This is a genomic window from Methyloversatilis sp. XJ19-13 (assembly GCF_024580155.1).
GTDB lineage: Bacteria > Pseudomonadota > Gammaproteobacteria > Burkholderiales > Rhodocyclaceae > Methyloversatilis.
This window is the reverse complement of sequence record NZ_JANINH010000013.1, coordinates 1-114,406: the sequence shown is the minus strand read 5'-3', so window position 1 is coordinate 114,406 and position 114,406 is coordinate 1. Positions and strand designations below refer to the sequence as shown.

The following is a 114,406-nucleotide window of genomic DNA, read 5'->3' as shown; positions in this document are numbered from 1 at the left end:
CAAAGGCGCGGTTGCGGGTGCTGATCCAGCGATAGACGAGGTCGCGGTTCTGCGGAAACAGCAGTCGAAGATTCTTGTGGATGCCCAGCAGATGACCGACCCGCTCGTACTGGTCGCGGCTGGTGCCGATCGGCTCGCCGCGCCGGTAGCGCGCCAGCGCGGCGCGATTGCTGGCGGCAATGCCCAGCAGCGCGGCCTGGTCTTCGGTGGATAGTTTCCAGTGATCAAGCAAGGTCATGACCATGCGGGCCAGCGCGCCGCGGTCTTCGGAAGCGCTGACACCCTTGTCTGCAACGGCGCCCATGGGCGGCTCCTGTCGGAGGGGATCGTGACTTCAGGATAGCACCACCATGTTTTCATTCAAACAATAAATGTTTCTATAAATCAAACGTGGCGCGCCTGCTGCAGGATGACGCCGATCCGGAAGCGGCCGCACGGATCGCGCCCCACCTCCACCCGCCCACCCATACCGGTCGCCAGCCCGGACACGATGGACAGGCCCAGCCCGCAATGACCGCTGCCGCCGCGCGCCGGATCCAGGCGCACGAAAGGCTGGCAGGCGCGGCGCAGCGCATTGGCGCCCAAGCCCTCGCCCCCATCGCTCACCCACAGCCGGACACTGTCGCCGGCCATCTCCACGGTCACCACGATCGGCGGCCGACCGTATTCGATGGCGTTGTCGATCAGGTTGCCGACGATGCGCTCGACGTCGGCCGCGTCGCCGCGCACGGCGGGCACCCCGTCCGGCGCGCACAGCGAGATGCCGTGACCGGCGCCGGCCTGTTCGATCGCCCTCCGCAGCACGGCGGGCAGATCGCCGCACAGGCCGGGCGGCCCGTCGCCCCGGCCACCAACGCGTGCGAAATCGATGAACTGCCGGGTGATGCGGTCGAGCGACGCGACATCGCGGATGATGCCGTCGGCCAGTTCGGCTTCTTCACTCAGCGACGCCCGCATGCGCAGCCTCGCCAGCGGCGCACGGATGTCGTGCGACACGCCGGCCAGCATCTGTTCGCGCTCGCGGTCGCGCGCCGCCAGCTGGTCGACCATGCTGTTATAGGCCTGCACCAGCCGCACCACGTCTTCATCGGCGTGGCGCGGCACGGCCACCCGCAGCGGCCGCCCCCCCTGTTCGCCGATGCCGCGCACGACCGCGCGCAGCGGCCTTTGCAGCAGCATGAAGGCAAGCACGGCCGCCAGCGGTGTCACGCCGAACAGCAGCAGCAACCAGCCCAGCGCCGGCGCAGGCAGCGCCGGTTCCCAGTCGTTCAGCGGCAGCGCGAGCGCCAGCGGCGTATCGCGCCAGACGAAGGACACCACCAGTTCGCGCGGCGGCAACGCCCGCAGCGTCAGATTGACGGGCGCGCCGAGCGAGGCGCTCATTGCCGCTTCCAGCCGCTGCAGCAGCGGCGTATTCAGCCGTGCCGGCGACGGGATGTCGGATCCGCTGAGCAGGCGCGTGCCCTGCCCGGCCAGCACGGTCCGCAGATGCGCCACGTCGCCGTGGGAATCGGCCAGCGCCTGCGCCAGCCTTATCTGCCCGACCAGCAGTTCCGCCGCCGCGTGCTCGACCGTACCGCCGCGATGCGCCCGCCACAGCAGCAGCGCCGACGCGGTGGCGAGCACGAACAGCAGCGCGAACACCAGCGCCAGCCGGCTGCCGAACGAGGCCGGAAGCATCCGGCGGAACATCGCGCCGGCCACCTCAGCCGGGCGCCGGCGCGTCGTCCGGTACGAAGACATAGCCGCGGCCGCGCAACGTCTGGATGTAGCGCGGCGATTCCGGCACCGGCTCGATCAGGCGGCGCAGCCGGTGGATGGCGACATCGACCGAGCGTTCGTCCATTTCGGTGTCACGGCCGTGCATGGCTTCCAGCAAGCGGTCGCGCGACAGAGCCGTGCCCGGGCGGCCGGTCAGCGCGTTGAGCAGCGCAAATTCGGCGTCCGACAGGGGCTGCAGGTCGTCGCCGCTGCGCAGCATGCGGCGTGCCGGCACGAAGATCCAGCGGCCCAGCGCCATCGGTGCGCCGTCTCCCGGCAGCGCGGGCGGCGGGCGACGCTTGAGTACCGCCTGTATGCGCGCCAGCAGTTCGCGCGGATCGAAGGGCTTGCCGAGGTAGTCGTCGGCGCCGAACTCGAAACCGATCACGCGATCGACCACCTCGTTACGCGCGGTCAGCATGATGACCGGCACATCGTCGCTCTCGCCGCGCAGCGCGCGGCACACGTCCAGTCCGCTCAGGCCCGGCATCATCAGGTCGAGCACGATGAGGTCGGGCCGGACGCGACGCAGCCGCCGCAACAGTTCGTCGCCGGACGGCAGCGCGACCGCTTCCATGCCGTTGCGGGCCAGATAAGTGGCGGTCATCGCGCGCAGTTCGGAGTCATCGTCGACCACATAGATGACGGGTGGGCGTGCATTCATCCTGATAACCTCAGTGGATCGGCGCCATGGGCAGGGTTGGCGGGGTGCCGGGCAAGGCGCGGGGATGCGGCAGGATGGCGCCCCGCCGCACGTGGCGGCGAAGCGCTCTCACCCGGACAGTGAAGGCCGGGTGAAGCAGGAAAGTCGAAAGGGCACTGTCCTTCATCAACATTTCACGCGGTCAGCGGAGGTTTTCAGGATCATGGCAGGGAAACAGCAATGGCAGTCATCTCCCCAGCCTGCAGTCTCCCACGTCGCAGGACCGGTTTTCTTACCGCACATTACCGGCGCCCGCCGCTGCAACAACCGGTAATGAAACGCGTCCTGCCGCTTACGCTTTGCGGCGCCCGCCGCGGCCAGACTCTGCTCGTCCCCTCAACGATGGAGTCACACCATGATCCGATCTTTCCTCCCCCTGCTGGCCGGCACCCTGATTGCGCTGCCGCCGGCCATCGCCGGAACACGCGGCGGCGATCTGCCCGGACCGGTACGCGCGGCGCTGGTCGATCTGCAGCAGTCGCTGCAGCTCACGCCGCCGCAACAGCTGCAGTTCGCCCGCGCCATGGCGGCGACGCAGGACGTGCTGCCGCAACTGCGCGCGAATCACAAGGCCATGCTCGATGCCACGACGAACGAACTGGAGAAGGCGGTACCCGACCTCGCCGCCCTGGCCGTGCTGCGCGACGATACCGTGCTCGCCGATCTGGCGCTGCGGCAGGCCGCGCGCGCCGAATGGCTGGCGCTGTACGCCCTGTTGACGCCGGAACAGGTGGCCCTGTTGCGCGAGGAACTGAAACGACGCGTCGAGCAGATGGACACCCTGCGCGCCGTGCTGCCCGGCATCGCCGCCGGCCTGATCTGAACACCCCCCGACACACACGAAAGGACATGAACATGAAGACCGTATCCCTCACCTCCGCCCTTGCCCTCGCCACCACGCTCCTTGTCGCAGAACCGGCGCTGGCACGCGAGTCCGTCTTCACCGGGCCAAACGGCAAACAGGCCAGCCATCGGGTCGAACGCGCCAGAGGATCGATGAACTCGGAGTGGACCGGTCCGAACGGCCGGACCGCCGGCCGCAACGTGACACGCGACGAACAGGGCAATGCCAGCGCCACTGCCAGCGGTCCGGGCGGCCGCAGCTACACGCGCGAGCGCAGCCAGAGCGATGGCGACGTGAACAGCACGGTCACCAACGGCAGCGGCGAAGTGGTCGGCACACGCAGCGTCGACCGCTCGGAAAGTGGTACCACCGCCACCGTCACCGGTACGGACGGACAACAGATGACGCGTACCACCACCCCCTGACACCGCCGCGCCGGCCACACCGGCTTGACCTGAATCAAGCAACGCGTGCGCCGGCGCCGGATTGTCATCAATCCGCCATCCGTGTGGCCAACAGTGGACGGTTTGAACCCTCACCGGTACGCTGCATGCGCAAGGAATCTGCTGTAGAGGCGCTCGGCCAGCAATCGCTGCTGATGCCGGCCCGCATCAAGGCGGCGCTGGCCGCCAATGACCGGCTCAAGCTCAGCCTGACCATGCTGCAGGCGGCAGCGGCGCACGCCTCCGACCGCGAAGCTCCGGTCGCCGACTGGGCACCGGACATGCGCCAGGCCGGCCTGCGTGACGCCACCTGGCTGCGCGAACTGGTCAGTACCGCCTACTTCGACGACCTCACGCTGGTGCTGCCGAAGATTGCCCTGCTGGCCGAACTGCTGCAGACAGATCTGACGCTGATGGCGCGCCCGGTGTGCGACGGCGGCACGCCGGTCGACGCGGAGCTGAGGCAGCGGCGCGACGACTGGCTGGCCCGGCTCGGTGCGCTGGCCGAGCGCGAAGGTCTGGACGGCGACGGCCTGCGCGCGCTCACCCACGGTGACCGCCGCGGCGGCGACAGCCTGCACTTACTGGTGATGGACCTGCACCGCCGGCTCAACGCACTGTCGGCGCAGATCGCAACCGAAAACATCGATGGCGCACACGCCTGGCAGATCAAGCCGGAGGACAAGGCGCTGATCCAGGCCTTCATGCGCGGCATCGCGCGCACCGCACCGCTCAAGTTTTCGCACCCCGGCCTGGACACCGCGGTGACGCGCGACCACAGCCGGCTGCTGATCCAGAACGACATCGGCACCAATGATGTGCATGTGCTGGTGATCGAGGTCGAGCCCGGTCGCATCGCGCTCACTTATTCCGACCTGCACGCCGGGCGCTTCGACTTCTTTCGCCGCATGCTGGCCGACCTCGGTTTTGCATGGACGGTGTCAGCGCCGCGCGTCAGCAGTGACCTGAACGCCGGCAAGCCCTACCAGCTCGGCCGCGCCGAACTGCGCGCACGCGGCACGCGCGCACTGTGCGACGCGCTGGAGCGGCTGGCTTCGCGCATCGTGTTCGTGATCGACTGGAACCGCGCCCGGCGCCGGCTGCAGATCTTCGTCGACAAGGCCGGCGCGCGCGACCTGCTGTGGCAGGCGGCACGCGAGGAGTGGGGCCACATGGCCTGGCTGCTGGCTGGCGGCGAAGAACTGGTCTACGGCGCGATGCGCGCCGCCGGGGCCGATGTATTCCGCGTCGGCGACCGTCTGGATGCGGTGCTCGGCCGCGACGCCGCGCGCGACTACCTGGCCGCGCTGCTGCGCACCTCCAGCCAGGCGCTGCTGGCGCACCAGCCGGTCAATCAGGTGGCCGACGAGGCGCGCCTGCTGCTCGCGCGCCTGCTCGCCCGGCGCACGATAGAACTGGATCTGATCGCCGAACACGCCGCCTGGTGTCACGCGCTGGCACAGGCACTGGGCGATGCGCTCGACGGCGCGGGCGATGCCGCCGCGCTGAGCTTGCGCGCCAAGGACTGGGAGCGGCGCGCCGACCGCCTGCTCACCGAGGCGCGTCAGCGCGCCGAGCGCCAGGCGCGCTGGGCCGCGGTGGTGGCACTGCTGTCGCAGGCCGACGACGTGGCCGACGCGCTGGAAGAGTGCCTGTTCATCCATTCCATGCTGGAGGCGCCGCCGGTCGATGGCGTACCCGTTGAGGTGCGCGACGCACTGCGCCTGCTCTGCGACACCACCACGGCCGCGATCCAGGACTGGGTGCGCGCGATCGAAATCGCGCGCCATGTCGGCGGCGCCGGTGACGCACGCGAGGGCGAAAGCTTCCTGCAGACGCTGTGGCGCATGCTGCGCGCCGAGCGCCTGTGCGACGAACAGGCACGCCAGGCGCGGCGCGCCATCGTGCGCACGCTGCACGCCTCGCCGGCCACCTTTTCGCTGGCCAGCGATCTCGCGGCAACGCTGGAGAAGGCATCCGACGCCCTGCTCGCCGCGGGTTATTCGCTGCGCAGTCTGGTGTTTTCGCGCAACGGAGACGCCACATGAAAACACATTCAGATCATGGCTTCCTGATCGGCTGCGGCGAAGCGGAGCAGCACGACGCCAGCGCAGCCACCATGGGGTCCAAGGCGTGGAATCTTCTGCGCATGGCCAGCGCCGGCCTGCGCGTGCCTCCAGCCTTCGTGCTCGGCACGCACTGGACCGACCACCCCGACACCGGCATCGAACACGCGTTCGCCAGCGGCCTGCCAGCGCTCGAGCAGGCGGTCGGCCGCCGTCTCGGCCACGCCGCCAACCCGCTCATCGTGTCGGTGCGCTCGGGTGCCGCGGTGTCCATGCCGGGCATGATGGAAACGCTGCTCAACATCGGCCTCTCAGACCGCACGCTGTCCGGGTTCCTGCGCCAGACCGGCAACCCGCGTCTGGTGTGGGACGCCTACCGCCGGCTGGTGGCGAGCTATGGCGAAGTGGTGGCCGGCCTGCCGGCAGCGCTGTTCGAGAGCGAGCTGGAGCGGATGGCACAGGGGCGCGACGAACGCAGCCTCGATTTCGGCGAACTGCGCGAACTGACGCGCCGCTTCCTCGATCTGTATGCCGAGGGTGCCGGCAAGCCTTTCCCGCAGGATCCGGGCGACCAGCTGGCAGAAGCAGTACGCGCGGTGTTCGCATCGTGGAATGCCGACAAGGCCGCGACCTATCGCCGGCTCAACGGTATCGCCGCCGACATGGGCACCGCGGTGACCGTACAGGCCATGGTATTCGGCAACTGTGGCCACGGCTCGGGTGCGGGCGTCGGCTTCACGCGCAACCCGGCCACCGGCGAACCGGGGCTGTGGGTGGATTTCCTGTCCAATGCGCAAGGCGAGGACGTGGTGTCGGGTCGGCGCAGCGCGCACGGACACGAGGCGCTGGAACAGCGACTGCCAGCCGCCTGGGCCGATCTGCAGCATGCCGCCGGTGCGCTGGAATCGCTGTTCGGCGACATGCAGGATTTCGAATTCACGGTGCAGGATGGCGTGCTCCACCTGCTGCAGTCGCGCACCGGCAAGCGCACGCCGCGCGCCGCCGCGCGCATCGCGCTGGACTTGCTGGACGAAGGCGTGATCGACGCCGATACCGCACGCCATCGCACCGCCGCACTGGACGACGGCGACCTGCACACGATGCGGCTGGTATTCAAGGGTCACAGCGAACCGGCCGAACCGCTGGCCTGGGGCATGACTGCGAGCGCCGGCATTGCCAGCGGCGAAATCGCCTTCGACGGCGAGCGCGTTGCCGCCCGCGTGAAAGACGGTGCGCGCGTCATCCTGGTGCGCAGCGATGCGGAAACTGCCGACATCGGCGCGCTCGAACACGCGGCCGGTCTGCTCACGCGCAACGGGGCCCGCACCTCGCACGCCGCGGTGGTGGCGCGCCAGCTGGGCAAGGTGTGTCTGGTCGGCTGCGACGCGCTGCGCATCGACCTCGACAAACGCCGGCTGCACATCGGTGAGCAGCGTTTCGACGAAGGCGACGCCATCACGCTCGACGGCAACTCCGGCGGCATCCACGCCGGCACGGTGCGCAGCGAGCGCGTGCCGGACCGCCCGCTGATGGCGCGACTGCAGGCGCTGCGCGGAAAGCCGGCGAAGGCGCACGGCAAGAACAAACGCTGATCGGCGGGACCGCACTTTTCCGGCAGACATGGCGGGCGCAATGTTCTGCCGGATCGATGCGGCCCGCGCGCCGACACGTCCGTGTAACCCTGTCGTTACCGGGGTGACGCATGTGCGCGCCACGCTTTCGCGATGCGCACCCACGTCACTTTCGTACTGCTGCCCGGACTCGATGGCGGCGCATCATTTCTGCGCCCGCTGATCGCCGCGCTGCCCGCGTGGATCACGCCGCGCGTCATTGGCTATCCCCGCGCCGGCGCTCAGGACTACGACACCCTGCTGCGCCACGCGCTGGCGCAGACCGCCGATCTCGACGCCTACTGGCTGCTTGGCAGTTCGTTCGGCGGACCACTGGCTATGCGTCTGGCCGTGAGCGATGCGGCGCGGGTGCGCGGTATGGTGCTGTCCACCACCTTTGTGCGGATGCCGCAGCCGCAGCGTGCGAAATGGGCGCCGTTCGCCAGCGCCGCGGTGATCGGTGCGCTGCGCACCGCACGCCGCCTGCCGGTGTGGTTCGGGCGCCGGCCGTCCGATCCGTTCCGCATCGCCAAGGCACAAACCTGGCGCCACGTGTCGTCGCGCGAACTGGCGGCGCGCATCCGCACCGTCATGCACGAAGACGCCCGCGCCCTCCTCGGCGCGCTGCGCATGCCGCTGCTGTGCCTGGCTGCCGCCGCCGACACCGTGGTGCCTGCGCACAACCTGGACGACATCGTCGCGCTTCGACCGGATGCCGAAATCGCGACGTTGCCCGGCAACCACATGGCCCTGTTCCATCAGGCCGGGCAGGCGGCGCAGCACATCGTCCGGTTCATCGAAAAGACCGACGGCGAAGTGTTTGATCGCACCCTGCGCGCTCAGCGCCCGACCTGTCCGGACGCATGACGCGCACCTGATTCCGCCGCGCCTGACCGTACGGGCTCACCCTTCGCGGTGATTGTCGACATGCCGCAAGGTGGCCGCCGGCCGGGCCCGTGGGTACAGTGAGCGCTTTTCCGGGTGAGCCTTACTTTTCATGGCAGTGCAGATCGACTTCGACCTCGATGACGGCGGATTTCGCCGGCGTTTCGAATGCATACCGGTTTCCAGTCTGCTGCAGGATGATCTGTACGGACGCGCCATGGCGCGCGTCCAGGGACTGCGGCCGCGCTGGGGTCTGATTCGTGACGGCAACGACGAATTGGGCGTGGTGCAGGTACTGGAACGGCATGCGCTGTCGGGCCTGCTCGGTGCCGTCGTGCTCGACCGCGGGCCGCTGTGGCTGCCGCACGCCGATGGCGCCACGCACGCCGGAGACTTCTTCCGCGCGTTCTCGCGCATCTGGCCGCGACGCATCGGACGGCGCCGCCGCATCATTCCCGAACTGCCTGCCAGCGCGCACAGCATGGCGCTGCTGCGGGCCGCGGGCTGCCGGGCGTTGACCGACACACCGGCGGCCGGCTACGCCACCTTCATCGTGGCTGCGGATGAGCCGGCGGCCTGTCGGCAACGGCTGCTGCCGCGCTGGCGCCATGCGCTGGACAAGACCGAAGACGCGATCGCTGACGGTCGGCTCGTTGTGCACTGGCCGCCCGCGCGGTCACGCGCGGCTGACCTGCTGCGCCGGCATCTGGCCCAGCGCGAGGCAGCGGGCTATCGCGGTCCGACGGTGGCCGAACTGCAGCGGTTGCTGGTCGATTACGCCAAGGCCGGCCAGCTGCTGATCGGCGAGGCACGCGAAGCCGGCAGCGAGGCGCCGTGTTCGATGATTGCGCTGTTGTGCCACGGCATGACCGCCACCTACCAGATCGCATGGAACAGCGACGCCGGTCGTCGTCTGAACGCGAATACTGCGCTGCTTTGGTCAGCTCTTGATCAACTGCGCGAGCGCGGCATCGCGCATCTGGATCTGGGCGGACACGATGCGCTGCATTCGCCGCTGCTCAGGCGCTACAAGGCCGGACTGGGCGGGCGCGAAATGCTGCTGGCCGGCATGCACGACTGAATCGACGTTCGATCGAAACGACGAAGACCATCACCCGGGGATCGGGGCGCGCGTGCGGGTAGCGCATCGGCATGCGACGCCTGCCGACAACGCGTGACACTCTGCGCCACGAACGGCTTCTAACGCCCCCCGAAGGCCGGCCACAGGCCCGCAAACCCTTGCATCTTCAGGGCCGACGATATAATTCTCGCTGATACCCGGGAGCGCACATCATGAAGAAAACTGATCAATTATTCGAAGCCAACCGCAGGTGGGCGGCGAAGATGCAGGCCGATGATCCGAAGTTCTTCGAACATCTGGCCACGCTGCAAAGCCCGGAATACCTGTGGATCGGCTGTTCCGACAGCCGCGTGCCGGCGAACCAGATCGTCGGGCTGATCCCGGGCGAAGTGTTCGTGCATCGCAACGTCGCCAATCTGGTGGTGCAGACCGACCTGAACTGCCTGTCGGTCATGCAGTACGCGGTCGACGTGCTGAAGGTGAAGGACATCCTGGTGGTTGGCCACTACGGCTGCGGCGGCGTGCGCGCCGCGCTGCACGACATGCGCTTCGGCCTGATCGACAACTGGCTGCGCAATGTGCAGGACGTGCGCAACCGCCATCGCGCCCTGCTCGACGCCGTGGCCGAAGGCGAACTGCAGGAAAACCGCCTGTGCGAGCTGAACGTGATCGAGCAGGCGGTGAACGTCTGTAAAACGACGGTGATCCGCGACGCCTGGGCGCGCGGCCAGGAAGTGCGCGTGCACGGCTGGATCTACGGCCTGAAGGACGGCCTCGTGCGCGACCTGCGCATGGAAGCGGGCAACGAGGAAGAACTGCGCGACAACTACGATCTGGCGCTGAAGACGCTGGATTGACCCCTCTGGCGGATGGGCGACGGCGCGCCGATGTGAATCGTGAAACGGTTGACCGATAATCCAGGGTTGGCGTGAAACTTCACGCGATCTGCTTGGGTGCGTGGCCCTATGCGAGCTTTACTTCTTCCAGCAGCGACGGGTGACGGTCAAGCACCTTCAACAGCTTCACCAGCGCCAGAGGGGGTTTCGTCTTGCCGTTCTCGTAGCGCGAAAAGGCGTTGACGCCCCCACCGAAAATCTCGGCTGCCTCGCGCTGGTCGAGCTTCAGCTTCTTGCGCACGCGGGCAATGAATTCCGGATCGACGATCGCCGCATTCACCTGTTTCGCGAAGTCGCGCATTTCCTTCATCACACGCTCCGATTCGGTTGCATCAAGGATGGATTCCGCGCATGCAGGGCAGAAGCCGCCAGTGACCGCCTGGATGACGGTCATTTCACCCTTGTAGGTGTACTGCACGTCCCGGGTGTCATGCATCAGTTCCGCCGCGCCGCAGACCGGACATTTCATGTTTACAGCTCCTTGAACGACACGACGAGTACGTCGTCAATCACCGTCAGTTTCAGGTAGACATCACCGACGGAAGTGGCGGGACGATAGACGTCCTGCCAGATCGTGTGATCCGCATGCGTCGTCATGCTCTTGTAAAAATCACCCGGCTTCAGTGCCGCCACGACAGCCAGCATGCCCGCGTAGTCCAGACCCAGCTCGCTGGCCCCGACACGCGCCGTGTGCGTGGTTCGTACCTTTCCCGCATGGATCAGCCTCTTGATCACAGGCAGAGGGCAATGTGCCGTCTTTTTCTCCATGGCAGTGAAATTAACCTATTGGGTTGCATTTTGGCAACTTGGTTAATTTCAAAACAAACTGCCCTTTGGCTGCAGACATCAGGCGGTCAGCGTCGACCTTCAAGTGGCGATGCTGTGTGCTGCCAACGTATTCGTCCGGCCAACCCATCTACATCCGGAAACAAGGACGACTGATGAACGCCAAGCCGGTACAACTCGTACCGAAGACGTTCCTTGGCGGTCGCCGGAACTTGAAGCTTTCGAATACTCCAGTCAGCCCGGAGGGCTTGATCCAAGGGCGCGCTGATGTCGGAACATGCGACGAGCAGTCCTTCTTGAGCGCGTATGCGTGGAGAGACGATGTTCGGGTAGTACTTGACTGGCTTCGCTATCGCGAACGGTGAGGCAGCCATCACTCGCCCAGACGCCTTGGTCCGTGCATTTAGCGCAAACACCTCCCCATTGCGATCGGAATGCGCAGAGGCCGCGAAATAAAGCGCTACGAGCGGGTTATGCGTCCAATCAAGCAACCGTGTTGGTAAGCCATGGTGTTGCGCAACTGCCAGCCACTCCCATTCGTTAGCGGGCTCCGGGTTCATATACATGCCGGCTTCGCGCTGAAAGATCTGAAACAGGCTTTCTTCGTACTTCGCATCGGTCTCGGATGTGTGACCACCTCTACCGACGGACGGCTTCAGTTGATAGTCCTCGTTAGAGTGACCACGAAAAACCCATTGTCCACGTGACGAGGTGAAAAACTCGGAAGACGTCAGGTCAAACAAATGCGCGAGAGTGGATATGCTTTCGATAGGCATACACAGATCTACCTTGTTTTGCCCGGCGCCACATCCACCACCTCGATCACCGCCCCCGGCTCGCCGACGGTGCGCAGTTCCGGCCGGTACATGTCTTCCATGAAGGTGCCGGGCACGGTGTAGCGGCCCGGGGTGACGACTCTCACCATATATACAAGGTTGATCGGCGCGCTGTCGAGCTTGAGGGCGGCGACGAAGCGGTCGTCGCGGAACTCGCGGTGCTTCACGCGGTTGTCGGTCATCGTGTCGGCGATGCGCAGCGACTGGCCGTTCGGCAGCTGCAGCGAGAACTCCGACGCCTGCGGACCCTGCGACAGGTTCTGGTTCTCGATCTCGAGCCCGGCGGGCAGGCGGTCGACCAGCAGGGCGTCGTCGGCGCGGCGCGTCGGCTTCACTTCGACCCGCACCAGCATGAGATCGCCCACCTTCAGCGCGCGGCCGTCCCACGGCCGGCCATCGGCGTCGAACCAGCTGCGCTGAACACTGCCGAGCCGGTTTTCGGGCAGTGGCGTGACCTTCGGGTAGCCGCTGGACTCGACTTCGACATACAGCGGGGCGTCACCGGTATTGACCAGCGTGACGCCGCGCCGCGCGGCCGGGGCGTCGACCGGCAGCATCATCGGCTTCGCGCCGCCGTAGCGCTCGCCACCTTCGACCTGCAGCGCCCAGGGCTTGCCGGCGCCCAGCCCCGCGGCGCGGCCGGCCATGACGAGCGCGATCTGTTCCTGAGTCGACAACCAGCGCCGCTGCGCGCTGTCGGCCGAGAGCTCGAACAGCAGGTTGGCGGCGCGGTCGAGCTTCACGTCGTGGCGCGACAGCAGCGCGTACAGCATGGCGCGGTCGCGCAGCGGACTGCCGTAGTCGCCCAGCCATTCGTACTCGTTGTCGTTGCCGCTCAGGCCGTAGGGCCGGCCGAGCGCTTCGTCGAGCGCGACGCGCGATCGCGCCTCGTCACCCATGAGCTTCAGCGCCAGACCCAGGTGGGCCAGCGCGAGCGGCGACTTCGCAAGCTGACGGTGTTCGTCGTGCAGCAGGCGAAGGGTGGCCAGCGGCGCACGCTGTTCGCGCGCCAGCACATAGCCCAGATGGGCTGCATTGGCGAAGCGCGTGTGGGCGCCGCGCACCAGATCGGCCTCACCTGGCTGAGCGGGCTGGGCAAGCGTGCGCACCGGCAGGCGCGGCATCTGCGACGGTGCGAGCTGGAATTCCTTCAGCATCCAGTCCTGCATGCGCCGGGCGAAATTCTCAGGCACGGTAAAGCCGCCTTCGCGCGCGTCGATCAGGAAGCCGGCGACATAGGCGGTGATCCAGTACTCGTATTCGCCGCCGCTACCCCACATCGTCATGCCGCCCTGCGTGCCCTGCATGCCGGCCAGCCGGCCGATCGCCGCTTCGACCAGCACGGCGCGCTCCGCGCGGGTGTGCGGCTTCAGGCCCAGTTCGGCGGCATAGGCCTCGTCGATGATGACGTGCGGCCAGGCAGCACTGACCGTCTGTTCGGCGCAGCCGTATGGATAGCGCAGCAGGCCGCGTACCTGTTCGCGGATGTTCAGCGGCGGGCTCGATGCGGCGGTCACGTTGAGCGACGCGGACGCCGGCCAGAAGCTGTCGAGCACCGATGCATCGACGACGTGGCGCGCACCGGCGTCGATCTTCACGCGCCGCACCTGACGCTGCAGGGCGACCGGTGGCGTGACCTGAAGCGCGGCTTCGCGCTCGATGTGGATGGGTTTGCCACCGCCGGTGGCATCGAGCGTCAGCGTCAGTCGCGCCAGCCCCTCGGCTTCGACCGCCTCGGCGGCGAAACGCAGGGTTTCGCGCTGCCTGGGCGCCAGCGTCAGCGTGCGGGCGCCGTCGGCGATGCGCGCGGGCGACTCGGCGGCCAGCGCAAGGCGGATCTGCTGCGACGCGTCGGTCAGATTGGTGACTTCGAGCGCCACGGTGGCGCGGTCACCCGGCGCGATGAAGCGCGGCGTGGACAGTTCGGCCACGATGGGCGCGGCAACGACCAGCTCGCGCTCGCCGCGGCCGAAGCGATCGGGCGTGGAGGCAACGGCCATAAGGCGCAGGCTGCCGTTGAAGTCCGGCAACATGAGCGCGATGTTCGCCTCGCCCTTGTCGTCGAGCTTCACCGGGCCGGAGAACAGATCGACCAGCTTCACCTTCTTCGGCATGCTCTGCGAATCGCGCATGCCGGCGTCGCCGCCCCACTTGAGCTTGCCGCGCGTGCCATCCATCTTTTCGATCAGCCGGCCATAGATGTCGAGCAGATCCGGGGCATAGCGCTGCTTGCCGAAGAAATAGCCGTGCGGGTCGGGCGTGGCGAACTGCGTGATGTTCAGAATGCCCTGGTCGACCGCCGACAGCGTCACCCAGGCCTGCTGGCCGGTCACGCCGTCGACCTTCACCTTCACCGTCGTTTTCGTTTCCGGCTCGACCTTGGCCGGTGCCTCCAGCGCCACCTTCAGCCGGCGGTCTTCGCGCGCCAGCGGAATGTGGGCGAGCCCGAGCGCACGCGCCGGTGTCACGCGGCTGCCTTCGCTGCCCGGCCGGAACGCCAGCACGGAGACATAGAGGTCGTGGCGGTTCCAGCTCGCATCCAGCGGCAGATTGATGGCGGTGCCGGCGGCGCTCACCTTGACGCGTCTGGCCCACAGCACGCGGTCGCCCTCGATCAGCACCAGCGCTTCGCCGTCGTGCGGCGGCGTGAGGTGCGCCTTCACCGTGTCGCCGGCGCGGAAGGGCGCACCTTCGAGACGGATCTGCACGCGGTCGGGCCGGTTGCCGAGCGCCTCGTCGCCCTGTGCCCCCCAGCCGGCGTAGAAGCGGTAACGCATCGTCAGCCCGTGCTGCGGGTCGTCGATTTCCAGCCGGTAACTGCCCCAGGTGACCGGGAAGGCGAGCTTGGTCTGCGTCTTCAGCGCAATGGTGCGGCTGTCGACCAGTTCGTCGGCGTCGCTGAAGCCGGAGTGCCAGCCGCGCTGGTCATCAAAGCGCCAGTAGTACTGCCGCTCTTCCTTGAACAGCCGCACGTTGGCCTTGTCGAGCGCGGACAGCGTGCCGTCGGGCAGGAAGCGGCCGACCTCGAATTCGGCCAGCGACGATTCGCGCGCCACGTCGGCGTCGAACAGCGGACGCACGCCGATCAGCGCAGGCGCCGGCCACCAGGCGCGCTCCAGCGAGCGCACCACCGGCCGGCCGCCGGATTCGAGCAGGCTCAGGCTGGTGCGCAGGCGCAGCGGCGAGCGGGCTGAGCCCGGGTCGTACGGCACCGCCAGCTGTGCGGCGCCGCTGTCGTCGAGCGCGGTTTCTTCCAGCTCGCGCCGGCCCTTGAGCGCGTCATCGGCGAAGTCGCCGAAGATGAAGCCGGGCTTCTGCGGCAGCGCAAAGCGCAGGCGCTCGGTGGCGAGTGCGCCGAGCAGGCGGTTGCCGGCGGCCGGCGCGCCAAACAGGTAGTCGCCCTGCACCGCGATGTCGAACGGCGCGCCGTCGGTCAGCACCCCCTCCGCACTGGTCAACGCCAGCTTCATGCGCTCGGGCAGGAATTCCTCGACCTTGAAACGCATGATCGCGTCCGGCCGTTTTGCTCCGGGATCGGCGCGCAGTTCCAGCGTCCAGGCGCCGGTCTGGGCGTCACCGGGAATCGCCAGCGTGTGGCGGAAGTAACCGGGTTGTTCGCCCGACGGCTGCCACACGCGCTGGCTGACGGTGCGCCCGTCGGGGCGCTTGAGCAGCACGCTGAGCGGCTGCGCAGCCACCGGTTTGCCATCGGCGTCTCGCGCCAGCACCGACACGTCGAAGCTTTCGCCCGGCCGGTACAGGTCGCGCCCGCTCCACACGAACAGCTTGTTGTTCGTCGGCAGCAGGCCGGCGGTGTCGAATTCGGACAGGTCGAGCGCGGCTTCGCCCAGCGACACGACCGACAGCTCGCGCCCGCGCCGCGCGATCACCAGCCTCGCATCGGCCGGTACGCCGTCGAAGGTGGCGCGACCGTCGCCTTCGGCCTTGACCGATGCGACGCGCTTGCCGTCGCCGTCCAGCACTTCGAACTCGACGCCGTCGAGCGCCGCGCCCGAGCGCAGCGACGTGGCGAAGGCATCGACGCGGCTGCCGTTGCGGTGCAGGTGCAGGCCGATGTCGCTGACGTAGAAATAGGTGGTCTGGTAGTCGCCGGAAAAGCTGCCCGGCACATTCATCACCGCGACATACACGCCCGGCTCGCGCAGCTCCTTGATGTGCTCGACCGGCAGGAAGCTCACGTGCCGGCGGTCGCGCTTGTCGTCGGTCTGGAAGCGGCCCAGATACACGCTGGACGACAGGTCCTTCAGCTGGTCGATGTACCAGCCGGAGGTGCGGCCGCGCAGGTCGACGGTGCCACCACCGTAGTACTCGCCCTCCCCTTCAAATTCACCTTCACCTTCGCCCTGCGCGCCCTCCTCGTCAGCGCTGCGGCGGATGCCGTACACCTTGTCGAGAAAGGCCGGCAGCTGGGCCGGCTCGACGCGCAGGAACTGCACGTCGACTTCGGGCGTGTTGATGGTGACGACCGGCAGGCCGCCGTTCTGCCCGGCCGGCAGCACGGTGCCGCGGCTGGCGAAGAAGAACGCCGGCGGCATGTCTTCGACCAGGGTTTCGCACTGGTGGGTACCGGCGAGCTGATCGCCGGCGCGTGACGCGACGCCGACCGCCACATCGATGCGGTAGCGCTGCTTCGGCAGCACACCGGAGAAATAGGCGATGCGCGGGTTGTCGCCCAGGTACCAGTTGCCGACCACCTTGCCGCCGGCCTCCCGCGATTCGCTGTCACCCAGATCGGTGACCGTCATCAATTCGCCCAGCGGAAGCTTGCGTGCCAGCGGCCGGCTGAAGGTGACCGCCAGCGCGGGCCCCGCTTCGCGGCTGCGCGCGTCGCAGCGGAGCACCGCGAACGGCGTGTCCGGGTCGTCGCCGATGGCGGCGATCGGCGCGTCAGGACTGCGCGTCGTCTGCCACCACAGCGCCGCCGCAACCGCGGCCGCCAGCACGAACAATCCCGCCCAAAGCTTGCCGCCGCCTGCCTTCATGACCGTGCCCGTTCCGTCTGTCATCGCCCGCCGCGATTATCCGCGATCCGCGCGATCATCATGCGATGTTGCACGCGCGCCGACCCCGGATCGCCCGCCGGGTGCGCCTGTACCTGGGACAGCGCCCGCGGGAGCGGCGAAGTTTTTGTGGGAACGGCGATCCGACGGGGCCGCTCCCGGACGGGCGCTGCGCACCTGACGCATCCGATTGGACGCCCGCGTGACCTGCAGCTATGATTTTTTGCCCGCAAATCAACCGCTTTCAGCCATGCCCCTGATCGAATTGCAGTGCTCACGCCCGGAAACGAGTGCAGAAACGCTGCGCACCAGCCTGTCGGTGCTGTTGGCCCGTCTGTACGAACGCGACCGCGGTCTCGATCCAGCGCATCTGCGGGTGCTGGTGCTGCGCGACGACGCGACCGGCTCGGCCGGTACCGCGCCACCTCTGTCGCGCGAGGACGGCGCGGGCGGATTCACGATCACGCTGTCGGCACCGTTCGTCGAACAGTCGCTGGCGGGCGAGCCTGAGCAATTGCTGCAACTGGTGCATGCGCTGCATCGCGAACTGTGGCGCGGCGAGCTGGCGCTTGCGCCCGCAGTCGAGGCGGCCGGCGACGCACTCGTCGAGCAATTCGCGCCGATCGCCCGTCTGATGCTGGACGAATACCGCGCCAACCGCGCCAGCGCCTGGTCGCTGCCGGCCGGCTCCGATCTGCTGTTGCCACATCTGCTGCGCCTGCTCGACGAACTGCCCGACGCGAGTCGGCGCGCCCTCGCCGACTACCGTACCGACGCCGATCTGGACACGCTGACCGGCCTGGCGATGGCGCGGCTGACGCATCTGATGCAGACGGTGGCGTTCAGCCTCGGCTATCTCGCCGGGCTGCAGCGCAGCGCGGCGGACATCGCACCCGAGTTGAAAGCCGGGCTCGACATGTCGCTGATCGGCCGCGAATGGCCGCGCATCGCGGCCCTGCTTGCGGGTGCTGCCGCGGTCGAGGGCGACGCGCGCGCGCTGCAGATGGGCATGCTGGCGACGCGCATCATCGCCGTGCTCGGCAGCATGGGCCTGCATGCGCGCACGGGCGACGACGGCGCTGTGTGGATGGACGTGGCGACGACGCTGCATTGAGAAAGGCGCGGGGCGAACGGCGCAGTACGGGATTACTGCGGACCATGCAGTGCAGCAAGAAAACCGTCACCTGACGATCAAGCGATTGCAACGGGGATCCTCTAGCTTTGCGGCTCGGCAAGGTCACACATCACGGATGCGGACCGGTTTGCCGATTGACACAGTCCCGCGCTTGCGCGGGTCGCACCGCAAAAGGCCCCAGCATGACACCCCGAATTCCGCACAATGCCGCCAACGACTCCAGCTTCCACGCGTTTCCGTTTGCCCGCCCGACACCGCGGTTGAGCCTGATCAAGGGCGCACGTGCTGCGCCGACGTCGTTCGAACGGATCGCGCATCCTGCCCCCTTCGCCGACTTCGAATTCCCGCTCGCTGCCACTGAGGCTGATCTGGCCGCTGCCGCGGCGCTGGTCGAACGGTGCTATGGCCGGCGCGGCTATCCGGCGCAGCGGCCCGAATCGACCGCAGGTGAAGCGACCTTGCTGGCGCGCTGGTCCGGCCACCTGGTCGGCACGGTGACGGTACGCTGCGGTGTCACGCAGCGCCTGAACGCGGAAACCGGCTTTGCGGAACACGTCGGCGCGCTGCGCGAGCAGGGCTGCCGACTGATCGAATACACACGCTTCGCCATCGATCGCGATGCGCTGGCGCGCGCCGGGCAGGACATCGATCTTGCTTTCGAACTGATACGGCGTGCGCTGCGGCTGGGCCGCGTGTCGCTGGAAGCGACTGATGCCGTGATCGAGGTAAATCCACGTCATGTTCGCTACTACCAGCGTGCGTTCGGATTCCGTGTGTTCGGCAACGAACGTGTTTGCGAACGCGTGGGTGCGCCGGCACGGCTGCTGCACCTGAACCTTTCGGACACGACCGTCGGCGTGACGACCGAACCGGCGAACCGGCCCGTACTGGCGGTGCACTGAGGCGAGCAACGACCCGTGCGGGAAACCGGTCGCAGGCGATCAGCGCACCGGCAGAATTTCCGCGGCCACCGCCTCGCCCTGGACGCCCCGGAAGCCAAGGGCATGCAGTGCGGCCAGGGTTTCGGCATGCTCGACCGCCACCGCAACGGGCAGGATTGACAGGGCGGAGGCGATGCCGGTGAGCGAGGACACGTAGGCGCCCGAATCAGGATTGAGCAGGGCTTCGCGCGTCAGCGTGACCGAGAACTTCACGTGTTGCGGCCGCAGGCGGCGCAACAGGATCAGTGCGTTGGCATGCAGGCCGAAGTGCTTGATGCCGATCGCCAGCCCGCGCGACTGCGCCAGCTGGGCAAACGCTTCGGCTGCGTCCGGGTCACCCAGAAGGGCGACTTCGGAAAATTCGAGGATGAAACTGCCGCGACGTGCGTCGTGCCGGTAGCCGCCGACCCAGCGCAGGATGTCCGGATCGCCGAGCGCCGCGGCGCTGACATTCACCACCGTCGCCAGACCGTCGCGTCGCGCCTGCGCATGTTCGAGCGCGCGCATCAGGCATGCGCTGTCGAGCGCGGCCGATACACGGGCTTCCCCGGCGTAGGTCATGTATTCGGCGGCGCGGATCAAGCGGTCGCCGGCGTCGAGCGCAGCGCGCAACTCGACATGCAGCGCGCCGGCAACACCGCTGGCATCGAGCCCACGCGTGGCCTGCGACGCGAAGGCGATGCGGCCCTGTCCGATCAGTTCCCGCACGGTGCCGCGCACGGCACCGCCAGCCGATTCGATGTCCTGCGTGTGCGCCAGCGCGAATTCCTGCGTGTCGCCCGGCAGCCACTGGTGCAGCGCGCGGTCCGCTGCGGCAAGCCAGCGTGCGGCGTCGCCGTCGTTGCCGCAATCGGCAGCACCGCCCCGCCAGGCAGCGGCATCATCGGTGCCAGCGGCACGCGCCAGCCCGTTCAATCGCGTGCGCAGCGCCGCAAGCACCTGTCGCGCCGGCGCCTCGGCGCCTTCGACAAGCAGCGCGAAACAGGCGCCTTCGACCCGACCGCACAGGCCGCCCTTCGCCGTGTCGCGAATGTACTGGGCGGATTCGGTCAGCAGGTCGTCAACAGTCTGCCGGCCGTAACGATGATTCAGGTCTTCCAGCCCTTCGATGCGCAGCAGCGCGAGCCAGCCGCTGCGCTGACCGGCTTCGATGCGCGCTTCGAGGGCGGCGCGGAAGCCGCGGCGGTTTGCCAGCCCGGTCAGTTCATCGACCAGCGCCTGGTCGCGGAAGCGTTCGGCGCGGGTCGATTCGGCATCGAGCGCCTGCGCCAGCGCACCCAGCATGCGGTTGAAGGCGCCGACCAGCGGCTGCAGTTCGGTCGGCATGCGGGCTTCATCGATCGGCATGAATTTGCGCGAAGCGGCCGCGACGGCCGAGCGCTGGACGCGACGCAGTGGCCTCAGCCCCCAGCGCAATGCGGCCAGACCGAGCGCGCCGGCCACAGCCAGCCCGCCGCCCATCCAGACCAGCAGGGTTTGCGCGACCGTCCACAACTGAAGGTAGGCCCAGTGCGGATGCGGCTCGACCAGAACGCTGCCGGCGATGCGCCAGCCGGACATGATGTCGGCCGTCTGGGCGCCGGACGCCAGCGGCAGCAGGTCGACGAACCACTGCGGCGCGCCACCGGCGAGCCGGGCCGGCGCTTCGCGGCTGGCCACGATGCGCTGCTGTGCATCACGCACCGCGATGCGCCGCAGATAGCTCTGGTCAAACACCGGCTCGACCAGACTTTCGGCGTTCTGCAGCGACGCCTCTCCCCCGGCGGTCAGTGCGACGGTCAGCGAAAGCGCGATCGATTGCGCCTGACTGGCCATCTGCGCCTCGACGCGATCGCGCGACACCCAAAGCGCCGTCAGCAGCGCCGCGACGAAAGCCGCCACACCGACGCCGAGCAATGCCGCCAGCAGACGGACGCGCAGGCTGTTCATCATTTCACCTCCGCACGCACACGGTCGAGCAATTCGCGCCACTTGCGCAGCTGCTGCGGCGAGCCCAGTTCGCGGTCGCCACCGCCCTGCACCTTCCAGACGCGGTCATCGTTGAAGCTGTACACGGGCGTCAGGTCGGGCCGCTCGGCCGCAGGCATGAAGCGCTTTTCGAGGTTGTCCATCACCCAGGGCTCGGCGCCGGGTTCCGGGTAATAGGCGAGCACCATGTGGTTCTCCAGACGGCCCTCGCGCAGCAGACGCACATAGGTGATACGCAGCTTGTCGGCCGGCATGCCCAGTTCGCGCAGCGCGAAGTATTTGGCCAGCGCGTAGTCTTCGCAATCGCCGGCGGCGACCGCGGAGAATTCGACCGGCGTGGCCCAGTAGTCTTCCGATTTCCAGAGCACCGGATCGGTCACGTAACGCGCGCGATTGGCAATCTGGTTGATGCGCTCGACGCGCAGCGCCTCGTCGGAGATGTGGCTGGCGGCGTTGAGCGATTCGGCCAGTTCAGCCATGCGCGGGCCGGCCTTGCTGCCGAATCGCGCATCCATGCGCTGTTGCAGTTCAGCGCGCACGGCCAGCAGATAACCCTGATAGGAGAAGGCGGTGGCCTGCGCCGCCGCAACCGCCGTGATGGCCACAAGCGCGCATGCCACCCAGCGCCGTACGCGAGGCAGGCGGCGCGACAGCAGTCTGGGCGGGTGTGAGGTGGCCGGCATCCGGGAACATCCAGGGACAGTTCTCCTTTAACGGTCGCAAGGCGGCCCGGCTTGACCCGGCGCGTGTCACCAGAACTGCCACTGGCCTGAATGGATGACCCAAAGGCCGAGCAGCAGATTGGTCACACCGTGCGAAACGATGGACAACCAGAGACGTCCGGTGGCGCGATACAGCCAGCCATAAACGAGACCTGCGACGATGCCGGCCGCCCACTGGCCGTGCTCGAATCCGAACGCGATCGAACTGAACAGCACGCTGCGCAGCGTGACCGACTGTGCGGCGACGATCAGGAAGTTCGGGTTGTCGAGCCAGCGCATGATGAAGGAACGCCAGAACAGCTCTTCCATGATGGGCACGACGACCGCGGCACCGAAAATGCGGATGACGACCAGCGTCATGATCAGCGCGCCGGCGTCGTCGAGCGGCTTGTAGCCTTCGCCCGGCTTGAATGCGAACGGCGGGAAATCGAGCCAGATCCACAGCGCCCAGACCGCGACGCCCAGCGCCACCGCGACCAGCCACGCGGACATACCGGACAGCGGTGACGGTGCAGCCGGCACGGCGGGGCGCAGCTCGATGTAGTCGCGGTTGAACATTGCCAGTGCGGCAATCACGCAGGCGATCTGCAGCGCATACATCCAGCGCGCGTCGACGCCGAGCGCACCGGCGAGCGGTGCGGCGATGATGAGGAACAGGATGTAGAGCGCGAACGGCAGGATGCGCGCCAGCGCTGCACGGCGCGGTGTAATCGTGGAACTCATGTCGGAAGGATGACGCGACGGACCGGTTTCGGGACTGCGCATGATAAGGCCGGCGTGCGACAGACACATGGCAGCGCTGCACGGTCAGCCGATACCGGAACGTGGTCAGCCGGCCGGGTGCCAGCGCGGCAACCACCCGGCCTCGTCGGCCGCCGCAACAAAGGGCGGCGCGATGTCGCAACCGGGCATCCAGACCGGACGCCCATCTACGCACAAGATGGGGACGCGATCGCGCAACCAGGGCGGCAGGCCGCATTCCTGCGCGATCTGCTTGATGCCGGCACGCGGCCGCCCCGGACCGCGCGGCAAACGATCGCCGGGCGCCCGGGCACGCACGGTGACATGCGCCTGCGCAACGACCGATGCTGCAAGCCCCTGCCCGTTGACCGGTTCGAAACGGATCTTCCCGGCACCCCATGCCTGCACCGGCTCCCCCGACCACTGCCGCTCGGCAGGCGGATCGAAGTCGGGCATCAACCACAGCGCGCCGCGATGACTGACACCTGCCACACCGGCGTGCGCCATCGGACAGGCCGAGGTTGCCTGTGCGACGGCGAGCTGGCGCCGCCACTCGTCCAGCCAGGATTCATTGGGCAACGTGCGCGCACCATGCTGCCGGAGCAGCCAGCGCAGAAGATTGCGCTGGCGCGCGGCGTCGAGCGCGATCAGCCCATCTAGCCGGTAGCAGCGGCCCCACTGCGCGGCTTCGGCGATGGCTTCGGCATCGCGCGCGGCGAGTTCGTCGAGCAGGGTTTGCGCTTCGGCCAGACGTCGCGCGACGCCGGCCATCGCTTCGGGCGCCCGCGGCCAGCGCGCGGTCAGCACCGGCAACACGTCACGGCGCAGGTAATTGCGGGCGTAACGGGTATCGGCATTGGATTCGTCGTCGATCCACATCAGGCCGTGCGCCTGTGCATGGGCTTCGAGCGCGCTGCGCGGCACGCCGAGCAGCGGCCGCAGCGTTGCGACGCGAACGCCGTCGGCGGCGCGCCAGGCGGGCATGCCGGCCAGCCCGAGCAGTCCTGCGCCGCGCACCATGTTGTGCAGCAGCGTTTCCGCCTGATCGTCAGCGTGGTGGGCGGTCAGCAGCGTGACGTGGCCGCGATCACGCGCATGCGCGTGCAGCGCCGCATAGCGCGCGTCGCGTGCGGCACATTCGAGACCGTCGGGCGAGACACGCGACACCTCGACGCGCAGCACGCTGAGCGGCAGGTCGAGCACCCGACACTGCGCGGCGCAGATATCCGCCCAGCGATCCGCGTTCGGACTGAGGCCGTGGTTAACGTGGGCACATTCGAGCTGCCAGCCGTGCTGCGCACGCAACAACGCCAGGCCGTGCAGCAGTACGGTTGAGTCGAGCCCGCCGCTGTAGCCGAGCAACAGGCGGCTGCCGTCGGGGCAGTGCGCCGCGAGCGCGGCGGCAATCGAGCCGGACAGGTCAGGCGACAGCCTGCTCCTTGAATTTGCCATAGGACATCAGTCGCTCGATGCGGCGCTCCACCAGCTGGGTCGGGGTGAGATCGGCAAGTTGCCGCTGCGCTTCGGCCAGTGCGCGCTTGAGCGACGCGGCAACGGTGGCGTGGTCGCGATGTCCGCCACCTGCGGGTTCGTTCACGACCTTGTCGATCAGCCCCAGGGTTTTCAGGCGCGACGCGGTGATGCCCATGATCTCCGCGGCGTCGGCCGCCTTGTCGGCGCTTTTCCACAGAATGGACGCACAGCCTTCCGGCGAAATGACCGAATAGGTCGAGTACTGCAGCATCAACAAGGTGTCGGCCACGGCGATCGCCAATGCGCCGCCCGAGCCCCCCTCGCCGATGATGGTGGCAATGATGGGTACGCGCAGTTCGGCCATGGCGTAGAGGTTGTGGCCGATGGCTTCGGACTGGCCGCGCTCTTCGGCGTCGATGCCGGGGTAGGCGCCCGGCGTGTCGATGAAGGTGAACACCGGCATGCCGAATTTCTCGGCCAGCTTCATCAGACGCAGCGCCTTGCGGTAGCCCTCGGGACGCGGCATGCCGAAGTTGCGATGGATCTTTTCCTTCGTGTCGCGCCCCTTCTGGTGACCGATCACCATGCAGGCGTGGCCGTTGAAGCGGGCGATGCCGCCCACGATGGCGTGGTCATCGGCGAACGAACGGTCACCATGCAGTTCCTGGAATTCGGTGAACATCAGGCGGAAGTAATCGAGCGAGTACGGACGCTGCGGATGGCGCGCCACCTGGGCGATCTGCCACGGCGTGAGCTTGGCGTAGATGTCCTTGGTGAGCGACTGGCTCTTTGCTTCAAGCCGGGCGATCTCTTCCGAGATATCGACCGCCGAATCGTCCTGCACGAAACGCAACTCCTCGATTTTCGCCTCAAGTTCGGCGATCGGCTGTTCAAAATCGAGAAAGGTTGTTTTCATCGGCGGAGTGGACTGAAACGGAAAGGAACGCGATTTTACCGCGTACGCCGGCTGTTCGGTCGGCAATGCGCCTCCCGGAATCCGGGTGCTCGAGAAAGGGCGCCTCAGAGGTCAGAACGCGCGCCGCGAGGCCGCAGCGCGAAAAGGCGTGCTACTTGATGCGGCGAAGGTGCGACCGGCCGGCCGGCTTGTCCGGTGTGGTGAGCACGGGCTGTTCGCTGCGCTCGGATGCCGCCGCTGGCGCGACATCAGCGCGAACGGTCTGACCCGGCGTGACTTCGAATGCCATACCGTGACCGTTCTCGCGCGCATAGATTGCAGCAACACAATCAATCGGGATGGTCAATTCCTGCGCGACGCCGCCGAAACGTGCCGAGCAGGTGATCAGTTCGTTGCCCATGACCAGTTGGTGAACCGCCTCGCGCCCGATATTCAGGATGATCTGGCCATCCTTGACGTACTGGCGTGGAACGCCCGCGCGCTCGTCTACGACGACCGCGATGTAAGGCGTGAGCCCCTGGTCCGCACACCAGTCGAACAGCGCACGGAGCAGATAGGGCTTGGTCGAAACGGAACTCATCACATCCATGCAGTTTGAACGAACACTCCTGACAGCCTAGCGACGCATCACTTTTTCGGACGGCGTGAGCGCATCGATGAACCCTTGGCGGGAAAAGATACGTTCAGCGTACTTCATCAGAGGCGCGGCAGACTTTGGAAGTTCGATACCGTAGTGGTCAAGTCGCCATAGTAATGGAGCAATGGCAACGTCCAGCATGGAAAATTCCTCGCCCAGCATGTACTTCTGCTTGGCGAAGATCGCCGTGAGCTCGGTAAGACGATCGCGCAGGTGCGCGCGGGACTTGTCAGCCGTACGCGCATTCTTTTCCAGCGGCTCGATGTGCGAGAACAGTTCGTTCTCGACCGTGTGCAGAAGCTGACGCGCGCGGGCCCGCATGATCGGGTCCGGCGGCATCAGTTGCGGGTGCGGAAAGCGCTCGTCGATGTACTCATTGATGATGTTGGAGTCGTACAGGATGAGGTCGCGATCAACCAGCACCGGCACGCGGTTGTATGGATTGATGACCGCAATGTCTTCCGGCTTGTTGTACAGGTCGACATCGATGACCTGGAAATCCATGCCTTTTTCGTAGAGGACAATACGGCAGCGATGGGAAAAGGGATCGGTGGTCCCCGAGTACAGATTCATCATCGTGTTGACACCCCAGGAGTACTCGGCATCCCGCACCACGCGACGAACGCGTGATGGGGTCGCTTCGCGATGACCGAGAGCTTGCATGACTTTCGGGCGTATTTGATTAATGGACGTCTTTCCAGTACTCGCGCTTGAGCAGGTATGCCAGCGTGAGCAGGACGGAAAGACCGAGGATGACGAGCAGGCCGGTCTGGCGACGCTTTTCGGCACCAGGTTCGGCCATGAAAACAAGGTAGGCAACCAGATCGCCGATCGCCGAATCGTACTCGGTCTTGCTGAGTTTGCCCGGCTTCGTCAGTTCGATCTGCAGCGAATCGATTTCGCCACCGTGACCATCGGACACCTTCACGTGCTTCGCAGTCTGCTCGCCCTGCAGTTCGTACAGGACGTGCGGCATGCCGACGTTGGCGAAGGCCGTGTTGTTCCAGCCGGTCGGGCGGGCGTCGTCACGATAGAAGCCGCGCAGGTAGGTGTACAGCCAGTCTGCGCCGCTGCCATCACCCGAGGCGCGCGAACGTGCAACCACGCTCAGGTCGGGCGGTGCTGCACCGAACCACTTGATGCCGTCGGCGCGCGTCATGCCGACGCGCATCGTTTCACCGACCTTGTCGGCTGCGAACAGCAGGTTGTCCTTGATCTGCTCGTCTGTCAGACCGACGTCGTTCAGGCGGTTGTAGCGCATGTACGAGGCCGAGTGGCAGTTCAGGCAGTAATTGACGAACATCTGCGCGCCGCGCTGGATCGCAAGGGCGTCACGGAATTTCTCGGTCGGTGCGCGATCGAGTTGTACGTGGCCGCCTGCGGCCATCGCAACCAAGGGGGCGAACAGGGCGCCCAGAAACAGGTTTTTGAGTTGTTTCATGATCTGTCTGGCTTTCAGTGTCCGGTCACGCGATCAGGTACGGGCTTCGTCTTGTCGATCGCGGTGTACCAAGGCATCGCGATGAAGAACAGGAAGTAGATGATCGTGCAGATCTGCGACACCAGCGTGCCCATCGGCGTCGGTGCCTGCACGCCCAGATAACCCAGGATCAGGAAGGCAATGATGAAGATGGTCAGCGCCGCCTTGTAGATCGGGCCGCGGTAGCGGATCGACTTCACCGGCGAGCGATCAAGCCAGGGCAGCAGGAAGAAGATCATCACGGACAGGCCCATGAAGATCACACCCCAAAGCTTCGCATCGACCCAGAAGAAATTCACCGTGTTGGCGCGCAGGATCGAATAAAACGGAGTGAAGTACCACACCGGCGCGATGTGCGACGGCGTCTTCAGCGGGTCGGCCGGAATGAAGTTGTTGTATTCCAGGAAGTAGCCGCCGAACTCGGGCGCGAAGAACACGACCGCAGAGAAGCAGATCAGGAAGACCACGACACCGACGATGTCCTTCACCGTGTAATACGGGTGGAACGGAATGCCGTCGAGCGGAATGCCTGTCTTGGGGTCCTTGTGCTTCTTGATGTCCACACCATCCGGATTGTTCGAACCGACTTCGTGCAGCGCGATGATGTGCGCGGCAACGAGGCCGATCAGCACCAGCGGCACGGCAATCACGTGGAAAGAGAAGAAGCGGTTCAGCGTCGCATCACCGATCACATAGTCGCCACGCAGCCAGATCGACAGGTCGTTTCCAATGACCGGAATGGCCGAGAACAGGTTGATGATGACCTGGGCACCCCAGTACGACATCTGTCCCCAGGGCAGCAGATAGCCCATGAAGGCTTCTGCCATCAGCAGCAGGAAGATCGCGCAACCGAAGATCCACACCAGTTCGCGTGGCTTGCGGTATGAGCCGTACAACAGCCCGCGGAACATGTGCAGATAGACCACGACGAAGAACGCCGAAGCACCGGTCGAGTGCATGTAGCGGATCATCCAGCCCCACGGCACGTCGCGCATGATGTATTCGACGCTGGCGAAAGCCACCGGAACACCCGACGCATTCAGTGACGCGTCCGGTTTGAAGTGCATCACCAGGAAGATGCCTGTGACGACCTGGATCACCAGCACGAGCAGTGCGAGCGAACCAAAGAAGTACCAGAAATTGAAGTTTTTCGGCGCGTAGTACTCCGCCAGATGTTCCTTGTACATCGACGTCAGCGGGAAACGCTGGTCGATCCAGCCCAGCAGGCCGGTAGTCGTTACAACCTTTTCGCCTGCCATCGCTCAACCCTCCTTGGTGTCCTGGCCGACCAGGATTCGGCTGTCGGACAGGAACATGTAAGGCGGCACCGCGAGGTTGTCCGGCGCCGGCATTGCCTTGAATACGCGACCTGCGAGGTCGAAGCTGGAGCCGTGGCAGGGGCACACGAATCCGGCGACGTCGCCGAGCTGCGCGTTGGAACCCGATGCGAACGGGCCCGAAGGCGAACAGCCGAGGTGGGTACAGATCGCCACAAGCACCGCGAACTCGGCGCGATCTTCGCGGGCGCGCTGCACGTTGCGGGCGTATTCGGGAGTGAATTCGGACGGGTTGCGTTCCGATTTGGGATCCGCCAGCTTTTCCTCGATCTTCGTGAGGGCTTCGAGCTGTTCCGGCGTACGACGCAGGATCCACACCGGTTTGCCCTGCCACTCGACAGTGGTCATTTCGCCCGGAGCGAGTTTGGACACATCCACCTCGACCGGAGCGCCTGCGGCTTTCGCGCGTTCCGAAGGAGCCAGACTGGTCAGAAAGGGAACTGCGACTGCAAGTCCTGCAACGCCACCCGCACAGGCGGTTGCCACGAGCAGATTGCGGCGCCCGCAATCCATTTTTTTCTCATTGCCACTCATGCTTCACCCCGTCGAAACAATTGATTCTGCGCAACCTGCGATTATACCCCCAAGAGACCACTGCTTTAAACCCCCAACAGCCTTCCGGTGCGACGCAACGGTGCGATGCAAGCCCGTCGCGCGGCGTATCGGCTCACAGCGCGCCCTGTTCGCGCATGCGCGCGATGTGCGCAGGTTCGATGCCAAGTCCGGCGAGCACCTCGTCGGTGTGCGCTCCGAGCTCAGGGCCGATCCACTCGGTACCCCCGGGCGTTTGCGACAGCCGCGGCACCACCGCTGGCGCTTTGAATGGTCGGCCGTCCGGCAGTTCCAGCGTCTCGAACATGGCGCGCGCGAGAAACTGCGGATCAGCGACGATGTCCTCAATCGAATACACCCGACTGACCGGTACGTCGGCTTCGCCCAGCACGCGCAGCACTTCGTCGCCCTCGCGCCCGGCCACCCAGGTGTCGATCAGCGCATAGATTTCGTCGCGCCGCGCATCGCGGCCTGCGTTGTCGGCGAGTGAAGGGTCGGCGGCGAGATCGGGGCGACCGACGGCCAGCATCAGGCGCTTGAAGATCGCATCGCCGTTGCCGCCGATGATGATGTGGCGGCCGTCACGGGCCGTATGGGTGTTCGACGGCGTGATGCCGGGCATGATGTTGCCGGTACGGCCGCGGATGAAGCCGAACACGTCGAACTCCGGCAACATGCTTTCCATCATCGCGAAAACGGCTTCGTACAGGGCGACGTCAACGGTCTGGCCCTGCCCCGCTCCGCGCCCGCCGGTGGCATCTCGGTGGCGCAGTGCCATCAGCGCACCGATGACACCCCACAGCGCAGCGATCGAATCACCGATCGAAATGCCGACCTTGACCGGCGGTCGGTCCGGGAAGCCTGTGATGTAGCGCAGGCCGCCCATCGATTCGCCGATGGCGCCGAAACCGGGCTGTTCGGCCATCGGGCCGGTCTGACCGAATCCCGACAGACGGACGATCACCAGCGAAGGATTGAGTTCGCGCAGCACGGCTTCCGGCAAGCCGAGCTTGTCCAGCACGCCGGGGCGGAAGTTTTCGACCAGTACGTCGGCGTCCGCCAGCAGGCGACGCAGCACGTCGAGACCGTCCGGGTGTTTCAGGTTGAGCGTGACCGACTTCTTGTTGCGCGCCTGCACGAACCACCACAGCGACGTGCCTTCATACAGCAGGCGCCATTTGCGCAGCGGATCTCCGCCATCGGGCGACTCGATCTTGACCACTTCGGCCCCGAATTCGGCCAGGATGCGTGATGCGAACGGACCGGCGATCAAGGTGCCCAGTTCGACCACTTTCAGGCCGGACAGCGGTCTGACAGCCGGATCACTCATGCGGGCCGGCGCTCCGACAGCGCCTGGGCGATGGTGCCGATGTCGGTGTGTTCCAGTTCGCCACCGACCGGCAGGCCACGCGCGATGCGGCTCACCGCAAGGCCGCGCGCACGCAGCATTTCGCCAAGATAGTGCGCGGTGGCTTCGCCTTCATTGGTGAAATTGGTGGCCAGAATGACTTCAGTTACTTGCGGATCGGCCGCGCGTTCAAGCAGGCGCTCGAGACGCAGTTCGCGCGGACCGACACCTTCCAGCGGCGCGATGCGCCCCATCAGGCAGTAATACAGGCCGGCATAGCTCTGCGTCTGCTCCATCATCAGCATGTCGGCCGGGCTTTCGACGACGCACAGCAGCGACGCATCGCGGCGCGGCGAGGCACAGCGCTCGCACACCTCGAGTTCGGTGAAGGTATTGCAGCGCACACAGTTGTGCAGCCGGGTGAGCGCCTGGCCGAGTGCACGGGCCAGCTTTTCGGCGCCCTGCCGATCGCGCTGCAGCAGGTGAAACGCCATGCGCTGCGCACTTTTCGGGCCGACCGATGGCAGGCATCGCAGTGCGTTCACCAGCTCGTCGAGTACACCCGGCGTCATCCGCGCAGTACGGGAATCAGAACGGCAGCTTGAAGCCGGGCGGCAGGTTCAGACCGGACGTGAAGCCGGACATCTTCTCTGCCGTGGTCGCCTCGACCCGACGCACGGCGTCGTTCACCGCTGCGGCCAGCAGGTCTTCAAGCATTTCGCGGTCATCCATGACGGACGGATCGATGCTGACGCGACGCACGTCGTGCTTGCAGGTCATGACGACCTTCACCATGCCGGCACCGGACTGGCCCTCGACCTCGACGGTCGCCAGCTGGTCCTGCATCTTCTTCATGTTTTCCTGCATCTGCTGGGCCTGTTTCATCAGGCCACCGATGCCACCTTTCATCATGGTGCGATCCTCAAAGTGGTTTTATCGAGTCTTCGATCAGCCGGGCATCAAACTGTTCAATGACCTGCTGAACGAAGGGGTCGTTCCGCATCGTCTCGCGCGCCTGCTGCTCGCGCGCTTGCTGTTCGGCGGACAGTCGCTGCGCCACGGTCTGCGACACCGGGGCGCCGTGTTCGAACTGCAGCTGCACCGGGACCCCGAGCGCGGACTGCACGGCGGCACGCAACTTATCCTGCGCGCTGCTGACCAGATGTGCCATCTCGCGCGGCAGGCGCAGGCGGATGCGTCCGCCGTCGCTGCCCAGCCATTCGCACTGGTGCGCGAGCTGGCGCGTCAGCGCCACGATGTCGAGCCGGTCGACCAGTGCATGCCAGTCTTCGTTGGAGTGCAGCACCGCACCGACGGCCTGGACTTCCGCGGGCGCGGGCGAAGGCACCGCATCGGACGAAAACGCGGAAGGTGCCTCAACGTGCGGCGACGCGGATACCTGCGCGAGCGGTTCGCGCTCGACCGGCACGGGCGCGACGGCTGGCGTCGGCGCAACGACCGGCGGCAGCGGCGCGCTGGCGCGGGCCACGCGCGGTGGCGCCTGCAGCGCGGCACTCTGCCCGCGCGGTGTGGCCGCCAGCGGCGGCGGCGTGTCGGGACGGAAGGCCAGCAGGCGCAGCAAGGTCATCGAAAAGCCGGTCACCTCGTCGGGCGCCATCGGCAGATCATTGCAGCCCTGCACGACGATCTGGTAGGCCAGTTGCACCGATTCGGCATCCATTGCGGCGACATAGGGCGCGAGACGCAGGCGCTCGACGTCGTCGGTGATGGCGTCGGGTACACGCTGCGCCATGGCGACGCGGTGCAGCAGCACAGCCAGTTCGCGCAACGCCTGATCGAAATCAACGCTGCGCGCGCGCATCTGTTCGGTCAGCGCCATCAATGCGGCGCCGTCGCCGGCGATGAGCGCATCGAGCACGAGGTAGAGGTGTTCGTCACCGACGGTGCCCAGCATGTCGAGCACATCCTGCTCGATCAGCCGGCCGGCACCATGGGCGATCGCCTGGTCGAGCAACGACAGCGCGTCGCGCATCGATCCGGCAGCGCCCTTGGCAATCGGCCGCAGTGCCGCGGGCTCGTATTCGACCTGTTCGGCGTCGAGCACGGCGGACAGGTGACGCACGATCGCGTCCGGCTGCATCTGCTTCAGGTTGAACTGCAGGCAGCGGCTCAGCACCGTGACCGGAATCTTCTGCGGATCGGTCGTCGCAAGGATGAACTTCACATGCTCCGGCGGCTCTTCGAGCGTCTTCAGCATCGCGTTGAAGGCGTGGCCGGTCAGCATGTGGACTTCGTCGATCATGTAGACCTTGTAGCGGCCGCGCGCCGGGGCGTAAGCCGCCTTTTCGAGCAGGGCCGCCATGTCGTCGACGCTGCGGTTGGACGCGGCGTCCATTTCGACGTAGTCAACGAAGCGCCCGGCATCGATCTCGGTGCAGGCGGCACAGACGCCGCACGGCTTCGCCGTGATGCCGGTGTCGCAGTTCAGGCTCTTGGCGAGAATGCGGGCGATCGTCGTCTTGCCGACGCCGCGTGTGCCGGTAAACAGATAAGCGTGATGCAGGCGTTGCTGTTCCAGGGCATGGGTCAGTGCGCGCACGACATGGTCCTGACCGATCAGCGTGTCGAAGCTGCGGGGACGCCACTTGCGCGCTAGAACCTGATAACTCATCGGAACGCTGGCGGGAGGGGAAGGATGGAAACCCGGGAGACGGATCCAGCAAAAAAGGAGGGGTGGCGAGCCTGACCCCCGGCACTCATGGTGAGCAGCTGTGGCTGCTTCCTTCCGGACCTGACCAGATTCACCGCGCCACGATGCGGGGAGACCCGCCACGCCGAATGATACCCCGAGCCGCCCGGCTTGGGCGACACCGGCGGCAAATTAGCCGCCGCCGCGCTGGAAGTGGCGGTCGAAGCGCGCCATGAAATCCTGCATCACGGCGCCGTCACGGGACGGAAACTCGATCTGCACGCGCAGTCTTGGAAGGCTGAGCAGGCCGATGTTCAGCGCAGGCAGTTCCTCGGCTGTCAGTTGCCAGGTCTTGCCGCTGACCTGCTCGCCACGATGCACCAGTGGCAGCCCGACCGCGCCGGGCAGCATGTCGAAGAATTCGGCGCGACCGATACTCATGACGCGCTCGACGCGCCCCGATTCCAGTTCGGCCGGCTTCAGCGGAAACGCCATGCTCACCCGCCGGCCACCGGCGGCCAGATGGCCAGCACGTCATTCTCGACCAGCGGATGCGCTTCGCGGCTGGCCGGCGGAATGTAGTGACCATTCACCAGCACCAGATGGACAAGGCGCTTGGGCAGCTGATGGCGATCGATCAGGTCGCCGACGGTGGTGCCGTCGGCGACCTCCATCGGCCACTCGTTGGTGCGCTTCGCCTCGTCCGGCAGAAAATCCGACAGCGAGGCATAGAGCTTCAGCGTCACCCGCATCGTCAGTGCGCAACCCCGGCGATCGGCGCAGCACTCTGCGCCTGGGCGCTCGACAGATAGGCTTCCATGACGCGCAGCGGGTCCTGCATCAGGCGTTCCTTCCAGGTGCCGAGCGGCGTGCGCGTCTGGATCAGGCCGCGCAGTACACCGACGTGGTCGGTCAGGCCGATCGAGGTCGCACCGACGAGTACATCTTCCTTGAACTGCAGGCTGATGTAGCGGAAGCGCTTGTCGTCGATCATTTCGACCGCATCGCCACCGTCGGCACCCCACCACTGGCCGAACGACGCGGAGATCAGACCCAGCGTGTCGAGTACGTTGATCGCCATGGTGCCCTGCGATTGCGTGCTGCGGCCGGCCATGTTCATGGCCGCGATGCGGCCCTGATCGACCGCGTTCGGCTGAATGGCGTTGACCAGGCGTTCGCCGGTCGAGAAATCGATCGCTTCGGCCACGTCCCCCGCCGCGAACACGCCCGGTACATTGGTTTCGCATCGTTCGTCGATCAGGATGCCGGTCGCGCAGGCAACGCCGCTGCCTTCCAGAAAGGCAACATTGGGCTTGACGCCGGCGGCCGCGATGATCAGGTCGGCCACCACTTCCTTGCCGTCACCGAGCGTGGCGACCAGGGCATCGCCGTCCTGACGGATCGCCGTGACACGCGCCTTCGTATGGACGGTCACACCCTTCTGTTCGACCCAGCGCGCGATCATGCTGCCCGCCTTGGACGTCATCATGCGCGGCACCATGCGGTCGCCCATTTCGACGATGTCGAGCTTCACGCCGCGTGAGGCAAGCGCCTCCATGATGATGCAGCCGATGAAGCCGGCGCCGATCTGCAGCACGCGCGCACCCTTCTTGGCCTTGGCGGCGATGTGGCGCGCATCTTCTAGCGTCCAGCAACTGTGAACATTGGGCGAATCGATGCCCGGTACGGGCAGGCGCAGCGGGTGCGAACCCGTGCAGATCAGCAACCGGTCATACGGCAATGCGGTGCCGTCCTCGAGATGTACCGTGCGGCCGGCAGTGTCGACCGCCTTCGCGCGCCCGAGCACTTCGCGAATGCGCAGCGACTCGAAGTGGCCGTCGGTCTTGCGCAGCCAGGTGCCCTTCTCTTCGATGTTGCCGACCAGCAGGGAGGGAATGGCCATGCGCGAATACGGGCGCTCCGGCTCATCGCCGATCATGACGATGTCGGCCGACGCATCCGCGCGGCGCAGGGCCTCTGCGGCCACCACGCCGGCCGGGCCGTTGCCGATGATCACGTGTTTCATGTTTGTTCCTGTCGAAATGCGCCGCGCCCCGAAGGGCGCGGCGAGGTCAGGGGTAAAACCCGATCACAGACCCAGGCGGGCGACGGTTTCCGCGGTCGGGCGACCTTCCGTATCCCAGCCGCGCAGGTCGTAGTATTCGGGAATCATCTTGTCGATGCCCGAAACCAGGCCCTTGGCCGGACCGACCTTGGCCGCTTCCGTCTTCAGGCGCGCCGGCAGATCGTCGTCCTTGCGCGTGAATCCGGCCGCGTTGTTGAACTGGCGCTCCATGTTCCAGATGCGCTCGCCCATCAGGTCCAGCTTTTCCATCGACCAGTCGCCTTCGCACGCCGCCTGCAGCTGAGGCTGGATGTCCGACAGCGCCCAGGCAAAGGTCGTGAACACGCACAGGCCGGTCGAATCGACCACCGCTGTCGCGTCCTGGAAAGCCTTGACCAGCGCCGGCTTGCCTTCGGTAGTCAGCGGATCGGTCTTGACCGGAATACCCAGCACTTCGGACGAAATCGTGTACGAACGCAGGTGGCAGGCACCGCGGTTCGAGGTTGCGTAGGTCAGGCCCATGCCCTGCACCGCGCGCGCGTCGTAGGCCGGAAACTCCTGGCCCTTGACCGACATCGACAGTTCCGGATGACCGTATTTCTCGCAAAGCCGCTTCGAACCGAGACCGATGACCTTGCCGAAGCCTTCGCCACGTGCGGTGATTTCAGTCAGGAAAGTGAGCGCCTTGCCAGAACCGAAGGGCGCTTCGATGCCGATCTCTTCCTTCGTCAGCACGCCCATTTCATACAGTTCCATCACGGCACCGATGGTCGCGCCGAAGGAAATCGGGTCGAAACCGTCTTCGTTGCAGAGCATGGTCGCGTACTGCAGCGCATCGAGGTCATCGACACCGTTGGCACAGCCAAGCGCCCACGCGGCTTCGTATTCCAGACCGCCGGATGCACCCCAGTACTTCGGGCTGTTGACCACCGTGTAGTGCGTGGCGTCGATCTTTGAGATGCGGCCACAGGCGATGGTGCAGCCGAAACAGGCCTGGTTGTTCACCAGTTGCGCCTTGCCGTCGCTTTCGCGCGGCTCGTGCATCGCTTCAGCTGAAATCTTGCGCGCGCCTTCGAACTGCACATCCTTGTGGTTGCGCGTCGGCATGGCGCCGATTTCGTTGATCACGTTCATCAGAACCTGCGTGCCGTAGGTCGGCAGCCCCTGCCCGGTGACCGCGTTTTCCTTGAGGATCTTCTTCTTCTCGAAGGTGACCTTCATGAATTCCTTCGGGTTGGCAATGTTGCCGACGCCGAGCGTGCCGCGCACCGCGATCGCCTTCAGGTTCTTCGAACCGGCGACGGCGCCGACGCCGGAGCGGCCGGCGGCACGATGCAGGTCATTGACGATTGCGGCGTACAGCACACCGTTCTCGCCCGTGCGGCCGATGCAGGACACGCGGATCTGCGGGTCCTGGTGTTCCGACTTGATCTGGCCTTCGGTTTCCCACACGGTCTTGCCCCACAGATGGGAGGCATCGCGCAGTTCGACCTTGTCGTTCTCGATCGACAGATAGACCGGGCTCGACGCGCGGCCTTCGATGATGACCATGTCCCAGCCGGCGAACTTCAGCTCGGCGCCGAAGTAACCACCGGAATTCGAACAGGCGATGGCGCCGGTCAGCGGGCCCTTGGTGACGACCGAGTAGCGGCCGCCGGTCGAGGCCATCGTGCCGGTCAGCGGGCCGGTCGCCCAGATGATCTTGTTGTCCGGCGACAGCGGATCAACCTTCGGATCGATTTCCGACGCCAGGTATTTCGTCGCCAGTCCGCGTTGACCCAGATAGTCGTGTGCCCACTCCATGTTGAGCGGCTCACTCGTACAGGTGCGGTCGGTCAGATTCACGCGGAGGATTTTACGTGTCCATGCCATGTCAGTATCCCTTTCGGTGGTCAGGCAGACGGGTTGCCGAGCTTGTCGGCCCACTGGCGCATGCGCTCCAGCCCGGTCCAGTTGGCATCGACATACGTGATGGCACCGGTCGGACAGGCTTCGGCACAGGCCGGCTCGCCACCGCACAGATCGCACTTCTGCACCTTGCCGGTTTCGGCGACGTAATTCACGGTGCCGAACGGACAGGCAATCGTGCATACCTTGCAGCCCACACAGACATCCTCAAGCACGACCTTGGCGCCATTGGTCTTGTCGAGCTTGATCGCCTCGACGGGACAGGCGTGCATGCACCAGGCTTCGTCACACTGCGTACAGGTGTAAGGCACCTTGGCGCCGGTGTGATGGAACTCGAATACCTTGATGCGCGACAGCGAGTTGTTGAAGACCCCGTAGTTCTCGAATGAACAGGCCATTTCGCACTGCAGGCAGCTGGTGCATTTCAAGGGGTCGATATGTAGTGATTTCTGCATGTTCAGTCGCTCCTCCACATTCTGGGCGAATCTTTGTGTAGTTCGACGCACGGGTGCGCCGGCTATGAAAACCGCTTCATATTTTACCGCCCGGATTTTCCCCGCGGTGAGCCTTTCGGCGGGTCAGCGAGGGGATTGAGTGCGGCGAGTGTGTTCAAGGCGTCCAGATGTCCAGAATCTGGACATCTGGACAGTTGCGACGCAGAAAGCGCCGCGTTGACGCTTACGGTTCGTAGCGCGTATCGAGATAGCTGCGGATGGCCCACATGGCTTCCTGCGCCATCATGCCTTCGAACGGCGGCATGTATACAGCGCCGTTGCGCACGCGTCCGCGGCGGACCGTGTTGATGAAATAATCGTCGGTTTCGGCGTCGAGCGGCAACATCCGGAGATCCGGTGCGATACCGCCGCTGATGGCTTCCAGTCCGTGGCAGCGCGCGCAGTTCTGGTTGTAGGCCGAAGTACCGACACGGATGGCTTCCTTGTCGCCACGATAGGGGTTTTCCTTCATCCATTCCGCGCCGAGCGGCTTCAGCGCACTGACGTCGACCGCCTGCGGCACCACGTCGCCGTGTGCCTCGACGCGCATCGTGGTCGCCGCGCCCAACACCATCAACGCGGTACAAGCCAGCGTTGCCTTCAAAATCCGGTTACCTGCTTTCATCACTCCTCCGTAAATATCCGTTACTGCAACACAATATGCGACCCCAGCGGGTTAGCAGGATGCGTGCCACGTTAAACTCAAGCGCTTGCCGAGCGGCAACGCAGCGAAAACAACGCATGGCGCGGCAGCGGCGCTTACAGCGGTCGCCATAATGCCCCAGGAGTGTGGGTGCAGGTATGCCCTGGGTCTGTTCGCATTTGATTCGCACATCACGCATTCAGCCACCGCGTCGCAGGGCAAGGCGCACTGAGCGCCCGCAGGTTGCCCCCCGGGGAGCATAACGCACGAATCAAATGCGAACAGACCCTAGGTGCGGCGATGCTTCAGGCCTTACTATCTTGCATGAACAGTTTGCAGGGCACTATCAGTCGCCCGTCGCGTCACACGCCAGAGCCGGCATCACCGGCCATCGCGCGTGGTTCAAGGTTCGGAGGAGAGCATGGATTTGACAACGCCTGAAGGCGTGCGCAGTGCGCAGGCCCACGAAATCATGCGCAGCGCGGGCGAAGTGCCCGCTGGTGTGCTGCCGACCCTGATCGAAACGTCCTGGAGTCGCTGCATCAATCGCGGCCTCGACGCCGACAGTTGCAGCAAGGAGGTCGAGCGTGCGCGCCGTGACGTCCTGCTGACCGAGCGTGAGCGCAACGAATCTCTGCTCAAGCACGCAGCACCGGTCATGAACGGCCTGTACGCGCAGATCGCCCGCTCCGGCAGCATGATCGTGCTGACCAACGCCTCCGGCTTCATCATTCATTCGGTCGGCGACCAGAGCTTTCTGGACCGCGCGTCGAAAGTGGCACTGTCGCCGGGCGTCGAGTGGTCGGAAGAAAGCAAGGGCACCAATGCCATCGGCACTGCGCTGGTCGAACAGGCGCCGGTGTCGGTGCATGGCTCACAGCATTTCTTTTCCGCCAACCACTTCCTTAGCTGTTCGGCGTCTCCGATTTTCGATCCGTGCAGCCGTATGCTGGGCGTGCTCGACGTGACCGGCGATTCGCGCACGCCGTCGCACCACAGTCTGGCGCTGATCAATCTGGCTGTTCAGACGATCGAGAATCAGTTGTTTGCGCATGCCTTTCCGGAAGGCTTCCTGCTGCACTGCCACGTCCAGCACGAACTGATCGGCACGGTATTCGAGGCGCTGCTTGCGTTCGACCAGGAGGGCCGCGTGCTGTCTGCCAACCGCAGCGCCTGCAGGCTGATCGGCCGCAGCCATGCCGAACTGATGAACCACAGCTTTTCGTCGATGTTCGACAAGTCACTGAGCGCGCTGTACGACCCGCTGATGCGCGGCACGGACATCATTGAGTTGCGCCTGTTCGGCGGCCGAACACTCTTCGGCCGGCCGCGGCCGGGCGTGCTGGCACGCCCGCCGGCCCGTGTTTTCAGCATGGAGGTTTCTCGCCATGACGGTTTTACAGGGGCTTCGCTGCGGCCGCCAGCCGATGCCGATCGCGGCCTGGAGCGCCTGAGCACCGGTGACGCGCAGATGAATGCCGTCGTGGAAAAGGTGAAGCGCGTGCTCGGCCGCGATATTCCGGTGCTGATCCAGGGCGAGACCGGTACCGGCAAGGAACTGCTGGCGCGCGCCATCCACGACGAAGGACCGCGTCGTGACCAGAACTTTGTGGCGGTCAACTGTGCGGCGATTCCGGATGGTCTGATCGAATCGGAACTGTTCGGCTACGAAGATGGCGCCTTCACCGGCGCCCGGCGCAAGGGCTATGCCGGCCGTATCATGCAGGCCGATGGCGGCACACTTTTTCTGGATGAAATCGGCGACATGCCGCTCGCGCTGCAGGCGCGCCTGCTGCGCGTGCTGCAGGAACGCAACGTGGTGCCGCTGGGCAGCGGCCGCGCATCACCGGTCGACCTGTCCATCATCTGCGCCACCCACCGCAAGCTGCGAGATCTGGTCGCACAGGGCATGTTCCGCGCCGACCTGTACTACCGGCTCAACGGACTGACCGTCATGCTGCCGCCGCTGCGCGATCGCACTGACCTGCGCGCGCTGGTGCTGCGCATTCTCGATAGTGAATCGTCGATTCCGCGCGGCTTGAGCATCGACGACGAGGTGCTTGAGCTATTCGAACGCCATCCGTGGCCGGGCAACATGCGCCAGCTCGCCAACCTGCTGCGCACGGCAGGCGTGATGGCGGCGGACGATGGCGTCATCGGCCGGCCGCACCTGCCGGACGACTTCATCGACGAGCTGGATCATCAGCCTGCCGGCAGCGGGCTCGCAACGGAGGGCGCGACCGGCGCCGGGGCGCCGTGCGATCTGGATAGCCTGACGCTGCGCGCGATCCGTGAATCGCTGTCGCGCAACGACGGCAACGTCGCAGCGACGGCACGCGAACTCGGCATCAGCCGCACCACGCTGTACCGCAAGCTCAAGGAAGGCTGACGGGCACACCCGGCCGGGCAACTGACAGGCAAAAAAAAGCCGGCCTTGTGAGCCGGCTAAAGAGCCATGTCCTGCTGAAGAGCTGCCGTGCCTGAAAACACCGAAACAGACACGGCACAGAAACCAATGCAAGCACCGTGCCTGCATTGGTCCGTCCTGCTGATTACTTGTGCAGCTTGAACACCCACATCGAACCACCCTGATTCAGGTAGTTCACCTTCTTGGCGACGTCGCCGCCCCACAGCGGCACGGCGCCGCCCCAGCCGGTAGCGACCGCGACGTACTGTTCGCCGTCCTGCTCCCACGTGATCGGGGGAGCCACGACGCCGGTGCCGGTCTGGAAGGACCACACTTCCTTGCCCGTCTTTGCGTCGGCTGCCTTCAGGAAGCCTTCCGGGGTACCCCAGAACACCAGACCGCCCTTGGTCGTCATCACACCACCCCACAGCGGAGCGTTGTTGGTGACTTCCCACACGATCTTGCCGGTCTTCGGATCCACCGCGCGCAGGGCGCCGATGTACTTGTCCTCGATGGTCTTGATCGTGAAGCCGGCACCCAGGTACGCCGCACCCTTCTTGTAGGTGATCGGTTCGTTCCAGATTTCCATGCCCCACTCGTTGGCCGGCACGTAGAACAGGCCGGTATCCGGACTGTAGGCCATCGGCATCTGGTTCTTGCCGCCCAGGAAGGACGGTGCCGAGAACACGGCTTCGCCCTTCTTGCCGTCAGCGCCTTTGGCCGGGTCGCCGGGGCGATTGGCCGGATCGAAAATCGGCTTGCCATCGGCGTCCAGACCCTTGGCCCAGGTGATCTTGTTCACGAACGGGAAGCCGCGCTCGAACTTGCCCGTGTTGGCGTCCAGCACATAAAAGAAGCCGTTCCGGTCGGCCTTGCCGCCCATGCGCTTGCCGTTCATGTCGAAGGTGACGAATTCATTCACACCGTCGTAATCCCAGCCGTCGTTCGGCGTGCCCTGGAAGTGCCACTTGATCTGGCCGGTGGTCACGTCGATGGCGACGGTCGAGCACGAATACAGGTTGTCGCCAGGGCGCAGGTGGCTGTTCCACGGTGCCGGGTTGCCGGTACCGAAGTAGGCCAGACCCGTCTTCGCGTCATAGCTGCCGCCCAGCCAGGTGGCTGCGCCGCCGGTCTTCCACAGGTCACCGGTCCAGGTGGCGTTCAGCGTGCCGCTGATGCCGTTTTCCGTCTTGTTGCCGGCCGCGTCGTACTTGTAGCCCATGTGGCCTTCGACGGTCGGGCGGACCCACACCAGCTTGCCGGTCTTCGGGTCGCGCGCTTCGACGCGGCCGATGACGCCGAATTCGCCGCCGGACACGCCGGTCAGCAGCAGGCCCTTGGCGATGATCGGGGCGGCGGTGTTCGAGTAACCCGCCTGGTAGTCGTCGATCTTTTCCTTCCAGACGACCTTGCCGGTGTTCTGGTCGAGTGCAACGAGCTGCGCGTCCAGCGTGCTGAAAATGACCAGATCGCCGTAGGCGGCGGCGCCGCGGTTCACCACGTCGCAACACGGCATGATGCCGTCCGGCAGGCGGTGTTCGTACTGCCACAGCTTGGTGCCGGTCTTGGCGTCCAGCGCGTACAGGCGCGAGTAGGAGCCGGTCACGTACATCTTGCCGTTGATGATCAGCGGCTGCGATTCCTGGCCGCGCTGCTTTTCACCACCGAAGGAGAAGGACCAGGCCGGAACCAGGTTCTTGACGTTCTTCACGTTGATCTTGTCGAGCGGGCTGTAGCGCTGGCCTTCCGTGCCCATGCCCCACGACAGGATGCTGGTCGTGGTCTTGCCGTCGGCTTCGATGTCCTTGTCGGTGACGCCGGCCATGACCTGCGGTGCAGCCAGCGCAGCGAATGCAGACAGCAGGACGCCGGACAGCGTCGTGGTACGCAAACCTTTCATACTTCCTCCTCAGTGGTGAGTTTGTCTCTTGATTGCCGGGATGCCTTCCCTTGATCGGCTAGCAGCGATCGCAAGAAGCGGGCCAAGTACAAACGAGGGGGAAATACGGTCGCGCCGCCTTGCGAGCGGCGCGAAACAGGTCAGGTGTTCATTTTTGTTTCAATCGGGACGGCACTGCAGTGTTCAGCGTCTGCTGTTCGTAGCGGCTGTACAGATGCGTGACCGAACGTTCGAACTCGCTGCGCGCCAGCGGCATCTGCGCGAAACGTTCAGGCAGCGGCAGCACCATCACTTCGGCCATGTCCATGCCGCTCGCTGCCGCACTATTCAGCGTGCCATCAAGCCAGTCGAGCCAGTCGCGAGTCTGGAGGACGCCACGGCGGTCGTCATGTACCGGGCCATGACCCGGCAGTGTGCGCTTCACCGGGAGTGCGGCCAGCGCGTCGAGCGCGGCGCGCCAGTGGGTGATCGAGGCGTGCGGCGTGGTCGGTGCCCGGTCGAGGAAGACAAGGTCACCGGCGTACAGCACGCCGGTGGTGCGGTCAAAAATCGCCAGATCGCCTCCGGTATGGCCTTCCAGCGCGATCAGTTCGAATTCGTGGCCGCCTATCGTCAGCCGCCCCGCCTGGGCCGCCTGATCCGCAACGGTGACCTCGGTGCCGGCAAGCCAGTCACCTGCCATGCGGTACATGTTGTCGGCGAACGCCCCGCCCTGCTCCCGCATGCCCGCCTGAGCAGCCGGCAGGGCCGCCGTGGGTACGCCGGCGAATGACTGATTGCCGAGAAAGTGGTCGGGGTGCTGGTGGGTGTTGAACACCCGGATGACCGGACGGTCCGTCACGCGGGCGATGGCCGCCCGCATCTGTTCGCCGTAGCGACGCGACGGACCGGTGTCGATCACCACAACGCCCTCGGTTGTCACGACAAACGCGGTATTGACGATGTTGCCGCCATTGTCTCGAGTGATGTCTTCGGTCCTGCCGACGAAAGCCCAGCTGTTGTCAGCGATCTTCTGCGGCACGAGGCCGTAGTCGAAACGGTCAGCGCCAGTCCTGTCGGCCGCCTGCGCAAACAGCGCTCCTCCGGCCAGCAAAAGGGCGAACAGGAACCGCCCGATCATGGCTGCACCATCGCGTCGATGCGGTTGCCGTTGTTGTCCCGGCCCACCACACGCAGCGCCGCCTTGCCGGTATCCGGCAGGTCGAACGAAAACACCGGGTTTTCGCTCAGCGGCTCGAAGGTTTCCATGCGCAGCATGGCCTCGCCACTGGCGTCCTCGACCGCCAGCTGCTCTATGTAGAAGGCCGGAATGCCCGGCGCGAGGCCGGTATCCATCGGATGCATGATGCGCAGCCGCACGCGCTGGTTCTGGCCGTCGTGGAAGACACGCGCCTGCACCTGGTTCAGCGTGCTGGTCCAGCCAGGCGCGCTGCGCCCGGTGCTGGGCGCCGTGCAGCCACCGCCGGCCGCATCGACCCATGCGCCGCCTGCGTACCACTTGCCGTCGCCGGTCTGCACCAGCGCACGGATCGGGCTGGCCTGCTGCAGCTTGATGCGGAAGGACAGGCCGGGCTGCGCCAGCAGCGGCTGGTAGTCGAGCACCTTGACGATGGGGTTGAAGTCGGCGATGACCAGCACCCGCTTCACGTCGGGCAGGTTCCGGAACTTGATCGTGACCGGCACGTTCATCGAATCCTCCGCCACCTTGGGTGCCAGCACCTCGATCCGTGAATCGAAGCTGACCGGCGCATTGCCGGCATATTCGCGCTGCAAGTCGGGCCAGCGCGACGAACCGAGCGGGTCGGCTGCGCCCGCAACTGCGCAAAGCCCCAGCGCCAGACCCAGCGCCATCAGTAACTGCTTCATCGGGATCCACTCCTCGTTATCGATCTTTGCGTCAGTGCAACGCCCTGTTCCGGCAAGCAAGTCGAGGGCCATCGACCGCATCGGCCTCCGGCCTATCAGCCATCCGTATCCGAGGCGCGAGCTTAACGCCATGCGGCTGTCTCAGGGCACGACATCGAGGTGTTCAACCGTGGAACACCCGCCAACACCGGGACCGACTCCCTGCTTCAGCGGGCATTTTCTACCAACAGCTTGAGGCCGGCCTGCCTACGCTGCAGTGCGTGCCGCAGCCCGTCACCCGGATGCCATGGCGAGTTGCGACGCCGACACGACACATCACACTGAAAGAGGAGTCAGGATGAAAACGTTTTCACTGAAGAACCCGGCACTTTGCATCGCGCTCGGCGCGCTGCTCGCCAGCCCGGCCCACGCCGCAAAGACGGTGAGCTGGGAAGACATCGTCAACGACGACAAGACGACCGGCGACGTGCTGACCTACGGACTGGGCATGAAGGCCCAGCGTCACAGCCCGCTGAAGCAGATCAACACGAAGACCGTATCGGCGCTCTCCCCCGCCTGGTCCTACTCCTTCGGTGGCGAAAAGCAGCGCGGCCAGCAGGGTCAGGCGCTGGTGCACGACGGCGTCATTTACATCACCGGTTCATATTCGCGCATGTATGCCGTCGAAGCCAGGACCGGCAAGCGGCTGTGGACCTATGAGCACCGCCTGCCTGACGACATCCGCCCGTGCTGCGACGTGGTCAATCGCGGCGCCGCCATCTACGGCGACAAGGTCTACTTCGGCACGCTGGACGCCGGCATGGTCGCGCTGAACAAGGACACCGGCAAGGTCATCTGGTCGAAGAAGTGGGGCGACCACAAGATCGGCTACACGATGACCGGCGCACCGTTCGTCGTGAAGGACCAGAAGAGCGGCCGCGTGATGCTGGTGCACGGCTCGTCGGGTGACGAATTCGGCGTGATCGGCTATCTGTTCGCACGCGACGTCGATACCGGCGAGGAAATCTGGGCACGGCCGATGGTCGAAGGCCACATGGGCCGCCTGAACGGCAAGGACAGCACGCCGACCGGCGACGCCAAGGCACCCAGCTGGCCGGATGACCCCAGCTCGCCGACCGGCAAGGTCGAAGCCTGGAGTCATGGCGGTGGAGCCCCCTGGCAGACTGCCTCGTTCGACGTCGAACAGAACATGGTCGTGATCGGTACCGGCAACCCGGCGCCCTGGAATACCTGGAAGCGCACCAAGGAAGGCGACAGCCCGTCCAAATGGCCCAGCCTGTTCACGTCTGGCCAGGCCTATGTCGATGCATCAAGCGGCGAACTGAAGGGCTTCTTCTCGCACACGCCGAATGACGCCTGGGACTTCTCGGGCAACAACTCCGTGCTGCTGTTCGAGTACAAGGACCCGAAGACCGGCAAGCAGGTGAAGGCTTCGGCGCACGCCGACCGCAACGGCTACTTTTTCGTGACCGACCGCGAAAAGCTGGCCACTGGCGCCGGTTACCCGTGGAAGCAGTCGGCCCTGATCGGCGCCTGGCCATTCGTCGATGGCATCACCTGGACCAAGGGTTTCGACCTGAAGACCGGCATGCCCAACGTCGTCGAAAGCCAGTACCCGCCGAAGCCCAAGGCCGGCGAAGACAAGGGCGAAAGCATTTTCGTGTCGCCGCCCTTCCTCGGCGGCACCAACTGGATGCCGATGTCGTACAGTCCGGCGACCGAGCTGTTCTACATTCCGGGTAACCACTGGGCGATGGACTACTGGGCGGAGAACGTCACCTACAAGGCAGGTGCGGCTTACCTCGGCCAGGGCTTCCGCATCAAGAAGCTGTTCGACGACCACGTGGGCATCCTGCGTGCGATCGACCCGAAGACCGGCAAGATCGCCTGGGAACACAAGGAGCAGTTCCCGCTGTGGGCCGGTACGCTGACCACTGCCGGCGGCCTGTTGTTCACGGGTACGTCCGACGGTTACGTCAAAGCATTCGACGCCAGGACCGGTAAGGAAATGTGGAAATTCCAGACCGGCTCCGGTGTGGTTTCGGTGCCCATCACGTGGGAACAGGACGGCGAGCAGTACATCGGCATCGCGTCCGGCTATGGTGGTGCCGTGCCGCTGTGGGGCGGCGACATGGCGGAGCTGACCAAACAGGTGAATCAGGGCGGCTCGTTCTGGGCCTTCAAGCTGCCGAAGCGCTGATGTAGCGGGGCCGCTGCGCCCCGTTGTGTCCTCCTCAGGCGGGCCGTCACGTATCGGCGGTCCGTTCCCTTACTCCTGGTCGTCGCGACCGAGCATGGAAAAACAGCGGCCACTCCTCCGCTGGTCTACCCGCCGAGGGTACCCGGGCACCACCCGTCGCGCCCGGGACCGTGACGATCAGGTTTCTTTTCCGGATCTGCCCATGAAGCTTTTGCGCCTCGTCGCCTTCTGTGTGCTGCTTACCTGCCTGACTGCCCCGGCCCATGCCGTGGATGCGTCACCCGCCGAGGACGCGCATGAAGAAGTGCTGGTCATCAATGGCTGCCCCATCTGGCCCTATACCCGCTGCCCCGGCGTCGATCTCAGTCACGCCGACCTGTCGCTGCGCGATCTCGCGGGCGCCGATCTGACGGGCGCAAAACTGGTCCGTGCCGACCTGCGCAGCGCAAATCTGGCGGGTGCAATGCTGGACGGTGCCGATCTGAGCGCCGCGAAGGTACAGAAGGCGAACATCCCGGCCGCGTCGCTGCGCGGCGCCAGGCTCATTGCCACCGATTTCGAGTTCGCGCGCATGTTCCGCGCCGACCTCAGCAATGCCGACCTGTCGATGGCGAACATGGAAGCCGCCCGCGCCACCCACGTGCGGCTGAACGGGGCACGCCTGATCGACGTGAACATGCAGGAAACCAAGTTCCAGGAAGCCGACTTCCGCAATGCCGTCATGAAGAACTGCTTCACCCGCTTTGCCGTGTTCCTCGACGTGAGCTTCGAGGGCTGCGACGGCTGTCCGGTGGACTGGTAAGCCCGATCAACGATGCCGAGACCCGACATGACACACCGACTGTTGGCCCCGATGTATGCCCCGCTGCTCGCCACTGCGCTGTTCCTGCTTGCGGGCGCCGTTTTCGCGGAGCGCCCGCCGGCGCCGCTGAGCGATACCTCGTCGCTGCCTGTACTGGGTGACGCCTGGCGCGACGCCAACCCGTATCGTGACGACGAGACGATCGCCACGGTAGGACGCACGCTGTACAACGAAACCTGTTCGAAATGCCATGGCCCGGACATGAACGCCAAGGGCCACCCTGCCCCGCCGCTGCGCCGCCTTCAGCGCTACTGCAAGAAGGTGCAGGACGCCGCGCTGAAGACGCGCTGCCTGGCCGATGTCGATCACTACTTCGTGACCACGGTGAGGCAGGGCAAATACATTCTGGGTGTTGAACACATGCCTGCATGGGACGGCATCCTGAAGCAGGAAGCTGTGTGGGCCATCAAGACCTACGTCGATTCGCGCAGCCGCTGAACGGCACCCGCAATGAAAAAAGGCCCGCCGGTACATGCCGGCGGGCCTTTGCTCCCCGGGGAAAGCAGGTCAGACCTGGAAGGTACGCAGGCTGCCTTCGAGTTCGCGTGCCGACGCGGCCAGCGATTCGCCCTGCGTGGCGGTCAGCGATACGCCGCGTGCGTTGTCTTCCGACAGCGCCGACAGTTCGCCCGCATTGCGCAGGATGGCGTGCGCCGTGGTGTCCTGTTCCTGCATGCTCAGTGCAACTTCGCCGGACTTGCTGACCAGTTCATCCATGCGCTGCAGGATGTCGGTGAAGGTGTCGACCGCGCCGCGCGATGTCTTGACCGCACCGCTGACCCGCTCGCTGGCCTGTCCCACGCGTTCCACGGTTTCCTTCGCGTCGTGCCGGATCTTGGCAACGATGTGTTCGATGTCGGCGGTCGAGCCCTGCGTGCGCTGAGCCAGCTTGCGCACCTCGTCGGCCACCACGGCAAAGCCACGGCCCTGTTCACCGGCACGCGCCGCTTCGATCGCGGCGTTCAGCGCCAGCAGATTGGTCTGGTCCGAAATTTCCTTCACCACGTCGTTGATCTTGGCGATCTCCTCGGAATCCTTCACCAGCCGTTCGATCACGGTCAGCGACTCTTCCATCTCGACCGCGATGCGGCTGACGCCTTCCATCGAGTGTTCGAGGTCGGTCTTGCCACTGCGTGTGCTGTCACCGGTGCTGCGCACGATGCTGTCCATGTCCGCCGACAGGGCGGCAACCTGACGCGCCGACGCCGTCATTTCCTCCATCGCTTCGGCGACGGTGCGGATGCGGTCCGACTGCTTGGTACCGTTCTGGTTCGCCGTGATGGTCAGTTGCGACAGTTCCTCGGCCGACTGCGTCAGCGTCGATGAAAGCACCGTCATCTTCTCGATCAGTTTGCGGAAGGACTTGCATGCCTGGTTGTACTCGTAGCCCAGCCAGGCGAAATCATCCTTGCCGGACAGGTTGAGCTTGTGATTCAGCTTGCCTTCTGCGAGGCTGTGCAACGCGTTGACGAGCATTTCGGCACGCCGGCCGAAACCGTTGCCGAACCACAGCCCCACGCCAACGACGATCGTCGTGCAGAGCACGCCACTTACGATCAGGCCGGTGATGCCGGGGAAAAAGACTTCCTGTACAGCTGCCGCCGCCATGCAGACGACACTCGCCAACAGTGAATGAAATATGAACGCCTTTCGCACGCTGAGCTGATTTCTCATGTATTCCTCCTCGGAAGCAAGATTGATGGCCAGAAAAGGAGCGGCGCTTGTGTAGTTTTGACTTCTCCTTGCGGTGCGCCGTCCGACTCGTTCTGTAAGTAACGACCGGTGGAGAGTCGGGCTTGAATCAATAATGAGAAAGAAAAACGCCGCACCGGGGTGGTGCGGCGCTCTGCCTGGATTGCAACACGGACCAACGGGATGCCGGCTAACTCATCATGCCCAGCGTGCGCGGGAGCCAGAGCGACAGCGACGGCCAGTAGGTGACGATCATCAGGAACGCGATCATGGTGAGCAACCAGGGCGTGACCGCCTTGGTCATGTCGGTCATGCCGAGTTTCGCAATGCCGCTGCCGACATAGAGGTTGAGCCCGACGGGCGGCGTGATCATGCCGATCTCCATGTTCACCGTGATGATGATGCCGAAGTGCACCGGATCGATACCCAGCGCCATCGCCACCGGGAACAGGATGGGCGCGGTGATCAGGATGATGGACGACGGCTCCATGATGTTGCCAGCCAGCAGCAGAAGGACGTTAACCACCAGCAGGAAGCCCAGCGCACCCAGTCCGCTGTCCACCAGCCAAGCCGCTACCGCCTGCGGAATCTGCTCCGATGTGAGCAGGAAGGAGAACAGGATGGCGTTGGTGATGATGTACAGCAGCATCGCGCTCATGTTGGCCGAATCGAGCAGTACCTTCGGGATGCGCTTCAAAGGCAGATCGCGATAGACGAACACCGCCACGATGAAGGCGTACACCGCACTCATCGCCGCCGCTTCGGTCGGCGTGAAAATGCCCGTATAGATGCCGCCCATCACGACCACGATCAGCATCAGACCCCAGAAGGATTCGCGAAAGGCCTTGAGACGATCGGCCACCGGCGCCTTGGGCATGCGCGGATAGTTGTTCTTCTTCGCATACCACCAGGTGGTGAAGCCGAGCATGAACAGCAGCACCGCACCCGGAATCACGCCCGCCATGAACAGCGCACCGATCGACGAGTTGGTCGACACGGCATACATCACCATGACGATGGACGGCGGAATCAGGATGCCGAGTGCGCCGGAGCTGGCCACGATGCCGGCACCGAACTTCATCGGGAAACCCTGCTTCACCATCGCCGGCAGCAGGATGGCGCCGATGGCGGCGACCGTTGCCGGGCTGGAACCCGACACCGCGGCGAACAGACCGCAGGCCACCACGCCACCCATGCCCAGACCACCGTGGAAGTGGCCGACCAGCGACGTGGCGAAATTGATCATGCGTTTCGCCACGCCGCCATGGGTCAGGAAGTTGCCGGCCAGGATGAAGAACGGAATCGCCATGATTTCGAACTTCTCGATACCCGTGAACAGCTTCAGCGCGACCGACTCGACCGGCACGTCGGTCATCGTGAACAGGAAAGTGAGTACCGTCAGGCCAAGCGAAATCGAAACCGGCATGCCGGTCAGCATCAGCACCAGCAGCATGACGAAGATGATGGCGGCGCTCATTTGCGGCCTCCCTTCGCATGCTCGGCTTCTTCCGCGCTCTCGACCGCCTCGCCCACCAGGATGGGCTTGACCTCATCCATGCCCTCGACATGCGCATGATCGTGATGCGGCAATTCGCCCGTGCGGATGAAGGTCGTCATCACCTGCAGGAAGCGGAAGCACATCAGACCCGAACCGAGCGGGATCGCCATGTAGACCATCCAGGTCGGCCACTCCAGGTCGGGCGTGGTCGGCCCTTCGTACAGATCTCCGATATCCAGTCCAAACGTGCTGCGCACCGCGTAGGCGGCGCCGTTCTCCCACACGAAGTGACTGCCCAGCACACAGATGATGCCGGTGAACAACGCGCCGGCCGCCAGTCCGAAAATGACGAACTTGTTGCGCAGCGCAGGTTGCAACTGGTTGATCAGCACATCGACACCAACGTGGATGCCGGTGCGCACGCCGTAGGCGGCGCCGAACTTGGCCATCCACACGAACAGGATGATGCACAGCTCCTGCGCCCAGCTGAGATTCAGTGACAGCAGCCAGTCCTGCAGGCCGGGGATGCTGTATCCGCTGGCGTAGCGATGGACAACCGCGACGAAAATGACGATGGTGGCGACGCCAATCAGCAGCGTGATCAGCCACTCCTCGATATGGTCGAGCAAGCGGAGCACGGCAGTCTCCCCGAAAATTTGAAAGACGCGCAGAGAACCCTGCGCCCGGCGGATCCGCCGGTCACCGCCCGACCCGGGCGTGACCGGCGCAGCGGCTTAAAGCTTCGACGGGTCGAACGCCGTTTCCTTGTAGATCGCGTCGATCAGCTCGCGACCGATGCGGCCTTCCATCTTCGTGTGCACCGGCACCAGCACTCGCTTGAACGCAAGCCGTTCTTCCGGCGTCGGTACGTAGATGGTGGTCTTGCCACTTTTGCGGATGCCTTCGAGCGAGGCGTCGTTCTCTTCCTTGGCGATCTTGTTCGCGTACTCGGTCGATTCCTTCATCGCTGTATCGAGCTGGCCGCGCACATCGGCCGGCAGGCCGTCCCAGAACTTCTTGTTCACGATGACCGCGTAGCCGAGGTAGCCGTGGTCGGTCACGGCCATGTGCTTCTGCACTTCGTGCATCTTCTGCGTATACATATTGGAATGCGGATTCTCGGTGCCATCGACCACGCCGGTCTGCAGCGCCTGATAGGCCTCGGAGAACGCCATCACCTGAGGCAGCGCGCCGATGCTGCGCATCTGCTCTTCGAGCACCTTGGACGACTGGATGCGCAACTTCTTCGCCTTCAGGTCGGCCGGTGTCCTGATCGGCGTATTGGCCGAAAAGGACTTGAAACCGTTGTCCCAGAACGCCAGACCGATGATGCCCTTGGAGTCGAGCTTCTTCAGGATGCCGGCGCCGATCGGGCCCTTGGTCACCTTGTGCAGGTCGGCGTAGCCATCGAAGATGAACGGCAGGTCGAACACCTCGAATTCCTTGACGCCCAGCGGGCCGAACTTGGCCAGCGACGGTGCCAGCATCTGCACGGCACCCAGCTGCAGCGCCTCCATCTCTTCCTTGTCCTTGTACAGCTGGCTGTTCGGATAGACCTCGACCTTCACCTTGCCGCCGGTCAGTTCCTCGGCGCGCTTCTTGAAGAATTCCGCCGCCTTGCCCTTGGGGGTTTCGGTCGCCACGACGTGGCTGAACTTGATCACGATGGGCTGTTGCGCAGCTGCAAACGGGGTGAGGCCGAGCGCGATCAGGCCGAACAACATCGAATGAAGTTTCATGAGGTCTCCTCCTTTATGGATGCACCGGACGCGAACGGCCCGTGTGATGCACAAATTCTGGGCGCGTCACTTCACAAAGGCCATTGTGGATATCCGCAACCGCGATCGCGCGCGCCGAGCGAACAGGCGCTTGCACGGGGGAAACCGGTCTGCCTGCCCGGAGAGCGATGCAATGGCGCGTTGGCCAGCGGGATGGTGTCACGACGACGACGCAACGAGAATCAGCCAACGGTTGCCCTGGCGTCGAACGTGCAGGGACGAAGCGCATTCAGCGGCGGCGTACTCGGCCGGAAATCGGCCTCACTTGCCGTAGCGGTTGATCATCCCGGGAATCTGATCGAGTCCGATCACGTGCTCGGCTGCGCCAAGCTTGATCGCCTCCTTGGGCATGCCGAACACCACGCAACTGGCCTCGTCCTGGGCGCAGGTTGTGGCGCCGGCGTCGCGCATCTCCTTCAAGCCGCGCGCGCCGTCATCGCCCATGCCGGTCATGATGATGCCCAGCGCGTTCTTGCCTGCGTACTTGGCCACCGAGCGAAACAGCACGTCGACCGACGGTTTGTGACGATTCACCAGCGGGCCGTCGCTGACTTCGACTACGTACTGCGCGCCACTGCGCCTGAGCATCATGTGCCGCCCACCGGGCGCAATCAGTGCCACGCCCGGAATCACGCGATCGCCGTTCACGGCCTCCTTGACGTGAATTTCGCAGATGCTGTCGAGACGCGCTGCAAAGGCGGCGGTGAAGCGCTCGGGCATGTGCTGCACGACCACGATGCCGGGCGAGACACGCGGCAGTTGCGTCAGCACGGCTTCCAGCGCCTGCGTGCCGCCGGTCGAGGTACCCAGCGCAATGAGCTTTTCGGTCGTCATGCGCATGGCTTCGCCGGTGACCGGCGCCAGCATGACGTCGGCCGTCAGCTTGGGACCGGCTTTCGGCCCGGGCACCGGCGCCACGCGCGGCCTGCCGACGCGCGCACGCGCTGCGGCCTTCACCGCATCGGTCAGTGCATGGGCCGATTCATGCAGAAACTGCTTGATTCCGATCTTCGGCTTGGTCACCACGCTGATGGCACCTGCCGCCAGCACTTCCATCGTGGTCTCCGCGCCCTTCTCGGTCAGCGACGAACATACGACGATGGGTGTCGGACGTTCCGACATGATGCGGCGCACGAAGGTGACGCCATCCATGCGTGGCATTTCGACGTCGGTCACGATGACGTCCGGCCAGCCGCACTTGAGTCGCTCGAAGGCGACCAGCGGATCGGCCGCTGTCGCCATCACTTCGATCTCGTGGTCGGCCGCCAGCAATTCCGACAGCACCTGCCGCACCACCGCCGAATCATCGACGATCAAGACACTGATTTTTTTCGACATAACCTGTTTCCCGTGCGTATGCGGGCTTCGGTCTCACCGTTGCCCTCCTGATAGCGCAACCACACGTCGCCGCTCCATACATCGAACACGAGCGCGCGCGAACCATTTCCACCACTATGCTCCGACACCAGCCGGGCGCCGATGTTGCGCAGCAGCCGGCGGGCGAAATCGACGTTCTGGTCGCCGATGAGCTTGCGCCCGGTCACCCCCGGCGCGGCGAACATCCTGCTTCCGCCGAACAGCTTGAATTCATAGTCGGCAATGTGAGTGCCGCTCATGCGCACCGCCAGCAGCAGCGAATCCATCGCCTCGACGCCATAGCGCCCGCTCGGCACCTCGGCCTGCTGCAAGCGTTCGGGCAGCAGGAAGTGGCACATGCCGCCCATGTGCCTCGCCGGATGCCACAGGGTCACCGCGACGCAGGAGCCAAGCACCGTGCGCATGCGCGTATGCCGATCGGCAAAATAGCAATCTCCGGGATTGAGGAAAACTTCTGAACAACTTCCCGGCGATGGCTGCATGACGCTACTTCAGGCGGTAAATGGAGGGCTTGATCACGTCGACGCGGTCGGTCACGCCGTGCAGGTTCTCGGAGTGACTGACGAACAGCCAGCCGCGCGGCTGCATGCGGCTGAGGATGCGCGACACGACCTCGCGCTTCGTTTCGAGATTGAAGTAGATCATCACGTTGCGCAGGAACACGACATCGAAACGGCCGACGTCAGGCAGATCGGCATTCAGGTTGATCTGCGCGAACGACACGCGCTCGCGCAACGAACGGTCGATCAGGAAGGTGCCTTCCTGCGGGCCGTTGCCCTTGAGGCAGTAGCGCTTGAGCAGGGGCTGCGGAATCTTTTCCGCGCGGGTCATCGGGTAGTGGGCGCTGCGCGCCGTGTCCAGCACCCGGCTGCTCAAGTCGGACCCGAACACCTCCCAGCGCCGCCCCATGCCCAGCGTCTCGGCCAGCACCATGGCCAGGGTGTAAGCCTCTTCGCCCGACGACGATGCCGCACTCCAGATGCGCAGCGGATCGCCGCCCTCGCGCCTGGCCAGGATTTCGGCCGCGAGGAAGTCGAAGTGCACCGCTTCGCGGAAGAAATAGGTTTCGTTGGTGGTCAGCAGGTCGATCGCCACCTGCAGCTCGCCCGGACGCGCACCCGACATCAGCAGATCGAAGTAATCGCCATAGCTGCCGACGCCGCAGGCGCCGAGTCGCCGCGACAGGCGGCCGGTCAACAAGGTCTTCTTGTGCTCGGCAAGGGAAATACCTGCAACTTCGTGCAGCCATGACCGGAAGCGGCCGAACTCGGCCTGGGTGATCGACGGCGTCCCGGCCAGTGCGAAGGCCGCCTGGGTGCTGCCCCGCGACTGCATCATTTCCATGGTGTGTGCTCTTGCTGCCGGTATGACGGCCGCGACGGGCGTGCACCCGCGCCACCGCCTGATTGTTCGATGCGTCGGAAGGGCCGGCGAACGGGCGGTGCCCTGCCCGTTCGCACGCCGTTCAGAAGCGCGAGAAGTCGGACTCTATCGCCGTGGTGCCGGTGCGCAGCACCGCTGGCCGCAGCGCCTGATTGGCCGCCGGCACGCTGCGCGGCATCGCCACCGGGCGCGAGCGCCCGCTGTCGGTAAGACGGAACACCGACATGGCCTGCTGCAGCTGCTGCGCCTGGCCGCTCATTTCTTCGGCTGTCGCCGCCAGCTGCTCCGACGCCGCTGCGGTCTGCTGCACCGTCTGGCTCAGCTGGTTCATCGCGCTGTTGATCTGCGAAACGCCGGTGGCCTGCTCGCCCGACGCGGCAGAGATTTCCTGCACCAGGTCGGAGGTCCGGCGGATCGACGGCACCAGCTGTTCCAGCACTTCGCCGGCGCGCCCCGCCACCTTCAGAGATTCGTTGGCCACGCTGCCGATTTCCTGCGCCGCTACCTGCGACCGCTCGGCCAGCTTGCGCACTTCGGTCGCCACCACCGCGAAGCCGCGGCCGTGGCTGCCGGCCCGCGCCGCTTCGATGGCAGCATTCAGCGCCAGCATGTTCGTCTGGTAGGCGATGTCGTCGATGATGGAAATGCGTTCGGCGATCTTCTGCATCGCCTCCAGCGTCTGCCGCACCGCTTCGCCGCCGTCGCTCGCTTCACGCGAGGCCTGTGTGGCGATACCGTCGGTCACCCGCGCGTTGTCGCTGTTCTGCGTCACCGAAGCCGACATCTGTTCGATCGACGCCGACGTCTCTTCGACGCTGGCAGACTGTTCGCTCGCGCCCTGGCTCAGCGACTGCGCAGTCGCCGACACTTCTTCCGACGCGCTGGCCAGGCTGTTGGCCACACCGATCGCCTCGTCGATGGTTTGCGACAGCGTGGTGCAGGTGTTGTTGACCGAATCCTTCAGTTCCTTGAGCTTGCCGCGGTAGTCGCCGACAACCCGCATGCTCAGGTCGTTCTGTTCCATCGCGGCGAGCACGGCCATCGCTTCGTTGACCGGATTGATCACCGCGTCCAGCGTGTCGTTGATGCCCTGCACGATGCGGCGGAAATCGCCCTGGTGGCGGTCCAGGTCGGCCCGCTTGTCGAGGTCGCCCACCAGCGCAGCCTGCACCAGCATATTGGTGTCGGCCACCAGCGCCTTCATGTTGGCACGCACCTGTTCGATCGTGTCGTTGATGAAGGCCTTCTTGCCCGGCAGCTGTTCCATCGGCGCGTCCATATTGCCTTCGCCGAACTGCTTGATGCAGGCCATCGCCTTCTTCTTCACCGCGATGTGGCCGCCGACCATCTTGTTCACGCCGGCTGCCATGGTGCCGTAGGCGCCCTTGAACTTGCCCTCGTCCATCGCCACGTCGATGTCACCGCGGTCGTGCTCGGCCGACATGTGGTTCATGTCGGCGATGAAGGTCTTGATGTTGGAGCGCACCTGTTCGATGGTGTCGTTGATGAAGGCCTTCTTGCCCGGCAGCTGTTCCATCGGCGCGTCGAAGTTGCCCTCGCCGAATTCCCGGATGCAGGCCATCGCCTTCTTCTTCACCGCGATGTGGCCGCCGACCATCGCATTCACGCCGGCCGCCATGGTCTTGTAGGTACCGTTGAACTTGCCCTCATCCATCACCACGTCGATGTCGCCGCGGTCGTGCTCGGCCGACATGTGGTTCATGTCGGCGATGAAGGTCTTGATGTTGGAGCGCATCCGTTCAATGGTGTCGTTGATGAAGGCCTTCTTGCCCGGCAGCTGTTCCATCGGAGCATCGAAGTTGCCCTCGCCGAACTCCCGGATGCAGGCCATCGCCTTCTTCTTCACCGCGATGTGGCCGCCGACCATCTTGTTCACGCCGGCCGCCATGGTCTTGTAGGCACCGTTGAACTTGCTCTCGTCCATCGCCACGTCGATGTCGCCGCGGTCGTGCTCGGCCGACATGTGGTTCATGTCGTCGAGCAGCGACTTGATGGTCACCGACATGTGCTGCAGGTTCGCCATGAGGCTTTGCGTGTCGCCGCTGCGCAGCGCGAAGTTCGAACTGAAGTCGCCGTCGGCGATCCGCCGCGCGACATCGACCGCTTCAGCCGGATCCGCCCCGAGCTGGGCGCCGAGGCTGCGCGTGAGCATGAAGCCGATCAGCGCGCTGGAAACCAGGGTGGCGCCGATCAGCGCGAACATCATTGCCCGCGTATCTGCGTAAATCGCCTCCGCGCCCGTCGCTCCGGCGCCGGCCTGTTCGCCGATGACCGACATGCCGTGCAGGCCGACGCAGCCGAGCAGCAGCACGAGCAGACTTACGGCCCCGAAAGCCAGGGCTACCCTGACCGCCATCTTCTGACTGGAAAAAACATTCATTTTTTCTGCTCCTTGCCCTTTGCCGGGCTGAAAACTCGATCGGAATTTCAGTTGGAAGTGCCCTGCAACTCATTCAGGCTGGCCATCTCGTCAGCCAGCAACACGCGCTCGATGTCGAGCAGTATCACGAAGCCGCCGTCCTGCTTGCCCATGCCCGCGATGAAGTCGGCGCGCAGCCTGGCGCCGAACGACGGCCCCGGTTCGATGGCGTCGGGCAGGATTTCCACCACCTGGCTCACGGCGTCGACGATGACGCCCATGTCCTGCCGTTCTTCCATCGGTCCCACCTCGACGATCACGATGCAGGTGCGCCGCGTGGCGACCGTCGATGTGTTGCGCAGCCGCTGGGCCAGATCGATCACCGGCACCACGCGTCCGCGCAGGTTGATCACGCCGCGCACGAAGGACGGCATCATCGGCACCTCGGTGACGCCGCCGTACTCGATGATTTCCTTCACCGACAACAGGCCCAGCGCATAGCTTTCGTCGCCCAGACGGAACGTCAGGTACTGCTGTTGCTGCTCCTGGAATTCGTCCGTGTCGTCATCCTCGACGAATGCAAGATTCGATTTCGGATTCATGTATTCCCTCCCGCCGCAAGGCGTGCAAGATCGCTCCGGCCTGATCCATCGTCCGCTGCCGCATCGGCCGGCCTGCGCAGCGTTGCTTTCACATCAGTCTTTCCGCGGTGTTCGATGAAGACGCGATCGACGGCATCCCCCTGCCCTGGCTGTCATCCCGCACGGCCATCTGCATCAGTCCCGCCACATCGAGGATGAGCGCGATGCCACCGCTGCCCAGGATGGTCGAACCGCTCACCCCGCGCAGCGTGCTGAACATCTTGCCCAGCGGCCGGATGACGGTCTGGTGTTCGCCCATGAGCTGATCGACCACGATGCCGGCCTTGGTCTGCCCGAACTGCACGACGATGACATTCTCGCGGCGCGCCGACGGGCTGCCCCGCATGTCGAACACTTCGCGCAGCCACAGCAGCGGCAGCACTTCGCCGCGCATTTCCAGATAGCCGCGCGAGCGCGCCATGTCGCGTTCGCTGCCGGCCAGTTCGACGCACTCGACGATCATGCTCACCGGCAGCACGAAGCTCGAACTGCCGATGCCGACCAGGAAGCCGTCGATGATGGCCAGCGTCAGCGGCAACCGGATGCGGATGCGCGTGCCTTGCCCCGGTTCGGTATCGATGTCAACCGCGCCGCGCAGCGCTTCGATGTCGCGGCGCACGACGTCCATGCCGACGCCGCGCCCCGAGAGGTTGCTCACCTGGTCGGCGGTCGAGAAGCCCGGCGCGAAGATGAGGCGGTCGATCTCGCGGTCGGACAGCTGCGCGTCGGCACTGACCAGCCCGCGTTCGACCGCCTTGCTGAAAATCTTGGTGCGGTTCAGGCCGCCACCGTCGTCGGCCACCGTGATGACGATGCTGCCCGCCTCGTGACGGGCGTCGAGCATCAGCCTGGCGCGGGCACTCTTGCCATTGGCCAGGCGCGTTTCGGTCGATTCGATGCCATGGTCCATGGCGTTGCGCACCAGGTGCATCAGCGGGTCGCCCATACGTTCGACCACCGTCTTGTCCAGCTCGGTTTCCGCACCGCTGACCACCAGTTCGATGTCCTTTCCCAGGTCCTGGCTGACGTCGCGCACCACGCGCTGGAAGCGCTGAAAGGTGGCGCCGATCTGCACCATGCGCAGCGACAGCGCCTGGTCGCGCACTTCGTCGACGAGGCGCGAAAGCACCTCGTTGGCTTCGGTCAGCTGTCCGTTGCCGAGCGACTGGCTGATGTTCTGCACGCCGGCGCTCGCGACCACGAGTTCGCCGACCAGCTCGATCAACTGGTCCAGCTTGTCGGCGTCGATGCGCAGCGAGCGTGCCTCCTGCGCCTTGGTGTCCTTGACCTGCTTCTGCTTGGCGAGCGCGGCATCGACCACACCTGCGCTGACCGCTCCGCCCTCGATGAGTATTTCGCCGATCTGTTGCGACGTTGCAGATGCGTCGGTGTCGGTCCCGCCGGTTGCCGCGGCGGCGGCTTCCGATTGCAGCGACAGCCCGCGTTCGAGTTCGGAACGGGTCAGCGCACCGCTCAGCACGAGCATTTCGCCCAGTTTCATGTCGTCTTCGGGCAACGCGCGCAGCACCCTGACGTACTCGGAAACCTGCGAGTAGGGCGGAATGATGTGAAGCACGCATTCGTCGCGGACGAACTCGAATACACCCTCGATTTCCCCCTTGGAGGCATCGCTGCGGAAATCGATCTCGAACCCGAGGTAGCAGGACTCCGGATCGAACTCCAGCCAGGAAGGCAGCGCATCGACCACGGTGTCGAGGTGGACAATGTCACCCAGCGTGCACAGATAGCGCAGGAAGGACGCCGGATCCATGCCGCTGCGCAGCACGTCGGTGCCAAAGCGGATCGACAGGTGCCAGTTTCCGTTCTCGCAGCTGTCGTCGACCGCCGGCTCGTTGCAGCTGACGACAGCTGGCGCGGAGACCACCGCGCTTGCGGCGGGCTCGTCGGGCTGTTTGCCCAGCAGGGCCAGCAATGCCGTCATCTGTGCGTCACCCTCGGCGCGCTGGGCCGCATCGAGGTCGCGCTTGTCAGCCACCGCGCGCACCAGCGCGCCGATATGGTCCTTGTTGCGCAGGAGCAGACCGATCACATCGTTGTCCACGCGCATCTGCCCATCACGGACGCGATCCAGCACGCTTTCGACTTCGTGCGTGAAATGGACGACATCGTCGAATCCGAACACGCCGGCCGTGCCCTTGATGGTGTGCGCCGCGCGGAAGATGTCGTTGATCAGTTCGTTGTTGTCCGGCTCGCTTTCCAGCTGCAGCAGCGATTCCTCCATCCGGGTGAGCAGTTCGTCTGCTTCGGCGAAGAAGGCCTCGAGGGCGGGTTCGAGATTCATGAATGAATTCCTTGTGCTGTTCAGGCAGCCTGCGCCGGCATGACGACCGGATCGCCGAATACATGACTCAACTGCATCAGCTCCATCACTTCGAGCATGGCTGTGCTGTGCGCCACCAGTTCGAAACTGTGTCCGTGCGCCTCGGCCGCCCGCTTGGCGGCCAGCAGCACCTGTACGCCACTGCTGTCCACCTCGGTGGTCCGGGCAAGGTTGATCCGCAGATCGCGTCTTTCCGAAAGCGCGCGCGTCAGAAACCCGTAGGCGTCGGCGGCACCGAAGATCGTCAGCTCACCCACCAACTTCAGCTCGGTCACGTCACCGTCATCCGTGCGTTCGATTTCCATGTCGTCGCTCCGCTTCGGGTCAGGGCAGGCAGAGCTTGGATACGGCCATCAGCATCTGGTCCGGCTTGAACGGCTTCACCATCCACGCCTTGGCGCCTGCCGCCTGGCCTTCGGCCTTCTTCGATTCCTGGTTCTCGGTGGTCAGCATGATGACCGGCGTGAACTTGTAGGCCGGCAGCTTGCGCATTTCCTTGACGAACGTGATGCCGTCCATGTTCGGCATGTTTACGTCGCTCACCACGAGGTGCACCTTCTGTCCGGTGAGCTTGGCCAGCGCGTCCTTGCCGTCGCAGGCTTCGAATACGTCATAGCCGGCACTCTTCAGCGCGATGCTGACCACCTGGCGCAGTGACGACGAATCGTCCACCACCATGATTGTCTTTGCCATGTGTCAATGCTCCTAAAAGAAAACGAGATCGTCGCTGGACTTGCTGGCCGCGTTGCCTGAACCGCCGTGATTGCCGCGTTCTTCGGGCGTCGTGTAGCTGCGCTCGAGGTGGTCGACCAGCGGACGCAGATCGGGCGCCCGGTCTGCCGGGCTGGCGGCCACGTATTGACCGAGTTCATCCAGGCTTTCGCAGACGTGGGCAAGCACCTGGTCGATGCGGTCCTGGAACTGCAGGTGCGGCAGGGTTTCCGCGATTTCGTGCTGGATGCCTTCTGCCTGATGACGGAGCTCTGCGTTCGACTGGGCCAGTCCGTCGAGCAGTTGGGAAAAGTCGCCAAGCACGCCCTGGATGCTCGCTTCCGAAGCCTTGAAGGATTCGATGTCGCGACTGGTCGAACTTTCGACCAGACGTGCCGAGGCCAGGATGGCGTCGCTGACCAGCTTGGCTTTTTCGGCGATCTTCCTGCCGGTATCGCCGGAAGCGGTGGAGAGCTTGCGTACTTCGTCGGCCACCACAGCGAAACCCCGCCCCGCCTCGCCGGCGCGGGCCGCTTCGATGGCGGCGTTGAGTGCCAGCAGATTGGTCTGGTCGGCAACCTGCTGCACCGACTTCGCCATGCCGCGCAGGTCGTCCGCGTAACTGGCGAGTTCGCGTATCTGCGTCAGCATGAGATTCTTGTCCGACAGCGCACCCGACATGCCGTCGAGCACCTGGGTGAGCTGCGACTGGGAGGTCTTGAGCACGACGTCTACGCCACCGCTGCCCGCAGACACGCCGCCTCCCGATGAAGCCGCCACAGCCGCGTCGAGCTTCGAGACCAGCCCTGAAAAGCGCTGGATCAATTCGCCGATGGCCACTTCGGCCTGCTTGCGCACACCATTGATCTGTCGCTTCCAGATCGGCGCCGCCTCCGACGACACCAGGACCAGGCTGTCGTACATCGCATGTACCAGCGGATCCGGCCCGGTCGTATCGAGTTCGGCGGGTTGCGGCGCGACAGCCTCGCGCCGACAGAGCAGAACGCCCGTCCACCCGATGGCACAGACGGCAATACCCCCAACGGCCATGCTAGCCCATGTCGGCAAACCGAAGGACTCGATGCTCAGGGCGCCCAGAAGCACTGCGGCGACCGTGTGCGCGGCACAAACAATCATTCTTTTCACTTCAATCTCCCATGGCGCTGAGCACAGAACTCGGGTCGCAATCGTTGAACTCGTGCCTTCAATGTCCTTAACGGATGAGGGGCTTCTACCTTGAGTCAGAGGTGATCTTTTTTTACATAGCGACCGAGCGCCCGCCGTGACACCGAAGCCGGGTGCATCCGCAGAATGCCGGCCAGCACCACACCGCTTGTTGTGGATATCCGAAGCAGCCGAAACCGCTGCCGGACGTATGATCGAACGTCGATATCCTCTCCGGCCACGCCCGTCCCGGACCCTGCAGACAATGACCAGCCGTTCGTTGCCGTCCGCATTCCTTGCTCGCGCGACCCCGGTCGCGGCACCGGGCTGGTACTGGGTATTGCCGCGCGTGGCACTGGTGCTGTTCCTCGCCGCCATCGCGGCGCTGGTCTGGCTGCTGCACAGCAAGGATCAGGAAGACCAGCGCGCGGCGATGATCAGCGACGTGCTGTGGATGGAACAGGACTTGCGATTCCACCTCGATCGCAACGTGGAACTGATCGGGCAACTGGGTCACGAGGCCGCCGAAAAGGGCTTCGACGCGGCGGCGCTCGAACTGCGTGCGCGCAGTCTCGTGAGCAATGGCCAGGGCTTGCTGAGCGTCGAACGTCTGCTTGCGGTCGACGCGGCCGATGGCGCACTCGCCGCACCGGCCCGGCTCGCCGACCGGATCGGACAGGCGGTCTATCTGCCGCCCCGTGCGTTGCAGGACGGCGATGTGCAGTTCGACGTACTGGTGCCGCTCGGTGCCGGCCGGGGCTGGATGCTCGGACGCTACTCGCTGGCGCAGATGCTCGTGCGTTCGGTGCCGTGGTGGTTTGCCGAGCGCTATGCGGTCGAGGTGATAGACAACACCGAACACGTACTGGCCAGCAAGTCGAAGGTATCGTCCGGCAACAGCGATCTGGGCTACTCGCTTGCCTTCGACCCGCCGGGCCATGGGCTGCGCCTGCGTGTCGCCGCCTACCGTAGCGAAACCCGCCTGCTGCCGGCGCTGCTGGTGGTCACTCTGGTCGGCCTCGCACTGACCATGCTGTGGAGCCTGTGGGCGCTGCGCCGCCACCTCAATCGCCGGCTTGCCGCCGAACACGCCTTGCGCGAAGAACACGCCTTTCGCACCGCGATGGAGAACTCGCTGATCATCGGCCTGCGCGCGCGCGATCTCGAAGGCCGCATCACGCACGTCAATCCGGCGTTCTGCCGCATGGTCGGCTGGAGCGCCGAAGAGCTGATGGCAATGCGCCCGCCAATGCCTTACTGGGCACCCGAACACGCCGAGCACATCCGGGCGCTGCACGACGGCATCCTGGCCGGCGATGCGGAAAAGCGCGATGCGATCGAACTGACCTTCATGCGGCGCGACGGCGAACGCTTCGATGTACTGATTTCCGAAGCACCACTGGTCGATGCCGAAGGCCGGCACGTCGGCTGGATGAGCTCGCTGCTCGACGTCACCGAAAGCAAGCGGGCCGAGGCGCTGTACCGGCAGCAGCAGGAGCAGCTGCAATTTACCGGCCGGCTCATCACGATGGGCGAAATGGCGTCCACACTGGCCCATGAGCTGAACCAGCCCTTGTCAGCCATCGCCAGCTACAGCACGGCCTGCCTGAACATGATCGAAACCGGGAAGGGGCAGCTGTCCGACTTCACTGAACCGCTGTCGAAGATGAATACACAGGCGCAGCGCGCCGGCACCATCATCCGCCGCGTGCACCAATTCGTGCGTCGGTCCGAGCCGCAGCGCGTGCGCTGCGCGCTGAACGACATCGTCGACGACGCGGTGGCCCTGATCGAAGCCGATGCGCGCAAGCGCAACATCCACATCACGACCGCGCTTGCGCGCGATCTGGCCGAGGTGCAGGCCGACCGCGTGATGATCGAACAGGTACTGCTGAACCTGATCCGCAACGGCATGGATGCCATGGCCGGCAGTTCGGCGGAAAGGCGGCGGCTGCAGATCGATACGCGGGCCGACGGCGAAGACGTGCAGGTGGCGGTGCGCGACAGCGGCGCCGGCATTCCACCCGACATTGCGGAGAAGCTCTTCGCGCCCTTCTTCACCACCAAACCGGACGGCATGGGCATGGGACTGAACATCTGCCGCTCCATCGTCGAACTGCATCACGGCCGGCTGTGGTTCGAAGCGGCCGAAGGAGGCGGCACCGTGTTCATCCTGAAACTGCCTGCGGGCGACGCACAGGCACTGCCTGCATGAGCACGAACCAGATCTTCATCGTCGACGACGACGACGCCATCCGCGATGCGCTCGGCTGGCTGTTCCGCTCGCGCGGCCATGTCGCGCGGCTGTGGTCATCGGCCGAGGCGCTGATCGCCGGTGGCGAGATCGGGCGCTGCGGCTGCCTGCTGCTCGACATCCGGATGGACGGCATGAGCGGGCTCGAACTGTTCGCATGGCTGCGTGAAAACGGCCATGACATCCCGGTCATCTTCCTGACCGGACATGGCGACGTGCCGATGGCGGTCGCCGCGCTCAAAAACGGCGCCTTCGATTTCGTGGAGAAACCGTTCAACGACAACGAACTGGTCGACCGCGCGCTGGCTGCACTCGACATCCACCACCAGCGCTCGAGCCGTCAGGCCGCGGCGCGCGAGCTCGACGAGCGCCTCGCACAGCTCACCAGCCGCGAGCTGGAAGTGATGGAACGCGTACTGGCCGGTCAGATGAACAAGGTGATCGCGATGGATCTCGGGGTGACGATGCGCACGGTCGAAGTGCATCGGGCACGCATCTTCGACAAGATGGGCGTGCGCTCGGCGGTCGAACTGGCGCAACTGCTCACCGCCCGCACCCCGAAGCCGGATTGAGGCGTCATCAGGAAATCAGGCCAGTACCCGCAGCAGCCATCGATTCAGATCGGCGATTTCGTCCGGACACACCTCGTGGTCCATGTCATAGGTGTGCCAGTCACACGACACCGACAGATCGTCGAACACGGCGCGCGCGGCCAATGCACGGTCGATGTCGACCACGCTGTCTCCGAGCCCGTGCGCCAGAAATACCGGCACATCGCGGTTGGCGGCGCTGCGCTCGCCCGCGGTCTTGCCGGCCCGCGGCAGATAGCCCGACAACCCGGCGATGCCGGCCAGTCGCTCGGCATGGCGCAGGCCGGCGACCAGCGCCATCGCGCAGCCCTGCGAAAACCCCACGAGCACGATGCGCGACGCCAGCATGCCGCGTGCGGTTTCGCGCGCGATCAGCGCCTCGACGATCTGTTGCGACGCGCGGATGCCCGCCTCGTCATCGATGCCCGAGCCGGGCGCGAACACGTCGAACCAGGCACGCATGACGTAGCCGCCATTGCGCGTGACCGGTCTTTCCGGCGCGTCGGGCAGCACGAAGCGCACCGGGCCGACGGCGTCCAGATCCAGCGCACGGCACACCGGCACGTAGTCGTTGCCGTCGGCCCCCAGCCCATGCAGCACGATGAGGGTTGCGCCCGGCGCAGGGCCGGATTCAAGTTCGATCAGGTTCACCGCCATGTTCCAGCTCCGGAAAGTCATTGTCGAAGACCGGGCCTTCGCCGAACCGAAAGCGTGCCCCGGATGCGCATCGTACCGAACGCACGCCCGCGCGCCGAACAGTCAGGCGGCGTGGATCCGCTGCAGATCAATTGCCCCGCCACCCGACCGGCGCGTTACAGTGCGGCCATCCCAACTGGAGAATGCAATGAAGACATTGACCGTACACCTCACCGCCGAACTGCAGGTGCCCGACGACTGGACCCTGGTGGACCACGCCTCGGGCGTCACCGTGCTCAAGGTAGGCGACCAATTCATCGACTTCGACATCACGCCGCTTTCTACGCGCGAGGACGACCCGGAAGCACTGTGGAGCGATGATGACCAGACCCTGACCAGCCAGGTGCTCGACTGCGTCACCGAACTCGATACCGACATCGAGATCGCCTACCACCAGTAAAGGGTGTGCGGCGGCTCGTGGCGCCGTCCCTCCGCCACCGTTTGCTTGTGCGGCCCGTATATCGGTTCGCCGCCAGCTATCGATGAACACGCGGGACGCATGTCGGCCTGCATAGTCCGATCGGCGTATTTTGAAGGTCCGGCGCGTCAACGCCCTGCAACAGCCTGCGAACAAGCTTCCGATCGCATGATCGCCCGGATGGTCCGTGCGGCGCGCCCGGAACAAGGAAACGCAGATGTCGTCCAGAGAATTTTCGCCCGCCCGTCGCCTGCTGCTCAAGAGCTCAGGCGTTGCCGCAGCCACCCGTTTCACCGGCGTCATGGCCGCGCTGCACACCAGCAACGCGCTGGCCGCCACCGGCAAGCAGACCGTTTCGGCCCTGTCGCCCTACGGCCTGATCGCGCCGGTCAACGATCTGACGACCGGCCTGCCCCTGCTGCAACTGCCGAGTGGCTTCACCTACCGTTCGTTCGGCTGGGCAGGCGACGCCATGGACGATGGCCGCAACACGCCGGACCTTCCCGACGGCATGGCCGTGGTGACATCGCGCCGCACGGGGCGCAGCACCGAACTGGTGCTGGTACGCAACCATGAGCGCGGCGTAGCCACCTCGCTGGACGACGCCATCAACGCGCCGCACAACTACTCGACGACCCGCGTGAACGGCATCATCACCGCCTATTACGGCAGCGTGCCCATCCGCATCGGAAGCAACGGCGCAGGCGGATTCACCGTGCAGACCAACCCTGCCGGCCCGGCGCCGCTGCCGTTCGACGGCTTCGCTGCAGGCGGCACCACCAATCTGCTGTTCCGCGACAACAAGTGGGCCGGCGCCTCGTCTTCGCTTGGCGGCACGCTCGGCAACTGTGCCGGCGGCCCGACCCCCTGGGGTAGCTGGCTCACCTGCGAGGAGACGGTGTTCGACTTCTCGCTGATTGGCGGCAAGAAGCACGGCTATGTTTTCGAAGTCGGCGCCGAACCGGCGGAGTCGATCGCCGACCCCATCGTCGGCATGGGTCGTTTCGTGCACGAAGCCGTGGCGATCGATCCGACCACCGGCTACGTCTACGAAACCGAAGACAACCGCAACGTTGCAGGCTTCTTCCGCTACGTACCCGGCGATACCAGTGGCGAGCCGGGCAGCCTGCACAACGGGGGCACGCTGCAGGCGGCACGTGTGAAGACCATCGTGCGCAAGGCGACCGCCGCCACGCTCGAACAGGCCAATGACGTGGGGCTGCTGAATCCCGACATCGGCGACGAATACGAACTCGAATGGGTGGATATCGCCGACCCCGATGCGTCGCCCGTCGTCGTGGTCGGCCAGCCGGGCGGCGTCAGCCTCGCCTTCATGGCGGGCCCGACTTTCCAGGCGCGCAGTCAGGGCTGCGCGCGCATGAGCCGTGGCGAAGGCATCTGGTACGCCGGCGGCAAGATGTTCATGATCGACACCGCTGCCGGCGTCGATGGTTCGGGTCGTCCGGGTCAGGGCGAAGGATGCGTGTGGGAACTGACGCTATCGACGATGCGCCTGCGCGCCATCTTCGTGAGCGGTGGCCAGACCGTCGGCAACAATCCGGACAACATCACGGTCAGCCCGCGCGGCGGCATCGTGCTGTGCGAGGACGGCGGCGGCTCGACGGACGCTTTCGGCACCGGCGCACGCCTGCTCGGCCTCAACAAGGCGGGCGAAGCCTTCATCTTCGGCAAGCACAACGTCGTGCTCGATGCCGCGCAGATCGGCGCGGCGGGCAAGCAGGTCGCTGGCGGCGACTACCGCGGCACCGAATTCGCCGGCGCGTGCTTCGACCCGACCGGCCGCGTGCTGTTCGTCAACATTTACCGGCCCGGCATCACGGTCGCCATCACCGGCCCGTGGGCACGCGGCAACCTCTGAGCCCCCGACCCGCTCACCGCCAGTCTGCAGGCAGGCGGTGAGCATCGGGTTGCCGCTCCCGCGCAAGGGTGTGCCAGCAGCGCCGTGGAGCATCAATGACCGGCCCTTGACGCGCGAGACGACCGACGCACTGACCGGGCTCGATACCGACATCGAAATTGCCTACCATCAAGAGGTGACAGCCGTGGTGACCTGCGACGGGCGCGCAGGTCCCTGACGAAGTCCGGTATCGCCCGACCATACGGGAGTCTGCCCATGCCCTTGCGCACCATCACAGACCTTACCGTCAGCGGCGCCAGCCCGCGCAGTCTCGAACTGCTCGAACTGGCGGAACACCAGTTCCGCTGCTTCATCGGCGATCCGGTCGCCACCGTGAGTGCAGCACTCGAAGAAAGCCCGGACATGGTCATGGGCCATGTGCTGCTCGCCTACCTGATGCTGCTCGGCACCGAACCGGCCGGGCTTCCGGTTGCGTCGGCGGCTTGCCGCCGGGCAGAGAAATTGCCCGCCAATGCGCGCGAAGCGCGCCACGTCAGGGCGGTCGACCTGCTGGTCAGTGGCCGTCTGCGCGCTGCCGCGCGCGTGCTCGAAGACATCGCCATCGAGCATCCGCTCGACACGCTGGCGCTGCAGGCCGGCCACCAGACCGACTTCCTGCTCGGCGATTCGCGCATGCTGCGCGACCGCATCGCACGTGCCCTGCCCGCGTGGCACACCGACATGCCGGCCTGGCATGCGGTGGCCGGCATGCTGGCGTTCGGGCTGGAGGAAACCGGTGACTACGAGCGCGCCGAACAGTACGGCCGGCAGGCGGTCGAGCGCCAGCCGCGCGACGGCTGGGCGCAGCACGCCGTCGCGCACGTCATGGAGATGCAGAACCGGCGGCACGACGGCATCGCGTGGATGCGCGCCGCTCCCCAGGCGTGGGCGTTGGACAACTTCCTGTCGGTGCACAACCACTGGCATCTGGCGCTGTTCCATCTCGGGCTGGACGACATCGACGCCGTGCTCGCGCTTTACGACGGGCCTGTGTGCGCCGAGGCGCCGGGCCTGGTGTTCGACCTGGTCGACCAGTCCGCGCTGCTGTGGCGCCTGCATCTGCGCGGCATCGATGTCGGGACGCGCTGGCAGGCACTGGCCGACCGCTGGTCACCGAATGCCACCACCGGCCGCTACGCCTTCAACGACATGCATGCAACGATGGCCTTCGCGGCGGCAGGTCGCACCGAGCAGATCCGGGCGATTGCCGATGCACAGCAGGCGGTCATCGCGGGCAGTGGTGACAGCGATGCGGACAACATCCGCTTCACCGCCGAGGTCGGCCATGCGGCGACTACAGCGATGGCGGCGTTCGCCGACGGCGACTACGCGCAGACGGTCGATCTGTTGCGGCCGATCCGCCACATCTCGCACCGTTTCGGCGGCAGCCACGCCCAGCGCGACGTGCTCGACCTCACGCTGATCGAGGCGGCGGCACGCGACGGTCAGCAATCACTGGCCACTGCACTGCGTGCAGAACGGGCACTTCAGGCGGGTCGGGCACTCACCGAGTGACGATCGTCCGTCGTCCGCGCGATCATGTACCACCGGGTCCGAGGTAGCGCCGGTCCGACCAGGTCGCCAGCCATTCAGGTATGAAGGCGACGAAGATCGACACCAGCATGCCGGTGATGAAGGCATCGCCCCAGGCCATCAACCAGCGCGCGACCAGCGCATGTTCCATCGCGACACCGTCGATCAGGTGGTGTGCGAACTCATATGCCACCCCGGCCAGGAACAGGCAGAGCGCGGTGCCGATGAAGGCGCGGCCCAGCACGTAGATGAATGGATGAGGCGGCAGCGCGCGTCGCAGTACCTCGCCCAACGCCAGTGCCAGCGTTGCCGGCACCAGGCCGATCCACACCAGCTGCGACAGCACCGCGGCCCACCCCAGCTGACCGAACAGCCAGACCACGAGTGCAATCAGCAACAGTTCGATCACCGCCAGCGGCCAGCCGAACATCAGCACCAGCAGGCAGGCACCTGAGAGCTGGATCGAAATGCCGGCCGGCAGGTTCTGCGGCAACACCCACAGCAGCGACAGCAGCACCCACGACGCCACCCAGGGCGCACCGAGCGGGCCACGCAGCATGCGCCATGGGCGCAGCGCCACGCTGACGCCCAGCGTCGCAACAAGGAGCAACACCTCGATGATGATCATGATGCCCGGACGCCTGAAACAGAGATGTTCGACAGTGTGTCACGCCGTTCCGGCGGCTGTCGCGCTGCGCGGTCGATTCCGTCGGCAAGGTGTCACCAAGCTGTCACGCAGTCTGCTCACACTCTCCGGCGGTCATTCACAACAACAATGGGCATAGCCTGCCGGAGGTCACATGAAAAAATCCCTGATTCACTTGTCCCGCCTGACGTTTGCGGGCGCGCTGCTGCTCGGCAGCGCGCAGGTTTCGTTTGCGCAGACCATCGTGAACGGCACGTCCTTCACACTGCACGAACTGGTCGGCGTCGGCCGGCTGGCCGCCAATCTGCGCGACGAACACGGTGAGACCTTCGGCTCGATCTCCGGCCTGGTGGCGGATTCCTCGACCTGGACGCGCACCGGCAACAGCTATACCGGCATCTTCTACGCTTCGCCTGACCGCGGCTACAACTCCGCCGGCACGATCGACTACACGGCGCGCATCAACCGCATCGCCGTCGACTTCACGCCGGCCGCATCAGGCAGCACCGGTCTGGGCCAGAACCAGATCGGTCTCACGCTGACGCAATCGACGCTGCTGTACGAAACGCTGACTGGCGCCTCGCGCCCGCTGAGCGGCATCGACCCGGTACCGGGTGGCGTGCTCACGGGGGGCGCGCGTCCGGCCACTTCGCTGCTGCCGGAACTGCCTCAGGGCTACAACGGCAAGCTGTCGCTCGACGCCGAAGGCATCGTCATCCTGGCAGACGGCTCACGCCTGATCAGCGACGAGTACGGCCCGTCGATCTACCGCTTCTCGGCTACGGGCGAATTCATCGGCGCATTGCCGGTGGCACCGTCGGTGCGCCCGATACGCAACGGCGTGACCGACTACAGCTCGAACAATCCCGCGGAAGGTCAGACCGGCCCGACGCCGGCCAATCCGGCCGCCGGCCGTGCCAACAACCAGGGCTTCGAAGGCCTGTCGCTGTCGCCGGATGGCAAGACGCTGTTCGTCGCCCTGCAGAGCGCCGCGCGTCAGGATCTAGCCAACGCTTCCACGCGGAACAACACGCGGCTCTTCACGTACGACGTCAGCGATCTGGACCAGATCACGCTCACCGGTGAATACGCGGTGCAGTTGCCCAAGTTCCAGCAGGGCACAAGCACGCTGGTGGCTGCACAGAGCGAAATCCTTGCCGTGTCCGACACCCAGCTCTTCATCCTGCCGCGCGACAGCAACGGCTTCGAAGTGGGCACCGAGCAATCGAATCTGCGCCGTGTGGACGTGATCGACATCAGCAACGCGACCAATATCCTCGACGAAAGCTACGAGGGACAGATCGCGCCGGGCGGCGTGCTGAATCCGGCCATCACGCCGGCGCTCTACACGCCCTTCCTCGACATCAACGACAACGCCGAACTGGCGCGCTTCGGTCTGGTAAACGGCGTGCAGCCCGGTCTGGACAACCTGTCCGAGAAATGGGAAGGCCTGGTGTTGCTGCCGACACTGGAGGAAGGCCGCCCGAACGACTACTTCCTGTTCATCGCCAACGACAACGACTTCGCCACCACAGACGGTTTCCAGGTCGGCGAGAAATACGATGACGGCAAGGACATCGACACCATGTTCCTGGCTTATCGCGTCACTATCACCCCTGCGGTGCCTGAGCCCGAAAGCTGGGCGCTGATGCTGGCCGGCCTGTTTGCGGTCGGTGGCGTGGCTCGTCGCAGGCTGCGTTCGGGCAAGTAAGCTTTCTGTCCTCGTTGCGCATGTCAGGGGCGGCATCCGGTACGGGTGCCGCCCTTTTTGTTGCGGGTCCGGCGTCGGCACCACGGCACCACGCAAGGCGACACCACCCTTTCTGGCAGGGATAGTCCGTTCGGATCACTGCCGGACGTCGGCCTCGTCTTATCCCTGTCAAACGCGCCGGACACACTTCATCCGCTCAACCACGCAGCGCACCGATTCGTGCGTCCGGAAGATGCCCCGAACCATCATCTCGATCCATCCGAGGAGAACACATGTCTGCTCATCTGCACCCTGACAACAACATCACGATCAACCCGACCGACAACGAGTCGATCCGTGACGTCCTGGCCGCATTCACCGGCCGCCGCAATTTCATGAAAGGCTCGATCGGCACGGCAGTGCTCGCTTCGATGGGTGGCTTCAGCCTCGAAGCCCTCGCTGCCGGCTATGTGCCCAGCCCGACGCCGACCAACGGCGGCATCGGCTTCAACGGTGTGCCGGCCAACATCGCGCCGATGACCGACGGCATCACCGTACCGAACGGCTACACCGCGAAGGTGTTCATCTCCTGGGGCGATGCGATCGGCAAGGCCGGCCCGGAGGCCAACACGCACTGGGACCCGTCGACCGCCATGACCAAGGCTCGTCAACTGACGACCTGGGGTTCGCACAATGACGGCATGCACCTGTTCCCGTTCCCGGCAGTCGGTGTCGGCGGCCTCAGCAACGACCGCGGCCTGCTCGTATCCAATTTCGAATACGTCGACCCGGGTCTGGTGAACAACACCCTGACCTACGGTACCGATGTCATCACGCAGGACATGGTCGACGCGCAGCTCGCGGCGCACGGTGTCGGCGTGGTCGAGGTGCGCAAGATCGGCGGCGAGATGAAGGTACAACGTCCGTCCGCCTTCGCCCGTCGCATCACCGGCGCGACCCCCTGTAAGGTGTCGGGCCCGGCTGCCGGTCACCCGATGCTGCGCACCGCAGCCGACCCGGCCGGCATGACCGTGCTCGGCACGCTGAACAATTGCGCGCACGGCTACACGCCCTGGGGCACCTACCTCGCCTGCGAAGAAAACTTCAACGGCTATTTCGGCACCACCGCCGCCAAGCTGGCCGCGCAGCCGCGCACGCCGCACGAAGCCCGCTACGGCGTCAGCCAGGGTGGCTTCGGCTACCGCTGGCACGAAGCCGATCCGCGCTTCGACTTCCGCGAAAACCCGAATGAACTGAACCGTCATGGCTGGGTGGTCGAAATCGACCCGTGGAACCCGAATTCGATGCCGGTCAAGCGCACCGCGCTGGGTCGCTTCAAGCACGAAGGCGCATGGAGCGTGGTCGGAGCCGACAACAGCGTGGCCCTCTACATGGGCGACGACGAAATCAACGACTACATCTACAAGTTCGTCTGCGCGAAGAAGCTGAACACGAAGAACCGCGCTGCCAACCGCGACCTGCTCGACAGCGGCACGCTGTATGTCGCCAGGTTCAACGCCGACGGCACGGGTGTATGGCTGCCGCTGGTGTTCGGTCAGAATGGTCTGACGTCGGCGAACGGCTTCAACAGCCAGGGCGACGTCGTCATCATGTGCCGCCAGGCGGCTGACCTGCTCGGCGCCACCAAGATGGACCGCCCGGAATGGGTCGCCGTGCATCCGACCACGCGCGAGGTGTACTTCACGCTGACGAACAACAGCGGCCGTACCGTCACCGATGCCGCCAACCCGCGCGCCAACAACGTGCATGGCCACATCATCCGCTTCAACGAAAACGGCGGTGATGTTGCAGCCACCGGCTTCCAGTGGGACATCTTCGCCGAGTGCGGCGACAAGCTGTCGAGCAACCCGGCGCGCCAGGGCAACATCATCGGCGACGACCTCGGTTCGCCTGATGGCCTCTGGTTCGACTCCGACGGTCGCCTGTGGATCCAGACCGACCAGGCCGGCGACGCGACCGGCAACTACGCAAACATCGGCGGCAATGCGATGTTCTGCGCCGATCCGGCCACGCGTCAGATCACCCGCTTCCTGACCAGCCCGATCCGTTGCGAAGTGACCGGTGTCGTCACCACGCCGGACAACAAGACCATGTTCGTCAACATCCAGCACCCGGGCGAAAGCTGGTCGGGCAGCTTCACGTCGCGCAGCACCTGGCCGGACAGCGGCATCAACGGCCCGACGACGCAGAGCGCAAGCGGTGCCATCAAGCCGCGCTCGGCCACGGTGATCATCACCAAGGACGACGGCGGCGTGATCGGTACCTGAACGGTACTCAATCGACAGCCGTTTAACGCTTCGACACATCGTTTTCACAAGGACGTCACGGTGGCAGGCCAGCTTTGCCACCGTGACCCCAACCAGAGGATTCATCATGAAACTGACTTTCATCGCTGCCGCGCTGGCTTCGTTCGCCATGCTGCCGGCACACGCTGCACTGACCCATGACGTGGCTGACCTGTACAACCCGCTGTCCGTCGATTTCGACAACTATGAAGGCTTCGAGACCAGCGGCCCGGAACTCGTTGCACCAGGTATCACCTTCACGGGTGACGCCGGCTCGGTGCTTGGCGCTTACGTCGCCGAGCTCGGCACCAATGGCACCTGGGGCCTTGGCAATCTGTTTGCAGCAACCGGCTTTGTCGGCGAACTGCGCTTCACCTTCGCCGAACTGACTGCCGGCGCCGGAGCCTTCGTCAATCACTTCACCAACGATGTGCTTCCGTTCGGCATCGTGGTGTCGGCCTATGGCGACAACAACCAGATCATCGAATCCCACACGGTGATTGACATCGACACCGACGAATTCGGCAACAACGAAGGCCAGTTCGTCGGCATCACACGCGCCTCGGCAGACATCCGCTCGATCTCGTTCAAGGGCAACGCCGTCGTGCTCGACAACCTGGCTGTCGCCACCCCGGTGCCGGAGCCGGAAGGCTACGCACTGCTGCTGGCCGGTCTGGGCCTGATCGGCATGGCGGCCCGCCGTCGCATGTAAAACGCGTCTGCCGGACCCTCGTAGTTCATGACCCGGCCTCAGCGCCGGGTTTTTTTTCGCCCGGCATCACGCGCTTCACGACTTGCAGCGGTACGAAACTCGCGAGACCGAGTGCGCAGGCGGCCAGCCAGTGCGCCGGCGCCAGCGGGGTGAAGCCGAACTGCATCGCCAGCCAGGGCACGCTGGTCACGGCAAGCAGCGCGAGCAGCGTGGCGGCGATGATGGCGCGCGCCACCGGTGCGGTGCCGCGCAGCGCATTCAGCCAGGCGCCCCCGTGGGTGCGGGCGCAGAAGATGAGCGCGATGCCGCTGCTGACCAGCGTGATGAACACCCAGGTGCGGACCACGGACGCGTCGAAGCCCTGTGCGCTCGCGAAGGCGTGCACCGCGAGCACGACGGCTGACGTCACGGTACCGAGCAGCAGACTCGTCCAGATACGGGAAGACGGCAGCAGCGGGTCACTGCCCGGACGCGGCGGCTCGTGCATCACGCCCGCATCCGCCTCGTCGGATTCGAACACCACTGAACACGAGGGGTCGATCACCAGTTCAAGGAAGGCGATGTGGGCTGGTGCCAGCACCAGCGGCCAGCCGAACAGCACCGGCGCGGTGGCCAGCGCGATGATGGGCACGTGCACCGCCAGGGTGTAGGTCATTGCATGTCGCAGGTTGCGGAAGATGCGCCGGCCGAGCCGGATGGCGTGCACCAGTGCGGCAAAGTCGTCTTCGACCAGCACCAGATCCGCCGCTTCGCGCGCCACGTCGGTCCCGCGCCGGCCCATCGCGATGCCGATATGGGCCGCCTTGAGGGCGGGCGCGTCATTCACGCCGTCACCGGTCATGGCGACGATGTCGCCGCGCGCCTTCAGCGCTTCGACCAGGGCCAGCTTCTGCTGCGGGCTGACGCGGGCGAACACGCCGCCCTGCGCCGCCGCTGCGGCGAAGGCAGCGTCGTCCATGGCCGCCAGTTCCGGACCCGTCAGCACGCGCGTGCCTTCGATGCCGGCCTGAGCGGCGATGGCCCGAGCGGTGCGCGGGTGGTCGCCGGTGATCATGACGACACGTACACCGGCCGCGCGGCATTCGGCCACCGCCGCGGGCACGCCGTCACGCAGCGGGTCGGCCAGACCGATCAGGCCGATGAAGCGGAATTCGAAATCGTGCTGGATCGCCGGCGCCTCGCTGCCCGGATGCAGCGCATGCGCCACTGCCAGCACGCGCAGGCCGCGGTCGGCCAGCGCGCCAGCCTGCTGCGCCACGTGGGCGCGCGCCTCGGGCGACAGGTGGCACAGGTCGGCAATCGCCTCGGGGGCGCCCTTCGAGGCGACCTCGCTGCGTGGGCTGCCCGGCACCTGCCACAGATGCGACATCGCCAGCAGATCGGGGGACAGCTCGTACTCGCGCGCCAGCCGCCAGTCCGGGTGCAGATGTTCGGTATTCGACAGATGCGCATCGGCAAGGCTCAGAAAGGCCTTTTCCATCGGATCGTGCGGATCGGCCTCGCTCGCCAGCACCGCGTATTCGAGCAGCCGGTGAAACGTTTCCGGCAGCTCGGCCAGCGGCTGACCGGCGTTCAGATGCAGTGTGTCGTCACCGGCGACCAGCGCAGCCACCGCCATGCGGTTGCGCGTCAATGTGCCGGTCTTGTCGACGCACAGCACCGTGGTCTGGCCCAGCGTTTCGATCGCTGCAAGACGCCGCGTCAGCACGCCGTGCACCGCGATGCGGCGGGCACCGAAGGCGAGGAACACGATCAGGATGACCGGAAATTCCTGCGGCAGCACGCCCATGGCGAGCGTGATGCCGGCGAGCAGGCCATCGAGCCAGCCGCCGCGCAGCACGGCGTAGAGCAGCGCGAGCAGCACGCACAGCACACCACCGATCACCGCCAGCCTGCGCGCGAGCTTCGCCAGCTCGATCTGCAAGGGCGACGCGCCACTGCTGATTGCACCGAGCGACTTGCCGATCCGGCCCAGTTCGGTGGCATTGCCGATGGCGCTCACTTCGACCGTGGCCTGGCCGCTGACCACCAGCGTGCCGGCGAACACGGGCAACGCCGGGCCGCCTGCGACCGGCAGCCTGGCCACCGCCACCGACTCGCCGGTCAGCATCGATTCATCGAGCGTGAAGTCGTGCGCCGACAACACGAGGCCATCTGCCGGCACGCGGTCGCCCTCGTTCAGCAGCATGCGGTCACCGACCACCACGTCGCGCCCGGCCACCCGCGTCACCTTGCCGTCGCGCAGCACCAGCGCACGCGGGCTCGACAGGTCGCGCAGGGCTGCCAGCGCCGTTTCGGTGCGCCGCTGCTGCACCACGGTCACCGCGATGATGACCAGCACGAAACCGAGCAGCACGAGCGCTTCCTGCGCGTCGCCGATCAGCAGGTAGAGCGCTCCGGCACCGAGCATCAGCAGGAACATCGGCTCGCGGGCGACTTCGAGCACGATGTCTGCAATGCTGCGCGTGCGGTCGACAGCAAGTTCGTTCCAGCCGTCCCGCGCGCGGCGCACCGCCACTTCCGCTTCGCTCAGACCGGACGGCGCTGACGTTTCACTCATGCCTGGCAGATACCGGTGATCAGCTGTCGAGAATCCACTTGATGACGAACTTGGCGACGAATCCCATCATGCCCAGGCCAAGGCCGAGCAGGATGACGAAGGTGCCGAAACGCCCTGCCTTCGATTCACGCGCCAGTTGCAGCAGGATGAACAGCATGTACAGCATGAAGGCCGTGACGCCGAAGGTCAGGCCGAACTGCGCGAATTGTTCTTCGGTGATGCCGGACATGATCGGATCGCCCTTCAGCCCGCGGGCGACACCGCACTGCCCACCAGCTCGCGATAGGCATGCCAGCTGGCGTGCCCGAGCAGCGGGATGACCACCGGCATCGCCAGCAGGCCGGTCGCCATGCCGAACAGCGTGAAGAACGCGATCGCCGCCCCCCACAGCGCCAACGGCGCCGGATTGGCCATCACCACACGCCAGCTGGTCAGCACCGCGCCAAGCACGCCGATCTGCCGGTCGAGCAGCAGCGGGATCGCCACCACGCTGGAAGCGAACAGCGGCGCGGCGAGCAGGCCACCCAGCAGCAGCCAGGATTCGAACAGCCAGCCGTGCTCTGCAAGCACGACGACATGCAGGAAGTCTTCCGGGGTCACCACAGGCGCGGCCGCGAATGACCAGATCAGCGCAGCCGACGTCAGCACCCAGCCGGTGCCGGCCAGCGCGAGCAGCAGGCCGAAAGTCACCATGCGGCCGTCACGCGGCTTCCACACCGTCAGCGCCGTGGCCAGATCCGCCGACTCGCCCCGTTCCAGCGCACGACTGATGGCATACAGCCCGGTCGCGATAACCGGCGCCACCAGCAGGAAGCCGGTGAAGGCGCCACCGAGCAGCCAGAAGCGATCCGGTATCCACCAGCACAGCGAGGCGCCGAATACGGCCACCAGAACGCCATGCAGCAGGCCGGGCAGCGGGCAGCGCTGGAAATCGCGCCAGCCGGCAACCAGCCAGTTCACCGGGCTGAACAGCGGAACGGATCGGGTCAGGAAATGGCGTGATTCAAGAAGCGCCTGGCTGTCGGACATGGTGGTGGGCCGCTGCGGAAAGTCATTCGGAGGGGTTGCTGCACGGCGATTATGCGCTGCGCGCGGCCATGCGGCTTGACGCAGCGCATGGCCATGCCGCCGGCCGGCGCCCCCTGCGTGCGATCCTCATGGGCCGCCCGCTTTCCAGCGCCGCAACAGCAATGCATTGCCGACCACGCTGGCACTGCTGAACGCCATGGCGGCGCCGGCGATGACCGGGTTGAGCAACCCGAACGCCGCGAGCGGAATGCCGACCACGTTGTACGCGAAGGCCCAGAACAGGTTCTGCCGGATCTTCGCCCAGGTGCGGCGCGAGATGTCGATGGCGTCGGCCACGCGCGCCGGATCGCCGTGCATCAGCGTGATGCCGGCCGCGGCCATGGCCACATCGGTGCCGGTGGACATCGCGATGCCGACATCGGCCGCCGCCAGCGCCGGCGCATCGTTGATGCCGTCGCCGACCATGGCGACCACCGCTTCGCCCTGCCTGAGCGCAGCCACGATGTCGGCCTTGTGTTCCGGCAACACTTCCGCCCGCACGTCATCGATGCCCAGTGCCGCCGCGACGTGGGCCGCGGCGCCCGCGTTGTCGCCGCTGATCAGCACCGTGCGCAGGCCGGCCGCCTGCAGGCGGCCGATCGCTGCCTTCGCCGACGGCTTCACGGTATCGCCGAAGGCCAGCAGGCCGAGCAGGCGCGACGCAGCACCGAGCTCGGCCAGCCACGACACGGTGCAGCCCTGCGACTGCAGCTGCGCGGCGCGCTCCGCCAGCGGCGATACATCGACCGCAAGCTCGTCCATGAAGCGCGTGCTGCCCAGACGCAGTGTGCGGCTCCCGGACTGGCCACCGAGTTGCCCGCCAATCCCGCGACCGGCGACCGCCGCCAGATCCGTCGCCTGCGGAATCGCCAGCGCCTCCGCCTGCGCGGCCCGGATGACTGCCTGCGCCAGCGGATGTTCGCTGCCCGACTGGAGCGCAGCCGCCATTGACAGCAGTTCGCCACGGGTGACGGCAACGGGTTCGGCGGCCACCAGTTGCGGCCGCCCCTCGGTCAGCGTACCGGTCTTGTCGAAGGCGACCACCGATACGCGATGTGCGATTTCGAGTGCTGCGGCGTCCTTGATCAGGATGCCTTCACGCGCGGCCGCGCCGGTGCCGACCATGATGGCGGTCGGGGTGGCGAGGCCGAGGGCGCAAGGGCAGGCGATTACCAGCACCGCCACGGCATTGAGCAGCGCGCGTTCGACGCCGGACCCGGCGAACAACCAGCCGGCGAAGGTGAGTGCCGCCATTGCGATCACGACCGGCACGAACACCGCGCTGACACGATCGACCAGGCGCTGGATCGGCGCCTTGCCCGCCTGTGCGCTTTCGACCAGGCGGACGATGCGTGCCAGCACAGTTTCGGCGCCGATCGCCGTGGTGCGGACGACAAGCAAAGCGGAGCCGTTGATGGCGCCGCCGGTCACGTGATCTCCGGGCTGGCGCGCCACCGGCAGACTTTCGCCGGTGATCAGCGACTCGTCGACCTCGCCCGTTCCTTCCGTCACCACCCCATCGACCGGCAGCCGCTCGCCGGGGCGCACCACGACAATGTCGTCGACTGCGACCTGCGACAGCGGCAGTTCGATCTCCTGTCCGTCGCGACGCACGCGCGCAGTGTCCGGCCGCAGCGCATTGAGCGCGCGGATGGCTTCGGTGGTCTGCCGCTTGGCGCGCGTCTCCAGCCATTTGCCGAGGAGCACCAGCGTGATGACGACGGCCGACGCCTCGAAGTAAAGATGCGGCATGGCGCCTTCATCGGCGTTCAGCAACAGGTACACGCTCAGGCCGTAAGCGGCCGAGGTGCCGAGCGCGACCAGCAGGTCCATGTTTCCCGCACCGGCGCGCAGCGCCTTGCCGCCGGCGATGTAGAAGCGCGCACCCAGCCAGAACTGCACCGGCGTGGCGAGCAGCCACTGCAGCCAGCCCGGCAGCATCCAGTGCGCACCCCACAGCATGCCGACCATCGGCAGCGCGAGCGGTGCCGACAGCGCAATGGCCACTGCAACCGGCCACCATTCGGGCAAGGCGCGAGCCGAGTCATCGACAGCAGGAGGGATGTCGGAGGGCAACGACGCGGCGTAGCCGGCCCGCGCCACCGCAGCCAGCAGCGGTGCGACGTCGGGTGACAGCGTGACCACTTCGGCCGACTCGGTCGCGAGATTGACGGTCGCCGAGAACACGCCCGGAACCCGGCCGAGCGCCTTTTCCACCCGCGCCACACAGGACGCGCAGGTCATGCCGGCGATGTTCAGCCGCAGGGAGCGCTGTGCCACGGCGAAGCCTGCACGTTCGACGGCGGCGCGCAATGCAGGCGCATCGACCGTGGCATCGGCCTCGACGGCGGCGCGCTCGTTCGCCAGATTGACGCTGGCTTGCGTGACGCCGGACAAGCGCATCAGCGCCTTCTCGAGCCGGCCGGCGCACGACGCGCAGGTCATGCCGTCGACGCCGAACTCCCAGCGCGCAGGCTTGGACGTATCGAGACTGCTCATGTTCGGCATGCGTATATTGGTTCGATACCGGGGGGCCGGCGTTGCGATCGTATCAAGGTCGGGGTGTTGCGACACACGGGAACTGTCCACCCTTGCCACGGTGAAACGGTGCAGATCCCGTTCGTAACGACCGCCAAGCATCCGCTGCACGGGGCAAGGTCGTCGCGCGCATCGAATCCGCACCAACGCGGCCATGCAACTTCGCGCACGGATCAAGGCGGAGTATGCGTCCCCGCTTGACGACGTGGTGGCCTACTTCGTGGTTGCCTGAGTCGCGGTTGCCTGAGTCGTGGTCGCCCCGGTCGGCGGCTGCATCGCCAACGTGCGCCCGGCCGGCGATCGCATCGATGTCAGGGCAGAGGAGACGCCGACAGCGCGTGCAGCGCGTCCACCGCCTCCGGTCTTGCCGGCTGCAGGCGCGCGAGCGTCTGCAGCAGGGATCTGGCTGCGTCGGCATCGGTCCGGGCCAGCGCAAGCGACATGCGCAGCAAAGGGTCGTAGGCCGGACGGAAGTCCGGGCTGATGGCCAGCACGTCGAGCAATGGCTGACCGACCTGTGCCAGCATCTGCCGCACATCGGCGCTGGGCTGCACCTGCCGGCCGACGTCGATGAAGCGGTTGCGTGCCCGCCAATATGCGTCCAGGCGTTGTGCCCAGCCAGCATCGAGGGGGGCGTCCACAGGGGCGACCAACAATTCGTCCGGACTGATCCGTGTCGCCTGCAGGAAGTTCGTCAGCCGGTCTCGGGGCAGCGAATCCGGCTGGTAAGTGATGCGCGGCGCGAGATAGATCACCACCGGATGGTCATCGGTATTCAGCGGCGCAGCGCCGGAAAAATTCGCCAGTGCAGCCGGGCCGGCCACAAAGCTGCCAAGCAGCGACAGCGCGTCCGGTATGCCGAAATCTCCGGGGTTGAAGCCGAACGACCCGCCCTGCAGCCGCTGCCTCAGCGCTTCGACATCGAAGCGCCCGTCGTCGGCGCGCGCCACCAGCCCGATGACCGGCGTGTCCAGGCTGTTGGTGGCGAGCATGGCCCAGCTTTGCGGAAAGACGGTCTGGTAGGCGCGCACGATACTGCGCAGGGTGTCCAGATCGAGCTGATGCAAAGGCAGCCATTGACAGAACACGCCATCCGGCGCCAGCCGTGCGCGGATGGCCGCGAAGTGCTCAACGGTATAGAGCGATCCGGATCCGCTGCGCGCCGGATGAAAGTTGTCGGCGACGATCACGTCGTAGGCTGCGCCGCCCGCGCGGACGAAGCGCCGCGCATCGGTCGCCACCACGTGCATGCGCTGTGTGGCGTCTTCGCCCCAGGCCGCTTCGGTGAAGCGCGCCGAGGCGTCGATGACTTCGGGCAGGAGTTCTGCTACATCGATCTGAACGCGCCTTTCCTGTGCAGCCGTCGAGGCGGTCACGCCGGTGCCCAGACCAAGGAAAAGCGCACGTCCGGGCGCCGGGTGCAGCAACATCGGCAGCACGGCCTGCCGACCATCGGCCAACAGCGTCGCAGTGCTGCCTTCCTGTTGCCGGTTGTTGATATGCAGCGTGGCCACGCCACTCGCATCCTCGACCACACTCACCGTTGCCAGCGCGCCTTCGGCGTGACTGACCAGGCGACCACCGGCCGGGATATCGACGATCGTGAGCGACGGCATCCAGACCATCGCCGCACACGTTGCCAACAGCACCGCAATCGCACCGGGCCTGAGCCAGCCGCGCTGCGAGCACAGCGCGACATAGGCTGGCACCAGCAGCAGCAGCGCGAACTTCGAGCCCAGGGTGGGCAACAGCAGCAGGCCGAACAGCGGTGGCGCAAGGGCCGCCCCGAGTGTATTGACGCCCAGCGCACGTCCGAAAGCGACGCCGCGCGCGCGCGCCTCTGTCGCCAGATGGCTGAACAGCGCACCCATTACCACCGTGGGCAGCAGAAAGGCCATGCAGGCCAGCGCCGCTTCGGCGACCAAGGCGCCCGCCAGCGTGGCACCCAGCATGTCGTTCAACCAGTTTTTGAATGTTGCCGCCTCGCTCAGACCCAGAATGCCGACGAGGCAGGCCCATGCCAGCAACACGAGCAGGCGATCACGCATCGCATCGGCACGCTCGGCGGGGATGCGGCGGCCGGCATAAAGTGCAGCGCCGATTGCCGTGCCGACCAGATAGACCGCCAGCAGCAACGCAAAGGTATAGACGGTGTTCTCCGCCACCTGGCTCAGTACGCGCACCACCAGCACTTCATAGGCGATGCCGAGCAGGCCCGTCATTGCGAGCATCCACACTGATGCGCGCCCTCTGCCCGGCGGCGCTGCGACGGGCAGACTGGAAGCGACCGGGAACAGTCGCCAGGCAATCACCGCGCACAGCAGATTGAGTGCCGCACACACGACTGCGGTGATTGTGAGGCCGTAGTCGGGCACCAGCCAGAAGGCGCTGCCCAGCACGCCGAACAATGCACCCAGGGTGTTGCCGGCATACAGCGGGGCGATCGACTGGCCGACACGGCCGAGCCCGGCCAGCACGCCTTCCATCGCCGGCAACGTCGCGCCCATGGCCGCGGTAGCCGGAAGCAGCAGCAGGAAGGTGCCGCCGAACGCCACCGCCCAGTGCCACAGCGGCGTAGGCTGGGGACCGATGAGCTGCAGCAGCCCCTCCGCCACCGGATCAAGCATGAGCGCCAGCGCCAGACTCCACAGTCCGATCACCAGTTCGCAGGCGACGTACCACACGCGCGCGCGCGCGCTGCGGTCGATAAGTGGTCCGAGCATGAGCGCGCCGATAGCCAGGCCGCCGAAAAAGGCTGCCACCACAGCCAGCACGGCCGCCGCTTCGTGGCCGAGCCAGAGTGCGGCCTGCTGCGTCCACGCTATTTGATAGCCCAACGCGGCGAAACCCGACGCCACCATGAGCAGCAGCGCCACGCCCTGCTGCGCCACATACCGGGTCGGCGGCCCCTGGCGCGCACTGCCTGCTGCTGTATCGACGGCCGACACGTCAGCCGCTGAATGCAATCCTGTAACCCCATGAATCGAGGCCGGCCGGAATGGCGTTGAACGGCATGGTGATGCGTCGCCCGCCCACATTATGGGGGACCGAGTGCATCAGATAACTCGGGAACATGACCAGATCACCCGGTTCGGGCTGGGGGCTGACCCAGCGTTCGGCGTTGTACGGCCCGACTGCGATGCCCTTGTGATCGTTCTTGAAGGAAAACTCCGACCCGCCGGGCGATTTCATCAGCACGGTGCGCGAATCCGGATGTATGGGCGTGAGATAGACGATGCCGGAAATGAAGCTGTTCGCGTGGTTGTGCATCGCCTGATAGCCGCCCTGATCCATCACGTTCACCCACATTTCCTTCAGCGACCAGGGCATCTGCTCGCCGAACAGCAGCGCGCCGAACTCGCTCAATCGCGGCGTCAGCACGCGCGCCGCTTCCACCAGTAGCGGACTGTCGCCCGGCTTCAGCATGGCGGTATGAGTCAGGTTGGACGATGTGTTGTTTGCCTGTATGGCCTGGGCGGTGAAATGTTCCACCAGCCCGCGGACCAATTCCGGGTCAAGGGCACCATGAACGCGCATCACAGGGGTGGGAAAGAGGCCGAAAACTTCGCTTTGCATGGGCGTCGGAGCGGTGAGGGGGAGCGGGTATCGCGGCTGGACTGGCCGACCACGGTACATTCAATCGCCCGGTCCGTCGCGGGCGGACCGGGATGTGCTCATGCCGGAACGACGCGGGAGCCTAACCGCTGCGCGTGACAGATTTGTGATGATTGCCGGGGCTGGCGGCCATGCAGGGGACGGCTGGTCATCAAACCATCACATGCGCCAACTAGATTGTGTGAAGAATAAAAAATTGATGTGAAACATCACTTATTGTTGATAACTAATTATCATCAGCATGTCTGTATGGTTATCGCCGCAGGCCTTCGTGCGGCAGGAGTTTTGCGATGCCTCGTCATTCCAACCAAAGCCGCCCTGCAGTCAGCACAGCCATTGCGCTACTGGCAATGGTGGCACAGGGAGCAGGTGCCGGTGACGCCATCGGTCGTGAGCGGGACATCGATCACCACGTAACCGGCCACCAGGCGACGGACTGCAGCGCACATCACGAAACGATGCCGGACTGCATGGGCAGCGACGGGCCGGCCACCGCTGAAGGCGGGTGGCTGACGGACATGAACAAACGCATCGTGATCGCGGGCACAACGATCACGAGAGACCCGGCCTGATGCCTTCACGGCAGGGCTGACAGAGCATCAACAGCCGTCACAGCGGCTGTGTTGTCCGCAATGAGCCGACCGGCGGATAGTCTCGGACTATCCTCGCCGGCAGAGGCATTTAATCTGCGTGACACGGGAAGGTCATCTTGCATCGCGAGAATCTCGATGGGTTGGCGCAGCACCGACCAAAACCATCAGTTGCCCCTTCGAACATCGAGAGAGGATCTATACCCATGACGTTCAAAACGAAAATGACTCCGGTTGCATCGGCTGTCGCCATGGCGCTCAGCGCCGTGGCCATGGCCATGGCACCCGGCGTGGCCAGTGCCGGCAAGACAGCCGGCACTTACATGACCGGCGACTTCCACAATCACTCCACCTGCTCCGATGGCTCGACCTCGATGCAGACGAAGATCAAGAAATCGACCGACAAGGTCGAAACCCCGTGGGGTCTGGACTGGTTCGTGCAGGCCGGCCACGGCGGCAACGGCAACCGCAACTGCACGCTGGTGGAAGACGAAACGGTCGCCACGCCGGCCTACCCGTTCATTGAGGGCGTGGGTCCGAACACAACCTGGGCAGCGACCATCGGCGCTGCAGCGGTCAAGGGCAATGCCTCAAACGGTACTCCGCTGAGCGCGCAGGCCAACCCGCGCATGTGGCGCTGGCAGTCCGTGCAGGAATTCCAGTACCCGGTCGCCGAATATCTGACGGCACTCAAGGGCGTGCCGACATTCCTCGGCGTGGAATCGGTGGTGTCCGGCCACGAGCACACGTCGATGGGCGTCATCACCGGACAACTTCCGAAGTCGCTCGACAACGTTTCGCTGCCGTCCGGCCCGGGCTACACCCCGCTGGGCAACGCAAACGCGCTGTCGCAGTGGACCTACTGCTTCGACCGTGGCGACACCGACAACAGCCGTGGCGGCGGTCAGGGTTGGGAGTGCTCGGTACCCGGCAGCATGAATGCCGCAGACCCGAACTGGAATGCCACGGCCGCCAAGCTGACCAACAACAGCGGTCTGAATGGTCACCTGAAGACGGTCGAAGGCATCAAGTGGATGGCTGCGTATCATCCGAAGGCCAGCTACTACGTGCCCGCCCACCTCGAGCGTGCCGGCCCGTTCAACCCGAATGGCAGCAATGGCTTCAACATCGAGCACCTGCGCAACATGAACAACGCCGGTCCGATGGTTGCCTTCGGCTTCGAAAGCCAGCCGGGTCACGGCGCATCGAGCGACCGCGGCGAATACCGCCCGAACCGCAACAACTTCGGCAACGGAGTCCGTCGCGACTCGGTCGGCGGCACCACCTGGGGCGGCACCGGTGTCTATGCAGCACAGATCGGTGGCGTGTGGGATGCGCTGCTGGGCGAAGGTCGCAACTGGTGGTTCTTCGCCAGCTCCGACTGGCACAACCGTGGCGATTTCGGCACCCACGACGTGCGTACGACCCAGGATTTCTGGCCGGGTGAATACCAGCGCGACTTCGTCATGGTACGTACCGGTGCCGACAAGATGCGCCCGCAAACCATTGTTGACGGCCTGCGCAGCGGCAACAGCTTTGCAGCGTCGGGGCAGTTGGTCGACCGCGTGGCTTTCGTCGCCTGCGCCTCTTACAAGGGTTTCGGCTTCCGCAGCGACGCCGCCGTCGAAGCACTGGCCACCGCCGCCGCGATGTCGAATACCGACACCGACGTCGCCGGTTGCGCCACCATGGGCGAAAAGCTGAAGGTTCGCCCGGGTGCCGAAGTCGTCGTCGCGATTGTGGTACGCGATCCGTCGGGCATCAATTTCTCGCCCTACTCGTTCGCCAACCCGTCGCTGGCACAGGTCGGCATCAACCAGCCGCTGAACGCCCCGGTGCTGGATCACGTGGATGTGATCCGCGGCATGGTCACCGGCTACAAGCAGTCGGGCAGTGCCGACTATGCGGGCGAATGGCCGGACCAGTGGATCCAGAACCCGGACATGGCTCGTGTGCCGGCTGCCGCGAAGAACACCACGGCTGCCCTGTACAAGACCTTCAACGAGTCGACCTGGGCCACCGCGTCGGGCAACCCGGAATACAAGACCATGGTGTTCCGTATTCCGGCCGTGTCGGCTTCGCAGTACATCCGTTTGCGCGGCACCAACCTGCCGGCCGGTGTGCCGTACGAAACCGACGCCAACGGCAACCCGCTGTCGGATGTCTATACCAATGACAGTGCAGACAACCGTGCCGTCGCCCCGATGACCATCCCCTGCACAGTGACCGGCAGCAATGTGCCGGCAAATGGTGTGACCCACACGGTGAACGACGGGAAGATCGACGGTTGCCCGAATCATCTGGCAGTGGTCGATGGACAGAAGATGGTGTCCTACGACGTGGCAGGCTGGGCCGACCTGTGGTTCTACAGCAACCCGATCTTCATCGAAGTTGCCAAGTCGACCACGGTTGCCGGCGTGAAGTAATGAACTGAGACTGCGCCGCCCGGATCGGTGGCGCAGTCACTGTTGAACCTAAATCTGGAGTATTGCAATGAACTTCAAACTGGCCTCCCTGCTGGCCGCCGGCCTCTTCGCCAGCGCCCCGACCTTCGCCGCTGACGTGCTCGTCGATTTCGACGGCCCGGCCAGCTTCGATTCGATCGGCGAGTACTACAACGGCGCCGTCGAAGCACTCGGCGTGTCCTTCGGCCTCGACGCCCTTGCGCTCAAGAACGACGAGCTGGGCCCCTACTTCTCCAATGCCCCGTCGCCCGCCGGTGTGATGACGGTGGTCGGCACGGATGCGACGATGAACTTCGCCATGGGCTTCACCGGCGCGTCGTTCTCCTATTCGTACGCACCGCTGGAAGAAACCGATCCGTTCGCCTTCATCGTCGGCGTGTATTCCGGCCTCAACGGCACGGGCACACTGCTGTCGGCCTTCGCCGTCGTGAACAACGCGCAGAACGGCTGCAACGATTCGCCCTACTGCAACTGGAACTTCGCTTCGACCTCGTTCAACGGCGTGGCCAAGTCGATCGCCTTCGGAAGCGCTGTCAGCTACGGCATCGATAACCTGACCATCACTGCAGTGCCGGAGCCGACCCAGGCACTGATGCTGGCTCTCGGTCTGGCCGCTGTGCTGGTGGGTGCGCGTCGCAAGAGCTGATAAAGGCGTCTGCAAAAGGCCGGACGAATCTGCCGTTTTGAACGGCTGATCGGACGGCTGCGTTACCCCCGAGGCGCTGCGCGTAATGTGCGGCGCCTTCTTTCGTTTCTGTCGGCCAGCGTTGCGCGCGTCTGCGACGCACCGCCCGACCGACCTTACCCGATCACGAGAACAGTCTTGTCCACGCCCTATTCCGACGCAGGCACCCGCACCGCGGCACCCGTTATGCCTGAACGCGCACGCAACAACTGGCTGCGCGACCCACTTCTGCATTTCCTGATACTTGGCGCGCTGATTTTCGGCATCGATTACGCGATGACCGGAAAGGAATACGACCCGAAAGTCATCGTCGTCGACGCGTCGGTCGATCGGCATGCGATCGAACTTTTCCAGGCCTCACGCGGGCGCGCACCGACCGAAGCGGAACTGCAGTCGCTGCGCCAGAACTGGATCGACAATGAGGTGCTGTACCGCGAAGGGCTGGCCCTGCAGGTCGATCGTGGCGACGAGAACATCCGCGAGCGGGTTGTGTTCAAGGCGCTGAGCATCATCGAAGCCAGCCTTAAGCGGCCGCCTTACGATGACGACATGCTGCGTACCTGGTTCGAGCAGCGCCGGACCAAATACGATGAACCGGCCCGCTATGACTTCCAGGAAGCGGTACTGGCGGGCGACACCGGTGAGGCGCCGATGCGCGCATTCGTGGCAGCGCTGAATGCCGGCAACCCGCCCGACGACCTTCAGGCGGGCTTGCGGGTATTCAAGACCCGGCCTGAACCAACCATTGTGCAGACCTACGGCGAACCATTCACCGAGGCGTTGAAGAAGGCCAGCCCGGATGAATGGGTTGCGCTGCAGGCCAAGGATGGCTGGCACGCGATCCGCGTGACCGCCATGACACCGGGCAAGATCGCCGATTACGAAACGGTGCGCAACGTCGTCCTGCAGGACTGGACCGATCAGGTGATGGCCGAACTGCGCACCGAAGCGGTACGCAGCCAGGCTCGCAAATACACCATCCGGCAGGAAACCGGCCCGAAATGAGGCGCGCCCATCCTCTTGCAATGATGCGCACTCTGTGTGCGCTGCTCCTTGCACTGCTTTTCGGCAGCGCGCAGGCACACGAACTGAGCATCGCCGAAATGGAGCTGCGTCAGCTCACGGCGACGGATTTCCTGTGGCAGTGGTCCGCCAGCGGCAAAGTGCCGGCAAACGAGGAACTGACGCCGGCCTGGCCTGAAGGTTGTTCCGCCGAAGGGCAGTTGCTGCGCTGCGGCAAGGAAGGGCTGCGTGGCAAGCTCACGATAGAAGGCATAGGCAAAACGTACTCGGCCGTGCTGGTCAAGCTGTACTGGCTCGAAGCGCCGTTCAAGGTGTACACCATCAGCTCGGCGCAGAAGACGGCGCGCATCGGCGGTATAGGCCAGACCGACACCGACGGCATCGCCTCCTACATCTATCTGGGCATCGAACACATCCTGCTCGGCATCGATCACCTGCTGTTCGTGCTCGGCCTGCTGCTGCTGGTCGGCAACCGCTGGACGCTGGTGAAGACGATCACCGCCTTCACCGTAGCGCACAGCATCACGCTGGCCGCCGCCACCTTCGGCATCGTGCATGTGGCGGAGGCCCCGTTGAATGCCAGCATCGCCCTGTCCATCCTGTTTCTCGGACTTGAAGTTGCGCGCACCTGGCGCGGCCAGTCGAGCTTCACCATCCGCAATCCATGGGTGGTGGCCTTTGCCTTCGGTCTGCTGCACGGTTTCGGTTTCGCCAGCGGTCTGGCGCAGCTCGGTCTGCCGGAAGCTGAAATCCCGCTGGCGCTGCTGATGTTCAACGTCGGCGTCGAGGTTGGACAACTGGGCTTCGTCATCGGCATGCTGCTGCTCGCACGATCGATCCGTTTGCTGCAACTCGAACGCAATGAGATGCTGCAGCGGCTGCCCGGCTACGTAGTCGGGTCAATGGGCGCGTTCTGGACCCTGCAGCGCGTCGCCATCCTGTTGAAGGTCATCACATGAAAACCACTCCGTTCAGTCTTTTTCTGCGCTCCGCCGCTTTGCTGGTCGCTTTCACCCCGGCGCTCGCACTGGCGCACCAGGAAGCCGGACAGGCAACCGGCCTGATCGCCGGCCTGACGCATCCGGTGTCGGGCATGGACCACCTGCTGGCGATGATCGCCGTGGGGCTGTGGGGCGCGGTGCTGGGCCAGCCGGCCATCTGGGTGCTTCCGGTCGCCTTCCCGCTGGTGATGGCGCTGGGCGGTCTGATGGGCCTGCTCGGTTTTCCGCTGCCCGGTGTCGAGATCGGCATCGCCGCCTCCGCCATCGTGCTCGGCACCGTGGTGCTCACGGAACAGCGGCCACCGCTGATGCTGGCCACGCTGATCACCGCGCTGTTCGCAATCTTCCACGGACACGCCCATGGCGCGGAGTTGCCGGAGGGCGCCAGCGCGCTGATGTACAGCCTCGGTTTCGTCATCTCCACCGGCTTGCTGCACGCCGTCGGCATCCTGATTGGCACGGTACATGGGCGTCAGTTCGGCCGCAAGGTGGTACGGGCCGCCGGCGGTGGTGTGGCGATCGCCGGCCTGTTCTTCATGTGGAAAGCGCTTGCATGAAAAAAGCCTGGACCGGTGCTTTGGCAACCGTGCTCGCCGTGTTTGCCGCGCCGGCCCGCGCCCATCTCGCCAGCACCGGCTTCGGTGATTTCTACGATGGCATCGCCCACGTACTGATCACACCGGAAGACCTGCTGGTCGTGATCGCGGCCGCCCTGCTTGCCGGCCAGCGCGGTACCGCGGCGGCCCGCCTCGCTGCGCTCGCGCTGCCGCTGGCCTGGCTGGTGGGTGGCCTGGTCGGCACGCGCTGGCAACTGATGGCAACCCAGCCGCTGCTCACCACCTCGACCTTTGCGCTCACCGGCCTGATGGTGGCACTGGACCGCAAGCTTCATGTCGCCGCTGTGGTGGCGGTCGCCGTCGTTGCCGGCCTGCTCCATGGCCTGGCCAATGGCCCGACGATGACGCCGGCAGGGATCGGCATGCAAGGCCTGATCGGCGCCATCAGCGCTGTCTGTGTGCTTGCGCTTCTGCTGTCCTCACAGATCGCTGCGCTGACGCGCGACTGGCATCGCATCGCCGTGCGCGTCGCCGGAAGCTGGATCGCGGCGAGCGGCCTGCTCATGTTCGGCTGGCTTTACCAGAGCGCAGCCTGATGCCTGTGTCGCGGCAGGTTCCGCCCATGAGATCCGTGGTCTGGCGCAGCAGGATAGTCAGAATGCCGCGCCACACTGCCCTGTCACGTTGACGCTACACATTCCGCCATGAACCGCACCCTCAGCCTGTTGACCTGTGCAATGCTGTTCGCCGCCAGCGCCCATGCCGGCGGCGAACCCGAATGTCGAATCGAGGCGCAGACCCGCGACTCGAAAACCGTGGTGTGCATGATTCCGTACGCGGACGTGACTCAGCCGTTCGAATTCGTGGTGAAGTTTTCCGGCAGCCACGACGACACCGAACTGTCGCTGCAGCCGGCGCTCGACGACCAGGCGCTCGCGTGCGACGCGGGCAGCAAGCTGGTGTCGGAATTCGAAGACGGCGACATCACGCTGAAGTGCCGGTTTGCAGTCTCCGGAAAAGGCGGCGGGAAGGCGCAGTTCAGGGCGCGGGTCCACTGGCATCACGCCGATTACGAAGCGCATCAGTTGCTCAGGCGCTGAGCATCGGGCACGGGCAGCACCCGTGCCGCTGCGTCGCGGACCCCGCACCCCGAGCAGGGCAATGCCTTCGGTTCGCGGGCGGTTCGGGACGCCCGGCAACCCTGCCACGGTGCGCCATGGACAGGCCGGTGACGCGTTGCGTCAGCGATCTGCGCGATGACTTCACCCGTGCACGGCTTAAAGGTCCATGATCAGGGGTTTCCATTTTGCTCGCGAGGCCAGAAATGATCGAATTCACCGTACCGGACATGACCTGCGGTCATTGCGCCGGTCGCATCCGCAGCGCGATTTCCGAGGTCGACGCCAATGCGACCGTCGACATCGACATCGCCGGCAAGCGGGTACGCATCGAGTCGGGCAAGGACGAAGCGCTGTTCCGCGAAGCACTGGACGACGCCGATTACCCGCCGGACTGAAATACCGCCCGCATCAATGGTGATCGTGCGCGCCGCCTGCCGGTTTGCGCACCTGAACTTCGATATCTTTCTCCGGCTGCTGCTGCCGGGGCATCGATGAAGCACCGTGGGTGTTGCCTTCGGCAGGCTTTGACGAGGGGACTGCCGCGCCGTCGATCTCATGCGCCACGCTGCCGGCAGGATGCGCATACCAGCCCGGATCGCTGAAATCGCCCGGCTTCTGGTCGCGCCGCACCTTGAATACCGAAAACATGCCGCCCATTTCGACCGATCCGAACGGGCCGTCGCCGGTCATCATCGGCACCGTGTTCTCCGGCAGCGGCATCTTCATGTCCGCCATGTCGGCCATGCCGCGCTCGCCCATCGCCATGTAACCCGGCACCAGATTCGAAATGCGGTTCGCCAGCCCTTCGTGATCGACGCCGATCAGGTTCGGGATGTCGTGGCCCATGGCATTCATCGTGTGATGGCTCTTGTGGCAGTGGAAGGCCCAGTCGCCCTCCTCATCGGCGATGAATTCGATCTGTCGCATCTGGCCGACCGCGACATCGGTGGTCACTTCCGGCCAGCGCGCCGACTTCGGCACCGGGCCGCCGTCGGTGCCGGTCACCTCGAATTCGTGGCCGTGGATGTGGATCGGGTGATTGGTCATCGTCAGGTTGCCGATGCGGATGCGCACGCGATCATTTTTCCGCGCGACCAGCGGCGCGATGCCCGGGAAGATGCGGCTGTTCCACGACCACAGGTTGAAATCCAGCATGGTCATGGTTTTCGGTGTGTAGCTTCCGGGGTCGACGTCGTAGGCGTTGAGCAGGAACACGTAGTCGCGATCGACCTGCGCGATATGCGGGTGGCGCGCTTTCGGGTGGGTGACCCAGAAACCCATCATGCCCATCGCCATCTGCGTCATTTCGTCGGCGTGCGGGTGGTACATGAAGGTGCCGGGGCGGCGCGCGGTGAATTCATACACAAAGGTCTTGCCGGGCGGAATCGCCGGCTGGGTCAGGCCGCTGACGCCATCCATGCCGTTGGGCAGGCGCTGACCGTGCCAGTGCACGCTGGTGCGCTCGGGCAGGCGGTTGGTCACGAAGATGCGCACCCGGTCGCCTTCGACCACTTCTATCGTCGGGCCGGGCGACTGGCCGTTGTAACCCCACAGATGGGCCTTGAAGCCGGGCGCCATTTCGCGCACCACCGGTTCGGCCACCAGGTGGAATTCCTTGACGCCGGCATTCATGCGCCAGGGCAGCGTCCAGCCGTTGAGCGTGACGACCGGGTTGTAGGGGCGACCCGTGGATGGCATCAACGGGCCGCGCGTGTCGGCCGACGTTTCGATCACCGGATCGGGCACGGCGGCCAGCGCCACGCGATTGACCGCGGCAGCCGCCACCGCGGCGCCTGCGATGCCTGCGTTGAGGAAAAAATCTCTGCGGGAAGTCATGTTCGGGGTCCTGTTCAGTGTGCGGCTGCGGCGGCCGTGTCGGTGGTGAGGGCCGTCGGCGCTGCGAGGTCGGGTCGGCCGATCAATGCCATGTCGAGATCGGCCTGGGCGATCCAGAAGTCGCGCAGGGCCTCGATGTAGCCATTGACGCTGGCGACCTGCGACCGCGCATCGGCCAGCAGTTCGAACACACCGATCAGCATGCCGTTGTAGCGCAGCAGGTTTTCGTCGGATATGCGCTTCCTGAGCGGCACCACCTCGTCGCGATAGTGGCGCGCGATGTCGAAGGCGGAGCGATAGTCGCCATAGGCTTCGCGCACTTCGGAGCGCGCGTTGATGGCCGCATCGGCGACCCGCTCGACCGATTGCAGGTAGATGTGCTCGGCACGCGCCACGCGGGACGTGCCCCAGTCGAACAGCGGCAACTCGACGCTGATTTCGTAGCCCTTCTTGTACGACTCGCCGCGCCGGCCTTCGAGCACCCGCGCCGGGCCGATTTCGAGCACGTCGATGAAACGCGTCGTCTTCGTGAGCCCGAGATTGCGCGCGGTCGCTTCGGCATCGAGCTTCGCGATCTGCAGATCGATGCGCGATGCCATCGCCTGACGCTCGATATCGGGGGCATCAAGGGCCGCTGTAGGCAGATCGGGCAGACGTTCGGGCAGCTTGAACGCGGTCTGCTCGCCCCACAGCCCGAGCAGCCGGGTCAGGCGCTCGCGCGCCGCCTGATGCGCCTGCTGCGCGCGGGCGAGATTCAGCGCCGCATCGGCGTAGAAGCCCTGCTCGCGCGCACGCGCCAGCGCGCTGAAATTGCCGGCGGCCTGCATGCGGCGCGCCAGCTCGGCTCCGGCGTCGGCCGCATCCATCACCTGTTCCATGTAGCGCAGCGTTTCGCCGGCGGCGACCGCCTGCGTCCATGCGCGCCGCACATCGGCCGCCAGTCGCAGTACCTGCAGCGATACCGCGCGCTGGGTCTGTTCGAACTGCCGCCTGTTGACCTCAATCGCCTGCGGCACGGTGAGCAGCGAAAACAGGTTGAAGGTGATGGCCTGCTCGATCTTGTAGTCGCGCACGCCGTTCTCCTTCTTGCTGGCGTGGAACATCGAGAAGTGCGGGTTCGGCAGGTTGCCGGCACGCACCAGTTCGGCTTCGCTGATGCCCAGATCGTGGAAACCCGCCTGCAGGCCACGATTGTTCAGCAATGCAAGCTGCACCGCATCGTCGGCCGTCAGCGGCTTGCCCAGCAGGCTGGCCACGCGTTCGGCAACTTCGGCGCGGTCGGCGTCGCTGCGCGCCCACTTCACTTCCTTGCCCAGTCGTTCGCGCGCGGTCTGTTCAACCGCGCCGAAGCCGCCGTCGGGGCTGAAGCCGGCGCACCCGGCCAGCAGCGTCAGCGCAGAGGATGCAAGCGCCAGAAGGCGCCAGCGCGATGGATCAGTGGTGCGCATGGCCGCTCTCCTTCTTCATCGGACAGGCATCGTGCCGGTGCTTCATGCCGTCGCCGCGGGCGGTGTCAGGGTGCATGCAGGTGTGCGGCCCCTTCCCGGCCGCATCGGCTGCAGGCCTGCGTTGATGCAGGCGGTGATCGTGCGCCCCCGGTTGGTGGGCGCCATGGTCGTGCGTGCCGTGGTCTTGAGTGCCGTGGTCGTGCGACGGCGCGGTGTCTGCGGGCGCGCCGGCAGGCGCCGCATGTTCCGCGTGCAGATCGTCGGCAGGCTGGTCTGCCGACTGATCGACGTGCGCACCGTGAGCATGCGCGCCGCCTTGCCGTCCGACCCGGTCGTTGGCGTCACGCCACGTCCCAACGGGTTCCGCGGCATGACTGCGATAGCTGTCCATCGTCGAGCGATAGCCGACGGACGGCACGGGTGCAGCTGGATCTGCTGGATCGGCCGGCCATGCGGCCGTCGGAACGAGCGCTGCACAAACGAGCAGCGCCATGGGAAAAGGGTGAAACATGATGGCCTCGCGCGGGACGTGAATCGATGCCCGCACCGGGTGCGGGCTTCAGGGTTTCGTCAGACGGAGGCGGATCTGGGTGGGTGCTCCGCGCTTTCGGCGATGAAGGACGGCGGGCCGCTGAGGTCAGTGAATGGCCGTTCGTGGAACGCGGTGTCTGCGCACGGCGGGAGCGCGGCCGGTGTCAGCGCGCCTGCGATGCAGCAGGCGGCACAATTGGAACAAGGCTGGGGAGACAGCGAGGCGCCCTCATCGAGGGCAGCCGGTTCGGCACAGTGCGCCGGCAGCACGTGTGCGTCGGGCGCAGCGTCGTGCGCTGTCACCACCGCGTGCGCCTGAACCGGCACGCAGCACATCATTGCTGCGGCGACGCCACCTTGCAACGGCAGCGCGACCACGAGCAGGACGGTCAGCAGGAATCTGTTGAAACGGCACATCACCTGCACACGATAGCAGCCCGAGCGAGTGTTGTGGCATCGGTACCGGCGTTGATTGATCGAACGCAAACCCCGGCACACGTCTGCGCCAGCCGATCGGGAGCCACGCGAGGACGAAACGGGCTACGATCGGGCTACCAACTCGTCACCGCCGCAGGCGCACGATCGGATCGGCGTACTTGCCTTCGATGCTGACCGGCGCGCGTACCGTGGTGGCGCTGCCTCGCAGGCTGACGTCCAGACGACCGTTGATGAGGCCGTCGGCCAGCCGGATGTCTCCCTGGGCACCGACCAGTCCGGACGACATCGTCGCACCGGTCAGGCTGAGGCCGGAGGCATCCGCCACGACATCGCCTTCGAGATCATCGAATCGCGTGCTACCGCCGCGCACACCATCCGCACGCGGAATGCGCACCGCCTGCACGAGATCGACGCGTTCGATCTGACCGCGCTGGACGCCCAATTTGCCCGACGCACGCAGCGTGCCACGCAGGCCTTCCAGCGTTTCCCCCTCGCCGCGGATGGCGATCGCGGCAGACAAGTCTCCGGTCAGCAGCAGCGTGGGCGCAAACACCTTGAGCAAGTCCGCGACCGCAAGGCGCGACGTCGTCATTTCGCCCTCGACGCTGGCCGGGCTGACGAGCCCGATGGACAGGCTGCCCACCGCATAACCGCCATAAAGCTTGACGTCCACCTTGTCGAACACCAGACGCTGGCTGTTCAGCGTGCCGGTCGCTTCGAGAACGTCGAGCAGAAGCGACGGCTGGCCGGGCGTACGCCAGCCCAGGGCCGTGAGCGCGACATTCCACACACCGGATTCGATGCTGCCTTGCAGCTTCAGTCCGCCATCCGTGCGGGCCAGCGACAGCCGGGTGAGCACGCCGTCCTCATCGATGTCCAGCGTGCCATTCAGGTTGCCGATCGATCCGTCGAGCAGCAGCAGGCTGGAATCGATGACGCTGATGCGCTCGACCTTGAGCCAGCGGGATGCCCAGTTGATGCCCTGCCGCTTCGACAACTCGGGCAGGAAGGCAAGATTCAATCCCGCGCGCTCGATGCGCACTTCGCGCATCACCGTGCGTTCCGACAGCAGCGTCAGGACACGGGGAATGAGTTTGACGGTGGCGACTTCCAGTTGTCCGCCCGCTCCGACACGCAGGCCCTCGAGTGCAATGGATGGCTCGGGAAAGATGCTGGGCGATACCGATGCGATGCGCACCGGCTGACCGAGCAATTCGCTCGCCAGCTGTTCCATGTGCGGCAGATGCCTGCTGTAAGGATAGAAGAAGAACAAACCGACCAGCAGCACGACCAGCAACAGGCTGCCGACCGCAAACCGCTTGGCGAGCGAGCTCGGCGGCCCCTTGCGTTCGGCACCGCTGACGCGTCCCGCAAACAGGTCGAACAGCCGCCGCAGCGGCCCGGATGCGCGGTCTTCGACGCTGGCGTCCGCGGAACTGGTCATCATCGCGCGTCTTATCGCACCGCGGACGTCATCGCTGTCAGCCGGCGGCGGCGACGGCGCGACAGAGACCGCCGCCGGAGCAGTCAGTTCCGGGATGGCCATCGCGAATTCGTCCAGCACGGGCGATTCCTTCGCGGACGAACGGTCATGTGCGCGCCGGATGTCATCGGCAACCGGCGTGATCGGCTGGCTGACCAGATCCTCGATATCGACCATGATGGAAGACAGTTCCGAGCGGTCAGCGTCTTCTTCGACGCTGGCGTTATCCACCCGGCGCACCAGTCCCCGGTGTTCAAGCTCGCCGACCAGACCTTCGACGATCAGCGGATCACCGAATTGCTGAGCCAGATTGCCGACAGGCGTGCGCCCGTCGATCATGATGAGCACCGAACGCAGGTTGCGTTGAACGATGGTGCGTTTCGAAACCGCATCCTCGCCCGCCTCAGTCTTGATGAATACCGCGTTTTCGTTCATTGATCTGCGCTGGCAGGCTGGCCTCGTGCCCTGGGGCGAGCGGTAAGTCGGACTTTCGGCGAAGGTTGTTGTGACCTTCAGGTGACGCGATCATAAATCGATCGCGCTCCGAAGTGGCGGCCAGTCAGCGCGAAGAAAGTCACGTATCAATTGCTTGACGTGCGCAGGATCACAACCTATTATCGCGCCCTCTTTGTTCCCCGATAGCTCAGTCGGTAGAGCGCCGGACTGTTAATCCGTAGGTCCCTGGTTCGAGCCCAGGTCGGGGAGCCAGAACAAACAGCTGAAAATAAAGGCCTTCGCAAGAAGGCCTTTATCGTTTACGCGTCCGAAGTGGCTTTCGGCGGCGGTCCTGCAAGCGATTGACGTCAATCGCTTGCAGCCCGTTGCATCCGGAAAAGCCCCGGGCCGCTCAACCGTCAGTTGCGGGGCTGAGGGGTGGTCTGGCCTTCCGGGCGGCGTTCGCGTTCATCCGCAAGCTCGGACGCCTTCTGCTTGGTGTCCCGGTCGCGCACGACGTCGTTGGCATGCTCGCTCGGGTATTGCTTCGATTGGCGTGCCTGATCCTGCTCCGGCTGGTACTTCTTCTGACTTTCGGATTGCTGCACCTCCGGCATCACCTCTTTCTGGTGCTTGCTCGGATACGACTGAGCGCTGACCGACACGGAAAATGCGGCTATCGCAAGTGCAAGGGCTGTTCGGGCTAAAGTCATTCTGGACCTCCATGGGGTGGCGGGCATCAACTGGATGCCCATGACTTCAGCCTAGTGCTTGCGGAGAGGTTCGATGTAGTCGTGCTCCCACACCCTGTAGGACCTGCGACGGAGAACGCGCGGGCAAATCCGCCGGGGTGTCCGCATAGACAGGTCCGGCGCGCGCCACGGCCAATCCTGTCCATGCTGTCCGGACAAGATGCTGTAAGACCGCAGCGGCAGTCCGCGCCGCGCGACACTCAGCGGGAGACAGCCAGCCTTGTGGTGCGCACCGCACGTGCGCCGTCGTCCGGATGCACCTTGCGCAGCCGCGTGTGAACCTGCAGGTAACCCAGCCACAGGTCCTGCCGCACGTACACGATCTGGCCCGGCCTGGCGTCGAACTCGAGCTTCGACGTGAACTGAAGCTGTGAGCCCAGTGTGTGCCGGCCCGGTTCGATTTCCCTGAACAGATGCGTTTGCGACACGGTCGAGCCGATCGGCTCGCCGTCGAGCAGCACGTCGATCGGCAGTGCGGGGCCGCTATAGCCAGTGCGGAAAACATAGACACCTGCCTTGCCGGGGCTGACTTCGGCCACGCCGGGCGGCGTGGTGGCGCGGGTGTCGTGCGGGGGCACTGCGGCGCAACCGGCGAGCGCAGACGTCGCAACGATGAGGGCGAACATCCGGACGTTCATTCGGAATCTCCTGGTCTGTCGCGCATGGCGAACGCGTCGATGGGGCGGCGTCCTGCGGTCTGCCCACCATGCTGCAGACCGTAGCCATACCGGTCGGCCGACGCTGTCCGCGCGAACCGGTCAAGGCATGCCACTGCTGCTTTGTGGTGCGAAGCGCGGGTCAGGTTTCCTGAGTGCGCAAATAATCCTGAAAACCGATGCTGATGACTTGGAATGTTGCTGAGGGCCTGCGCCCTTGCGATAGTCTTCGCGCGCCCGGCCTTCACCTTCCGGGTGAGGCCGCTCCGACGCCGCGTGCGCGTCAGTCGGGAAGCTCGGTATCCGGCGACTCCTCGATCGCCAACTCGTCGGGCAACAGGCCGGCGCGCAGTTGCCGGGCCGGCTTGACGCCCAGCCGGCGCAGGTTCTCGACCTGTCGAACAAGATTGCCACGACCCGATGACAGCTTGCCGTGTGCGTCCTGATAGGCCTTCTGCGTCTGGTCGATGCGCTTGCCGATCTCTTCGAGGTCTTCGACAAAGCCGACGAACTTGTCATACATCCGCGCGCCCTGTTCGGCGATCTGCTGGGCGTTGCGGCCCTGGCTTTCCTGTCGCCAGACGTTGGCCACCATGCGCAGTACCGCCAGCAGCGTGCTCGGACTGACGAGCAGCACATTGCGCGCAAAAGCGTCCTCGAAAAGCGTGGTGTCGCTGGTGGCGGCGAGCATGAACGCTGGCTCGACAGGCACGAACATCAACACGAAATCGGGCGCTTTCAGCCCGTTGAGCATCGGATAGTTCTTGTCCGACAGCCCCTTGATGTGGGCGCGGATCGACTGCACGTGCTCGCGCTGCGCCGCTGCGCGCGCGGCGTCGTTGTCGGCGCTGCAGTAGCGCTCGTAGCCGAGCAGAGACATCTTGGCGTCGATGATCATGTGGCGGCCTTCGGGCAGCTGGATGACCACATCCGGCCGGCGCCGGTTGCCGTCGTCGGCGGCATAGCTCTCCTCGGCGACGTACTCGTGCCCGCGACGCAGGCCGGACGACTCGAGCACCTTTTCCAGCACCATTTCGCCCCAGATGCCCTGCGACTTGTTGCTGCCCTTGAGCGCCTGGGTGAGATTGACCGCATCTTCGCTGATCCGCGCATTGAGCAGCGCGAGCCGCTCGATCTCGTTCTTCAGCTTCAGCCGCTCCTTCGATTCGCGGTCGTAGGTCTGGGCCACCTGCTCCTGGAAGGCCTTGATCTTCTCGTTCAGTGGATTGAGCAGCAGACCGAGGTTGTCGTGGTTCTGCTGGGTGAAGCGCTGGCTCTTCTCTTCCAGGATGCGGTTCGCCACTTCCTGGAACTGCAGCCCCATCTGGTCGCGCGCAGCGTCGAGCAGCGCGAGCTTTTCGGTCGTCTGGCTGCGTTCGGCGTCGAGCTGGGTACGCAATCCGGCCACGGCCTCCGCCAGCGACTGGCGTTGCGCTGCGCCTTCCGCCAGCGCCTTGTCGTGTGCGAGCCGGGCGTCGGCCAGCGCCTGTTCGAGCGCCGGCAGACGCTGGGCCTGCGTTTCGGCACGCACGCGCGCCGCCTTCTCCTGCTGCAGCTGAAGGTCGAGCGTGGCCCGGTCGGCGCCGCTCACCTTCAATTCGGCGCGCAGGCGATCGATGTCGAACGATGCGGCGCGCAGCCGTTCCTGGGCGGTCAGCAGCTGGGCTGTGCGCTCGGCCTGCGCGCGTTCGATCTCCAGCGCCGTGCGGCTGCGCAGCCAGATGGCGCTCAGCACGCCGCCCAGCAGTGCAGCGGCCAGAAGCGCGATCAGGATGGCGGGGTCGGTCAGGCTGACGGTCATGCAGTGCGTGATGCGGTCCGGAAAGCCGGACTATAGCCGGACCCGCTCGAGCGCCGCGCGATCTGCGAGGCCTCGCTCAGTGCTTGTGGTCCATCGCACCGCTGGCGCCCAGGGCCCGCGCGGTTGCCTTGATGACCACGGTTTCACGCTTCTTGTCGGCGCCCTCGATGACCAGTGTCACCGGCACGTCCTGCCCTTCGGTGATCGGTGCCTTCAGGTCCATCAGCATGACGTGATAGCCACCCGGCTTCAGTTCAACCGCCTTGCCAGCCGGCAGGTCGATGCCCGGGATGGCGCGCATGCGCATGATGTCCTTGTCCATCGTCATTTCATGGATTTCGGTCACGCCGGCCACCGGCGAACTGGCTTCCACCAGTCGGGCGGCTTTCGGCGCGGTGATCTGCATGAAGGCACCGGTGGCCTTCTGCTGCGGCACGGTGGCGCGGACCCAGGGGTCCTTGACGGTGATGTCGGCCATGGCCGGTGCGGTGATCAAGGTGAGCAGTGCGGCAGTCAGCAAGCGACGCATGGTGGTGTCCTGTGTTGAAAATGAGTGGGATGGTGTGTGATGGGTGGAACGACGGCTTTCGTGGAGAAAGCCTAGCGGTAAGAAATTCCCGTGACTTCGATCGCGCGCAAGCCGGCCGGACTCTGCACACGGACCAGGTCTCCTTCACGCGCCTTCAACAAGGCGCGGGCCAGCGGCGATATCCAGGAGATGCGACCTTCCGAGGCATTGGCTTCATCGACACCGACGATCTGCACCGTCTGTTCGCTGCCATCTTCATCCTCGTAGCGCACGGTGGCGCCGAAGAACACCTGGTCGGCGTTCTGCTGGTCCTGCGGATCGACAACGGTGGCGGATTCGAGGCGCTTGATCAGGAAACGGATGCGACGGTCGATTTCGCGCAGCCGCTTCTTGCCATAGATATAGTCGCCGTTCTCCGAGCGATCACCGTTCGAGGCGGCCCAGGCGACTGTTTCAACGATGCGCGGGCGCTCATCGCGCACCAGCTGGTCAAGCTCGGCCCGCAGTCGGCCGTAGCCGGCGAGCGTCATGTAGTTCTTGCTGCCGGGCGGCAGCGCGGTGACGACTTCGGGATCTTCTTCCTCGGTGTCGGTTTCCTTCGTGAATGCCTTGTTCATCCGGATGTCAGTGATCGCGTGCTCGTTGGACGAGCACGCATCTTACCGAATCAGTGATAGATCGCCGGTTGGGTCAACAACGCTTCCCACGGCACCATGAAAGCGTCGAACGCTTCCGGACCGACTTCATGATCGACGTCGTGGTCGACCAGGGCCTTCAGTTCCTCGCGGAAGCGCTTCGCTGCATCATCACGGATCAGGGCGCCACGCCCGACGCGCTTGTCGATGACTTCGACCGCTTCCAGACCCGAATACTCGACCACGTAAACCAGCGGATTGTTGAACATGATGTGCATGATGTCTCTCCTTGGCTTGTGCGGCTCACCAGCTTGCAGCCTGACGGTTGTCCGGCCGTTCGATGCGGCATTGCAGTACTCCTGCAATGCAGGTGGGGCAATCCTGCCGCCTTTCAAGTGATTTAACGGCCGCGGGGCCCGGCGCTGAAGGGATCTTGCGTCGGTTGCGGCACGCTCCTAACATCCACCATCCCTTAACGGCGCAGGCCGCGCGCCGGTTGTCATGATTCGGCCCCGTCCATGGAAGAAGACGAACTGCACGCATCGCTTGAGCTGCTGCGCATCGAGCACCGCGACCTCGATCAGGCAATCGCCGATCTTCATGCCGCCCAGGCCAGCGACGAGTTGCTGCTGCGCCGCCTGAAGAAACGCAAACTCTTGTTGCGCGACCGAATCGACCAGATCGAACGCATGCTGGAACCGGACGATCGGGCCTGAGGCCGGAACGTGAATCAGTCGGCGAGCTTGACCCAGACCGGCTGGTGGTCCGACGCGGCGGTGGATTGATCGACTTCTACCGCTTGCACCCGCGGCAGTAGCGGTGCGGTGGTCAACGCAAAATCACAGCAGAAGCGACGCCCCGGCCAGTCGCAGCCATGCAGCCCGACCGTGTCGGCATGCGCCACCGTGCCGTGACAGTGCTGCCACAAGTCGTGCCAGCGCGCCTCGGGGGACGCACCCGGCGCAACCAGACGCATGTATTCGTCGCTTCCCGGCTCGCAGTTGAAGTCGCCGCACAAAAGGGCGGCTGCCGGCCTGGGCACCGCGGCGAAGGCACCGCCCGATGCCTTCGCCGCCGGCGGCACCTTCGCATGGGCCTGCGCCTCGGCGTTGAGGGCACGCAGCGCCTCGATCTGCGCCAGGCGCTGCAGTCGTGAGTAGTACTCCAGGTGGGTGTTCAGCACCCGCAACCCGCCGCTCGGGCCGCCGAGCACGACCTCGACGCAGGCGCGCTGCATGCTCGGAACAGCGCCGTCTGCCGGCCAGGGCAGCAGATGCCGCCAGGCGGCGAGCACCGGCAGCCGACTGAGCGTGAGATTGCCGAACTGCCGGCGCGTGCCATCCGGGCGCAGACTGTCCACGCCGGGTGCGAAGATCGGCGCGTGGTCGGGAAACAGCGTGGCGAATTGCGCCACCTGGTCCTCACCTGTCAGACCGGGCAGATCGTCGTAGCCGCGCGCCACTTCCTGCAGGCAGATCACGTCGGCGTCGGCGAAATCGTTCAGCGCGCGCGCGATCCGTCCCGTGCTGACGTGACCGTCGCAACCGCGTGCCCACTGGATGTTCCAGCTCACCAGTTTCATTGCTGGTCCTTCTTCTTCCGTTTTCGACGGAATCATTGTGCGGAACGCCGGGCGACCGCATCGGTCGATCCGGATCAGTCTGCCGATTGTGCTACAGGAGAACCCGATGATCCGAACCCTGCTGACCGCCTGCGCCTTCGCGCTGAGCCCTGTCGTCGCCCACGCGCAGCAAGCCCCGCAGCATCTCACCGTGCCACCGGGCTTCGGCATCGAACTGTGGGCCAAGGTGGATAATCCGCGCGCGATGGCGCTGGGCGAGGCGGGCCGGCTTTATGTCGGGTCGCGCAAGGGCCACGTCAGCGCGGTGCCGTACGACAGCCGCACCATGGCGGCCGGGACCCCGGTCAAGGTCGCGAGCGGTCTGAACATGCCGGTCGGCGTGGCCTGGCGCAAGGGCGACCTCTACGTATCGGCCGTCGACCGCATCGTCAAACTGCCCGGTATCGACAAGCGGCTCGACGCGCCGCCGGCGCCGGTGCTGGTCAGCGACCGCTTCCCGCCGGACAAGGCGCATGGCTGGAAATTCATCGCCTTCGGGCCGGACGACAAGCTGTATGTGCCGGTCGGCGCACCCTGCAACATCTGCGACCGCGACAAGGACGGCTACGCGAACATCATGCGCATGAATCCGGATGGCAGCGGGCTCGAAGTGTTCGCGCGCGGCGTGCGCAACACGGTCGGTTTCGACTGGCACCCGGGAAGCGGCGATCTGTGGTTCACCGACAATGGCCGCGACTGGATGGGCGACGACACGCCGCCGTGCGAACTGAACCGCGTCGCGAAGGCGGGTCAGCACTTCGGCTATCCGTACTGCCACGGCGGCAGCGTTGCCGATCCGGAGTTCGGACAGGGCAAGTCGTGCGGCGACTACACGGCACCTGCGCTGAAACTGGGGGCTCACGTCGCGCCGCTCGGCATGCGTTTCTACGGCGGCCAGCAATTTCCGGACGAATACCGCAGCGCGCTGTTCATCGCCGAACACGGCTCGTGGAACCGCAGCAAGCCGGATGGCTACCGGGTGATGATGGCGCGGATCGAGGGCAACAAGGTGGTCAGCTATACGCCGTTCATCGAAGGCTTCCTCGGCCGCAACGATGCCGTGCTCGGCCGCCCGGCGGATGTGCTGGAGCTGCCCGACGGCAGCCTGCTGGTATCCGACGACCATGCGAACGCGATCTACCGCGTGCGCTGGAACGGCACCCGCACGGCGGCCGGCGACGCGGCACTGCCCTGATGCGGCGATATGGCCGATTGACTTGATGCCCGCGCGGGCGTTCACTGTCCGGTGCTACCGAGGAGGACGGACATGGACAGCGACAGCTCACTCGAAGACGGGCGAATAGAAAGTTTCGGCGTGATGGCGGCGCCGGTCGACATCAAGAACGACCTGCCGCTGAGCGCTGCCGCCGCGCACAGCGTCAATGACGGGCGCGCCGCCGTGCGCAGCGTGCTCGAACACAGCGATCCGCGGCTGCTGGTGGTGGTCGGTCCGTGTTCGATGCACGATCCGGTCGCCTGCATGGACTATGCGCGACGGCTGCGTCTCCTGGCCTCGGAACTGGCGGGCAGCCTGCTGATCGTGATGCGCGTCTATTTCGAGAAGCCGCGCACCACCACCGGCTGGAAGGGCTACATCAACGACCCCTTCATGGACGACAGTTTCCGCATCGAGGAAGGCATGCGCCGCGCACGGCGCTTCCTGCTCGATGTTGCCGAACTGGGTCTGCCGGCGGCCACCGAGGCGCTTGATCCGATCTCGCCGCAGTACCTGGGCGATCTGGTGTCGTGGACGGCGATCGGCGCGCGCACCTCCGAATCGCAGACGCACCGGGAGATGGCCAGCGGGCTGTCCACACCGGTCGGCTTCAAGAACGCGACCGACGGCGACCTGGACGCCGCGATCAACGCCATCATTTCGGCGTCACGGCCGCACAGCTTTCTGGGCATCAGCCGATATGGCCGCTCCAGCATCATCCGCACGCGCGGCAATCCGCATGGCCACCTCGTGCTGCGCGGCGGTGCCGGGCGACCGAATTACGATTCGGTCAGCGTGAAGCTGGCCGAACAGTCGCTGCTCCGGGCTGAGCTGCCACCCAACATCGTCGTCGATTGTTCGCACGCGAACTCGTTCAAGAAGCCCGAAATGCAGCCGCTCGTGCTGGCCGACGTGGCCGCACAGATTCGCGATGGCAATCGCTCCATCGTCGGCGTCATGATCGAAAGTCACCTCGAAGCCGGCAACCAGCCGATCCCGAACGATCTTTCGCAGCTGCGCTATGGCTGTTCGGTCACAGACGCCTGCGTTGACTGGGCGACCACCGAACGCATGCTGCGCGAACTGGCCGCGACGACTGCCGACGCGCTGCAGCGACGCTGCATCACCGCCTGACGGGAATAGTTCGTCACCTTGCTGCAGATGCAGCCGATAATCGGCTGCAGCGCCATCCGGCGCTCCGATCCGAACTTCAAAAAAGGGAACAACTGATGAGCGCCTTTCGCACCTTCGTCGCCGGCACCAGCCTGATGCTGATCGCCACTTCAAGCGTCGCTGCCGGCAAGTTGTCGGTGGAACGTGAAGCCACGGTCGATGGTTCGCCCGACACCGTCTGGAAACTGGTCGGCGATTTCAACGGGCTCGACGTGTGGCACCCGGCGGTGGCGTCCAGCACCATGAAGGGAGCGGGCATCAAGGCCGGTGCAACGCGCACGCTGACACTGGGCAACGGCGCCAAGATCGAGGAAAAGCTGACCGCCTACAGCGGCGTCAAGCACACCTATACCTACACCATACTGAGCAGTCCGCTGCCGGTGAAGAATTACGTGGCGACGCTGGCGCTGAGCCCTGCCGGCGAAGGCAAGACGCTGGTGAAGTGGTCATCGACCTTCGATGCCAGCGGCGCCAGTGATGAAGAAGCGAAGAAGGTGATCATCGGCATCTACGAAGGCGGTCTCCAACGCGCGGGCAGCACGCTGAAGAAGTAATTTCATGCCATGCGGCGAGCCGGAGGGCGCGCCGCGTACTCAGGCGCTCCGCGCCACCGGGTAGGGATACAGCATGTTCAGCGCCGTGCTCTGGCCGTTCGGCTGCACGATGCGCGTGTGCTCGCGACGGAATTCCCGCGCATGGCGCAGCCCGCACGAGTGGGCAATCATGTCGATCTCCTGATTCATGTTGAGGCAGTAGTTGGCCACCCGGGCCGCCTTGTCCGTGACGTCGAGCCCGCGGTGCAGCTTGGGGTTGTGCGTCGTGATGCCGGTCGGGCAACTGTTCGAATGGCAGCGCAGGGCCTGGATGCAGCCAAGCGAAAACATGAAGCCGCGCGCGGTATTGACGAAATCCGCCCCGGCCGACAGCGCCCACGCGGCGCGTGCCGACGTCACCAGCTTGCCGGCGGCAATCACCTTGACGCGCTCACGCAATCCTGCTTCGATCAGTGAATCGACCGCTCGCGGCAGCGCCTCGTCGATCGACAGCGCAACGTGGTCGGCCAGCGCCTGCGGCGCGGCGCCCGAGCCGCCCTCGCCGCCGTCGATGGCGATGAAATCCGGCGCGGCCGCGATGCCGCGGCGCAGGATGGCTTCACACAGATCGTTCATGAAGTGCCAGCCGCCGAGCGCCGTCTTGATGCCGACCGGCTTGCCGGTGACATCGCGGATGAGCGCGATGCGGTCGAGCAGCTGTTCGACGTTCGCCACTTCCGGATGCCGGTTCGGGCTGATCGAATCGACACCCTGCGGAATGCCCCGGATGCGCGCGATCTCCGCGGTCACCTTGGCTGCCGGCAACACGCCGCCCTTGCCCGGTTTGGCGCCCTGCGACAGCTTGATCTCGAAGGCGCGCACCGATTCGATCGCCGCCAGCTCGCGCAGCCTCGCCTCCGACAGCAGGCCCTGCGAATCGCGCACGCCGTACTTGGCGGTGCCGATCTGCAGGATGACGTCGCAATTTCCTTCGAGGTGATACGGCGACAGTCCGCCCTCGCCAGTGCTCATCCAGCACCCTGCCAGGGCTGCGCCACGCGACAGTGCCTGCACGGCAGGTGCCGAAATGGCACCGAAACTCATGCCGCTGACGTTCACGATGGAGCGCGCGGTGAAGGGCTTGTCGCAGAAACCGTTGCCCAGTATCAGCGGCGGCGTGGTTTCGCGGTCCTCGTCGAGCACCGGAAACGGCGCATTGACGAAGATAAGCGCGCCGGGCTCGTGCAGCGAATAGGTCGAGCCGAAGCCGATGATGCCGCCCTCGTTCTTCGCCAGCCGGTACACCCAGCCGCGGGTGGCACGATTGAACGGCATCTCTTCGCGGTCGCCGAGGAAGAAGTACTGCCGGAAGTATTCGCCCAGCTGTTCGAAGAAGTAGCGCAGGTGACCCACCACCGGGTAGTTGCGCAGGATGGTGTGCTTTGTCTGCGTGCTGTCCTGGATATAGCGGTACAGCAGCAACAGCACCAGCCCGACGACCAGCGCAACACCCAGGCTGACCTGGAACACCGACATCAAGGTTTCCATTGCAATCTCCGGTAAGACGATGCCCTCAACCTGGCTGCAACAGCGCGCGTCGCAGCAGCGAGCGAATCGACGTCGCTTCGAAAGGCTTGTCGCAGATGCCCGACACGCCCGCCTGTTCTACGGCAGCCAGCCGGCTCATGTCCGATTCGCTGGTGACCATCAGGATGGGTACGGACGCCTGCCAGCTCTGCTGGCGCACGTACTCGACCAGCGCGCGGCCATCCATTTCCGGCATGTTGTAGTCGGTGACGATCAGGTCGAACATCGTCTTGTCCAGATGGGCGACCGCCTCAAGGCCGTTCTCCGCCTCGACGAAGTCGCGCAGGCCGATATTCTCGAGCACCCGGCGCATGAAGCGGCGCGCGTTCCCGCTGTCGTCGACCAGCAGCACGCGCAACGACTCGAAATCGATGTCGGCATCGTCCGTTTCACCCTCGGCCAGGAAATCCGCCGTCGCCTCGAGTACGCGCCGCAACTGCGCGTCGGAGAAGGGCTTGGGCAGGATGCCGCAGACGCCCGACTGGCGGACCGGATCGAGCGCCTGCGGCCGTGTTTCGCTCGACACCAGAACGAAGGCGACATGCTGCAGCGGCTCGGTCGAGCGCATTGTCTGCACCAGATCCGTACCGTCAGCATCGGGCAGGTAGAGTGCGCTGATCACCACGTCGGGCAGCTTCTGCTGCATGGCAGCGAGCGCCGACTGCATCCCGTCGGCTTCGCGTATCTGCGCGATGCCCAGGCCGCTGACCCGTTCCCGGATGATTTTCATCTGCGTGGGTGAAGGTTCCACCAGCAGCACGTCGAGGTGCAGGATATCCGGAGACATGGCGAGCCCGGCCGCGGCCGTAACGAATGCGATCACGTGTTAGCGGCTCCGTCGCAGCGTAACATGAGTGACGCCCCGCCCATGCGTGCGCCGTACCGTGCATGCTGGCACGCATGCGGCATGAAAAAGGCCCGCCGGATGTCCGGCGGGCCTTCGGTCAGTCACTGCGCCGGGCGCAGGATCAGGCCGTGACTTCCTTCGCGGTTTCCGCGTATTCCTCGATCTGGTCGAAGTTCATGTAGCGGTAGACCTTGTCGCCGTCCTTGTTGATGACGCCCATGTCGGCGTGGTACTCGGCGACCGTCGGGATGCGGCCCAGCTTGGAGCAGATCGCGGCCAGCTCGGCCGAACCCAGATACACATTGGTGTTCTTGCCGAGGCGGTTCGGGAAGTTGCGGGTCGAGGTCGACATGACGGTCGCGCCTTCGCGCACCTGCGCCTGATTGCCCATGCACAGCGAGCAGCCGGGCATTTCGGTGCGCGCACCAGCGGCGCCGAATACGCCGTAATGACCTTCCTTGGTCAGTTCGGCCGCGTCCATCTTGGTCGGCGGCGCGATCCACAGCTTGACCGGGATGTCGCGCTTGCCTTCGAGCAGTTTCGAGGCGGCGCGGAAGTGGCCGATATTGGTCATGCACGAGCCGATGAACACTTCGTCGATGGCCTGACCCTGCACTTCGGACAGGAACTTCGCGTCGTCCGGATCGTTCGGGCAGCACACGATGGGTTCCTTGATGTCGGCCAGATCGATCTCGATCACCGCGGCGTACTCGGCATCGGCGTCGCCTTCCAGCAGCTTCGGATCGGCCAGCCATGCTTCCATCGCCTTGATGCGGCGCGCCAGCGTGCGGGCGTCCTGATAGCCGTTGGCGATCATGTTCTTCATCAGCACGATGTTCGAATTCATGTATTCGATCATCGGCTCCTTGTTCAGCTTGATCGCGCAGCCGGCGGCCGAACGTTCGGCGGACGCGTCCGACAGCTCGAATGCCTGTTCCACCTTCAGGTCCGGCAGGCCTTCGATTTCCAGGATGCGGCCGGAGAAGATGTTCTTCTTGCCCTTCTTCTCGACCGTCAGCAGACCGGCCTTGATCGCATACAGCGGAATGGCATGCACCAGGTCGCGCAGCGTGATGCCGGGCTGCATCGTGCCCTTGAAGCGCACCAGCACCGATTCCGGCATGTCCAGCGGCATGACGCCGGTGGCGGCGGCGAAGGCGACCAGACCGGAACCGGCCGGGAAGGAAATGCCGATCGGGAAACGGGTGTGCGAGTCGCCGCCGGTACCGACGGTGTCCGGCAGCAGCAGGCGGTTCAGCCACGAGTGGATGACGCCGTCACCCGGACGCAGCGCAACACCGCCGCGCGTGCTGATGAAGGCCGGCAGTTCGCGGTGCATCTTCACGTCGACGGGCTTCGGGTAGGCTGCGGTGTGGCAGAAGGACTGCATTACCAGGTCGGCCGAGAAGCCGAGGCAGGCCAGATCCTTCAGTTCGTCGCGCGTCATCGGTCCGGTGGTGTCCTGGCTGCCGACCGTCGTCATCTTCGGTTCGCAGTAGGTGCCGGGGCGCATGCCCTTGCCCTCAGGCAGGCCACAGGCGCGTCCGACCATCTTCTGCGCCAGCGAATAGCCCTTGCCGGTATCGGCCGGCACCTGCGGCAGGCGGAACAGCGTCGACGGCGCCAGGCCCAGCGCCTCGCGCGCCTTGGCCGTCAGGCCGCGCCCGATGATCAGCGGAATGCGGCCACCGGCACGCACTTCGTCAAACAGCACGTCGGACTTGACGGTGAATTCGGCGATCACCTTGCCGTCCTTCAGCGCCTTGCCTTCGTACGGACGCAACTCGATCACGTCGCCCATGTCCATCTGGCTCACGTCCAGTTCGATCGGCAGCGCACCGGCATCTTCCATCGTGTTGTAGAAGATCGGCGCGATCTTGCTGCCCAGGCAGACACCGCCGAAACGCTTGTTCGGCACGAACGGAATGTCTTCACCGGTGAACCACAGCACCGAATTGGTGGCCGATTTGCGGCTCGAACCAGTACCCACCACGTCGCCGACATAGGCAACCAGATTGCCCTTGGCGCGCAGCGATTCGATGAACTTGACCGGGCCGCGCTTGCCGTCTTCCTCCGGCGTGATGCCCGGACGGGTGTTCTTCAGCATGGCCAGCGCATGCAGCGGAATGTCAGGGCGGCTCCACGCGTCAGGTGCCGGCGACAGGTCGTCGGTATTGGTTTCGCCGGTCACCTTCAGAATGGTCAGCGTGATCGACTGCGGCACTTCGGGGCGGCCGGTGAACCACTCCGCGTCGGCCCAGCTCTTCATCACGGCGATCGCGTTGGCGTTGCCGGCGTCGGCCTTGTCCTTCACGTCGTGGAACTGGTCGAACATCAGCAGGGTGTTCTTCAGGCCTTCGGCAGCCACGGCGCCGACCTCGGCATCGTCCAGCAACTCGATCATCGGACTGATGTTGTAGCCGCCGAGCATCGTGCCCAGCAATTCGGTCGCCTTGGCGCGTGAAATGAGCGCGCACTTTTCGGTGCCGTGCGCCACGGCGGCCAGATAGCTCGCCTTCACCTTGGCGGCGTCGTCCACGCCGGCCGGAACGCGGTGGGTGATCAGTTCGACCAGTGTGGCTTCCTCGCCTGCGGGCGGCGCCTTCAACAGTTCGATCAGTTCGGCAGTCTGCTTCGCAGTCAGCGGCAGCGGCGGGATGCCGAGCGCGGCGCGTTCAGCAACATGGGCACGGTAAGCTTCAAGCACGGTGGTTCCTCCGGTGGACGGGTATTTCGCATCATAGAACGACACACCGACTCAATGGTGCGTCGCACGACGACACGGACAGAAAATCCGCGGCCTGTACCGATGCGAACCGGCCGCCACACAGCGATGCCGTGCGCCGCGACCATTCGCAAACCGGCATGGCGCACTGCAATAGCGGCGCGCAACCGGGCGGTTCAAGTCTTATATATGATATCTTTTATTCGATTCATCGCCAAGGCCGCCCAACCAGTCGCGAAGACGAGCCCGGCGACGGGCTTGGCTATACTCGCGCTGCCCTTCCCGACCGGCGCACCATGATCCAGCCCGCCCAGACCGACGCCGACCTGCGTTACCTCAATACCCTGCACCTGCCGGCACGCGCTGCGCGACTGCAGCCGGTGGATGACGCTTCCGACCTGCCGGCGCTGACCGAAGCGGCCCGAAACACTGGCGGCTCGATCCTGGTACTCGGCGGAGGCAGCAATATCGTGTTCGGGCGGGATATCGACGGCACGGTGCTGCACATGCGCACGCGCGGCATCGACGTCCTGGCGCACACCGGCTCCGATGTGCTGGTTTCGGTCGCCGCGGGGGAAAATTGGCACGCTTGGGTCGCCTTCGCGCTGGCGCACGGCTGGCACGGACTGGAAAACCTCGCGCTGATACCGGGCACCGTCGGCGCCGCACCCGTCCAGAACATTGGTGCCTACGGTGTCGAACTGATCGATCGCCTCGACCATGTCGACGCCTGGGACATGACCGGCCGCCGCTGGCTTCGCCTGAGTGCCGCCGAATGCCTCGCCGGCTACCGCGACAGTGTGTTCAAGCGCGAGTTGGCGGGCCGCGCCGTCATCACGCGCGTCGCCTTCCGGCTGGGCACACGGCCCGAAGTGCGCTGCGACTACGCCGACCTGCAGCGCGAACTTTCCTCGCGCGGCGTCGCGCAGGTGACGCCGCAGCACGTGTTCGACGCGGTGTGCGCCGTGCGCCGCGCCAAGCTGCCCGACCCCGCCGTGCTCGGCAACGCCGGCAGCTTCTTCCGCAATCCGGTGCTGACGGCCGATGCCGCAGCGACGCTGCTCGCCGCCCACCCGGATGCAGCGCATCATCCGGCGGCCGACGGCGCGGTGAAATTCGCCGCCGCGTGGCTGATCGACCAGTGTGGCTGGAAGGGCGCGCGGCGCGGCGACGCCGGCGTACATGACAGGCAGGCACTGGTACTGGTTAACCATGGCGAGGCCTCCGCCACCGACCTGCTCGACCTTGCCGCCGACATCCAGGCCAGCGTACACGCGCGCTTCGGCGTGACGCTCGAACCCGAGCCACTGATCCTGCTCTGAGCGCGCGGTCCGGTGGACCGCCTGTTGCCTGTTGGGCATCGCTGCGCCCACCCCAACCTACTTCGAGCCGCGGAGCGCGGCCGGAAACGGCGCCGCGTTGCCTGTTGGGCATCGCTGCGCTCACCCCAACCTACCTCGAGCCGCGGGGCGCGGCTGGAAATGGCGCCGCGTTGTCTGTTGGGCATCGCTGCGCTCACCCCAACCTACCTCGAGCCGCGGAGCGCGGCCGGACACGGCGCCGCGTGGCCGGTTGGGCATCGCTGCGCTCACCCCACCCTCCCTCGAGCCGCGGGGCGCGGCTGGAAAAGGCGCCGCGTTGTCTGTTGGGCAACGCTGCGCTCACCCCACCCTACTTCGAGCCGCGGCGCGCGGCCGGAAACGACATCGCGTTGCCTGGTGGGCCTCGCTGCGCTCACCCCAACCTACTTCGAGCCGCGGGGCGCGGCCGGAAACGACATCGCGTTGCCTGTTGGGCATCGCTGCGCTCACCCCAACCTACCTCGAGCCGCGGAGCGCGGCCGGAAACGACATCGCGTTGCCTGTTGGGCATCGCTGCGCTCACCCCAACCTACTACGAGCCGCGGTGCGCGGCCGGAAACGGTGCCGAGTTGTCTGTTGGGCATCGCTGCGCTCACCCCAACCTACCTCGAGCCGCGGGGCGCGGCTGGAAATGGCGCCGCGTTGTCTGTTGGGCATCGCTGCGCTCACCC

At 65.4% G+C, this 114,406-nt stretch carries 100 protein-coding genes, 1 tRNA gene and 1 other RNA gene (1 of these 102 cut by a window edge); 36 read left to right on the top strand and 66 right to left on the bottom strand.

The genetic code is table 11. The features are described 5' to 3' along the window. The 3 genes from NMQ14_RS15650 to NMQ14_RS15640 all read right to left on the bottom strand — a co-directional run. Positions 1 to 304, bottom strand: the 5' portion of a protein-coding gene (locus NMQ14_RS15650) for an MbcA/ParS/Xre antitoxin family protein (protein ID WP_257081542.1). 92 nt of this gene lie to the left of the window's left edge; the window shows 304 of its 396 coding nt (coding positions 1–304); it begins with the start codon at positions 302 to 304; the stop codon falls past the left edge of the window. An 80-nt stretch (positions 305 to 384) separates the two neighbouring features. After that, a complete protein-coding gene (locus NMQ14_RS15645; RefSeq protein WP_257097596.1) occupies positions 385 to 1,692 on the bottom strand; it encodes a HAMP domain-containing sensor histidine kinase in 1,308 nt (435 codons plus the stop codon). Positions 1,693 to 1,705: 13 nt separating this feature from the next. After that, complete coding sequence (locus tag NMQ14_RS15640; RefSeq protein ID WP_257097594.1) at positions 1,706 to 2,425, bottom strand: response regulator; 720 nt, start codon at positions 2,423 to 2,425, stop codon at positions 1,706 to 1,708. Between the two features lie 394 nt (positions 2,426 to 2,819). On the opposite strand from NMQ14_RS15640, the gene NMQ14_RS15635 reads away from it, so the two are divergent. From NMQ14_RS15635 to can, 7 genes are all read left to right on the top strand, one after another. Continuing rightward, complete coding sequence (locus NMQ14_RS15635; protein ID WP_257097592.1) at positions 2,820 to 3,287, top strand: Spy/CpxP family protein refolding chaperone; 468 nt, start codon at positions 2,820 to 2,822, stop codon at positions 3,285 to 3,287. Positions 3,288 to 3,319: 32 nt separating this feature from the next. Beyond that, on the top strand, positions 3,320 to 3,733 hold the full coding sequence (locus NMQ14_RS15630) for a hypothetical protein (protein WP_257097590.1): 414 nt from the start codon (positions 3,320 to 3,322) through the stop codon (positions 3,731 to 3,733). 125 nt (positions 3,734 to 3,858) lie between these two features. After that, positions 3,859 to 5,799, top strand: a complete 1,941-nt coding sequence (locus NMQ14_RS15625) for a hypothetical protein (protein WP_257097589.1) — start codon at positions 3,859 to 3,861, stop codon at positions 5,797 to 5,799. Continuing rightward, entirely contained in the window at positions 5,796 to 7,409 is a 1,614-nt protein-coding gene (locus NMQ14_RS15620) for a PEP/pyruvate-binding domain-containing protein (RefSeq protein WP_257097587.1), read from the top strand. Before NMQ14_RS15625 ends, NMQ14_RS15620 begins: the two co-directional genes overlap by 4 nt. Positions 7,410 to 7,541: 132 nt before the next feature. Then, positions 7,542 to 8,294 (top strand): alpha/beta fold hydrolase, encoded by a 753-nt coding sequence (locus tag NMQ14_RS15615; RefSeq protein ID WP_257097585.1) that lies wholly within the window; start codon positions 7,542 to 7,544, stop codon positions 8,292 to 8,294. Positions 8,295 to 8,424: 130 nt separating this feature from the next. Further along, complete coding sequence (locus NMQ14_RS15610) at positions 8,425 to 9,393, top strand: GNAT family N-acetyltransferase (protein WP_257097583.1); 969 nt, start codon at positions 8,425 to 8,427, stop codon at positions 9,391 to 9,393. Between the two features lie 212 nt (positions 9,394 to 9,605). Further along, positions 9,606 to 10,250, top strand: a complete 645-nt coding sequence (gene can / locus NMQ14_RS15605) for a carbonate dehydratase (RefSeq protein ID WP_257097581.1) — start codon at positions 9,606 to 9,608, stop codon at positions 10,248 to 10,250. 106 nt (positions 10,251 to 10,356) lie between these two features. Here can and NMQ14_RS15600 read toward each other — a convergent pair whose 3' ends face one another. The 4 genes from NMQ14_RS15600 to NMQ14_RS15585 form a co-directional block, all read right to left on the bottom strand. Beyond that, positions 10,357 to 10,758, bottom strand: coding sequence for a type II toxin-antitoxin system MqsA family antitoxin (locus NMQ14_RS15600; RefSeq protein ID WP_257097579.1), 402 nt, complete (start codon positions 10,756 to 10,758; stop codon positions 10,357 to 10,359). A 2-nt stretch (positions 10,759 to 10,760) separates the two neighbouring features. Then, entirely contained in the window at positions 10,761 to 11,057 is a 297-nt protein-coding gene (locus NMQ14_RS15595) for a type II toxin-antitoxin system MqsR family toxin (protein WP_257097575.1), read from the bottom strand. A gap of 86 nt (positions 11,058 to 11,143) precedes the next feature. Next, positions 11,144 to 11,851, bottom strand: a complete 708-nt coding sequence (locus NMQ14_RS15590) for an FRG domain-containing protein (RefSeq protein ID WP_257097573.1) — start codon at positions 11,849 to 11,851, stop codon at positions 11,144 to 11,146. Between the two features lie 8 nt (positions 11,852 to 11,859). Further along, positions 11,860 to 16,938, bottom strand: a complete 5,079-nt coding sequence (locus NMQ14_RS15585) for an alpha-2-macroglobulin (protein ID WP_257097571.1) — start codon at positions 16,936 to 16,938, stop codon at positions 11,860 to 11,862. A 244-nt stretch (positions 16,939 to 17,182) separates the two neighbouring features. Between NMQ14_RS15585 and NMQ14_RS15580 the strand changes: the two genes are divergently transcribed. Together NMQ14_RS15580 and NMQ14_RS15575 are read left to right on the top strand one after the other, a co-directional pair. Then, positions 17,183 to 18,046: a hypothetical protein gene (locus NMQ14_RS15580; RefSeq protein WP_257097568.1), complete on the top strand. Its 864-nt coding sequence runs from the start codon at positions 17,183 to 17,185 to the stop codon at positions 18,044 to 18,046. Positions 18,047 to 18,249: 203 nt separating this feature from the next. Continuing rightward, complete coding sequence (locus tag NMQ14_RS15575; protein WP_257097566.1) at positions 18,250 to 18,969, top strand: hypothetical protein; 720 nt, start codon at positions 18,250 to 18,252, stop codon at positions 18,967 to 18,969. Positions 18,970 to 19,008: 39 nt separating this feature from the next. Here the strand turns inward: NMQ14_RS15575 and NMQ14_RS15570 are convergent, their stop codons facing one another. The 21 genes from NMQ14_RS15570 to pedF form a co-directional block, all read right to left on the bottom strand. Further along, positions 19,009 to 20,937, bottom strand: a complete 1,929-nt coding sequence (locus NMQ14_RS15570) for an EAL domain-containing protein (RefSeq protein ID WP_373457201.1) — start codon at positions 20,935 to 20,937, stop codon at positions 19,009 to 19,011. Next, positions 20,937 to 21,659, bottom strand: a complete 723-nt coding sequence (locus NMQ14_RS15565) for a transglutaminase-like cysteine peptidase (RefSeq protein ID WP_257097561.1) — start codon at positions 21,657 to 21,659, stop codon at positions 20,937 to 20,939. The genes NMQ14_RS15570 and NMQ14_RS15565 overlap by 1 nt, the downstream gene beginning before the upstream one ends. Before the next feature lie 66 nt (positions 21,660 to 21,725). Continuing rightward, the gene (locus NMQ14_RS15560) at positions 21,726 to 22,463 is read right to left on the bottom strand and encodes a CAAX prenyl protease-related protein (protein ID WP_257097559.1); all 738 of its coding nucleotides are present in this window, start codon (positions 22,461 to 22,463) and stop codon (positions 21,726 to 21,728) included. Between the two features lie 63 nt (positions 22,464 to 22,526). Then, positions 22,527 to 23,891: a tRNA lysidine(34) synthetase TilS gene (tilS, locus tag NMQ14_RS15555; protein WP_257097558.1), complete on the bottom strand. Its 1,365-nt coding sequence runs from the start codon at positions 23,889 to 23,891 to the stop codon at positions 22,527 to 22,529. Continuing rightward, entirely contained in the window at positions 23,860 to 24,828 is a 969-nt protein-coding gene (locus NMQ14_RS15550; protein ID WP_257097557.1) for an acetyl-CoA carboxylase carboxyltransferase subunit alpha, read from the bottom strand. Before NMQ14_RS15550 ends, tilS begins: the two co-directional genes overlap by 32 nt. 151 nt (positions 24,829 to 24,979) lie before the next feature. Continuing rightward, complete coding sequence (locus tag NMQ14_RS15545; protein WP_069037835.1) at positions 24,980 to 25,417, bottom strand: ClpXP protease specificity-enhancing factor; 438 nt, start codon at positions 25,415 to 25,417, stop codon at positions 24,980 to 24,982. 27 nt (positions 25,418 to 25,444) lie between these two features. After that, positions 25,445 to 26,041, bottom strand: a complete 597-nt coding sequence (locus NMQ14_RS15540; protein WP_257097615.1) for a glutathione S-transferase N-terminal domain-containing protein — start codon at positions 26,039 to 26,041, stop codon at positions 25,445 to 25,447. 106 nt (positions 26,042 to 26,147) lie between these two features. Further along, complete coding sequence (locus NMQ14_RS15535; RefSeq protein ID WP_257097556.1) at positions 26,148 to 26,906, bottom strand: cytochrome c1; 759 nt, start codon at positions 26,904 to 26,906, stop codon at positions 26,148 to 26,150. 14 nt (positions 26,907 to 26,920) lie between these two features. Beyond that, positions 26,921 to 28,204 carry a cytochrome bc complex cytochrome b subunit gene (locus NMQ14_RS15530; protein WP_257097555.1) on the bottom strand — a complete coding sequence of 428 codons (1,284 nt, stop codon included), beginning with the start codon at positions 28,202 to 28,204 and terminating at the stop codon, positions 26,921 to 26,923. A gap of 3 nt (positions 28,205 to 28,207) precedes the next feature. Continuing rightward, positions 28,208 to 28,816: a ubiquinol-cytochrome c reductase iron-sulfur subunit gene (gene petA / locus NMQ14_RS15525; RefSeq protein WP_257081522.1), complete on the bottom strand. Its 609-nt coding sequence runs from the start codon at positions 28,814 to 28,816 to the stop codon at positions 28,208 to 28,210. A 133-nt stretch (positions 28,817 to 28,949) separates the two neighbouring features. After that, positions 28,950 to 30,164 carry a CaiB/BaiF CoA-transferase family protein gene (locus NMQ14_RS15520; RefSeq protein WP_257097554.1) on the bottom strand — a complete coding sequence of 405 codons (1,215 nt, stop codon included), beginning with the start codon at positions 30,162 to 30,164 and terminating at the stop codon, positions 28,950 to 28,952. After that, entirely contained in the window at positions 30,161 to 30,754 is a 594-nt protein-coding gene (gene recR / locus NMQ14_RS15515) for a recombination mediator RecR (protein WP_257097553.1), read from the bottom strand. Before recR ends, NMQ14_RS15520 begins: the two co-directional genes overlap by 4 nt. Before the next feature lie 16 nt (positions 30,755 to 30,770). Further along, a complete protein-coding gene (locus NMQ14_RS15510; protein WP_257097552.1) occupies positions 30,771 to 31,094 on the bottom strand; it encodes a YbaB/EbfC family nucleoid-associated protein in 324 nt (107 codons plus the stop codon). A 10-nt stretch (positions 31,095 to 31,104) separates the two neighbouring features. Beyond that, positions 31,105 to 32,814: a DNA polymerase III subunit gamma/tau gene (dnaX, locus tag NMQ14_RS15505; RefSeq protein ID WP_257097551.1), complete on the bottom strand. Its 1,710-nt coding sequence runs from the start codon at positions 32,812 to 32,814 to the stop codon at positions 31,105 to 31,107. A gap of 61 nt (positions 32,815 to 32,875) precedes the next feature. Beyond that, an RNA gene (gene ffs, locus NMQ14_RS15500) (signal recognition particle sRNA small type) lies at positions 32,876 to 32,974 on the bottom strand. 50 nt (positions 32,975 to 33,024) lie between these two features. After that, positions 33,025 to 33,327 (bottom strand): hypothetical protein, encoded by a 303-nt coding sequence (locus NMQ14_RS15495; RefSeq protein ID WP_257081307.1) that lies wholly within the window; start codon positions 33,325 to 33,327, stop codon positions 33,025 to 33,027. Between the two features lie 2 nt (positions 33,328 to 33,329). After that, on the bottom strand, positions 33,330 to 33,584 hold the full coding sequence (locus NMQ14_RS15490; RefSeq protein WP_257097550.1) for a MoaD/ThiS family protein: 255 nt from the start codon (positions 33,582 to 33,584) through the stop codon (positions 33,330 to 33,332). 2 nt (positions 33,585 to 33,586) lie between these two features. After that, entirely contained in the window at positions 33,587 to 34,858 is a 1,272-nt protein-coding gene (locus NMQ14_RS15485) for an NAD(P)/FAD-dependent oxidoreductase (RefSeq protein ID WP_257097547.1), read from the bottom strand. Between the two features lie 63 nt (positions 34,859 to 34,921). After that, a complete protein-coding gene (locus tag NMQ14_RS15480; protein WP_257097544.1) occupies positions 34,922 to 36,769 on the bottom strand; it encodes an aldehyde ferredoxin oxidoreductase family protein in 1,848 nt (615 codons plus the stop codon). A 20-nt stretch (positions 36,770 to 36,789) separates the two neighbouring features. Then, entirely contained in the window at positions 36,790 to 37,260 is a 471-nt protein-coding gene (locus tag NMQ14_RS15475; RefSeq protein ID WP_257097542.1) for a 4Fe-4S dicluster domain-containing protein, read from the bottom strand. Between the two features lie 223 nt (positions 37,261 to 37,483). Further along, the gene (pedF, locus tag NMQ14_RS15470) at positions 37,484 to 37,924 is read right to left on the bottom strand and encodes a cytochrome c-550 PedF (protein ID WP_257097541.1); all 441 of its coding nucleotides are present in this window, start codon (positions 37,922 to 37,924) and stop codon (positions 37,484 to 37,486) included. Positions 37,925 to 38,363: 439 nt separating this feature from the next. Here pedF and NMQ14_RS15465 point away from each other — a divergent pair, with 439 nt between their 5' ends. Continuing rightward, positions 38,364 to 40,331, top strand: coding sequence for a sigma-54-dependent Fis family transcriptional regulator (locus NMQ14_RS15465; RefSeq protein ID WP_257097540.1), 1,968 nt, complete (start codon positions 38,364 to 38,366; stop codon positions 40,329 to 40,331). 163 nt (positions 40,332 to 40,494) lie between these two features. Here the strand turns inward: NMQ14_RS15465 and NMQ14_RS15460 are convergent, their stop codons facing one another. The 3 genes from NMQ14_RS15460 to NMQ14_RS15450 form a co-directional block, all read right to left on the bottom strand. Continuing rightward, on the bottom strand, positions 40,495 to 42,249 hold the full coding sequence (locus NMQ14_RS15460) for a PQQ-dependent methanol/ethanol family dehydrogenase (RefSeq protein ID WP_306441277.1): 1,755 nt from the start codon (positions 42,247 to 42,249) through the stop codon (positions 40,495 to 40,497). Positions 42,250 to 42,397: 148 nt separating this feature from the next. Next, a complete protein-coding gene (locus tag NMQ14_RS15455; RefSeq protein ID WP_257097539.1) occupies positions 42,398 to 43,369 on the bottom strand; it encodes a quinoprotein relay system zinc metallohydrolase 1 in 972 nt (323 codons plus the stop codon). Beyond that, complete coding sequence (locus tag NMQ14_RS15450) at positions 43,366 to 44,115, bottom strand: quinoprotein dehydrogenase-associated SoxYZ-like carrier (protein WP_257097538.1); 750 nt, start codon at positions 44,113 to 44,115, stop codon at positions 43,366 to 43,368. The genes NMQ14_RS15455 and NMQ14_RS15450 overlap by 4 nt, the downstream gene beginning before the upstream one ends. Positions 44,116 to 44,452: 337 nt before the next feature. Here NMQ14_RS15450 and NMQ14_RS15445 point away from each other — a divergent pair, with 337 nt between their 5' ends. The 3 genes from NMQ14_RS15445 to NMQ14_RS15435 all read left to right on the top strand — a co-directional run bounded on the left by NMQ14_RS15445 (position 44,453) and on the right by NMQ14_RS15435 (position 47,615). Further along, the gene (locus tag NMQ14_RS15445; protein ID WP_257097537.1) at positions 44,453 to 46,315 is read left to right on the top strand and encodes a methanol/ethanol family PQQ-dependent dehydrogenase; all 1,863 of its coding nucleotides are present in this window, start codon (positions 44,453 to 44,455) and stop codon (positions 46,313 to 46,315) included. Between the two features lie 202 nt (positions 46,316 to 46,517). Then, a complete protein-coding gene (locus NMQ14_RS15440; protein WP_257097536.1) occupies positions 46,518 to 47,117 on the top strand; it encodes a pentapeptide repeat-containing protein in 600 nt (199 codons plus the stop codon). A gap of 27 nt (positions 47,118 to 47,144) precedes the next feature. Continuing rightward, on the top strand, positions 47,145 to 47,615 hold the full coding sequence (locus NMQ14_RS15435) for a c-type cytochrome (RefSeq protein ID WP_257097535.1): 471 nt from the start codon (positions 47,145 to 47,147) through the stop codon (positions 47,613 to 47,615). Between the two features lie 69 nt (positions 47,616 to 47,684). Here the strand turns inward: NMQ14_RS15435 and NMQ14_RS15430 are convergent, their stop codons facing one another. From NMQ14_RS15430 to NMQ14_RS19855, 13 genes are all read right to left on the bottom strand, one after another. Beyond that, the gene (locus tag NMQ14_RS15430) at positions 47,685 to 48,851 is read right to left on the bottom strand and encodes a methyl-accepting chemotaxis protein (protein WP_257097534.1); all 1,167 of its coding nucleotides are present in this window, start codon (positions 48,849 to 48,851) and stop codon (positions 47,685 to 47,687) included. Between the two features lie 208 nt (positions 48,852 to 49,059). Next, positions 49,060 to 50,346, bottom strand: a complete 1,287-nt coding sequence (locus NMQ14_RS15425; protein ID WP_257097533.1) for a TRAP transporter large permease — start codon at positions 50,344 to 50,346, stop codon at positions 49,060 to 49,062. Next, positions 50,343 to 51,005, bottom strand: a complete 663-nt coding sequence (locus tag NMQ14_RS15420) for a TRAP transporter small permease (RefSeq protein WP_257097531.1) — start codon at positions 51,003 to 51,005, stop codon at positions 50,343 to 50,345. The genes NMQ14_RS15425 and NMQ14_RS15420 overlap by 4 nt, the downstream gene beginning before the upstream one ends. Positions 51,006 to 51,101: 96 nt before the next feature. Continuing rightward, on the bottom strand, positions 51,102 to 52,106 hold the full coding sequence (locus tag NMQ14_RS15415; protein WP_257097529.1) for a TRAP transporter substrate-binding protein: 1,005 nt from the start codon (positions 52,104 to 52,106) through the stop codon (positions 51,102 to 51,104). 300 nt (positions 52,107 to 52,406) lie between these two features. Further along, positions 52,407 to 53,483, bottom strand: coding sequence for a chemotaxis response regulator protein-glutamate methylesterase (locus NMQ14_RS15410; protein WP_257097527.1), 1,077 nt, complete (start codon positions 53,481 to 53,483; stop codon positions 52,407 to 52,409). After that, positions 53,459 to 53,926 (bottom strand): chemotaxis protein CheD, encoded by a 468-nt coding sequence (locus tag NMQ14_RS15405; RefSeq protein ID WP_257097525.1) that lies wholly within the window; start codon positions 53,924 to 53,926, stop codon positions 53,459 to 53,461. The genes NMQ14_RS15410 and NMQ14_RS15405 overlap by 25 nt, the downstream gene beginning before the upstream one ends. Before the next feature lie 82 nt (positions 53,927 to 54,008). After that, entirely contained in the window at positions 54,009 to 54,866 is an 858-nt protein-coding gene (locus NMQ14_RS15400) for a protein-glutamate O-methyltransferase CheR (protein WP_306441276.1), read from the bottom strand. Between the two features lie 121 nt (positions 54,867 to 54,987). After that, positions 54,988 to 57,306, bottom strand: a complete 2,319-nt coding sequence (locus NMQ14_RS15395; RefSeq protein ID WP_257097522.1) for a methyl-accepting chemotaxis protein — start codon at positions 57,304 to 57,306, stop codon at positions 54,988 to 54,990. A gap of 47 nt (positions 57,307 to 57,353) precedes the next feature. Continuing rightward, on the bottom strand, positions 57,354 to 57,887 hold the full coding sequence (locus NMQ14_RS15390) for a chemotaxis protein CheW (RefSeq protein ID WP_257097521.1): 534 nt from the start codon (positions 57,885 to 57,887) through the stop codon (positions 57,354 to 57,356). Positions 57,888 to 57,975: 88 nt separating this feature from the next. Further along, positions 57,976 to 60,228: a chemotaxis protein CheA gene (locus NMQ14_RS15385; RefSeq protein ID WP_257097519.1), complete on the bottom strand. Its 2,253-nt coding sequence runs from the start codon at positions 60,226 to 60,228 to the stop codon at positions 57,976 to 57,978. 20 nt (positions 60,229 to 60,248) lie between these two features. After that, positions 60,249 to 60,572 (bottom strand): lipid asymmetry maintenance protein MlaB, encoded by a 324-nt coding sequence (locus tag NMQ14_RS15380; RefSeq protein WP_257097517.1) that lies wholly within the window; start codon positions 60,570 to 60,572, stop codon positions 60,249 to 60,251. A gap of 19 nt (positions 60,573 to 60,591) precedes the next feature. Next, complete coding sequence (locus NMQ14_RS15375) at positions 60,592 to 60,960, bottom strand: response regulator (RefSeq protein ID WP_069037865.1); 369 nt, start codon at positions 60,958 to 60,960, stop codon at positions 60,592 to 60,594. Between the two features lie 12 nt (positions 60,961 to 60,972). After that, positions 60,973 to 61,629, bottom strand: coding sequence for a methyl-accepting chemotaxis protein (locus tag NMQ14_RS19855; RefSeq protein WP_373457200.1), 657 nt, complete (start codon positions 61,627 to 61,629; stop codon positions 60,973 to 60,975). 778 nt (positions 61,630 to 62,407) lie between these two features. Between NMQ14_RS19855 and NMQ14_RS15365 the strand changes: the two genes are divergently transcribed. Then, positions 62,408 to 64,357 carry a sensor histidine kinase gene (locus NMQ14_RS15365; protein WP_257097516.1) on the top strand — a complete coding sequence of 650 codons (1,950 nt, stop codon included), beginning with the start codon at positions 62,408 to 62,410 and terminating at the stop codon, positions 64,355 to 64,357. Next, positions 64,354 to 64,968: a response regulator transcription factor gene (locus NMQ14_RS15360; protein WP_257097515.1), complete on the top strand. Its 615-nt coding sequence runs from the start codon at positions 64,354 to 64,356 to the stop codon at positions 64,966 to 64,968. The genes NMQ14_RS15365 and NMQ14_RS15360 overlap by 4 nt, the downstream gene beginning before the upstream one ends. A 15-nt stretch (positions 64,969 to 64,983) precedes the next feature. On the opposite strand, the gene NMQ14_RS15355 is transcribed toward NMQ14_RS15360, so the two are convergent. Then, complete coding sequence (locus NMQ14_RS15355; protein WP_306441275.1) at positions 64,984 to 65,664, bottom strand: alpha/beta hydrolase; 681 nt, start codon at positions 65,662 to 65,664, stop codon at positions 64,984 to 64,986. Positions 65,665 to 65,830: 166 nt separating this feature from the next. Between NMQ14_RS15355 and NMQ14_RS15350 the strand changes: the two genes are divergently transcribed. From NMQ14_RS15350 to NMQ14_RS15340, 3 genes are all read left to right on the top strand, one after another. After that, entirely contained in the window at positions 65,831 to 66,082 is a 252-nt protein-coding gene (locus NMQ14_RS15350; protein ID WP_069037868.1) for a hypothetical protein, read from the top strand. A 235-nt stretch (positions 66,083 to 66,317) separates the two neighbouring features. Continuing rightward, entirely contained in the window at positions 66,318 to 67,979 is a 1,662-nt protein-coding gene (locus NMQ14_RS15345; protein ID WP_257097514.1) for a PhoX family phosphatase, read from the top strand. A 255-nt stretch (positions 67,980 to 68,234) separates the two neighbouring features. Then, a complete protein-coding gene (locus NMQ14_RS15340) occupies positions 68,235 to 69,533 on the top strand; it encodes a tetratricopeptide repeat protein (RefSeq protein WP_257097513.1) in 1,299 nt (432 codons plus the stop codon). Between the two features lie 22 nt (positions 69,534 to 69,555). Here the strand turns inward: NMQ14_RS15340 and NMQ14_RS15335 are convergent, their stop codons facing one another. Continuing rightward, positions 69,556 to 70,179, bottom strand: coding sequence for an energy-coupling factor ABC transporter permease (locus NMQ14_RS15335; RefSeq protein ID WP_257097512.1), 624 nt, complete (start codon positions 70,177 to 70,179; stop codon positions 69,556 to 69,558). A gap of 172 nt (positions 70,180 to 70,351) precedes the next feature. Here NMQ14_RS15335 and NMQ14_RS15330 point away from each other — a divergent pair, with 172 nt between their 5' ends. From NMQ14_RS15330 to NMQ14_RS15320, 3 genes are all read left to right on the top strand, one after another. Further along, the gene (locus NMQ14_RS15330) at positions 70,352 to 71,908 is read left to right on the top strand and encodes an esterase-like activity of phytase family protein (protein ID WP_257097511.1); all 1,557 of its coding nucleotides are present in this window, start codon (positions 70,352 to 70,354) and stop codon (positions 71,906 to 71,908) included. 272 nt (positions 71,909 to 72,180) lie between these two features. Continuing rightward, the gene (locus tag NMQ14_RS15325; protein ID WP_257097510.1) at positions 72,181 to 74,175 is read left to right on the top strand and encodes a PhoX family phosphatase; all 1,995 of its coding nucleotides are present in this window, start codon (positions 72,181 to 72,183) and stop codon (positions 74,173 to 74,175) included. Between the two features lie 106 nt (positions 74,176 to 74,281). Next, positions 74,282 to 74,905, top strand: a complete 624-nt coding sequence (locus tag NMQ14_RS15320; RefSeq protein ID WP_257097509.1) for a PEP-CTERM sorting domain-containing protein — start codon at positions 74,282 to 74,284, stop codon at positions 74,903 to 74,905. A gap of 25 nt (positions 74,906 to 74,930) precedes the next feature. On the opposite strand, the gene NMQ14_RS15315 is transcribed toward NMQ14_RS15320, so the two are convergent. From NMQ14_RS15315 to NMQ14_RS15290, 6 genes are all read right to left on the bottom strand, one after another. Beyond that, the gene (locus tag NMQ14_RS15315) at positions 74,931 to 77,465 is read right to left on the bottom strand and encodes a cation-translocating P-type ATPase (RefSeq protein WP_257097508.1); all 2,535 of its coding nucleotides are present in this window, start codon (positions 77,463 to 77,465) and stop codon (positions 74,931 to 74,933) included. Between the two features lie 19 nt (positions 77,466 to 77,484). Continuing rightward, the gene (locus NMQ14_RS15310; protein WP_069037875.1) at positions 77,485 to 77,694 is read right to left on the bottom strand and encodes a DUF2788 domain-containing protein; all 210 of its coding nucleotides are present in this window, start codon (positions 77,692 to 77,694) and stop codon (positions 77,485 to 77,487) included. A 14-nt stretch (positions 77,695 to 77,708) separates the two neighbouring features. After that, positions 77,709 to 78,494 (bottom strand): DUF2189 domain-containing protein, encoded by a 786-nt coding sequence (locus NMQ14_RS15305; RefSeq protein ID WP_257097507.1) that lies wholly within the window; start codon positions 78,492 to 78,494, stop codon positions 77,709 to 77,711. Positions 78,495 to 78,620: 126 nt separating this feature from the next. Then, positions 78,621 to 81,032, bottom strand: coding sequence for a heavy metal translocating P-type ATPase (locus NMQ14_RS15300; protein ID WP_257097506.1), 2,412 nt, complete (start codon positions 81,030 to 81,032; stop codon positions 78,621 to 78,623). 350 nt (positions 81,033 to 81,382) lie between these two features. Then, complete coding sequence (locus NMQ14_RS15295) at positions 81,383 to 84,037, bottom strand: fused MFS/spermidine synthase (protein ID WP_257097505.1); 2,655 nt, start codon at positions 84,035 to 84,037, stop codon at positions 81,383 to 81,385. Further along, positions 84,021 to 84,563, bottom strand: coding sequence for a 2OG-Fe(II) oxygenase family protein (locus tag NMQ14_RS15290; protein ID WP_257097504.1), 543 nt, complete (start codon positions 84,561 to 84,563; stop codon positions 84,021 to 84,023). Before NMQ14_RS15290 ends, NMQ14_RS15295 begins: the two co-directional genes overlap by 17 nt. A 413-nt stretch (positions 84,564 to 84,976) precedes the next feature. Between NMQ14_RS15290 and NMQ14_RS15285 the strand changes: the two genes are divergently transcribed. From NMQ14_RS15285 to NMQ14_RS15245, 9 genes are all read left to right on the top strand, one after another. Then, on the top strand, positions 84,977 to 85,258 hold the full coding sequence (locus NMQ14_RS15285) for a hypothetical protein (protein ID WP_257097503.1): 282 nt from the start codon (positions 84,977 to 84,979) through the stop codon (positions 85,256 to 85,258). Positions 85,259 to 85,482: 224 nt separating this feature from the next. Then, entirely contained in the window at positions 85,483 to 87,702 is a 2,220-nt protein-coding gene (locus NMQ14_RS15280; protein ID WP_257097502.1) for a hypothetical protein, read from the top strand. 67 nt (positions 87,703 to 87,769) lie between these two features. Continuing rightward, on the top strand, positions 87,770 to 88,387 hold the full coding sequence (locus NMQ14_RS15275) for a PEP-CTERM sorting domain-containing protein (protein ID WP_257097501.1): 618 nt from the start codon (positions 87,770 to 87,772) through the stop codon (positions 88,385 to 88,387). 177 nt (positions 88,388 to 88,564) lie between these two features. Then, positions 88,565 to 89,431, top strand: a complete 867-nt coding sequence (locus NMQ14_RS15270; RefSeq protein ID WP_257097500.1) for a peptidylprolyl isomerase — start codon at positions 88,565 to 88,567, stop codon at positions 89,429 to 89,431. Between the two features lie 20 nt (positions 89,432 to 89,451). After that, positions 89,452 to 90,408, top strand: coding sequence for a HupE/UreJ family protein (locus NMQ14_RS15265; RefSeq protein WP_257097499.1), 957 nt, complete (start codon positions 89,452 to 89,454; stop codon positions 90,406 to 90,408). After that, positions 90,405 to 91,007 (top strand): HupE/UreJ family protein, encoded by a 603-nt coding sequence (locus NMQ14_RS15260; RefSeq protein ID WP_257097497.1) that lies wholly within the window; start codon positions 90,405 to 90,407, stop codon positions 91,005 to 91,007. The genes NMQ14_RS15265 and NMQ14_RS15260 overlap by 4 nt, the downstream gene beginning before the upstream one ends. Next, positions 91,004 to 91,603 carry a HupE/UreJ family protein gene (locus NMQ14_RS15255; RefSeq protein ID WP_257097495.1) on the top strand — a complete coding sequence of 200 codons (600 nt, stop codon included), beginning with the start codon at positions 91,004 to 91,006 and terminating at the stop codon, positions 91,601 to 91,603. Before NMQ14_RS15260 ends, NMQ14_RS15255 begins: the two co-directional genes overlap by 4 nt. Before the next feature lie 108 nt (positions 91,604 to 91,711). After that, on the top strand, positions 91,712 to 92,107 hold the full coding sequence (locus NMQ14_RS15250; RefSeq protein ID WP_257097493.1) for a hypothetical protein: 396 nt from the start codon (positions 91,712 to 91,714) through the stop codon (positions 92,105 to 92,107). Positions 92,108 to 92,331: 224 nt separating this feature from the next. Beyond that, positions 92,332 to 92,523: a heavy-metal-associated domain-containing protein gene (locus NMQ14_RS15245; protein ID WP_257097491.1), complete on the top strand. Its 192-nt coding sequence runs from the start codon at positions 92,332 to 92,334 to the stop codon at positions 92,521 to 92,523. Positions 92,524 to 92,536: 13 nt separating this feature from the next. On the opposite strand, the gene NMQ14_RS15240 is transcribed toward NMQ14_RS15245, so the two are convergent. The 4 genes from NMQ14_RS15240 to NMQ14_RS15225 form a co-directional block, all read right to left on the bottom strand. Continuing rightward, the gene (locus NMQ14_RS15240; protein WP_257097489.1) at positions 92,537 to 93,964 is read right to left on the bottom strand and encodes a multicopper oxidase family protein; all 1,428 of its coding nucleotides are present in this window, start codon (positions 93,962 to 93,964) and stop codon (positions 92,537 to 92,539) included. Positions 93,965 to 93,978: 14 nt separating this feature from the next. Next, positions 93,979 to 95,412 carry a TolC family protein gene (locus tag NMQ14_RS15235; protein WP_257097487.1) on the bottom strand — a complete coding sequence of 478 codons (1,434 nt, stop codon included), beginning with the start codon at positions 95,410 to 95,412 and terminating at the stop codon, positions 93,979 to 93,981. Then, positions 95,399 to 95,959, bottom strand: a complete 561-nt coding sequence (locus tag NMQ14_RS15230; RefSeq protein WP_257097486.1) for a hypothetical protein — start codon at positions 95,957 to 95,959, stop codon at positions 95,399 to 95,401. Before NMQ14_RS15230 ends, NMQ14_RS15235 begins: the two co-directional genes overlap by 14 nt. Before the next feature lie 546 nt (positions 95,960 to 96,505). Then, complete coding sequence (locus NMQ14_RS15225) at positions 96,506 to 98,299, bottom strand: AsmA-like C-terminal region-containing protein (protein ID WP_257097484.1); 1,794 nt, start codon at positions 98,297 to 98,299, stop codon at positions 96,506 to 96,508. A 197-nt stretch (positions 98,300 to 98,496) separates the two neighbouring features. Here NMQ14_RS15225 and NMQ14_RS15220 point away from each other — a divergent pair. Then, a tRNA-Asn gene (locus tag NMQ14_RS15220) sits at positions 98,497 to 98,572 on the top strand. 146 nt (positions 98,573 to 98,718) lie between these two features. Here NMQ14_RS15220 and NMQ14_RS15215 read toward each other — a convergent pair. The 6 genes from NMQ14_RS15215 to NMQ14_RS15190 all read right to left on the bottom strand — a co-directional run bounded on the left by NMQ14_RS15215 (position 98,719) and on the right by NMQ14_RS15190 (position 102,950). Next, complete coding sequence (locus NMQ14_RS15215) at positions 98,719 to 99,054, bottom strand: hypothetical protein (RefSeq protein WP_257097482.1); 336 nt, start codon at positions 99,052 to 99,054, stop codon at positions 98,719 to 98,721. A 197-nt stretch (positions 99,055 to 99,251) separates the two neighbouring features. Then, positions 99,252 to 99,689, bottom strand: coding sequence for a DUF2846 domain-containing protein (locus NMQ14_RS15210; RefSeq protein ID WP_257097480.1), 438 nt, complete (start codon positions 99,687 to 99,689; stop codon positions 99,252 to 99,254). A 301-nt stretch (positions 99,690 to 99,990) separates the two neighbouring features. After that, positions 99,991 to 101,508, bottom strand: coding sequence for a DNA recombination protein RmuC (gene rmuC / locus NMQ14_RS15205; protein WP_257097478.1), 1,518 nt, complete (start codon positions 101,506 to 101,508; stop codon positions 99,991 to 99,993). Positions 101,509 to 101,584: 76 nt separating this feature from the next. Further along, positions 101,585 to 102,037 (bottom strand): copper chaperone PCu(A)C, encoded by a 453-nt coding sequence (locus NMQ14_RS15200; RefSeq protein WP_257097477.1) that lies wholly within the window; start codon positions 102,035 to 102,037, stop codon positions 101,585 to 101,587. Between the two features lie 71 nt (positions 102,038 to 102,108). Continuing rightward, positions 102,109 to 102,654: a transcription elongation factor GreB gene (greB, locus tag NMQ14_RS15195; RefSeq protein WP_257097475.1), complete on the bottom strand. Its 546-nt coding sequence runs from the start codon at positions 102,652 to 102,654 to the stop codon at positions 102,109 to 102,111. A 50-nt stretch (positions 102,655 to 102,704) separates the two neighbouring features. Then, positions 102,705 to 102,950, bottom strand: a complete 246-nt coding sequence (locus NMQ14_RS15190) for a DUF3567 domain-containing protein (RefSeq protein ID WP_257097473.1) — start codon at positions 102,948 to 102,950, stop codon at positions 102,705 to 102,707. Positions 102,951 to 103,190: 240 nt separating this feature from the next. Between NMQ14_RS15190 and NMQ14_RS15185 the strand changes: the two genes are divergently transcribed. After that, complete coding sequence (locus NMQ14_RS15185; protein WP_257097471.1) at positions 103,191 to 103,388, top strand: DUF465 domain-containing protein; 198 nt, start codon at positions 103,191 to 103,193, stop codon at positions 103,386 to 103,388. Positions 103,389 to 103,402: 14 nt separating this feature from the next. Here the strand turns inward: NMQ14_RS15185 and NMQ14_RS15180 are convergent, their stop codons facing one another. Beyond that, a complete protein-coding gene (locus NMQ14_RS15180; protein WP_257097469.1) occupies positions 103,403 to 104,254 on the bottom strand; it encodes an endonuclease/exonuclease/phosphatase family protein in 852 nt (283 codons plus the stop codon). Positions 104,255 to 104,360: 106 nt separating this feature from the next. Between NMQ14_RS15180 and NMQ14_RS15175 the strand changes: the two genes are divergently transcribed. From NMQ14_RS15175 to NMQ14_RS15165, 3 genes are all read left to right on the top strand, one after another. Then, entirely contained in the window at positions 104,361 to 105,488 is a 1,128-nt protein-coding gene (locus tag NMQ14_RS15175; RefSeq protein WP_257097467.1) for a sorbosone dehydrogenase family protein, read from the top strand. A gap of 72 nt (positions 105,489 to 105,560) precedes the next feature. Beyond that, complete coding sequence (locus NMQ14_RS15170; protein ID WP_257097465.1) at positions 105,561 to 106,643, top strand: 3-deoxy-7-phosphoheptulonate synthase; 1,083 nt, start codon at positions 105,561 to 105,563, stop codon at positions 106,641 to 106,643. A 95-nt stretch (positions 106,644 to 106,738) separates the two neighbouring features. After that, positions 106,739 to 107,236 (top strand): SRPBCC family protein, encoded by a 498-nt coding sequence (locus tag NMQ14_RS15165; RefSeq protein WP_257097463.1) that lies wholly within the window; start codon positions 106,739 to 106,741, stop codon positions 107,234 to 107,236. Between the two features lie 39 nt (positions 107,237 to 107,275). Here NMQ14_RS15165 and NMQ14_RS15160 read toward each other — a convergent pair whose 3' ends face one another. The 3 genes from NMQ14_RS15160 to acnB form a co-directional block, all read right to left on the bottom strand. Continuing rightward, on the bottom strand, positions 107,276 to 108,763 hold the full coding sequence (locus tag NMQ14_RS15160; protein WP_257097462.1) for an FMN-binding glutamate synthase family protein: 1,488 nt from the start codon (positions 108,761 to 108,763) through the stop codon (positions 107,276 to 107,278). Positions 108,764 to 108,788: 25 nt separating this feature from the next. Next, a complete protein-coding gene (locus tag NMQ14_RS15155; protein ID WP_257097461.1) occupies positions 108,789 to 109,625 on the bottom strand; it encodes a response regulator in 837 nt (278 codons plus the stop codon). 145 nt (positions 109,626 to 109,770) lie between these two features. After that, complete coding sequence (gene acnB, locus NMQ14_RS15150; protein ID WP_257097460.1) at positions 109,771 to 112,356, bottom strand: bifunctional aconitate hydratase 2/2-methylisocitrate dehydratase; 2,586 nt, start codon at positions 112,354 to 112,356, stop codon at positions 109,771 to 109,773. A 314-nt stretch (positions 112,357 to 112,670) separates the two neighbouring features. Between acnB and murB the strand changes: the two genes are divergently transcribed. Further along, a complete protein-coding gene (gene murB / locus NMQ14_RS15145) occupies positions 112,671 to 113,696 on the top strand; it encodes a UDP-N-acetylmuramate dehydrogenase (protein WP_257097459.1) in 1,026 nt (341 codons plus the stop codon). Positions 113,697 to 114,406: the final 710 nt, after the last annotated feature.

What these genes read in the sequence shown, in the direction of transcription:
- NMQ14_RS15645 (WP_257097596.1), bottom strand. Translation starts at nt 1,692, where the DNA reads ATGTTCCGCCGGATGCTTCCGGCCTCGTTCGGCAGCCGGCTGGCGCTG.
- NMQ14_RS15640 (WP_257097594.1), bottom strand. Translation starts at nt 2,425, where the DNA reads ATGAATGCACGCCCACCCGTCATCTATGTGGTCGACGATGACTCCGAA.
- NMQ14_RS15635 (WP_257097592.1), top strand. Translation starts at nt 2,820, where the DNA reads ATGATCCGATCTTTCCTCCCCCTGCTGGCCGGCACCCTGATTGCGCTG.
- NMQ14_RS15630 (WP_257097590.1), top strand. Translation starts at nt 3,320, where the DNA reads ATGAAGACCGTATCCCTCACCTCCGCCCTTGCCCTCGCCACCACGCTC.
- NMQ14_RS15625 (WP_257097589.1), top strand. Translation starts at nt 3,859, where the DNA reads ATGCGCAAGGAATCTGCTGTAGAGGCGCTCGGCCAGCAATCGCTGCTG.
- NMQ14_RS15620 (WP_257097587.1), top strand. Translation starts at nt 5,796, where the DNA reads ATGAAAACACATTCAGATCATGGCTTCCTGATCGGCTGCGGCGAAGCG.
- NMQ14_RS15615 (WP_257097585.1), top strand. Translation starts at nt 7,542, where the DNA reads ATGCGCACCCACGTCACTTTCGTACTGCTGCCCGGACTCGATGGCGGC.
- NMQ14_RS15610 (WP_257097583.1), top strand. Translation starts at nt 8,425, where the DNA reads ATGGCAGTGCAGATCGACTTCGACCTCGATGACGGCGGATTTCGCCGG.
- can (WP_257097581.1), top strand. Translation starts at nt 9,606, where the DNA reads ATGAAGAAAACTGATCAATTATTCGAAGCCAACCGCAGGTGGGCGGCG.
- NMQ14_RS15600 (WP_257097579.1), bottom strand. Translation starts at nt 10,758, where the DNA reads ATGAAATGTCCGGTCTGCGGCGCGGCGGAACTGATGCATGACACCCGG.
- NMQ14_RS15595 (WP_257097575.1), bottom strand. Translation starts at nt 11,057, where the DNA reads ATGGAGAAAAAGACGGCACATTGCCCTCTGCCTGTGATCAAGAGGCTG.
- NMQ14_RS15590 (WP_257097573.1), bottom strand. Translation starts at nt 11,851, where the DNA reads ATGCCTATCGAAAGCATATCCACTCTCGCGCATTTGTTTGACCTGACG.
- NMQ14_RS15585 (WP_257097571.1), bottom strand. Translation starts at nt 16,938, where the DNA reads ATGACAGACGGAACGGGCACGGTCATGAAGGCAGGCGGCGGCAAGCTT.
- NMQ14_RS15580 (WP_257097568.1), top strand. Translation starts at nt 17,183, where the DNA reads ATGCCCCTGATCGAATTGCAGTGCTCACGCCCGGAAACGAGTGCAGAA.
- NMQ14_RS15575 (WP_257097566.1), top strand. Translation starts at nt 18,250, where the DNA reads ATGACACCCCGAATTCCGCACAATGCCGCCAACGACTCCAGCTTCCAC.
- NMQ14_RS15570 (WP_373457201.1), bottom strand. Translation starts at nt 20,937, where the DNA reads ATGAACAGCCTGCGCGTCCGTCTGCTGGCGGCATTGCTCGGCGTCGGT.
- NMQ14_RS15565 (WP_257097561.1), bottom strand. Translation starts at nt 21,659, where the DNA reads ATGCCGGCCACCTCACACCCGCCCAGACTGCTGTCGCGCCGCCTGCCT.
- NMQ14_RS15560 (WP_257097559.1), bottom strand. Translation starts at nt 22,463, where the DNA reads ATGCGCAGTCCCGAAACCGGTCCGTCGCGTCATCCTTCCGACATGAGT.
- tilS (WP_257097558.1), bottom strand. Translation starts at nt 23,891, where the DNA reads ATGGCAAATTCAAGGAGCAGGCTGTCGCCTGACCTGTCCGGCTCGATT.
- NMQ14_RS15550 (WP_257097557.1), bottom strand. Translation starts at nt 24,828, where the DNA reads ATGAAAACAACCTTTCTCGATTTTGAACAGCCGATCGCCGAACTTGAG.
- NMQ14_RS15545 (WP_069037835.1), bottom strand. Translation starts at nt 25,417, where the DNA reads ATGGATGTGATGAGTTCCGTTTCGACCAAGCCCTATCTGCTCCGTGCG.
- NMQ14_RS15540 (WP_257097615.1), bottom strand. Translation starts at nt 26,041, where the DNA reads ATGATGAATCTGTACTCGGGGACCACCGATCCCTTTTCCCATCGCTGC.
- NMQ14_RS15535 (WP_257097556.1), bottom strand. Translation starts at nt 26,906, where the DNA reads ATGAAACAACTCAAAAACCTGTTTCTGGGCGCCCTGTTCGCCCCCTTG.
- NMQ14_RS15530 (WP_257097555.1), bottom strand. Translation starts at nt 28,204, where the DNA reads ATGGCAGGCGAAAAGGTTGTAACGACTACCGGCCTGCTGGGCTGGATC.
- petA (WP_257081522.1), bottom strand. Translation starts at nt 28,816, where the DNA reads ATGAGTGGCAATGAGAAAAAAATGGATTGCGGGCGCCGCAATCTGCTC.
- NMQ14_RS15520 (WP_257097554.1), bottom strand. Translation starts at nt 30,164, where the DNA reads ATGAGTGATCCGGCTGTCAGACCGCTGTCCGGCCTGAAAGTGGTCGAA.
- recR (WP_257097553.1), bottom strand. Translation starts at nt 30,754, where the DNA reads ATGACGCCGGGTGTACTCGACGAGCTGGTGAACGCACTGCGATGCCTG.
- NMQ14_RS15510 (WP_257097552.1), bottom strand. Translation starts at nt 31,094, where the DNA reads ATGATGAAAGGTGGCATCGGTGGCCTGATGAAACAGGCCCAGCAGATG.
- dnaX (WP_257097551.1), bottom strand. Translation starts at nt 32,814, where the DNA reads ATGAGTTATCAGGTTCTAGCGCGCAAGTGGCGTCCCCGCAGCTTCGAC.
- NMQ14_RS15495 (WP_257081307.1), bottom strand. Translation starts at nt 33,327, where the DNA reads ATGGCGTTTCCGCTGAAGCCGGCCGAACTGGAATCGGGGCGCGTCGAG.
- NMQ14_RS15490 (WP_257097550.1), bottom strand. Translation starts at nt 33,584, where the DNA reads ATGCGGGTGACGCTGAAGCTCTATGCCTCGCTGTCGGATTTTCTGCCG.
- NMQ14_RS15485 (WP_257097547.1), bottom strand. Translation starts at nt 34,858, where the DNA reads ATGAAACACGTGATCATCGGCAACGGCCCGGCCGGCGTGGTGGCCGCA.
- NMQ14_RS15480 (WP_257097544.1), bottom strand. Translation starts at nt 36,769, where the DNA reads ATGGCATGGACACGTAAAATCCTCCGCGTGAATCTGACCGACCGCACC.
- NMQ14_RS15475 (WP_257097542.1), bottom strand. Translation starts at nt 37,260, where the DNA reads ATGCAGAAATCACTACATATCGACCCCTTGAAATGCACCAGCTGCCTG.
- pedF (WP_257097541.1), bottom strand. Translation starts at nt 37,924, where the DNA reads ATGAAAGCAGGTAACCGGATTTTGAAGGCAACGCTGGCTTGTACCGCG.
- NMQ14_RS15465 (WP_257097540.1), top strand. Translation starts at nt 38,364, where the DNA reads ATGGATTTGACAACGCCTGAAGGCGTGCGCAGTGCGCAGGCCCACGAA.
- NMQ14_RS15460 (WP_306441277.1), bottom strand. Translation starts at nt 42,249, where the DNA reads ATGAAAGGTTTGCGTACCACGACGCTGTCCGGCGTCCTGCTGTCTGCA.
- NMQ14_RS15455 (WP_257097539.1), bottom strand. Translation starts at nt 43,369, where the DNA reads ATGATCGGGCGGTTCCTGTTCGCCCTTTTGCTGGCCGGAGGAGCGCTG.
- NMQ14_RS15450 (WP_257097538.1), bottom strand. Translation starts at nt 44,115, where the DNA reads ATGAAGCAGTTACTGATGGCGCTGGGTCTGGCGCTGGGGCTTTGCGCA.
- NMQ14_RS15445 (WP_257097537.1), top strand. Translation starts at nt 44,453, where the DNA reads ATGAAAACGTTTTCACTGAAGAACCCGGCACTTTGCATCGCGCTCGGC.
- NMQ14_RS15440 (WP_257097536.1), top strand. Translation starts at nt 46,518, where the DNA reads ATGAAGCTTTTGCGCCTCGTCGCCTTCTGTGTGCTGCTTACCTGCCTG.
- NMQ14_RS15435 (WP_257097535.1), top strand. Translation starts at nt 47,145, where the DNA reads ATGACACACCGACTGTTGGCCCCGATGTATGCCCCGCTGCTCGCCACT.
- NMQ14_RS15430 (WP_257097534.1), bottom strand. Translation starts at nt 48,851, where the DNA reads ATGAGAAATCAGCTCAGCGTGCGAAAGGCGTTCATATTTCATTCACTG.
- NMQ14_RS15425 (WP_257097533.1), bottom strand. Translation starts at nt 50,346, where the DNA reads ATGAGCGCCGCCATCATCTTCGTCATGCTGCTGGTGCTGATGCTGACC.
- NMQ14_RS15415 (WP_257097529.1), bottom strand. Translation starts at nt 52,106, where the DNA reads ATGAAACTTCATTCGATGTTGTTCGGCCTGATCGCGCTCGGCCTCACC.
- NMQ14_RS15410 (WP_257097527.1), bottom strand. Translation starts at nt 53,483, where the DNA reads ATGTCGAAAAAAATCAGTGTCTTGATCGTCGATGATTCGGCGGTGGTG.
- NMQ14_RS15405 (WP_257097525.1), bottom strand. Translation starts at nt 53,926, where the DNA reads ATGCGCACGGTGCTTGGCTCCTGCGTCGCGGTGACCCTGTGGCATCCG.
- NMQ14_RS15400 (WP_306441276.1), bottom strand. Translation starts at nt 54,866, where the DNA reads ATGGAAATGATGCAGTCGCGGGGCAGCACCCAGGCGGCCTTCGCACTG.
- NMQ14_RS15395 (WP_257097522.1), bottom strand. Translation starts at nt 57,306, where the DNA reads ATGAATGTTTTTTCCAGTCAGAAGATGGCGGTCAGGGTAGCCCTGGCT.
- NMQ14_RS15390 (WP_257097521.1), bottom strand. Translation starts at nt 57,887, where the DNA reads ATGAATCCGAAATCGAATCTTGCATTCGTCGAGGATGACGACACGGAC.
- NMQ14_RS15385 (WP_257097519.1), bottom strand. Translation starts at nt 60,228, where the DNA reads ATGAATCTCGAACCCGCCCTCGAGGCCTTCTTCGCCGAAGCAGACGAA.
- NMQ14_RS15380 (WP_257097517.1), bottom strand. Translation starts at nt 60,572, where the DNA reads ATGGAAATCGAACGCACGGATGACGGTGACGTGACCGAGCTGAAGTTG.
- NMQ14_RS15375 (WP_069037865.1), bottom strand. Translation starts at nt 60,960, where the DNA reads ATGGCAAAGACAATCATGGTGGTGGACGATTCGTCGTCACTGCGCCAG.
- NMQ14_RS19855 (WP_373457200.1), bottom strand. Translation starts at nt 61,629, where the DNA reads ATGCTGACGCAGATACGCGAACTCGCCAGTTACGCGGACGACCTGCGC.
- NMQ14_RS15365 (WP_257097516.1), top strand. Translation starts at nt 62,408, where the DNA reads ATGACCAGCCGTTCGTTGCCGTCCGCATTCCTTGCTCGCGCGACCCCG.
- NMQ14_RS15360 (WP_257097515.1), top strand. Translation starts at nt 64,354, where the DNA reads ATGAGCACGAACCAGATCTTCATCGTCGACGACGACGACGCCATCCGC.
- NMQ14_RS15355 (WP_306441275.1), bottom strand. Translation starts at nt 65,664, where the DNA reads ATGACTTTCCGGAGCTGGAACATGGCGGTGAACCTGATCGAACTTGAA.
- NMQ14_RS15350 (WP_069037868.1), top strand. Translation starts at nt 65,831, where the DNA reads ATGAAGACATTGACCGTACACCTCACCGCCGAACTGCAGGTGCCCGAC.
- NMQ14_RS15345 (WP_257097514.1), top strand. Translation starts at nt 66,318, where the DNA reads ATGTCGTCCAGAGAATTTTCGCCCGCCCGTCGCCTGCTGCTCAAGAGC.
- NMQ14_RS15340 (WP_257097513.1), top strand. Translation starts at nt 68,235, where the DNA reads ATGCCCTTGCGCACCATCACAGACCTTACCGTCAGCGGCGCCAGCCCG.
- NMQ14_RS15335 (WP_257097512.1), bottom strand. Translation starts at nt 70,179, where the DNA reads ATGATCATCATCGAGGTGTTGCTCCTTGTTGCGACGCTGGGCGTCAGC.
- NMQ14_RS15330 (WP_257097511.1), top strand. Translation starts at nt 70,352, where the DNA reads ATGAAAAAATCCCTGATTCACTTGTCCCGCCTGACGTTTGCGGGCGCG.
- NMQ14_RS15325 (WP_257097510.1), top strand. Translation starts at nt 72,181, where the DNA reads ATGTCTGCTCATCTGCACCCTGACAACAACATCACGATCAACCCGACC.
- NMQ14_RS15320 (WP_257097509.1), top strand. Translation starts at nt 74,282, where the DNA reads ATGAAACTGACTTTCATCGCTGCCGCGCTGGCTTCGTTCGCCATGCTG.
- NMQ14_RS15315 (WP_257097508.1), bottom strand. Translation starts at nt 77,465, where the DNA reads ATGAGTGAAACGTCAGCGCCGTCCGGTCTGAGCGAAGCGGAAGTGGCG.
- NMQ14_RS15310 (WP_069037875.1), bottom strand. Translation starts at nt 77,694, where the DNA reads ATGTCCGGCATCACCGAAGAACAATTCGCGCAGTTCGGCCTGACCTTC.
- NMQ14_RS15305 (WP_257097507.1), bottom strand. Translation starts at nt 78,494, where the DNA reads ATGTCCGACAGCCAGGCGCTTCTTGAATCACGCCATTTCCTGACCCGA.
- NMQ14_RS15300 (WP_257097506.1), bottom strand. Translation starts at nt 81,032, where the DNA reads ATGAGCAGTCTCGATACGTCCAAGCCTGCGCGCTGGGAGTTCGGCGTC.
- NMQ14_RS15285 (WP_257097503.1), top strand. Translation starts at nt 84,977, where the DNA reads ATGCCTCGTCATTCCAACCAAAGCCGCCCTGCAGTCAGCACAGCCATT.
- NMQ14_RS15280 (WP_257097502.1), top strand. Translation starts at nt 85,483, where the DNA reads ATGACGTTCAAAACGAAAATGACTCCGGTTGCATCGGCTGTCGCCATG.
- NMQ14_RS15275 (WP_257097501.1), top strand. Translation starts at nt 87,770, where the DNA reads ATGAACTTCAAACTGGCCTCCCTGCTGGCCGCCGGCCTCTTCGCCAGC.
- NMQ14_RS15265 (WP_257097499.1), top strand. Translation starts at nt 89,452, where the DNA reads ATGATGCGCACTCTGTGTGCGCTGCTCCTTGCACTGCTTTTCGGCAGC.
- NMQ14_RS15260 (WP_257097497.1), top strand. Translation starts at nt 90,405, where the DNA reads ATGAAAACCACTCCGTTCAGTCTTTTTCTGCGCTCCGCCGCTTTGCTG.
- NMQ14_RS15255 (WP_257097495.1), top strand. Translation starts at nt 91,004, where the DNA reads ATGAAAAAAGCCTGGACCGGTGCTTTGGCAACCGTGCTCGCCGTGTTT.
- NMQ14_RS15250 (WP_257097493.1), top strand. Translation starts at nt 91,712, where the DNA reads ATGAACCGCACCCTCAGCCTGTTGACCTGTGCAATGCTGTTCGCCGCC.
- NMQ14_RS15245 (WP_257097491.1), top strand. Translation starts at nt 92,332, where the DNA reads ATGATCGAATTCACCGTACCGGACATGACCTGCGGTCATTGCGCCGGT.
- NMQ14_RS15240 (WP_257097489.1), bottom strand. Translation starts at nt 93,964, where the DNA reads ATGACTTCCCGCAGAGATTTTTTCCTCAACGCAGGCATCGCAGGCGCC.
- NMQ14_RS15235 (WP_257097487.1), bottom strand. Translation starts at nt 95,412, where the DNA reads ATGCGCACCACTGATCCATCGCGCTGGCGCCTTCTGGCGCTTGCATCC.
- NMQ14_RS15225 (WP_257097484.1), bottom strand. Translation starts at nt 98,299, where the DNA reads ATGAACGAAAACGCGGTATTCATCAAGACTGAGGCGGGCGAGGATGCG.
- NMQ14_RS15215 (WP_257097482.1), bottom strand. Translation starts at nt 99,054, where the DNA reads ATGGGCATCCAGTTGATGCCCGCCACCCCATGGAGGTCCAGAATGACT.
- NMQ14_RS15210 (WP_257097480.1), bottom strand. Translation starts at nt 99,689, where the DNA reads ATGAACGTCCGGATGTTCGCCCTCATCGTTGCGACGTCTGCGCTCGCC.
- rmuC (WP_257097478.1), bottom strand. Translation starts at nt 101,508, where the DNA reads ATGACCGTCAGCCTGACCGACCCCGCCATCCTGATCGCGCTTCTGGCC.
- NMQ14_RS15200 (WP_257097477.1), bottom strand. Translation starts at nt 102,037, where the DNA reads ATGCGTCGCTTGCTGACTGCCGCACTGCTCACCTTGATCACCGCACCG.
- greB (WP_257097475.1), bottom strand. Translation starts at nt 102,654, where the DNA reads ATGAACAAGGCATTCACGAAGGAAACCGACACCGAGGAAGAAGATCCC.
- NMQ14_RS15190 (WP_257097473.1), bottom strand. Translation starts at nt 102,950, where the DNA reads ATGCACATCATGTTCAACAATCCGCTGGTTTACGTGGTCGAGTATTCG.
- NMQ14_RS15185 (WP_257097471.1), top strand. Translation starts at nt 103,191, where the DNA reads ATGGAAGAAGACGAACTGCACGCATCGCTTGAGCTGCTGCGCATCGAG.
- NMQ14_RS15180 (WP_257097469.1), bottom strand. Translation starts at nt 104,254, where the DNA reads ATGAAACTGGTGAGCTGGAACATCCAGTGGGCACGCGGTTGCGACGGT.
- NMQ14_RS15175 (WP_257097467.1), top strand. Translation starts at nt 104,361, where the DNA reads ATGATCCGAACCCTGCTGACCGCCTGCGCCTTCGCGCTGAGCCCTGTC.
- NMQ14_RS15170 (WP_257097465.1), top strand. Translation starts at nt 105,561, where the DNA reads ATGGACAGCGACAGCTCACTCGAAGACGGGCGAATAGAAAGTTTCGGC.
- NMQ14_RS15165 (WP_257097463.1), top strand. Translation starts at nt 106,739, where the DNA reads ATGAGCGCCTTTCGCACCTTCGTCGCCGGCACCAGCCTGATGCTGATC.
- NMQ14_RS15160 (WP_257097462.1), bottom strand. Translation starts at nt 108,763, where the DNA reads ATGGAAACCTTGATGTCGGTGTTCCAGGTCAGCCTGGGTGTTGCGCTG.
- murB (WP_257097459.1), top strand. Translation starts at nt 112,671, where the DNA reads ATGATCCAGCCCGCCCAGACCGACGCCGACCTGCGTTACCTCAATACC.